The organism is Paraciimarium castrense LEGE 11436 (assembly GCF_056633055.1).
This window is the reverse complement of the sequence record NZ_JBSJOW010000001.1, coordinates 1-107,066: the sequence shown is the minus strand read 5'-3', so window position 1 is coordinate 107,066 and position 107,066 is coordinate 1. Positions and strand designations below refer to the sequence as shown.

At 67.1% G+C, this 107,066-nt stretch carries 124 protein-coding genes and 1 tRNA gene (1 of these 125 running past the window's edge); 65 read left to right on the top strand and 60 right to left on the bottom strand.

Going from position 1 to position 107,066, the window contains the following annotated elements; all coding sequences use genetic code 11:
• From pgeF to ACWJIO_RS00615, 3 genes are all read right to left on the bottom strand, one after another.
• Positions 1-278, bottom strand: partial view of a peptidoglycan editing factor PgeF gene (pgeF, locus tag ACWJIO_RS00625; protein WP_480310699.1) — the start only. 544 nt of this gene lie to the left of the window's left edge; 278 of the gene's 822 nt are visible here — the first part of the coding sequence; the start codon lies at positions 276-278; its stop codon lies beyond the left edge, outside the window.
• Positions 271-1,209 carry a Tab2 family RNA-binding protein gene (locus tag ACWJIO_RS00620; protein WP_480310697.1) on the bottom strand — a complete coding sequence of 313 codons (939 nt, stop codon included), beginning with the start codon at positions 1,207-1,209 and terminating at the stop codon, positions 271-273. The genes pgeF and ACWJIO_RS00620 overlap by 8 nt, the downstream gene beginning before the upstream one ends.
• Before the next feature lie 107 nt (positions 1,210-1,316).
• Positions 1,317-2,579, bottom strand: a complete 1,263-nt coding sequence (locus tag ACWJIO_RS00615) for a S1 RNA-binding domain-containing protein (protein ID WP_480310695.1) — start codon at positions 2,577-2,579, stop codon at positions 1,317-1,319.
• Between the two features lie 120 nt (positions 2,580-2,699).
• Between ACWJIO_RS00615 and ACWJIO_RS00610 the strand changes: the two genes are divergently transcribed.
• The 6 genes from ACWJIO_RS00610 to folE all read left to right on the top strand — a co-directional run bounded on the left by ACWJIO_RS00610 (position 2,700) and on the right by folE (position 8,035).
• Positions 2,700-3,515: a creatininase family protein gene (locus ACWJIO_RS00610; RefSeq protein ID WP_480311483.1), complete on the top strand. Its 816-nt coding sequence runs from the start codon at positions 2,700-2,702 to the stop codon at positions 3,513-3,515.
• Positions 3,516-3,614: 99 nt separating this feature from the next.
• Positions 3,615-4,358 carry an aldehyde oxygenase (deformylating) gene (locus ACWJIO_RS00605; RefSeq protein WP_480310694.1) on the top strand — a complete coding sequence of 248 codons (744 nt, stop codon included), beginning with the start codon at positions 3,615-3,617 and terminating at the stop codon, positions 4,356-4,358.
• 61 nt (positions 4,359-4,419) lie between these two features.
• Entirely contained in the window at positions 4,420-5,469 is a 1,050-nt protein-coding gene (locus tag ACWJIO_RS00600) for a long-chain acyl-[acyl-carrier-protein] reductase (RefSeq protein ID WP_480310692.1), read from the top strand.
• Between the two features lie 36 nt (positions 5,470-5,505).
• Positions 5,506-6,495, top strand: a complete 990-nt coding sequence (locus ACWJIO_RS00595) for an acetyl-CoA carboxylase carboxyltransferase subunit alpha (RefSeq protein WP_480310690.1) — start codon at positions 5,506-5,508, stop codon at positions 6,493-6,495.
• An 80-nt stretch (positions 6,496-6,575) separates the two neighbouring features.
• Positions 6,576-7,286, top strand: coding sequence for an SDR family oxidoreductase (locus tag ACWJIO_RS00590; protein WP_480310689.1), 711 nt, complete (start codon positions 6,576-6,578; stop codon positions 7,284-7,286).
• 5 nt (positions 7,287-7,291) lie between these two features.
• Positions 7,292-8,035, top strand: a complete 744-nt coding sequence (folE, locus tag ACWJIO_RS00585; protein ID WP_480310688.1) for a GTP cyclohydrolase I — start codon at positions 7,292-7,294, stop codon at positions 8,033-8,035.
• Between the two features lie 39 nt (positions 8,036-8,074).
• Here folE and ACWJIO_RS00580 read toward each other — a convergent pair whose 3' ends face one another.
• Together ACWJIO_RS00580 and ACWJIO_RS00575 are read right to left on the bottom strand one after the other, a co-directional pair.
• The gene (locus ACWJIO_RS00580) at positions 8,075-8,605 is read right to left on the bottom strand and encodes a hypothetical protein (RefSeq protein WP_480310687.1); all 531 of its coding nucleotides are present in this window, start codon (positions 8,603-8,605) and stop codon (positions 8,075-8,077) included.
• 32 nt (positions 8,606-8,637) lie between these two features.
• A complete protein-coding gene (locus ACWJIO_RS00575; RefSeq protein ID WP_480310686.1) occupies positions 8,638-9,300 on the bottom strand; it encodes a phosphoribosylanthranilate isomerase in 663 nt (220 codons plus the stop codon).
• Positions 9,301-9,405: 105 nt separating this feature from the next.
• On the opposite strand from ACWJIO_RS00575, the gene ACWJIO_RS00570 reads away from it, so the two are divergent.
• A complete protein-coding gene (locus ACWJIO_RS00570) occupies positions 9,406-10,662 on the top strand; it encodes a site-2 protease family protein (RefSeq protein ID WP_480310685.1) in 1,257 nt (418 codons plus the stop codon).
• On the opposite strand, the gene ACWJIO_RS00565 is transcribed toward ACWJIO_RS00570, so the two are convergent.
• Entirely contained in the window at positions 10,642-11,322 is a 681-nt protein-coding gene (locus tag ACWJIO_RS00565; RefSeq protein ID WP_480310683.1) for a lipoyl protein ligase domain-containing protein, read from the bottom strand. The two genes, ACWJIO_RS00570 and ACWJIO_RS00565, sit on opposite strands and share 21 nt — an antisense overlap.
• A gap of 114 nt (positions 11,323-11,436) precedes the next feature.
• Here ACWJIO_RS00565 and ACWJIO_RS00560 point away from each other — a divergent pair, with 114 nt between their 5' ends.
• Positions 11,437-12,204 (top strand): sulfite exporter TauE/SafE family protein, encoded by a 768-nt coding sequence (locus tag ACWJIO_RS00560; RefSeq protein WP_480310682.1) that lies wholly within the window; start codon positions 11,437-11,439, stop codon positions 12,202-12,204.
• Between the two features lie 9 nt (positions 12,205-12,213).
• On the opposite strand, the gene ACWJIO_RS00555 is transcribed toward ACWJIO_RS00560, so the two are convergent.
• Positions 12,214-12,765, bottom strand: coding sequence for a CRR6 family NdhI maturation factor (locus ACWJIO_RS00555; protein ID WP_480310680.1), 552 nt, complete (start codon positions 12,763-12,765; stop codon positions 12,214-12,216).
• Positions 12,766-12,854: 89 nt separating this feature from the next.
• Between ACWJIO_RS00555 and psaM the strand changes: the two genes are divergently transcribed.
• The 3 genes from psaM to ACWJIO_RS00540 all read left to right on the top strand — a co-directional run bounded on the left by psaM (position 12,855) and on the right by ACWJIO_RS00540 (position 14,634).
• The gene (gene psaM / locus ACWJIO_RS00550) at positions 12,855-12,959 is read left to right on the top strand and encodes a photosystem I reaction center subunit XII (protein WP_480310678.1); all 105 of its coding nucleotides are present in this window, start codon (positions 12,855-12,857) and stop codon (positions 12,957-12,959) included.
• A 295-nt stretch (positions 12,960-13,254) separates the two neighbouring features.
• Positions 13,255-13,557, top strand: a complete 303-nt coding sequence (locus ACWJIO_RS00545; protein WP_480310676.1) for a hypothetical protein — start codon at positions 13,255-13,257, stop codon at positions 13,555-13,557.
• Positions 13,558-13,596: 39 nt separating this feature from the next.
• Positions 13,597-14,634, top strand: coding sequence for a protochlorophyllide reductase (locus tag ACWJIO_RS00540; protein WP_480310674.1), 1,038 nt, complete (start codon positions 13,597-13,599; stop codon positions 14,632-14,634).
• 13 nt (positions 14,635-14,647) lie between these two features.
• Here the strand turns inward: ACWJIO_RS00540 and ACWJIO_RS00535 are convergent, their stop codons facing one another.
• The gene (locus ACWJIO_RS00535; protein WP_480310673.1) at positions 14,648-15,112 is read right to left on the bottom strand and encodes a hypothetical protein; all 465 of its coding nucleotides are present in this window, start codon (positions 15,110-15,112) and stop codon (positions 14,648-14,650) included.
• Positions 15,113-15,442: 330 nt separating this feature from the next.
• Between ACWJIO_RS00535 and ACWJIO_RS00530 the strand changes: the two genes are divergently transcribed.
• Positions 15,443-16,192: a BMC domain-containing protein gene (locus ACWJIO_RS00530; RefSeq protein ID WP_480311481.1), complete on the top strand. Its 750-nt coding sequence runs from the start codon at positions 15,443-15,445 to the stop codon at positions 16,190-16,192.
• Between the two features lie 10 nt (positions 16,193-16,202).
• Here the strand turns inward: ACWJIO_RS00530 and ACWJIO_RS00525 are convergent, their stop codons facing one another.
• A complete protein-coding gene (locus tag ACWJIO_RS00525) occupies positions 16,203-16,781 on the bottom strand; it encodes a non-canonical purine NTP pyrophosphatase (RefSeq protein WP_480310671.1) in 579 nt (192 codons plus the stop codon).
• A 466-nt stretch (positions 16,782-17,247) separates the two neighbouring features.
• Between ACWJIO_RS00525 and csoS1 (ACWJIO_RS00520) the strand changes: the two genes are divergently transcribed.
• From csoS1 (ACWJIO_RS00520) to ACWJIO_RS00450, 15 genes are all read left to right on the top strand, one after another.
• Positions 17,248-17,562, top strand: a complete 315-nt coding sequence (gene csoS1 / locus ACWJIO_RS00520; RefSeq protein WP_006909739.1) for an alpha-carboxysome major shell protein CsoS1 — start codon at positions 17,248-17,250, stop codon at positions 17,560-17,562.
• A gap of 62 nt (positions 17,563-17,624) precedes the next feature.
• Positions 17,625-19,037, top strand: coding sequence for a form I ribulose bisphosphate carboxylase large subunit (locus ACWJIO_RS00515; RefSeq protein WP_480310669.1), 1,413 nt, complete (start codon positions 17,625-17,627; stop codon positions 19,035-19,037).
• Positions 19,038-19,132: 95 nt separating this feature from the next.
• On the top strand, positions 19,133-19,474 hold the full coding sequence (locus ACWJIO_RS00510; protein WP_480310668.1) for a ribulose bisphosphate carboxylase small subunit: 342 nt from the start codon (positions 19,133-19,135) through the stop codon (positions 19,472-19,474).
• Between the two features lie 136 nt (positions 19,475-19,610).
• A complete protein-coding gene (gene csoS2 / locus ACWJIO_RS00505; protein ID WP_480310667.1) occupies positions 19,611-21,998 on the top strand; it encodes an alpha-carboxysome scaffolding protein CsoS2 in 2,388 nt (795 codons plus the stop codon).
• Positions 21,999-22,158: 160 nt separating this feature from the next.
• On the top strand, positions 22,159-23,730 hold the full coding sequence (locus tag ACWJIO_RS00500; RefSeq protein WP_480311480.1) for a carboxysome shell carbonic anhydrase: 1,572 nt from the start codon (positions 22,159-22,161) through the stop codon (positions 23,728-23,730).
• A 1-nt stretch (position 23,731) separates the two neighbouring features.
• Positions 23,732-24,046: an alpha-carboxysome shell vertex protein CsoS4 gene (csoS4, locus tag ACWJIO_RS00495; protein WP_480310666.1), complete on the top strand. Its 315-nt coding sequence runs from the start codon at positions 23,732-23,734 to the stop codon at positions 24,044-24,046.
• The gene (locus ACWJIO_RS00490; RefSeq protein ID WP_480310664.1) at positions 24,046-24,297 is read left to right on the top strand and encodes a carboxysome peptide B; all 252 of its coding nucleotides are present in this window, start codon (positions 24,046-24,048) and stop codon (positions 24,295-24,297) included. The genes csoS4 and ACWJIO_RS00490 overlap by 1 nt, the downstream gene beginning before the upstream one ends.
• A 214-nt stretch (positions 24,298-24,511) precedes the next feature.
• The gene (gene csoS1, locus ACWJIO_RS00485; RefSeq protein ID WP_480311479.1) at positions 24,512-25,036 is read left to right on the top strand and encodes an alpha-carboxysome major shell protein CsoS1; all 525 of its coding nucleotides are present in this window, start codon (positions 24,512-24,514) and stop codon (positions 25,034-25,036) included.
• A 5-nt stretch (positions 25,037-25,041) separates the two neighbouring features.
• Positions 25,042-25,509 (top strand): ferritin-like domain-containing protein, encoded by a 468-nt coding sequence (locus ACWJIO_RS00480; protein ID WP_480310662.1) that lies wholly within the window; start codon positions 25,042-25,044, stop codon positions 25,507-25,509.
• 67 nt (positions 25,510-25,576) lie between these two features.
• On the top strand, positions 25,577-27,442 hold the full coding sequence (locus ACWJIO_RS00475; protein ID WP_480310661.1) for an NAD(P)H-quinone oxidoreductase subunit F: 1,866 nt from the start codon (positions 25,577-25,579) through the stop codon (positions 27,440-27,442).
• Complete coding sequence (locus ACWJIO_RS00470) at positions 27,439-28,980, top strand: NADH-quinone oxidoreductase subunit M (RefSeq protein ID WP_480310660.1); 1,542 nt, start codon at positions 27,439-27,441, stop codon at positions 28,978-28,980. The genes ACWJIO_RS00475 and ACWJIO_RS00470 overlap by 4 nt, the downstream gene beginning before the upstream one ends.
• Positions 28,980-30,155, top strand: coding sequence for a CO2 hydration protein (locus ACWJIO_RS00465; RefSeq protein WP_480310659.1), 1,176 nt, complete (start codon positions 28,980-28,982; stop codon positions 30,153-30,155). Before ACWJIO_RS00470 ends, ACWJIO_RS00465 begins: the two co-directional genes overlap by 1 nt.
• Positions 30,156-30,164: 9 nt before the next feature.
• The gene (locus ACWJIO_RS00460; protein WP_480310657.1) at positions 30,165-30,449 is read left to right on the top strand and encodes a 4a-hydroxytetrahydrobiopterin dehydratase; all 285 of its coding nucleotides are present in this window, start codon (positions 30,165-30,167) and stop codon (positions 30,447-30,449) included.
• A 5-nt stretch (positions 30,450-30,454) separates the two neighbouring features.
• Positions 30,455-31,360 (top strand): CbbX protein, encoded by a 906-nt coding sequence (cbbX, locus tag ACWJIO_RS00455; protein ID WP_480311478.1) that lies wholly within the window; start codon positions 30,455-30,457, stop codon positions 31,358-31,360.
• 484 nt (positions 31,361-31,844) lie between these two features.
• A complete protein-coding gene (locus tag ACWJIO_RS00450; protein WP_480310655.1) occupies positions 31,845-32,357 on the top strand; it encodes a hypothetical protein in 513 nt (170 codons plus the stop codon).
• A gap of 13 nt (positions 32,358-32,370) precedes the next feature.
• On the opposite strand, the gene dnaA is transcribed toward ACWJIO_RS00450, so the two are convergent.
• Positions 32,371-33,810 (bottom strand): chromosomal replication initiator protein DnaA, encoded by a 1,440-nt coding sequence (gene dnaA / locus ACWJIO_RS00445; RefSeq protein ID WP_480310653.1) that lies wholly within the window; start codon positions 33,808-33,810, stop codon positions 32,371-32,373.
• Between the two features lie 120 nt (positions 33,811-33,930).
• On the opposite strand from dnaA, the gene ACWJIO_RS00440 reads away from it, so the two are divergent.
• From ACWJIO_RS00440 to ACWJIO_RS00430, 3 genes are read left to right on the top strand one after another with little or no spacing between them, the layout of a single operon-like run.
• Positions 33,931-35,079, top strand: a complete 1,149-nt coding sequence (locus ACWJIO_RS00440) for a trypsin-like peptidase domain-containing protein (protein WP_480310651.1) — start codon at positions 33,931-33,933, stop codon at positions 35,077-35,079.
• Positions 35,080-35,088: 9 nt separating this feature from the next.
• The gene (locus tag ACWJIO_RS00435) at positions 35,089-35,739 is read left to right on the top strand and encodes a TIGR04282 family arsenosugar biosynthesis glycosyltransferase (RefSeq protein WP_480310650.1); all 651 of its coding nucleotides are present in this window, start codon (positions 35,089-35,091) and stop codon (positions 35,737-35,739) included.
• A 3-nt stretch (positions 35,740-35,742) separates the two neighbouring features.
• Positions 35,743-36,546, top strand: coding sequence for a TIGR04283 family arsenosugar biosynthesis glycosyltransferase (locus ACWJIO_RS00430; RefSeq protein ID WP_480310649.1), 804 nt, complete (start codon positions 35,743-35,745; stop codon positions 36,544-36,546).
• Here ACWJIO_RS00430 and ACWJIO_RS00425 read toward each other — a convergent pair.
• Positions 36,446-36,934, bottom strand: coding sequence for a GNAT family N-acetyltransferase (locus ACWJIO_RS00425; RefSeq protein WP_225875580.1), 489 nt, complete (start codon positions 36,932-36,934; stop codon positions 36,446-36,448). The genes ACWJIO_RS00430 and ACWJIO_RS00425 overlap by 101 nt on opposite strands.
• Before the next feature lie 35 nt (positions 36,935-36,969).
• Here ACWJIO_RS00425 and ACWJIO_RS00420 point away from each other — a divergent pair, with 35 nt between their 5' ends.
• The gene (locus ACWJIO_RS00420; protein WP_480310648.1) at positions 36,970-37,767 is read left to right on the top strand and encodes an alpha/beta fold hydrolase; all 798 of its coding nucleotides are present in this window, start codon (positions 36,970-36,972) and stop codon (positions 37,765-37,767) included.
• Between the two features lie 6 nt (positions 37,768-37,773).
• Here the strand turns inward: ACWJIO_RS00420 and ppk2 are convergent, their stop codons facing one another.
• From ppk2 to hisG, 3 genes are read right to left on the bottom strand one after another with little or no spacing between them, the layout of a single operon-like run.
• Positions 37,774-38,856 (bottom strand): polyphosphate kinase 2, encoded by a 1,083-nt coding sequence (gene ppk2 / locus ACWJIO_RS00415; RefSeq protein WP_480310646.1) that lies wholly within the window; start codon positions 38,854-38,856, stop codon positions 37,774-37,776.
• 31 nt (positions 38,857-38,887) lie between these two features.
• Positions 38,888-40,687, bottom strand: coding sequence for an ABC transporter ATP-binding protein (locus tag ACWJIO_RS00410; RefSeq protein ID WP_480310645.1), 1,800 nt, complete (start codon positions 40,685-40,687; stop codon positions 38,888-38,890).
• On the bottom strand, positions 40,687-41,346 hold the full coding sequence (gene hisG, locus ACWJIO_RS00405; RefSeq protein ID WP_480310643.1) for an ATP phosphoribosyltransferase: 660 nt from the start codon (positions 41,344-41,346) through the stop codon (positions 40,687-40,689). The genes ACWJIO_RS00410 and hisG overlap by 1 nt, the downstream gene beginning before the upstream one ends.
• Positions 41,347-41,417: 71 nt before the next feature.
• Here hisG and gloB point away from each other — a divergent pair, with 71 nt between their 5' ends.
• Positions 41,418-42,197, top strand: coding sequence for a hydroxyacylglutathione hydrolase (gloB, locus tag ACWJIO_RS00400; RefSeq protein WP_480310642.1), 780 nt, complete (start codon positions 41,418-41,420; stop codon positions 42,195-42,197).
• Between the two features lies 1 nt (position 42,198).
• Here the strand turns inward: gloB and ACWJIO_RS00395 are convergent, their stop codons facing one another.
• The gene (locus ACWJIO_RS00395; protein ID WP_480310640.1) at positions 42,199-43,335 is read right to left on the bottom strand and encodes an ABC transporter ATP-binding protein; all 1,137 of its coding nucleotides are present in this window, start codon (positions 43,333-43,335) and stop codon (positions 42,199-42,201) included.
• Positions 43,336-43,370: 35 nt separating this feature from the next.
• Here ACWJIO_RS00395 and ACWJIO_RS00390 point away from each other — a divergent pair, with 35 nt between their 5' ends.
• The gene (locus ACWJIO_RS00390; RefSeq protein ID WP_480310639.1) at positions 43,371-43,784 is read left to right on the top strand and encodes a Rid family detoxifying hydrolase; all 414 of its coding nucleotides are present in this window, start codon (positions 43,371-43,373) and stop codon (positions 43,782-43,784) included.
• Positions 43,785-43,789: 5 nt separating this feature from the next.
• Here the strand turns inward: ACWJIO_RS00390 and ACWJIO_RS00385 are convergent, their stop codons facing one another.
• Positions 43,790-43,978, bottom strand: a complete 189-nt coding sequence (locus ACWJIO_RS00385) for a hypothetical protein (RefSeq protein WP_480310638.1) — start codon at positions 43,976-43,978, stop codon at positions 43,790-43,792.
• A gap of 174 nt (positions 43,979-44,152) precedes the next feature.
• Between ACWJIO_RS00385 and ACWJIO_RS00380 the strand changes: the two genes are divergently transcribed.
• Positions 44,153-44,602, top strand: a complete 450-nt coding sequence (locus tag ACWJIO_RS00380; protein ID WP_480310636.1) for a hypothetical protein — start codon at positions 44,153-44,155, stop codon at positions 44,600-44,602.
• Positions 44,603-44,635: 33 nt separating this feature from the next.
• Here the strand turns inward: ACWJIO_RS00380 and ACWJIO_RS00375 are convergent, their stop codons facing one another.
• The gene (locus tag ACWJIO_RS00375) at positions 44,636-45,979 is read right to left on the bottom strand and encodes a DUF2254 domain-containing protein (protein ID WP_480310635.1); all 1,344 of its coding nucleotides are present in this window, start codon (positions 45,977-45,979) and stop codon (positions 44,636-44,638) included.
• Between the two features lie 434 nt (positions 45,980-46,413).
• Between ACWJIO_RS00375 and ACWJIO_RS00370 the strand changes: the two genes are divergently transcribed.
• Positions 46,414-46,860, top strand: a complete 447-nt coding sequence (locus tag ACWJIO_RS00370; RefSeq protein ID WP_480310633.1) for a TspO/MBR family protein — start codon at positions 46,414-46,416, stop codon at positions 46,858-46,860.
• Between the two features lie 508 nt (positions 46,861-47,368).
• Here ACWJIO_RS00370 and ACWJIO_RS00365 read toward each other — a convergent pair.
• Both ACWJIO_RS00365 and ACWJIO_RS00360 read right to left on the bottom strand, forming a co-directional pair.
• Entirely contained in the window at positions 47,369-48,373 is a 1,005-nt protein-coding gene (locus ACWJIO_RS00365; RefSeq protein WP_480310631.1) for an SDR family NAD(P)-dependent oxidoreductase, read from the bottom strand.
• Positions 48,374-48,413: 40 nt separating this feature from the next.
• A complete protein-coding gene (locus tag ACWJIO_RS00360; RefSeq protein WP_480310629.1) occupies positions 48,414-49,301 on the bottom strand; it encodes an MBL fold metallo-hydrolase in 888 nt (295 codons plus the stop codon).
• 109 nt (positions 49,302-49,410) lie between these two features.
• On the opposite strand from ACWJIO_RS00360, the gene ACWJIO_RS00355 reads away from it, so the two are divergent.
• Entirely contained in the window at positions 49,411-50,220 is an 810-nt protein-coding gene (locus ACWJIO_RS00355; protein WP_480310627.1) for an ABC transporter ATP-binding protein, read from the top strand.
• 29 nt (positions 50,221-50,249) lie between these two features.
• A tRNA-Pro gene (locus tag ACWJIO_RS00350) sits at positions 50,250-50,323 on the top strand.
• A gap of 373 nt (positions 50,324-50,696) precedes the next feature.
• On the opposite strand, the gene ACWJIO_RS00345 is transcribed toward ACWJIO_RS00350, so the two are convergent.
• From ACWJIO_RS00345 to ACWJIO_RS00305, 9 genes are all read right to left on the bottom strand, one after another.
• Positions 50,697-50,933 carry a helix-turn-helix domain-containing protein gene (locus ACWJIO_RS00345; RefSeq protein ID WP_322757546.1) on the bottom strand — a complete coding sequence of 79 codons (237 nt, stop codon included), beginning with the start codon at positions 50,931-50,933 and terminating at the stop codon, positions 50,697-50,699.
• Positions 50,930-51,781: a BRO-N domain-containing protein gene (locus ACWJIO_RS00340; protein ID WP_480310626.1), complete on the bottom strand. Its 852-nt coding sequence runs from the start codon at positions 51,779-51,781 to the stop codon at positions 50,930-50,932. The genes ACWJIO_RS00345 and ACWJIO_RS00340 overlap by 4 nt, the downstream gene beginning before the upstream one ends.
• Positions 51,778-52,062 (bottom strand): hypothetical protein, encoded by a 285-nt coding sequence (locus ACWJIO_RS00335; RefSeq protein ID WP_480310624.1) that lies wholly within the window; start codon positions 52,060-52,062, stop codon positions 51,778-51,780. Before ACWJIO_RS00335 ends, ACWJIO_RS00340 begins: the two co-directional genes overlap by 4 nt.
• Positions 52,062-52,742: a hypothetical protein gene (locus ACWJIO_RS00330; RefSeq protein ID WP_480310622.1), complete on the bottom strand. Its 681-nt coding sequence runs from the start codon at positions 52,740-52,742 to the stop codon at positions 52,062-52,064. The genes ACWJIO_RS00335 and ACWJIO_RS00330 overlap by 1 nt, the downstream gene beginning before the upstream one ends.
• A complete protein-coding gene (locus tag ACWJIO_RS00325) occupies positions 52,732-52,971 on the bottom strand; it encodes a hypothetical protein (RefSeq protein ID WP_197165867.1) in 240 nt (79 codons plus the stop codon). Before ACWJIO_RS00325 ends, ACWJIO_RS00330 begins: the two co-directional genes overlap by 11 nt.
• Positions 52,968-53,738 (bottom strand): hypothetical protein, encoded by a 771-nt coding sequence (locus ACWJIO_RS00320; protein ID WP_480310620.1) that lies wholly within the window; start codon positions 53,736-53,738, stop codon positions 52,968-52,970. The genes ACWJIO_RS00325 and ACWJIO_RS00320 overlap by 4 nt, the downstream gene beginning before the upstream one ends.
• Positions 53,739-53,864: 126 nt before the next feature.
• Positions 53,865-54,548, bottom strand: a complete 684-nt coding sequence (locus ACWJIO_RS00315) for a helix-turn-helix domain-containing protein (protein ID WP_323250216.1) — start codon at positions 54,546-54,548, stop codon at positions 53,865-53,867.
• A gap of 74 nt (positions 54,549-54,622) precedes the next feature.
• Entirely contained in the window at positions 54,623-55,165 is a 543-nt protein-coding gene (locus ACWJIO_RS00310; protein ID WP_480310619.1) for a DUF7693 family protein, read from the bottom strand.
• Complete coding sequence (locus ACWJIO_RS00305) at positions 55,123-55,473, bottom strand: DUF2786 domain-containing protein (protein WP_197211773.1); 351 nt, start codon at positions 55,471-55,473, stop codon at positions 55,123-55,125. Before ACWJIO_RS00305 ends, ACWJIO_RS00310 begins: the two co-directional genes overlap by 43 nt.
• Before the next feature lie 88 nt (positions 55,474-55,561).
• On the opposite strand from ACWJIO_RS00305, the gene ACWJIO_RS00300 reads away from it, so the two are divergent.
• From ACWJIO_RS00300 to ACWJIO_RS00265, 8 genes are all read left to right on the top strand, one after another.
• Positions 55,562-55,738: a hypothetical protein gene (locus ACWJIO_RS00300; protein WP_231597000.1), complete on the top strand. Its 177-nt coding sequence runs from the start codon at positions 55,562-55,564 to the stop codon at positions 55,736-55,738.
• Positions 55,725-58,232 (top strand): AAA family ATPase, encoded by a 2,508-nt coding sequence (locus ACWJIO_RS00295; RefSeq protein ID WP_480310616.1) that lies wholly within the window; start codon positions 55,725-55,727, stop codon positions 58,230-58,232. The genes ACWJIO_RS00300 and ACWJIO_RS00295 overlap by 14 nt, the downstream gene beginning before the upstream one ends.
• Positions 58,233-58,599: 367 nt before the next feature.
• Positions 58,600-59,304 carry a hypothetical protein gene (locus ACWJIO_RS00290; RefSeq protein ID WP_480310615.1) on the top strand — a complete coding sequence of 235 codons (705 nt, stop codon included), beginning with the start codon at positions 58,600-58,602 and terminating at the stop codon, positions 59,302-59,304.
• A 99-nt stretch (positions 59,305-59,403) separates the two neighbouring features.
• A complete protein-coding gene (locus ACWJIO_RS00285; RefSeq protein ID WP_480310614.1) occupies positions 59,404-59,751 on the top strand; it encodes a hypothetical protein in 348 nt (115 codons plus the stop codon).
• A gap of 3 nt (positions 59,752-59,754) precedes the next feature.
• Positions 59,755-60,159 (top strand): hypothetical protein, encoded by a 405-nt coding sequence (locus ACWJIO_RS00280; protein ID WP_480310613.1) that lies wholly within the window; start codon positions 59,755-59,757, stop codon positions 60,157-60,159.
• A complete protein-coding gene (locus ACWJIO_RS00275; RefSeq protein WP_480310612.1) occupies positions 60,156-60,689 on the top strand; it encodes a hypothetical protein in 534 nt (177 codons plus the stop codon). Before ACWJIO_RS00280 ends, ACWJIO_RS00275 begins: the two co-directional genes overlap by 4 nt.
• Positions 60,686-62,329, top strand: a complete 1,644-nt coding sequence (locus ACWJIO_RS00270) for a phage terminase large subunit family protein (RefSeq protein WP_480310611.1) — start codon at positions 60,686-60,688, stop codon at positions 62,327-62,329. The genes ACWJIO_RS00275 and ACWJIO_RS00270 overlap by 4 nt, the downstream gene beginning before the upstream one ends.
• Positions 62,326-63,027: a sigma-70 family RNA polymerase sigma factor gene (locus ACWJIO_RS00265; RefSeq protein ID WP_480310609.1), complete on the top strand. Its 702-nt coding sequence runs from the start codon at positions 62,326-62,328 to the stop codon at positions 63,025-63,027. Before ACWJIO_RS00270 ends, ACWJIO_RS00265 begins: the two co-directional genes overlap by 4 nt.
• A gap of 103 nt (positions 63,028-63,130) precedes the next feature.
• Here ACWJIO_RS00265 and ACWJIO_RS00260 read toward each other — a convergent pair whose 3' ends face one another.
• Together ACWJIO_RS00260 and ACWJIO_RS00255 are read right to left on the bottom strand one after the other, a co-directional pair.
• Entirely contained in the window at positions 63,131-64,897 is a 1,767-nt protein-coding gene (locus tag ACWJIO_RS00260; protein WP_480310607.1) for a hypothetical protein, read from the bottom strand.
• Positions 64,898-65,086: 189 nt separating this feature from the next.
• Positions 65,087-66,277 carry a phospholipase D family protein gene (locus ACWJIO_RS00255; RefSeq protein WP_480310605.1) on the bottom strand — a complete coding sequence of 397 codons (1,191 nt, stop codon included), beginning with the start codon at positions 66,275-66,277 and terminating at the stop codon, positions 65,087-65,089.
• A gap of 310 nt (positions 66,278-66,587) precedes the next feature.
• Here ACWJIO_RS00255 and ACWJIO_RS00250 point away from each other — a divergent pair, with 310 nt between their 5' ends.
• From ACWJIO_RS00250 to ACWJIO_RS00230, 5 genes are all read left to right on the top strand, one after another.
• Positions 66,588-68,177 (top strand): DUF4055 domain-containing protein, encoded by a 1,590-nt coding sequence (locus tag ACWJIO_RS00250; RefSeq protein WP_480310604.1) that lies wholly within the window; start codon positions 66,588-66,590, stop codon positions 68,175-68,177.
• A 16-nt stretch (positions 68,178-68,193) separates the two neighbouring features.
• Positions 68,194-68,691, top strand: a complete 498-nt coding sequence (locus tag ACWJIO_RS00245) for a hypothetical protein (protein ID WP_480310603.1) — start codon at positions 68,194-68,196, stop codon at positions 68,689-68,691.
• Positions 68,692-68,694: 3 nt separating this feature from the next.
• Positions 68,695-69,867, top strand: coding sequence for a LysM peptidoglycan-binding domain-containing protein (locus tag ACWJIO_RS00240; RefSeq protein WP_480310601.1), 1,173 nt, complete (start codon positions 68,695-68,697; stop codon positions 69,865-69,867).
• Positions 69,868-69,936: 69 nt separating this feature from the next.
• Positions 69,937-70,896: a hypothetical protein gene (locus ACWJIO_RS00235; protein ID WP_480310599.1), complete on the top strand. Its 960-nt coding sequence runs from the start codon at positions 69,937-69,939 to the stop codon at positions 70,894-70,896.
• 21 nt (positions 70,897-70,917) lie between these two features.
• Positions 70,918-71,193 (top strand): hypothetical protein, encoded by a 276-nt coding sequence (locus tag ACWJIO_RS00230; protein WP_480310597.1) that lies wholly within the window; start codon positions 70,918-70,920, stop codon positions 71,191-71,193.
• A gap of 41 nt (positions 71,194-71,234) precedes the next feature.
• Here the strand turns inward: ACWJIO_RS00230 and ACWJIO_RS00225 are convergent, their stop codons facing one another.
• The 7 genes from ACWJIO_RS00225 to ACWJIO_RS00195 all read right to left on the bottom strand — a co-directional run bounded on the left by ACWJIO_RS00225 (position 71,235) and on the right by ACWJIO_RS00195 (position 74,372).
• Entirely contained in the window at positions 71,235-71,453 is a 219-nt protein-coding gene (locus ACWJIO_RS00225; protein ID WP_480310595.1) for a hypothetical protein, read from the bottom strand.
• Between the two features lie 274 nt (positions 71,454-71,727).
• Positions 71,728-72,069, bottom strand: coding sequence for a hypothetical protein (locus ACWJIO_RS00220; RefSeq protein WP_480310594.1), 342 nt, complete (start codon positions 72,067-72,069; stop codon positions 71,728-71,730).
• 114 nt (positions 72,070-72,183) lie between these two features.
• A complete protein-coding gene (locus ACWJIO_RS00215) occupies positions 72,184-72,450 on the bottom strand; it encodes a hypothetical protein (RefSeq protein ID WP_480310593.1) in 267 nt (88 codons plus the stop codon).
• Positions 72,451-72,504: 54 nt separating this feature from the next.
• The gene (locus ACWJIO_RS00210) at positions 72,505-73,248 is read right to left on the bottom strand and encodes a L,D-transpeptidase (RefSeq protein WP_480310591.1); all 744 of its coding nucleotides are present in this window, start codon (positions 73,246-73,248) and stop codon (positions 72,505-72,507) included.
• Positions 73,249-73,344: 96 nt separating this feature from the next.
• On the bottom strand, positions 73,345-73,545 hold the full coding sequence (locus ACWJIO_RS00205; protein WP_480310590.1) for a hypothetical protein: 201 nt from the start codon (positions 73,543-73,545) through the stop codon (positions 73,345-73,347).
• Positions 73,546-73,806: 261 nt separating this feature from the next.
• Complete coding sequence (locus ACWJIO_RS00200) at positions 73,807-74,154, bottom strand: type II toxin-antitoxin system PemK/MazF family toxin (RefSeq protein ID WP_254942885.1); 348 nt, start codon at positions 74,152-74,154, stop codon at positions 73,807-73,809.
• Positions 74,154-74,372, bottom strand: coding sequence for a hypothetical protein (locus tag ACWJIO_RS00195; protein ID WP_480310589.1), 219 nt, complete (start codon positions 74,370-74,372; stop codon positions 74,154-74,156). The genes ACWJIO_RS00200 and ACWJIO_RS00195 overlap by 1 nt, the downstream gene beginning before the upstream one ends.
• A gap of 101 nt (positions 74,373-74,473) precedes the next feature.
• Here ACWJIO_RS00195 and ACWJIO_RS00190 point away from each other — a divergent pair, with 101 nt between their 5' ends.
• From ACWJIO_RS00190 to ACWJIO_RS00160, 7 genes are all read left to right on the top strand, one after another.
• Positions 74,474-75,382 (top strand): major capsid protein, encoded by a 909-nt coding sequence (locus tag ACWJIO_RS00190; RefSeq protein WP_480310588.1) that lies wholly within the window; start codon positions 74,474-74,476, stop codon positions 75,380-75,382.
• A 79-nt stretch (positions 75,383-75,461) separates the two neighbouring features.
• Complete coding sequence (locus tag ACWJIO_RS00185; protein WP_480310586.1) at positions 75,462-75,896, top strand: hypothetical protein; 435 nt, start codon at positions 75,462-75,464, stop codon at positions 75,894-75,896.
• A gap of 10 nt (positions 75,897-75,906) precedes the next feature.
• Positions 75,907-76,629, top strand: a complete 723-nt coding sequence (locus ACWJIO_RS00180) for a hypothetical protein (protein ID WP_480310585.1) — start codon at positions 75,907-75,909, stop codon at positions 76,627-76,629.
• 80 nt (positions 76,630-76,709) lie between these two features.
• On the top strand, positions 76,710-76,952 hold the full coding sequence (locus tag ACWJIO_RS00175) for a hypothetical protein (RefSeq protein WP_480310583.1): 243 nt from the start codon (positions 76,710-76,712) through the stop codon (positions 76,950-76,952).
• A 37-nt stretch (positions 76,953-76,989) separates the two neighbouring features.
• Positions 76,990-77,667: a hypothetical protein gene (locus ACWJIO_RS00170; RefSeq protein ID WP_480310581.1), complete on the top strand. Its 678-nt coding sequence runs from the start codon at positions 76,990-76,992 to the stop codon at positions 77,665-77,667.
• A gap of 12 nt (positions 77,668-77,679) precedes the next feature.
• Positions 77,680-78,729, top strand: coding sequence for a hypothetical protein (locus ACWJIO_RS00165; RefSeq protein WP_480310579.1), 1,050 nt, complete (start codon positions 77,680-77,682; stop codon positions 78,727-78,729).
• A 3-nt stretch (positions 78,730-78,732) separates the two neighbouring features.
• Positions 78,733-78,927 (top strand): hypothetical protein, encoded by a 195-nt coding sequence (locus ACWJIO_RS00160; protein ID WP_323243272.1) that lies wholly within the window; start codon positions 78,733-78,735, stop codon positions 78,925-78,927.
• Between the two features lie 18 nt (positions 78,928-78,945).
• On the opposite strand, the gene ACWJIO_RS00155 is transcribed toward ACWJIO_RS00160, so the two are convergent.
• A complete protein-coding gene (locus ACWJIO_RS00155) occupies positions 78,946-79,632 on the bottom strand; it encodes a sigma-70 family RNA polymerase sigma factor (RefSeq protein WP_480310577.1) in 687 nt (228 codons plus the stop codon).
• Between the two features lie 171 nt (positions 79,633-79,803).
• On the opposite strand from ACWJIO_RS00155, the gene ACWJIO_RS00150 reads away from it, so the two are divergent.
• Genes ACWJIO_RS00150 through ACWJIO_RS00140 form a run of 3 tightly spaced genes read left to right on the top strand, consistent with a single transcriptional unit; the run spans position 79,804 to position 80,491 of the window.
• A complete protein-coding gene (locus ACWJIO_RS00150; protein ID WP_323243270.1) occupies positions 79,804-80,022 on the top strand; it encodes a type II toxin-antitoxin system HicB family antitoxin in 219 nt (72 codons plus the stop codon).
• The gene (locus tag ACWJIO_RS00145; RefSeq protein ID WP_323243269.1) at positions 80,015-80,260 is read left to right on the top strand and encodes a type II toxin-antitoxin system HicA family toxin; all 246 of its coding nucleotides are present in this window, start codon (positions 80,015-80,017) and stop codon (positions 80,258-80,260) included. The genes ACWJIO_RS00150 and ACWJIO_RS00145 overlap by 8 nt, the downstream gene beginning before the upstream one ends.
• Before the next feature lie 15 nt (positions 80,261-80,275).
• On the top strand, positions 80,276-80,491 hold the full coding sequence (locus ACWJIO_RS00140; RefSeq protein ID WP_323243268.1) for a DUF2283 domain-containing protein: 216 nt from the start codon (positions 80,276-80,278) through the stop codon (positions 80,489-80,491).
• A 312-nt stretch (positions 80,492-80,803) separates the two neighbouring features.
• Here the strand turns inward: ACWJIO_RS00140 and ACWJIO_RS00135 are convergent, their stop codons facing one another.
• The 4 genes from ACWJIO_RS00135 to ACWJIO_RS00120 form a co-directional block, all read right to left on the bottom strand.
• Positions 80,804-80,980 (bottom strand): hypothetical protein, encoded by a 177-nt coding sequence (locus ACWJIO_RS00135; RefSeq protein WP_323243266.1) that lies wholly within the window; start codon positions 80,978-80,980, stop codon positions 80,804-80,806.
• A gap of 66 nt (positions 80,981-81,046) precedes the next feature.
• Positions 81,047-81,604 carry a hypothetical protein gene (locus ACWJIO_RS00130; protein WP_323243265.1) on the bottom strand — a complete coding sequence of 186 codons (558 nt, stop codon included), beginning with the start codon at positions 81,602-81,604 and terminating at the stop codon, positions 81,047-81,049.
• 112 nt (positions 81,605-81,716) lie between these two features.
• Positions 81,717-81,950, bottom strand: coding sequence for a hypothetical protein (locus ACWJIO_RS00125; RefSeq protein ID WP_480310575.1), 234 nt, complete (start codon positions 81,948-81,950; stop codon positions 81,717-81,719).
• Between the two features lie 137 nt (positions 81,951-82,087).
• Entirely contained in the window at positions 82,088-83,023 is a 936-nt protein-coding gene (locus ACWJIO_RS00120; protein ID WP_480310574.1) for an ArdC family protein, read from the bottom strand.
• 344 nt (positions 83,024-83,367) lie between these two features.
• On the opposite strand from ACWJIO_RS00120, the gene ACWJIO_RS00115 reads away from it, so the two are divergent.
• On the top strand, positions 83,368-84,006 hold the full coding sequence (locus ACWJIO_RS00115; RefSeq protein ID WP_323250268.1) for an HNH endonuclease signature motif containing protein: 639 nt from the start codon (positions 83,368-83,370) through the stop codon (positions 84,004-84,006).
• Positions 84,007-84,051: 45 nt separating this feature from the next.
• Here ACWJIO_RS00115 and ACWJIO_RS00110 read toward each other — a convergent pair whose 3' ends face one another.
• The 9 genes from ACWJIO_RS00110 to ACWJIO_RS00070 all read right to left on the bottom strand — a co-directional run bounded on the left by ACWJIO_RS00110 (position 84,052) and on the right by ACWJIO_RS00070 (position 97,243).
• Complete coding sequence (locus ACWJIO_RS00110; protein ID WP_480310573.1) at positions 84,052-84,609, bottom strand: hypothetical protein; 558 nt, start codon at positions 84,607-84,609, stop codon at positions 84,052-84,054.
• A gap of 66 nt (positions 84,610-84,675) precedes the next feature.
• Positions 84,676-84,930 carry a hypothetical protein gene (locus ACWJIO_RS00105; protein ID WP_323250273.1) on the bottom strand — a complete coding sequence of 85 codons (255 nt, stop codon included), beginning with the start codon at positions 84,928-84,930 and terminating at the stop codon, positions 84,676-84,678.
• Positions 84,931-84,959: 29 nt separating this feature from the next.
• Positions 84,960-85,319, bottom strand: coding sequence for a hypothetical protein (locus ACWJIO_RS00100; RefSeq protein ID WP_323250276.1), 360 nt, complete (start codon positions 85,317-85,319; stop codon positions 84,960-84,962).
• 30 nt (positions 85,320-85,349) lie between these two features.
• Positions 85,350-86,027, bottom strand: coding sequence for a TerB family tellurite resistance protein (locus ACWJIO_RS00095; RefSeq protein WP_323250277.1), 678 nt, complete (start codon positions 86,025-86,027; stop codon positions 85,350-85,352).
• A gap of 4 nt (positions 86,028-86,031) precedes the next feature.
• Positions 86,032-86,346 carry a hypothetical protein gene (locus ACWJIO_RS00090; RefSeq protein WP_323250279.1) on the bottom strand — a complete coding sequence of 105 codons (315 nt, stop codon included), beginning with the start codon at positions 86,344-86,346 and terminating at the stop codon, positions 86,032-86,034.
• Between the two features lie 42 nt (positions 86,347-86,388).
• Positions 86,389-89,724 carry a DUF499 domain-containing protein gene (locus ACWJIO_RS00085; protein ID WP_480310571.1) on the bottom strand — a complete coding sequence of 1,112 codons (3,336 nt, stop codon included), beginning with the start codon at positions 89,722-89,724 and terminating at the stop codon, positions 86,389-86,391.
• Between the two features lie 15 nt (positions 89,725-89,739).
• Positions 89,740-92,640 (bottom strand): DUF1156 domain-containing protein, encoded by a 2,901-nt coding sequence (locus ACWJIO_RS00080; protein ID WP_480310570.1) that lies wholly within the window; start codon positions 92,638-92,640, stop codon positions 89,740-89,742.
• A 4-nt stretch (positions 92,641-92,644) separates the two neighbouring features.
• Positions 92,645-96,163: a helicase-related protein gene (locus tag ACWJIO_RS00075; protein ID WP_480310568.1), complete on the bottom strand. Its 3,519-nt coding sequence runs from the start codon at positions 96,161-96,163 to the stop codon at positions 92,645-92,647.
• Positions 96,164-96,322: 159 nt separating this feature from the next.
• Positions 96,323-97,243: a hypothetical protein gene (locus ACWJIO_RS00070; RefSeq protein ID WP_480310567.1), complete on the bottom strand. Its 921-nt coding sequence runs from the start codon at positions 97,241-97,243 to the stop codon at positions 96,323-96,325.
• Positions 97,244-97,413: 170 nt separating this feature from the next.
• Here ACWJIO_RS00070 and ACWJIO_RS00065 point away from each other — a divergent pair, with 170 nt between their 5' ends.
• Positions 97,414-99,561: an AAA family ATPase gene (locus ACWJIO_RS00065; protein WP_480310566.1), complete on the top strand. Its 2,148-nt coding sequence runs from the start codon at positions 97,414-97,416 to the stop codon at positions 99,559-99,561.
• Positions 99,562-99,584: 23 nt separating this feature from the next.
• Here ACWJIO_RS00065 and ACWJIO_RS00060 read toward each other — a convergent pair whose 3' ends face one another.
• The 4 genes from ACWJIO_RS00060 to ACWJIO_RS00045 all read right to left on the bottom strand — a co-directional run bounded on the left by ACWJIO_RS00060 (position 99,585) and on the right by ACWJIO_RS00045 (position 102,046).
• A complete protein-coding gene (locus ACWJIO_RS00060) occupies positions 99,585-99,950 on the bottom strand; it encodes a hypothetical protein (protein ID WP_480310564.1) in 366 nt (121 codons plus the stop codon).
• Positions 99,951-100,102: 152 nt separating this feature from the next.
• Complete coding sequence (locus ACWJIO_RS00055; RefSeq protein ID WP_480310563.1) at positions 100,103-100,798, bottom strand: hypothetical protein; 696 nt, start codon at positions 100,796-100,798, stop codon at positions 100,103-100,105.
• Positions 100,799-100,863: 65 nt separating this feature from the next.
• On the bottom strand, positions 100,864-101,079 hold the full coding sequence (locus tag ACWJIO_RS00050) for a hypothetical protein (protein WP_480310562.1): 216 nt from the start codon (positions 101,077-101,079) through the stop codon (positions 100,864-100,866).
• Between the two features lie 187 nt (positions 101,080-101,266).
• A complete protein-coding gene (locus ACWJIO_RS00045) occupies positions 101,267-102,046 on the bottom strand; it encodes a hypothetical protein (protein ID WP_480310561.1) in 780 nt (259 codons plus the stop codon).
• On the opposite strand from ACWJIO_RS00045, the gene ACWJIO_RS00040 reads away from it, so the two are divergent.
• The 3 genes from ACWJIO_RS00040 (at position 102,045) to ACWJIO_RS00030 (ending at position 103,873) form a co-directional block, all read left to right on the top strand.
• Positions 102,045-102,548 (top strand): hypothetical protein, encoded by a 504-nt coding sequence (locus tag ACWJIO_RS00040; protein ID WP_480310560.1) that lies wholly within the window; start codon positions 102,045-102,047, stop codon positions 102,546-102,548. The two genes, ACWJIO_RS00045 and ACWJIO_RS00040, sit on opposite strands and share 2 nt — an antisense overlap.
• 72 nt (positions 102,549-102,620) lie before the next feature.
• Positions 102,621-103,166 (top strand): hypothetical protein, encoded by a 546-nt coding sequence (locus ACWJIO_RS00035; protein ID WP_480310559.1) that lies wholly within the window; start codon positions 102,621-102,623, stop codon positions 103,164-103,166.
• Positions 103,163-103,873: a hypothetical protein gene (locus tag ACWJIO_RS00030; RefSeq protein WP_323243210.1), complete on the top strand. Its 711-nt coding sequence runs from the start codon at positions 103,163-103,165 to the stop codon at positions 103,871-103,873. The genes ACWJIO_RS00035 and ACWJIO_RS00030 overlap by 4 nt, the downstream gene beginning before the upstream one ends.
• On the opposite strand, the gene ACWJIO_RS00025 is transcribed toward ACWJIO_RS00030, so the two are convergent.
• The 5 genes from ACWJIO_RS00025 to ACWJIO_RS00005 form a co-directional block, all read right to left on the bottom strand.
• A complete protein-coding gene (locus tag ACWJIO_RS00025; protein WP_323243209.1) occupies positions 103,851-104,255 on the bottom strand; it encodes a PPC domain-containing DNA-binding protein in 405 nt (134 codons plus the stop codon). The two genes, ACWJIO_RS00030 and ACWJIO_RS00025, sit on opposite strands and share 23 nt — an antisense overlap.
• Positions 104,252-104,749 (bottom strand): N-acetyltransferase family protein, encoded by a 498-nt coding sequence (locus ACWJIO_RS00020; protein WP_480311477.1) that lies wholly within the window; start codon positions 104,747-104,749, stop codon positions 104,252-104,254. Before ACWJIO_RS00020 ends, ACWJIO_RS00025 begins: the two co-directional genes overlap by 4 nt.
• A gap of 824 nt (positions 104,750-105,573) precedes the next feature.
• Complete coding sequence (locus tag ACWJIO_RS00015) at positions 105,574-105,954, bottom strand: DUF302 domain-containing protein (RefSeq protein ID WP_480310556.1); 381 nt, start codon at positions 105,952-105,954, stop codon at positions 105,574-105,576.
• 8 nt (positions 105,955-105,962) lie between these two features.
• Complete coding sequence (locus ACWJIO_RS00010) at positions 105,963-106,124, bottom strand: DUF305 domain-containing protein (protein WP_480310554.1); 162 nt, start codon at positions 106,122-106,124, stop codon at positions 105,963-105,965.
• Between the two features lie 261 nt (positions 106,125-106,385).
• The gene (locus tag ACWJIO_RS00005) at positions 106,386-106,775 is read right to left on the bottom strand and encodes a heavy metal-responsive transcriptional regulator (protein WP_480310552.1); all 390 of its coding nucleotides are present in this window, start codon (positions 106,773-106,775) and stop codon (positions 106,386-106,388) included.
• Positions 106,776-107,066 lie beyond the last annotated feature (291 nt).

The window sequence follows — 107,066 nt, the reverse complement described above, 5'->3', positions numbered from 1 at the left end:
GCCTCGGGCCAGGGCTCCATTGCCGCGGCGCTGGCGGGCAGCACCAGACTTCCGTGGACCTGCTGGGGCCGGTGAACCGTCACGCCGGCACTGAGATAGCCAACCAGCACCTCGGGAGTGCGGCCCTGCCACTGGCGCGTGAAAAAGCCGTGCTCAAAGCCCGCGAGCAGGTCGGACTGCAGGTAGTAGCCGCCGTAGCAGCCCACCCAGGTCCAGCCAGTCAGTTGATTGAATCCCGCATCAGGCCGATCAAACGGCGGTGGCACGGCCTCAGCCATCGGGCAGGTCCCGCAGCAGCCAGAACCCCTCGAACCGCTGATCGCTCTCGCGGCTCTGCACGGCGATGAACTGCAGGCCCGCTGCCTGCTGCCGCGACGTGGCGAAGGCCTGGGCCGCCGCCTCGGCCTCGGCCTCGGGCAGGCTGGCCAGCAACCAGCGATCATCCATGCCCGCTTCCAGCACCAGCTGGGTGCCCACGATCTCCAGGCGCACCGGCTCGAGGCCAGCCAGCCAGCCAGCCACAGCCAGGGCGCGGCTGGAGCTGAACAGCCGCAGGCCAGGCACGCCAGCGTCAGCGGCGGCGTCCTCAGGCAGGGGCACCAGGCCCGAAAAGCCGCTGTCCCAGGCCTTCGCCCCGGCCAGGGCACTCACCGGCAGGCTGGCCCAGGCCCAACTGTCACCCCGGGCGGCCTCGGGCAGGGGCACCGGCACAGGACGCACGGCCTGGGGAGGCGGTGCCAGGGGGCCGGCCAGGTAGCCCTCCTGCTGGGGATAGACCTCCCGTTCGCGCTGCTGCAGCCAGCCCACCAGGGCATAGGTGCGGCGGCTGGGGATGAGGTCCAGACCCAGGCCCTCGGCCGCCCGCTGCACCATGGTGCGCATCGAGGCCCGCCAGCAGCGCAGCCGCCGCGGCGGCGCCACCCCTGCGGCGGTCGCCTCGGCCTGGGCGGCCTGCAGGGCCTCCCGCAGCCAGATCGAATTCACGCTGGAGGCGGGGCAGGCCCGCACCCAGCGAAAGCTGTCGCCGGCCGCAGCGCCGTCCTCACCCACCTCGGGGGTGGAGCAGATCAGCAGCTCCCAGCGTTTTTTGCCCTCGGAATCAAGGATGGGGCGGGAATAGAAATCGAGCTCCCAGTCGGGGCCGATCGGCGAGCCAGCCGCAGTGGAGGCGATGGCCACAGCCACGGGCGCCCTGGCAGCGGGATTCATGGCAGCGGGCTCAGTGGCAGCGGGCTCAGTGGCAGCGGGCTTGGAGGCTGGCGTCTCAGAAGCAGGGGGCCGGGCCGGAACGGGAGGCGTCGGAGGATTCAGATCGCTCATCCGGCCGCCTGTTCTTGCTGACGCAGCAGCGACCGGGCCCGGTTGGCCCTGTCGGCGGCCTCCTCCATCACCCGCTGTTTGTCCACCAGCAGCTCGCCGGCCTGGCCCTCCAGCAGGGCCGTGTTCAGGGCAATCCGACCCCGCCCGGGGTCGAGGTCGGTGACCAGGGCGCAGAGCCGCTCGCCCTGGCTGAAGGCCTCGCGCAGATCGCGCAGGTCGGCACCGGTGATGCAGCTGGCGTGCAGCAGTCCGCTGATGCCGCCCAGATCCACAAAGAAGCCATAGGGCTTCACCGACACCACCACGCCCTCCACCAGCTGACCCACTTCCAGCTGGCTGAAGCGCGCCGCCGTGGCCGCCTTCTTCTCCGAGAGCACCAGCTTGTGGGTCTCGGCGTTCACCTCCAGGAAGGTGACCCCCACGGTCTTGCCCACCAGGGCCTCATGGTTGTCGCCCTCCACGAGCTGGGAGCGGGGGATGAAGCCCCGCAGCCCCTCGAGATCGCAGGTCACGCCGCCGCGGTTGAAGCCGCTCACCTTCACCTGCACCACCTTGCCGTCCTTCTCCAGCCGCCGCACCTTCTCCCAGCTGTGGCGCAGGGCCAGGGCGCGGGCACTCACCGTGACCATGCCGTCGGCGTTCTGCTCCCGGGTCACCAGCACCTCCACGGCGGTGCCGCTCGGGAAGCGCTCCTTGAGGTTGGTGATCACGCCGAGAGCGGCCTCCTTCTTGGGCATGAAGCCCGGTGCCTTGCCACCGATGTCCACATAGACACCGTCGCTCTCGAGGCCCACCACCACACCGGTCACCACCTCACCGGTGGAGCCCACGAAGTCCTGCTCGTCAAGGGCGGCGAGAAAGGCCTGCTCGTCGAAATCGAACTCGTCGACGCTGCGGCTGACGGGACGATCAGCGGACTCGGCGGCTCGTGGGCGCCCCTGGCGGGAGCCATCGGGCCCCAGCAGGTCGGCCATGGTGAGGCCCTCCATGCCCCCCAGGTCAAACAGCTCGTCGTCCGTCCGCGGGGCTGCCTGGGGCTGGCTCTGGGGCGCGTGGACCGGGGCTGCAGCCCGAGGGCTGGCTGGGGCCTGCTGGCCAGCTGCCGGCGCAGCGGCAGGAACCGGAGCCGGCGGCTGATCCTTCTTGATCAGCAACACCTGGGGGGGCTTGCGCTGCGGGGGCTCCGCGCCAGAACGGGGCGGCCTCGGCGGCACGGGCCGGGAGGACGGGGCTGGCGAGCTGTTGCCTGGTCCGACCATCGGTGCGGCTGCTGAGCGCAGCACACTGTAGAGATTGGATTCATGGGATTTCGGTGGGAGTCAGGCCCCCCCCGCCCCGATGCCACCCAGCCCCCTTCCGCCCCGACCCCGGCCGCCGCCATGCCCCTGCAGCACGAACTGATGGCCTTGCCCTGGCCGGAGGTGCAGCGGGCCGCGGCGCGCAACGGCAGCACCGTGATCTGGCCCTGGGGCGCTGTGGAGCAGCACGGCCCCCAGTTGCCCCTCGGCACCGACGCCCTCTTCGCTGAGCGACTGGTGGAGGCGGTGCTGGCCCGGCTGCCCCAGGGTCGGCCGATCTGGCGGCTGCCGCTCCAACCCCTGGGGTTCTCGCCGGAGCACCTGGGCTTCCCCGGCACCCTGAGCCTGCCATCCCATGTGGTGGTGGAGCTGGTGCAGGGGATCGGCCAGCAGCTCGCTGCTGCCGGTTTCCGCAGGCTCGTGCTGCTGAACGGCCATGGCGGCCAGATCGCCCTGCTGCAAGCGGCAGCGCGGCAGTTGCGGGCCGCCGCGCCCCAGATGGCCGTGTTGCCCTGCTTCCTGTGGAGCGGGCCTGAGGGGCTGGGCCCGCTGTTGCCCCAGGCCGAACGGCAGCAGGGCCTCCATGCCGGCCTGGCGGAAACCAGCCTGATGCTGCATCTGGCGCCTGAGCAGGTGGGGCCCGAGCGCCCCCGCGACGGTGTGGATGGTCCGGCGCCCCCCGAGGGCTGGAGCCTGGAGGGGGCGGCCCCCTGCGCCTGGCTGAGCCACGACCTCAGCGGCAGTGGCGTGATCGGTGACAGCCAGGGGGCCACGGCGGCCCTGGGGGCTGACCTGTTCGAGCGCCTGGTGGACGGCTGGACGCGCCGGCTGGAGTCCCTGCTGACCAGCGAATGGCCGCCGGTGGCCCCCCCGGCAGCGGAGCAGACGGATTACTGAACAAACGGGGCCCGGGCCCGGGTGGCTGTTCGGACAACCGCTTGGCCCAGTTCCACCCGAGGTGGTTACAGTCTGGCGATTGCTTGACCTGCGGCCCCTATGGCATCTGTCGCCCACCCTGCTGTCATCGAAACCACCAGTGCCGCCGGCAGCGGCCAGGCTCCGGCCGACGGTCTGCCGGATTTCGCCAGCCCCTCCTACAAGGACGCCTACAGCCGCATCAATGCGATCGTGATCGAGGGTGAGCAGGAAGCCCACGACAACTACATCTCCCTGGGCACCCTGATCCCTGACCAGGCCGATGAGCTGGCCAAACTGGCCCGCATGGAGCTGAAGCACATGAAGGGCTTCACCGCCTGTGCCAACAATCTGAGCGTCACGGCAGACATGCCGTTCGCCAAGGAATTCTTCTCCCCGCTGCACAGCAACTTCCAGAAGGCGCTGGCTGAAGGCAAGGTCACCACCTGTCTGCTGATTCAGGCCATCCTGATCGAAGCCTTCGCCATTTCGGCCTACCACATCTACATCCCGGTGGCAGACCCCTTCGCCCGCCGCATCACCGAGGGGGTGGTCAAGGATGAGTACACCCACCTCAACTATGGCCAGGAGTGGCTCAAGGCCAATCTGGAGAACGTGCGCGAGGAGCTCGAGCAGGCCAACCGGGAGAATCTGCCTCTGGTGCGCAAAATGCTCGATCAGGTGGCCGATGACGCCGCCGTGCTGCTGATGGACAAGGAAGATCTGATGGCCGATTTCCTCAGTTCCTACCAGGAAGCCCTGATGGACATCGGCTTCACCGGGCGCGAAATTGCCAAGCTGGCCGCCGCTGCTCTGGTCGGCTGACGACCTGCCCCACACCCCCCATGGGAGGATGTAGCGTCCGCAACATCCTCCACCTCTGCGCATGTTCGGCCTCATTGGGCACTCCACCAGCTTTGAGGAGGCCAGGGCCAAGGCTCGCTCCCTTGGATTTGACGAGTTCGCCGATGGGGACCTCGACATGTGGTGTTCAGCCCCACCACAGCTGGTCGAGCACGTGGAGGTCACCAGCCGTACGGGGAAAGTGATCAAGGGTGCTTACATCGATTCGGTGTTTGTGCCAGAGATGTTGCGTCGTTTCAAGACGGCGAAACGCAAGGTGCTCAAGGCCATGGAGCTGGTGCAGCGCTCCGGCATTGACATCACCGCCCTGGGTGGTTTCACCTCGATCATCTTTGAAGACCTCAATCTGTTGCGTGAAGAACGCATCAGTGCCGTCCAGCTCGATTGGAATCGCTTCACCACCGGCAACACCCACACCGCCTGGGTGATCTGTCAGCAAGTCGAACGCAATGCCCCCAGACTGGGCATCGACCTGGCCAGGGCCAAGGTGGCCGTGGTGGGCGCCAGCGGCGACATCGGCAGTGCGGTCTGCCGTTGGCTGCAGCGGGGGGGCGTTGGCGAACTTCTCTTGGTGGCCAGGCGGCCCCAGCCCCTGGTGGAGCTGCAGGAGAGCCTGGGGGAAGGCAGGATCCTGCCGCTGGAGGAGGCCCTGCCCGAAGCCGATGTGGTGGTGTGGGTGGCCAGCCTGCCCCAGAGCCTCACCATCGACACCGGCAGCCTCAAGCGTCCCTGCCTGATGATCGACGGCGGCTACCCCAAGAACCTCGACACCAAGGCCGCCGCTGAGGGCATTCACGTGCTCAAGGGCGGCATCGTGGAGTTCTGGCAGGACATCGGCTGGCAGATGATGGAGCTGGCCGAGATGGCGGTGCCCGAGCGGCAGATGTTTGCCTGCTTTGCCGAGGCCATGCTGCTCGATTTCGAGGACATCCACACCAACTTCAGCTGGGGGCGCAACAACATCAGCCTGGCCGCCATGGACCTGATCGGCGAGGCCTCCCTGCGCCACGGCTTCCAATCCCTGGGTCTGGAGCCGGCCAGCTCCTGGTCGCCCGCCCTTTCGATCGCCTGACCAGCGCGTTCTTCCTCCCCGTTCCCCAGCCACCCCATGGCCCGCCGCGCTCTGCTCGAATTCGAGAAACCTCTGGTGGAACTGGAGGATCAGATCGAGCAGATCCGGCAGCTGGCCCGCGATTCGGAAGTGGACGTGAGCCAGCAGCTGCTGCAGCTGGAAACCCTGGCCACCAGGCGGCGCAAGGAGATCTTCGACGGCCTCAGTGCCGCCCAGAAGATCCAGGTGGCCCGTCACCCCCAACGGCCCAGCACGCTCGACTACATCCAGCTGATCACCGACAGCTTCCTGGAGCTTCACGGTGACCGCCGCGGCTCCGACGACCGGGCGCTGGTGGGCGGTGTGGGCCGGGTCAACGGCATCAGCGTGATGCTGCTGGGCCACCAGAAGGGACGCGACACCAAGGAGAACGTGGCCCGCAATTTCGGCATGGCCTCCCCCGGCGGCTACCGCAAGGCGATGCGCCTGATGGAGCATGCCGACCGCTTCCGGCTGCCGATTCTGAGTTTCATCGACACCCCCGGGGCCTATGCCGGCGTCCTGGCCGAAGAGCAGGGCCAGGGGGAGGCGATTGCCGTGAACCTGCGCGAGATGTTCCGGCTGCGGGTGCCGATCCTGGCCACGGTGATCGGCGAGGGGGGATCCGGTGGTGCCCTCGGCATCGGCGTGGCCGATCGACTGCTGATGTTTGAGCACAGCGTCTACACGGTGGCGTCACCCGAGGCCTGCGCTTCGATCCTGTGGCGCGACGCCGGCAAGGCCCCCGAGGCCGCTGAAGCCCTGAAGATCACCGGAGCCGATCTGCTCAGGCTCGGCATTGTGGATCAGGTGTTGCCTGAACCCTCCGGCGGCAACCACTGGGCGCCGCTGCAGGCGGCCGACACCCTCAAGGCCGCCCTGCTCGATCAGCTCGGCCAACTGAGCAGCCTTGACGCCGACGGGCTGCAGCAGGCGCGCTACCAGAAGTTTCGCCGCATGGGCCAGGTGCTGGAATCCGGCGCCCCAGAGCGCTCGCTCCGCTCTTAAGGTTTGAGTCAACCGCTTGGAAGGGCCCCACCGAGGTCCTCGGTTTCCAGCCTTCCAAGCCGTCGTCACCCCCGTCCCCCTTGCCCACAGTTCTGATCACCGGCTCGTCCCGAGGGATTGGGGCTGCAGCAGCTCGGCGTTTTGCGGCGGCAGGTTTCGATCTGCTGCTGCTGGCTCGCGATGGCGAGGCCTTGGCGCAGCAGGCGGCTGACCTGGCCAGCTCAGGCTGCCGGGTGGAGGTTGAGGCCATCGACCTCGGCCAGAGCGACAACGTGGTGCCTGGGCTGGAAGATCTCTGCTCCCGGGGACTTGAACCGGATGTGGTGATCAACAATGCGGGGATGGCCTGCACCGGCGCGTTGACCACCATGGCCCTGGCCCAGTGGCAGCAGCTTCTGCAGCTCAATCTCACGGCGGTGTTCCAGGTCTGCCAGTGCCTGGTGCCCCGACTGCGGGCCCGGGGGGGGGGATTGATCATCAACGTGAGCAGCCATGCAGCGCATCAGGCCTTCCCTGACTGGGGGGCCTATTGCGTCAGCAAGGCAGCCCTCGCTTCGCTCAGCCGTTGTTTGGCTGTGGAAGAGCGTGGGCATGGAATTCGTGTCAGCACGCTCACCCTGGGTGCGGTGAATACTCCCCTCTGGGACAGTGAAACCGTCCACAGTTCATTCGATCGCCATGCCATGCTTGATTCCGAGCGGGCCGCCGATGCCCTGCTGTACCTGGCCCAACAGCCCGCCACCCAGGTGGTGGACGATCTGACCCTTATGCCGGCCGCCGGCGCGCTCTGACCCCTATGACGTCCACGTTCCCTTCCAGTTTCAGTGCCAGCGGCTCGGCACCCAACACCACTCCCATGCCGATTTCCCTGCGTATCCGGGATCGCCTCGAGAAGGAGGGAGTGTCCTTCTTCGCCAACGACAACATCGCCAATCACCTCCAGGATGGTGAGCTCGATCAGCTCGAGATCGAAGTGGCGGGCAAGGTGCGCGAACTGCTGCGCAGCCTCGTGATCGATATCGACAACGACCACAACACCGAGGAAACCGCGGAGCGCGTGGCGCGCATGTACCTGCACGAGGTGTTCAAGGGCCGCTACCACCACCAGCCCAAGATCGCCAGCTTCCCCAACGTCAAAAAGCTGGACGAGATCTATACCGTTGGCCCCATTTCAGTGCGCTCGGCCTGCTCCCACCACCTGGTGCCGATTCTCGGTAACTGCTGGATCGGGATCAAACCCGGCGACCAGGTGATCGGCCTGTCCAAATTCTCCCGCGTGGCCGACTGGGTGTTCTCCAGGCCCCACATCCAGGAAGAAGCCGTGATGATCCTGGCTGATGAAATCGAGCGCCTCTGCAAGCCCCAGGGGCTGGCGATTCTGGTGAAGGCCCAGCACTACTGCATGAAGTGGCGTGGGGTCAAAGAACCCCAGACCAGCATGGTGAACTCCATCGTCCGCGGAGACTTCCGCCACGACCCGAGCCTCAAGTCTGAATTCTTTGAGCTCGTCAAGCAGCAGGAAGCCGTTCTCTCGACCTAAGCAGCAATGGCCGCAGCAACGGCTCTCTGCTGATCCGCATCAGGGCTGGATCGGCCCCACCGGCGGGGTGGCCTGGCGACGGCTTGATGGCTGCGCCATCGCCTCAGTGCTCCCTTCCCCGCCATCAACGGTGACCACGAGCATCACCTGCCGGCCCACATCCTCGGGCTGGAGGACATAGGTGGGGCCTTCGGCCGCGCTGATCAGCAGCCAGCTGGTTTCGTCCGGCGCCCGGCGATACCAGTGGTAGGCCGAAGCGGGCAAGGCCGCCAGGGCATCGGCATCCGCCACCGCCTGGAGCAGGGCACCCTCGCTGGCCTCGCCCGCCAACTCCAGGGATTCAAGGCCCTCGATGCTCTGTTCAACGGCGTCCTCCTGGCTGATGGTGCCGGCGATCTCCTGGCGCAGGGCCCGGATCTGGGCCTCGGGGTCCGTGCTGACCCCTGGCACACAGGAGAGCTGGCCATCGAGCAGCTGGCATCCCACCAGGTCCTGGGCCTGGGCAGGCACGCCGCTCAAGAGCAGCAGCGCAGCGAAACAGCCACGGCGAAACACTTGCAGGGACACCATGGGGGCAGGTCGAGACGTGCCTAGATCCTGCCTCAGGGGCCCGCAGCGCCGCTGCCCCTCACGGCAGCCACCAGAGCCTCCACCCTGCTGAGGTCTTTGTCCGCCGGAGCCCGCTCGACGCCGCTGGAGGCATCCAGACCGGTGGGACGGACCCGGGCGAGCACGCCAGCGACCCGCTCGGGCGCCATGCCGCCCGCCAGCCACCAGGGCAGGGGGCTGCTCCACCCGTCCAGCCACTCCAGGGGAATCCGATGGCCCGTGCCGCCCAGCTGATCCGGCACCCAGGCATCCAGCAGCAGGGCATCCACATGGGGGCCATAGGCCTGGGCCTGGGCCAGGTCGGCGGCGGAGCGGATCCGCAGGGCCTTCCAGAGCGTGCAGCCCAGGCGCCGGCGCAGGGCGCCGCACTGCTCAGGGCTTTCGCCGCCGTGCAGCTGCACGATCCGATGCCCCCGCTCTGGCAGCAGCGCCGCCAGCTGCTCCTCGCCGGGGTCAGCCACTACCAGCACGCCGGCACAGGCCGGAGCCACCGCCTCAATGGCGGCGAACAGGGCCGGGCGCTGCGCCTCGGCCACGAAGCGGGGCGAGGACGGCACGGCGATCACCCCGATCGCCTCCACCCCCAGGGCGGCCACCGCGGCAGCCTGGCCGGGATCGCGCAGTCCGCAGATCTTGAGTTGGGTGCGAGGCCGCATCGGCAGCGGGGTGGGGAGCTGCTTTCTAGGATCGGGGAGGACAATCGCCGGAGCGCAGCCGGCATCGGGGAAGGAAGCCTTGGGTGAACACCATGAGTAAGTGCTGTGGGTGAAGGTTGGCAGCTGATGAGCATCCGCGGCATCCCGTTGCGGATTCACCCGAGCTGGTTCGTGATCCTGCTGGTGGCCACCGCCGCCTTCCAGCAGCAGTACAGCGCTGGCCTCGGGGCCAGCCTGGGGGCCGCTGGCCTCTGGGGCCTGGGCCTCGGCACGGCCCTGCTGCTGTTCGTGTCCGTGCTGCTGCATGAGCTCGGCCACTCCTTTGTGGCCTTGGGCGAAGGCGTCAAAGTGCGCAGCATCACCCTGTTCCTGCTGGGTGGGGTGGCCAGTGTGGAGCGGGAGTGCAGCACTGCCATGGGCGCCCTGAAGGTGGCAGCTGCCGGCCCCGCCGTGAGCCTGCTGCTGGGGGTATCGCTGCTGGCCTCCACCCATGCCGCCAGCCACGTGGCCCCCTGGCTGGGGGCCATGGTGTCTGAACTCGGCACCCTCAACGTGGTGCTGGCACTGTTCAATCTGCTGCCCGGCCTGCCGCTGGACGGTGGACTGATTGTCAAGGCGCTGGTGTGGCAGGCCAGTGGCAGCCAACGCCGCGGCGTCGAGGTGGCCAACGCCTGCGGCCGCTTTCTGGCCTTCGGTGCCATGGCCCTGGGCATGGTGTTGCTGCTGCGGGGCGGCGGCATCGGTGGAGCGTGGCTGATTCTTCTCGGCTGGTTCGGCCTCGGCGCCGTGCGCAACCAGCAGCAGCTGCTCTCACTTCAGAGCGCCCTCAGCACCCTTCAGGTGAAGGAGGCCGCGGGCCGCCGCTTCCGAGTGCTGGAGGCCAGCGCCACGTTGCGGGAGGTGAGCCGCGCGCGGCTCAACGAGCCCAGCCCTGTGGGAAGTGCCGACTGGCTGCTGGTGTGTGAGCGCGGCCGCTGGCAGGGGCTGATCGACGACGAGGCTCTCAAGCAGGTTCCCGTGCAGCGCTGGGACAGCGACCGCATCGCCGACCATCTCCAACCCCTTTCCAGTCTGCCCTCGATCGCCGAAACGGCGCCGCTCTGGCAGGCGGTGCAACTGCTGGAAACCGACCAGGCCAGCAGGCTGCTGGTCTTGAGTCCGGCAGGGCTGCCCTGCGGCACCCTGGAGCGCCCCGATCTGGGCGAGGCGGTGCTGCAGAAGCTCGGCCTGAAGCTGCCCGCACCACTGCTGGAAGCGGCACGGCGCCAGAACATCTACCCCTTGGGCCTGGCCCTGCCCCAGGTGGTGCGCGGCATGGTGGCCTCCGGTGAGGCCCAGCCCTCAGCGAACCCTGGCAGCTGAAGGCTCGCTGAGCCCCAGCAACACCGCCACGCCGGCCAGCTCCGGGGCTCGCAGCGGCTCGGGGCTCAAGGCCGGCAGCGGGAAGGGCAGGAGTTCTCGAGCGGCGTTCAGGAGCACAGCTTCGAGCTCCGCGCCCGCACAGGCCAGCGGCTTCAGGCGCGGGGCTGGGCTGCCGAACAGCTCCTGCCAGAGGCTCGGCGAGGGAGCCAGCTGGATCGAACCGTGCTGGAGCAGCTGGCCGCCCCGCCAGAGCTGGGCACTGCCGATCCGCTTGCTGCCATCCGTGTGGACCAGATCAGCGGCCGTGGCCAGGTCAAAGCAGTTGGCCGAAGCCAGCGATGGCTGCTCGCTGCCAAGCCTCAGGGGCTGACCGAGCTGCTCGAAGGCCCGCTGCAGCCAGTGGCTGGCCTCGGCATAGGCCTGCACTTTGCGCGGCGGGGGGGTGGGCCAGATCAACGCATAGCTGAGGTCGCCGCCATGGAGCACCGCTCGCCCACCGCTGGGGCGACGCACCAGATCAATCCGGCCCGCGGCAGCCAGCTCCAGCCAGTGCTGAGGCCAGCGGTGCTGGTGATGGCCCAGGGAGAGGGTCGGGCGCAGCCAGCGGTAGAGGCGAAAGGCGGGGCGTTGCTGCGCCAGCAACCAGGCGTCAATGGCCATCTGCCAGGCGCCCCCCAGGCAGCTGCCAGGCAACCAGCGCCCGCGACTGGCCTCCCTCGGGCTGTCCCCCCCCGGGCTGGAGAATGCTGGAGCTACGGACCGCATCCCTCCAGATTGATCCCTCAAGCGAGCGAGCTGCTGCCCTTCCTGCCGCTGGGCCTGCTCGCCGGAGTGCTCTCGGGCCTGTTGGGCGTGGGCGGCGGGCTGGTGTTCTCACCACTGCTGCTGTTGCTGGGGCTGGAGCCCCACCAGGCCCTGGCCACCAGCACCCTGGCGATCGTGCCCACCACCCTGGGCGGCACCTGGACGCACCTGCGCAGCCGTACCTTGCCCCTGCGCAGCGGGACGGCCATCGCCCTGGGCGCAAGTCTTGGCGCCGTCGTCTGCAGCCGCCTGGGCACGGCGCTGGAGGGCTCCCTGTTGCTGGCCCTGCAGGCCGCCCTCTACCTGGGGCTGGCCCTGCTGATCCGGCCCCGCACGGCCCAGCCTGCCTCGGCGCCGCCGCGGCAGGCGCCCCTGGGCGCCCTGGGCGCCGTGGGGGCAGTGGCCGGCCTGGCCAGCGGCCTGCTGGGCGTGGGCGGGGGATTGTTGATGGTGCCCCTGCTCGGCCAGGGGCTGGCGGTGCCGCTCCACCTCGCCATCCGCTACAGCACCCTGGCCGTGCTGGCCTCAGCGGCCACTGCAAGCGCCACGTTCGTGGCCGATGGCCGCGGTCTCTGGACGGTCGGCCTGGCCCTGGGGGCGCCAGCCGCCCTGGCGGCGCAGTGGTCGGCAGCCAGGATGGAGCGCTTGCCCGAAGGACTTCTCGTGATGCTGTTGCGCGGTCTGACGCTGCTGCTGGCGGCTGACAGCACCCGCCGCGCCCTGGCCCTCTGGACCTAGGGGTGGGGGCTAGGGACGGAGCTGCTGGTCGCCATCGGGACCACCGGTGCTGGCTGGAGCCAGAGGCAGCGGCTCCCAGAAGGCGGGATCCACCTCCAGACCGAGCACCGCTGCCATCTGACCCAGGCCATGGCGGCAGTTGAGCCCATGGCCCCGGGCCCAGGTGTCGAGCAGAAACAGCCGGTGCGGCAGCCAGAGCTCCAGGGCCTCGGGGGCAAAGCGCAGGCCCTCAGACCGGCTGAAGCCATGGGGCAGCAGCATGGCCACATGGCGGCTGAGCTGACCACTGCTGCGCTCGATCAGCAGGGGCAGCCACGGCAGGGCTGCATCGGCCCGCAAGCACCAGAGCCGCAGCTCCGGGATTTCGGAGAGCTCACGGGGGTCATCGGCTTGGCGGGGCCACACGAAGCTGAGGCTGAGGGTGCCGCCCAGCCGCAGCAACTGATCCGGCGGCAGGGCGATCCAGGCGCTGAGGGGGCTCAGGTCCAGGGCCCGAATGGCGTCGGCATCCACCAGGACAGGGCCGGGTTGGGCAGGGGGCACCGGGGGCGAGGGGGGCATCAAGAGCTGTGACAGCAGGGCGGCCGCGGCTGGACCGTAGCGGGATGAGGCCAAACAATGGAGGGGTCACCTGTTTGCCCTCTCCTGCCATGGTCTCCGCTCTGACTCAAGCCGAGATTCTGATCGCCCTGGTGGTGGCTGCCCACGCCGGAGTTCTGGCCGTGCGGCTCTGCTTCAGCCTCTACAAGGCCTGAACCAGCCCTTGGCAAGGGGACCTGAACCCGTTAGAAGCATTCAGCACTCCTTGAGCCTTCTGCGTTGGCACCCCCGCTGCGGTCCGTTCCAGCTTCACGACTGAGCGGGTCCGTCAGCGGTGCTCGCCAGCAGCAACCCATCCAGCCCCTGGTGGCCGGGGCTGGTGAACGAGGCCCCGCAGCTGCGGGTCTTTCCCCACGGACCCAGCCACCACCACAGGCACCTGCCGGCTCGGCCCTCGCCCTGTCGGCGGCCAGCACCCTGACACTTGAGCGGCGTGAGCTGGTCTGCAGCGTGGTGGGGCTCACCATCAAGGCGGCCCTGGCGATCGTGGCCGGGGTGAGTCTGGTGAGGCTGGCCATGGTCTACCAGGAGCGCATGGAGCGCCAGGGGGAACTCTCGGCCGTGCTGCAGATCGAGCAGGCCAAGCTCAGCAAGGCCCGCGAACGTTTTGACCAGCTGTTCACCACTGAGGGGGAGCAGCGCCTGCTGCGCGAGCAGAGCCAGTGGATCGCTCCCGATCGCCTGCGGGTGGTGTGGAAGCAAGCCCCGTTTCCTTCTGTTGAGCAGGCCGGATCGGGGCCGGGCAAACCCTGAGACGCTCCTTAGGTTGGGCGCCAGTTCCCCTCCTCCTCCATGGCCGCTGCCCAGACCCCAGGAACGGTCCTGATCACTGGCACCACCTCGGGAGTCGGTCTCAACGCCGCCAAGGCCCTCGTTGATCGAGGCTGGACCGTGGTGACCGCCAACCGTGACCCAATCCGGGCTGCCGCGGCAGCCCAGGCCCTCGGCCTGCCCTCCCGCCAGCTCCACCACCTGCGCATTGACCTCGGTGACCTCGACAGCGTGCGTGCCGGTGTGGAGACGCTGGTGTGTTCCCTAGGCCTGCCCCTCGACGCCCTGGTGGTCAATGCGGCGGTGTACAAGCCGCGCCTGAAGCAGCCGGAGCGCTCCCCCCAGGGCTACGAGCTCTCGATGGCCACCAACCACCTGGGCCACTTTCTGCTGATTCAGCTGCTGCTGAGCGAACTGCAGCGCTCAGACCATCCCTCCCGGCGGGTGGTGATCCTGGGCACGGTGACGGCCAATTCCAAGGAGCTGGGCGGCAAGATTCCGATCCCGGCTCCCGCCGACCTGGGCGACCTCTCCGGCTTCGCCGCCGGCTTCAAGAGCCCCATCGCCATGGCCAGCGGCAAGGCCTTCAAGCCCGGAAAGGCCTACAAGGACAGCAAGCTCTGCAACATGATCACCACCCAGGAGCTGCATCGCCGTCTCCATGCCGACACGGGCATCGTGTTCAGCTCCCTCTATCCAGGCTGCGTCGCCGATACGCCGCTGTTCCGCAACACGCCCAGGCTGTTTCAGACGATCTTCCCCTGGTTTCAGAAAAAGATCACCGGTGGCTACGTGAGCCAGGCCCTGGCCGGAGAACGGGTGGCGCAGGTGGTGGCCGATCCCGACTTCGCCGCTTCGGGCGTGCACTGGAGCTGGGGAAATCGGCAGAAGCGAGGCGGCAAGCAGTTCAGCCAGGAACTCTCCGACAAGGCCAGCAACCCGGAGATCGCCCGCAAGACCTGGGACTATTCAATGCAGCTGGTGGCCCTCGATCCAGACGCCCTGGGCGCAGAACCGGACGGTGTCTCTGAGGGCAGCCCCGCCCCTGTCAAAGCCTGATCCAGCGCCGCCCTCAGAGGCGCCGGCGGAAGCCGTCGTTGAAGCTGGCCGGAGTGGATTCCAGCCTGCTGAGCTTCCAGACATTGCGACTCAACCTGCGAGCCCGCAGGCCGCCCCGCTCCACCAAGGCAGAGCCTGGGCGGGCCCCAAGCAGGGCACTCACTTCAGCCGTGCTGAGCGGGGCGCCGGTCTGCAGGGCCAGGTTCACCATCTCCAGCCGCTGGCGCAGGCCGATCAGATCTGCCGTGCCGCCATCCTCGGGCTCATTCCAGGCCCAGGCGATCTCCTCGCCGGCGGCGGCCATCTTCTGCATCAAACCGAGACCGATCAAGGCCAGGGCCTGCTCCGGTTTGACCCCCTGGGCCGAGGCGGCGGCGATCCAATCGGGCATGGAGCCGCCGCTGGTGGAGTCGGGCATCGGATCGGCCTGGGCCGACCTCGACGTGGCGGAACTGGTGGCACTGCGCTTGGTGGCCATGGGTGATGGTTCAGCTTGTGCGGACGGTATCGGCTTCCCGCCCAGCGGCAAGGTGCACCGCGACGTCCACCGCCGCAGCGACAGGTAAAGTCGCCCAGCAGCAGGAATCCTCGGGACAGCGTTCGAGCCGAACGGTTCCCTGTGCCACGTTCAGTCCCGCTCTCTGGCCATCCGGCAGAGGGAGCCAGGGTCCCGCTCTCGCCTGCTGCCCCGCCGACCGAGGTTGTCCGCCGCCCCATGCCACCGAGCCCGCGCACTCCAGATGATCGGGCCTCCAGGCAACGCCGCCCCCTGCGCCAGGCCCCGACCAGGAAGGAAGGTGCCGGCCCCCTGATCACAGGCACCGTGGTGCGGCCGGACTCCGACGGCGCCAGCTGTGTGATCACCACCGACAGCGAGGGCTCGAGGCTGGCCCGCCTGGACAGCCAGGTGCAGTCGATCGAGCTGCGCACCTACGTGTTCCTCGACTCCCTGCAGCCCCAGCTGGCGGCCTACATGGGCACCGTGAGCCAGGGCTTCCTGCCCATTCCCGGCGACGCCTGCCTCTGGCTGGAGGTGTCACCGGGCATGGCTGTGCACAGGGTCACCGACATCGCCCTGAAGGCCAGCACCGTGCGGCTCGGCCAGATGATCGTGGAGCGGGCCTTCGGCTCCCTGGCTCTCTACCACCGCGACCAGAGCAATGTGCTCCACTCCGGCGATGTGGTGCTGGAGGCGATCGGCAACACCGTGGAGCAGCGCAGCCGCTGCGAGGTGAGCTGGACGGAGATCATCCGCGCCATCACCCCAGACCATGCCGTTCTGATCAACCGCCAGAACCGGCGCGGCTCGATGATCCAGGCCGGCATGAGCATGTTCATCCTGGAAACGGAGCCGGCCGGCTATGTGCTGATCGCCGCCAACGAAGCCGAGAAGGGCTCCAACATCACGGTGGTGGATGTGAAGGCCGTGGGGGCCTTCGGGCGGTTGACCCTGGCCGGCCGTGAGGGTGATGTGGAAGAGGCCGCCGCCGCCGCCATGCGCGCCATCCACCACATCAACGCCACCGCCCAGGGCTCGGCCCGCGCCCGGGGGGGCTGAAGGCCGGCCCTCAGCTGAGGCCCATCAGGGCGATCAGCCCGGGGGCCAGCTGGCGCGCCGCCTTGGCGCGGCTGCCCAGGCGGCGGCGCTGGTGCTCCCCCATCCGGGCATAGCTGCTGGCGGCCTCCCGCACGAAGAAGATCGGCCCGTAGCCCGGCCCCTCGCCATCGGCAGTGGTGAGAATCTGGCCATGGCAGACGCCCTCGGCCTCCAGCACGGTCTCGCCGGCGGGATTGGCCAGGGCCATGGCGGTGCGGAAACAGGCCGCTCGGTAGGGCGTGTCGCCGAGCTCCCGCAGCAGGCGCCCCACCCGCTCGGGGTCGCTGGGGGCGTAGCGGGCGGAATAGAGCCCTGGAGCGCCCGCCAGGGCATCCACCTCGATGCCTGAGTCGTCGGCCAGGGCCCAGGAGCCCGTGCGCAGCGCCGCAGCCTCGGCCTTCAGCCGGGCGTTCTCGGCATAGGTGTGGCCTGTTTCCTCCACCACCAGATCGCGCGGCTGAGGTGACACCTGCACGTGCAGGGGCTCAAGCATGGCAGCGATCTCAGCCAGCTTGTGCGGATTGCCACTGGCAAGGACCAGGGAGGGCAAGAAGCGTTCACGCCGGGGAGGTCAGTGTGGCAGCAGGCCTGGAGCCAGGTGGCCTGTACAGCGGCGGTTGGGACGGTGGTGGAGCGATGGCGTCAGGCAGAGGGGAAGGGGGTGGGACCGGATGGCTTGAACATTCCACCCCTGGCAAACCCAGGAGAATTCCGGCCCCGGATCACGCTAGGCATAAGTACTGAATGTTCAGGCATCCAGCCGTCGCCCCGCAACAGCAGCGCCGGCCCGCAGACGACGGCGAACCGCCGGGACGGGCTGCAGTGGAAGACCGAAAAAGCAGGCTGTCACTGGAGACAAGGCCAGCAGCTAACGAAATGTATGCAAACAATCAGGATCACTTATCTTTGACGATGCAAACAGTGATCACCCAACCAGGGCCTTTTGCTTGACGGGGGGTTTGGCGGCGGAGCATGGTTGCCTGCGAACATTCCACCCCCTCCTTAAGGAGCAGGTAATGGCTAACGAAACCATGGGCATCGCCCTCGGCATGATTGAAACCCGCGGTCTGGTGCCCGCCATTGAAGCGGCAGACGCCATGACCAAGGCCGCCGAAGTGCGTCTCATCGCCCGCGAGTTCGTCGGCGGCGGCTACGTGACCGTGATGGTGCGCGGCGAGACCGGCGCTGTCAACGCTGCCGTGCGCGCCGGGGCTGACGCCTGTGAGCGCGTGGGCGACGGCCTGGTGGCGGCCCACATCATCGCCCGCCCCCACCGCGAAGTGGAGCCTGCCCTGAGCGGCAGTGCCGGTTTCGTGGGTTCCAAGGACTGAGGCCCTGAACGCCTGAGGCGTTCTTTCGTCATTCCCTTAACCGACCCAACCGGAGAATCTCCATGAGCAAGAAGTACGAGTCAGGCGTCAAGGAGTACCGCGACACGTATTGGACTCCTGATTACGTCCCCCTCGACACCGACCTGCTGGCCTGCTTCAAATGTACCGGCCAGGAAGGTGTGCCCAAGGAGGAGGTGGCTGCCGCCGTGGCCGCTGAATCCTCCACCGGCACCTGGTCAGCTGTGTGGTCTGAGCTCCTCACGGATCTCGACTTCTACAAAGGCCGCTGCTACCGCATCGAAGACGTGCCCGGCGACAAGGAGGCCTTCTACGCCTTCATCGCCTACCCCCTCGACCTGTTCGAGGAAGGTTCCGTCACCAACGTGCTGACCTCCCTGGTCGGCAACGTGTTCGGCTTCAAGGCCCTGCGCCACCTGCGCCTGGAGGACATCCGCTTCCCCCTGGCCTTCATCAAGACCTGCATGGGTCCGCCGAACGGCATCCAGGTCGAGCGCGACCGGATGAACAAGTACGGCCGTCCCCTGCTGGGTTGCACGATCAAGCCGAAGCTCGGCCTCAGCGGCAAGAACTACGGCCGCGTGGTGTACGAGTGCCTGCGCGGTGGTCTCGACTTCACCAAGGACGACGAGAACATCAACTCCCAGCCCTTCCAGCGCTGGCAGAACCGCTTCGAGTTCGTGGCCGAGGCCGTGCAACTCGCCCAGGAAGAAACCGGTGAGAAGAAGGGGCACTACCTCAACTGCACCGCCGCCACTCCTGAGGAGATGTACGAGCGGGCCGAGTTCGCCAAGGAACTCGGCCAGCCGATCATCATGCACGACTACATCACGGGTGGCTTCACGGCCAACACCGGTCTGGCGCATTGGTGCCGCAAGAACGGCATGCTGCTCCACATCCACCGCGCCATGCACGCGGTGATCGACCGTCACCCCAAGCACGGCATCCACTTCCGGGTGCTGGCCAAGTGCCTGCGCCTCTCCGGTGGTGACCAGCTCCACACCGGCACCGTGGTGGGCAAGCTCGAGGGCGATCGCCAGACCACCCTCGGCTTCATCGACCAGCTGCGCGAGTCGTTCGTGCCCGAAGACCGCAGCCGCGGCAACTTCTTCGACCAGGACTGGGCCTCCATGCCCGGCGTGTTCGCCGTCGCCTCAGGCGGTATCCACGTGTGGCACATGCCAGCCCTGGTGGCCATCTTCGGCGACGACTCCGTGCTCCAGTTCGGTGGTGGCACCCACGGTCACCCCTGGGGTTCGGCCGCCGGCGCCGCCGCCAACCGGGTGGCCCTGGAAGCCTGCGTCAAGGCGCGCAACGCCGGTCGGGAAATCGAGAAGGAAAGCCGCGACATCCTCATGGAGGCCGCCAAGCACAGCCCCGAGCTGGCCATCGCTCTCGAAACCTGGAAGGAGATCAAGTTCGAGTTCGACACCGTCGACAAGCTCGACGTCAACTGATCACACCCTGACGGCAGGAGCTGGTGGGTTCGTCCTCCCTGCTCCTCCGGTGATTCAGAACCGCATCCATTCATCCCATCCCCCACAGGATCCCCATGCCCTTCAAGAGCACCGTGGGTGACTACCAAACAGTCGCCACCCTGGAGACCTTCGGCTTCCTCCCGCCGATGACCCAGGACGAGATCTACGACCAGATCGCCTACATCATTGCCCAGGGTTGGAGCCCCCTGATCGAGCACGTTCATCCCAGCCGCTCCATGGCGACCTACTGGTCGTACTGGAAGCTCCCCTTCTTCGGTGAGAAGGATCTCGGCGTGATCGTGAGCGAACTTGAGGCCTGCCACCGTGCCTACCCCGACCACCACGTGCGTCTGGTCGGCTACGACGCCTACATCCAGAGCCAGGGTTCCTGCTTCGTGGTGTTCGAGGGCCGCTGACTCCAGCTGCCTTTGACAGACCCCTGATGGTTGCAGCATTGCCTGCAACCATCCCCACTCTCCGTCGGCGGCGCCGGCGGCTGACGTTTCAGGCCCCGAAGGCCTATCCACAGCGATCTCTACACGACGGGCGGACATGGCCAGCACATCCAGTCGGGAAGCAGCACTTGAGCGCCGCCGGGCCCTCACCACAGGGGGTAAAAAAGCCGTGGGGAAATTTGTCTCCAGCCCGAGCCGGGTGCGCACCGCCGAAGACGTTCGCCTGGCGCGCTCAAGCGAAACCCAGGCCTCTGCTGCTGAATCCAGTGCCGCTCCCGGCCGTGCCCCCAGCCGTTCGGGCCTCTCCCTGAGCGCCCCTGCCGCGCCGCGCAGCACCCCCACCAGGCGGGTGCTCAACCACAGCCGTGAGATGGCCCTGGCCCGCCGCGAGGCCCTCACCCAGAAGGGCAAGCGCGCCAGCACCTCCCGCGATCGCACCAGAACGGATCTTGGCCTGTCTGTGAGCCGCGGCACCAGCGCCGCTACCAGCAGCGAGCCGTTGGCCAGCTCGACGCCGGCAGCGCAGGCGCCGGCCAATGGCGGCAGCCCCAGCAGCCGTTCCTCCCTCAATCTCAGCCTGTCGAGCTCCCGCATCGGCTCCGGCGGCGGTGGAGCCGCCGAGCGCCGCAACATCAAGCGGGCCCAGGCACAGCACAACCCCAGCCGTGCCCTTGTGCTGGCCAGGCGGGAGGCCCTCTCCAAGCGCGGCAAATCGGCCAACGCCCCCACCAACAGCACCGCCGCCAGCCTGGCCCGCCAGGGCAATCCAGACATCAGCACCCGCGAGCTCGCCCAGAAGGTGCGCGAACTGAAGGCCAAGGTGGGCAGTGCCGGCTCCTGCCGCAGCGGCGGCACCCGCCCCTGCGGGCCCAACCGGCACGGCGCCCAGCAGGCCGCCACGGCTGATGCCCACTGGAAAGTAGGCGTGAGTGAAACCCCCTCGGGCCAGGTGGTCACGGGCACCCAGGCCAACCGCTCGCCCAAGACCACCGGCAACGAGGCCGCCACCTGCCGTGCCATCACCGGCACCGAATACCTGGGCGCCGAGGTGTTCCAGACCTTTTGTCAGAGCGACGCTCCCAGCCGCCAGCCAGCCAAAGTTCGGCTCACGGACACCAGCCACGGCAACCGGGTGACAGGCAACGAGGTGGGACGCTCCGAAAAGGTCACCGGCGATGAGCCCGGCACCTGCAAGCTGGTCACCGGCACCGAGTACGTGTCGGCCAACCAGATGGCGTCCTATTGCGGCACAGCCCAAGCCAGCCCCCGCAAGGTGGGCAGGAGCCAGACCCTTGGTGGCCAGCCGGTCTCCGGAGTGATGGTGGGTCGCTCCGAGCGGGTCACCGGCGATGAGCCCGGCTCAGGCCTGCAGCTCACCGGCGACCAATACCTCGGCGCCGAACCGCCGACCCCCGGCCGGGCCCCCACCAAGGTGGACTCGCTCCACACCCTGCGGGGCACCAGCGTCACCGGCACCCACGTGGGCCGTGGCCAGCGGGTCACCGGTGACGAGCCCGGCAGCTGCCGCCTGGTCACCGGCGATGAATACGTCGGCAGTCAGCAATACGCCGCCTTCTGCGGCTCGGTTCCTGAACCGGAAGCCCCCAAGGTGGGCTTCAGCGTGACCAACCGTGCCCAGGTGGTGAGCGGCACCCGCACCGGCCGCAGCGACAAGGTCACCGGGGACGAACCAGGAACCTGCAAGTCGGTGACCGGCACCCCCTACGCCGGCCTGGAACAGGCCTCCGACTACTGCTCCACTCCGGCCGTGCGGGAGATCCGTCAACGCACTCCCGTGCGGGGCTCCAGCCGCATGAGTGGGATCCAGCCTGGGATTGGCGGTGTGATGACCGGAGCCGGACGCGGCGCCTGTGAACCCGTCACCGGCACCCCCTACGTGGGGGGTGACCAGCTGGCCGCCGCCTGTGGTGCCGCCAACGCCCAGGACGCCGACTACCCCCAATCGCTCGAATCAGCCCCCTGGCAGCGGTTCAGCGTTCAGTCCCCCGCCCGAGCCGCCCAGACAGCTCGCCAGCAGGGCGGTGGCGTCACCGGCAATGCCTACGAACAGGGGAGACGCATCACCGGCCCTTTTGACCTGGCGGCCGGTCAGGTCACCGGCACCGAACAGTTCCGCTTCGATCACCGCGGCACCCAGCTCTCCCGCGGGCCCATCCAGGTCTCGCCGGCTCCCGTGAGCGTGGACCAGGACGTGCGCCCCACCTCCCGGGTGACCGGTGAAGGCATCTCCGCTGGGCTCAAAATCACTGGCGACGACTGGGATCGGGGCGAGCATGTGACCGGCACCGAGGGCAGTTCCGCCCGCCGCCGCAACCCCACCCGCGTCGGCCCCATGAGCGCCATGCCAGGCGCCCAGCCCAAGCGCAACGACACGGTGCCCGAACCGGTGAGCCGGGTGACCGGCTCCAGCGGCAACACCCAGGCCGGATCCCTGATCACGGTCTCCGGTGGGGCCCGCGGCTGATTCGCCCATGCCGCGCCGATCCTTCCGCCCCAGCAACGCTTCGCTCGCCCCCACAGCCCAGCGCCGCCGCCCGGGATCCAGCAGGGATCCGGGCAGCCTCCCCGCTGACAACGGCGGCCAGCCCACTGTTCCCCTGCGGGGCACCCGGGCCAGGGCCGCCATGCAGACCGCCCGGCCTTCCGCGACGCCCAGCGCCGCCAGCCGGGGCCGGCGGACACGCCTCACCAGTTCGAAGGCCGCCAGCCTCGGCCGGCCAGCGAGGCGCACGGCAGTCTTCACCAACTCCTTCTCCGGCCGGGCCGGGGAAGGAGTTGGCCGCGGCTCCAGCACCCATCCGCTCACCGATCTGGGCGCCAACCGAGCGCTGCAGGCCTACGACGACGGGGTGAAGCAGGCCTTCGACCGCATCGTGCCGGTGCTCAAGCAGCTGTCGGCCCTCCAGCACGAGGACGATTTCGTTGACCAGGCCCAGGCGATCGCCCAGGACCAGCTGGGCTATGCCCTGCCCCTGCCGATCCTGGAAAAAGCCTGGGTCAGCCAGCTGGACATGCGCACCCTGTTTGCCTGGTGTGTGTTCGAGACCTACGAACAGACCAGCGCAGCCTTTTTCAACGGGGACCCCCTCGGCGGCCAGGCTGGCAGTGAGGCCGCCCAGGCCTTCAATGCCTTCCTGCTGGAGTGTGGCTTCCACCTGCTCGACATCACTCCCTGTGCCGACGGACGCCTGGCCCATGCCATCGCCTACGGCCTGAGGCTGCCTTTCAGTTCGGTGCGGCGCAGGCCCCACGCCGGCGCCCTCTTTGATGTGGAGAACACGGTGAACCGCTGGGTGAAGACCGAGCACCTCCGCTACCGGGAAGGGATCCCCAATCCCGCCCATGCGGACACCCGCTATCTGAAGGTGGTGATGTACCACTTCAGCTCCAGGGATCCAAGCCATGAGGGCTGCGCAGCCCACGGCAGCAACGACGGTCTGGCCGCCTCCTGTGGGCTGCTGCGGCTGCAGGACTTCCAGCAGGCCGTGGAGAACAGTTTCTGCTGCGGGGCCTCGGTGGATCTGCTGCTGCTGGGCATCGACACCGACACCGATGCCATCCGGGTGCACGTGCCGGGCATGGATGGCAGCACCAACCTGGAGCGCTGGCTCGATGCCCAGGACGCCTATGCCGCCACGGCCGACCTGAACCCCGAGCAGGCCCGCCAGCGGTTGCAGGACCTGGTGCGTCAGGCCGCGGCTTCCGCACCTGACCCCGGCATGGTGAGCCTCGTGGCCCGCTTGCTGGAGCACAACATCTCCCAGATCGACTACGTGCGCCAGTTCCATGGCGGCGCCTATGACGACGCCAGCCACGCGGAGCGGTTCATCGGCGTGGGGATCGGCTTCAAGGAAATCCACCTGCGCAACCTCACCTACTTCGCCTACATGGACACCGTGGAAGAGGGCGCCGCCGACCTGGATGTGGGCGTGAAGATCTTCCGGGGGCTGAACGTGTCGCGGGGGCTGCCCGTGCCGGTGGTGGTGCGCTTTGATTACCACGGTCAGGTGCCTGGGGCACGGGAACGGGCGGTGCGCCATTGTCAGCGGGTACAGGCCGCCATTGAGAGCCGCTACGCCGAGCTCTGTCAGCAGGGCCTGCTCCACGCTCTGCTCACCATCCGCGACCAGGACCGCCACATCCCAGCAGAAGTGGTGGCCTCCACCATCGTGTTCGCCGCTGCGGGAGGCCACTGAGATGTTGATCTGCAAGGTGCTCAAACCGCTGGTGTCCACCAACCGCATCCCCGGATTCGAACACAAGCTGCTCCAGGTGGTGCTCGATGGCAGCACCCAGAAAGTGGCGGTGGACGCGGTGGGCTGCATCCCTGGTGACTGGGTGATCTGCGTGGGGAGTTCGGCGGCTCGCGAAGCTGCCGGCAGCAAGTCGTATCCCAGCGATCTGACGATCGTGGGGATCATCGACCACTGGGATCCCGACCCGCTCAAACCGACCAGTCCGCCCCCCAGCCCAGCCCGGTCATCCAGCCCTGCACCAGGGGAGGACTCTTGATGGAGATCATGCAGGTGACCGGCTCTCTCGTCTGCAGCCAGCGGGTCAGTGGCATGGGCCATTGGAACCTGAGGGTGCTGCGCAACGTCAAAGGCAAGCTCTCGGTGGCCGTGGATCCCGTCGGGGCCTCCGTGGGGAACTGGGTGTTCACGTCCAGCGGCTCCGCCGCCCGGTTTGCCTGTGGTGTGCCCGATGCACAGATTGATCTGACCATCGCAGGAATCATTGATTTCTGGGAACCGGATGGCTAGCTGACGCTCCCACGGCTGCTGCCTCCCGCGGCAGCCGCTCCGCCGATCTCACCCCGTTCCCGTTCCCCCGCGCCCCGCCATGGCCACACCGACCACCCGATCGACCGGCAAGTCCGCCGCCTCAGGGGGCGCCGGTGACGCCAGCAGCGCCAAGCCGGCGCCAGCGCCGGCGTCCACGTCCACCAGCCCGGCGGCAACGGCCGCCCCCACCCCTCTGAAGCCCAGCGCAGCCCAGCCCAGCTCTCCCGCCCTGGCGGCGGCAACGACTACCACGGCACGTTCCGCAGCCAGCACCACCACCCGGTCCAGGGCTCTGCCCCCCGCCTCCAGCACCAGCCAGCGCTCCAGCAGCAGCCGCAGCAGCCGCCGCTCCGGCGGCTCCAGTGGCACCCGGCCCCCCGCCTCTTCGTCCTCCTCCGCAACCTCCCCCATGGCTCCCACCGTTCACGGCATCGCCCTCGGCATGATCGAAACCCGCGGTCTGGTGCCTGCCATCGAGGCGGCTGACGCCATGACCAAGGCCGCTGAGGTCACCATGGTGGCCCGCGAATTCGTGGGCGGTGGCTACGTCACGGTCATGGTGCGGGGGGAAACCGGCGCCGTGAACGCAGCGGTGCGAGCCGGTGCCGACGCCTGTGAGCGGGTGGGGGATGGCCTGGTGGCAGCCCACATCATTGCCCGCCCCCACACCGAGGTGGAGCCCGCCCTGCAAAGCACTGAGACCATCCGCCGCCTGTAATGCCCATGGACGCCGCCCATCCGCGCGTGCTGGGCTATCTGGGTCGCGCCCTGAGCCTCGAGTTCACGGCCGTGCAGCAGTACATGACCCAGGCCTCCCTGCTGGAGATCTGGGGCGAGGCCGAGGCCGCCAAACGCTTCCGCGAGGAAACCGTGGAAGAACTCCGGCATGCCGAAAAGCTGGTGCAGCGAATGCTCAGCCTGGGCGTGGCTCCGGCCGCTTCGCAGTTGCAGCCGGTCACCCACGCCCCAGATCTGACTGGCTTACTGCGCCACAACAGCGCCATGGAGGCCGACCTCATCAATCATTACGCCGAGGCGGTGCGCTTCTGTGTTCAGATCGGAGACGGAGAGAATGAAGCCTTCTTCCACGAACTTTGGCGCGACGAGCATTCCCATGGGGAGGAGCTGGCCATCTGGCTGCGTCAGCTGGGCGCGCACCCAGGCCCCGACCTCGATCGCGCGACCTTCTGAGCCCGCAGCGGCCCGGGAGCAGCAGCGCTGAGCTCGGCTGGCTCCGGGCCGCCTGAGGGACCAGCCGATGACTGATCCCCTGCCCCTCTCGATCCAGCTGGCCTGGCTGATCCCGCTGTACGGGTTCAGCGGCATGCTGCTCTCGCTGCCCTGGGCCTGGGGCTGGTTGCCGCGCCAGGGTCCCCGGCCGGCGGCCTACCTCAACCTGCTGGTCACCCTGCTGGCCGTGGTCCACGGCGCTCTGGTGGCCTGGGAGGTGAACCTGCACGGCCCGGCCCATCTGGCCATCCCCTGGTTTTCCGCCGCCGACCTCAGCCTCAGCCTGGGCTTCGACCTCTCGCCCACCAACCTGGCGGCCCTGGCGCTGGTGACCCTGCTGAGCCTGCTGGCCCAGGTGTTTGCCCTTGGCTACCTCGACAAGGAGTGGGCGCTGGCGCGCTTCTACGCCCTGGTGGGCTTCTTCGAAGGCGCCCTCTGTGGGGTGGTGCTGAGCAGCAACCTGTTCATGAGCTATTTCCTGCTGGAGATGCTCACCCTCTCCACCTACCTGCTGGTGGGGTTCTGGTATGCCCAGCCGCTGGTGGTCACGGCGGCCCGCGATGCCTTCCTCACCAAGCGGGTGGGTGATGTGCTGCTGCTGATGGGCGTGGTGGCGCTCTCGGCCTGGGCCGGCTCGTTGGAGTTCACCGATCTCTACAGCTGGGCCGCAGCCGCCCACGCCGACGGCAGCCTCACCCCCCTGGCCGGCACCCTGCTGGGCCTGGGGCTGATCGCCGGACCGATGGGCAAGTGTGCCCAGTTCCCGATGCATCTCTGGCTCGATGAGGCCATGGAGGGCCCCAACCCGGCCTCGATCCTGCGCAACTCAGCCGTGGTCACCGCCGGAGCGCTGGTGCTGCTGAAACTGATGCCGCTGCTGCTGCTCTCTCCGGTGGCCACGGACGTGCTGCTGGCGGTGGGCACGATCAGCGCCCTGGGCGGAGCGCTCGTGGCCCTGGCCCAGGTGGACCTGAAGCGGGCCTGCTCCTACGGCACCACCTCCTATGTGGGGCTGGTGTTCATTGCCATCGCCCTGCAGCAGCCCGGTATCGCCGTGCTGCTGCTGTTCTCCCACGCCCTGGCCAAGGCGCTGCTGTTCATGGGTGTGGGCAGCGTCATCGCCGCCACCAACTGCCAGGACCTCACCGAGCTGGGCGGCATCGGCAGCCGCATGCCGGCCACCGCCACGGCCTTTGTGGTGGGGAGCGCCGGCCTGGTGGGGCTGCTGCCCCTGGGCTGCTTCTGGTGCTTCGGCCTGGGCGTGGAGGCTCTCCTGGACGGCGCCCCCGCCTTCGCCGCGGTGCTGCTGATCACCAATGCCCTCACGGCCGTGAACCTCTGCCGGGTGTTCCGCAGCGTGTTTCTGGGTGCCGTGAGGCCCAAGACCCGCCGCACGCCGGAGGTGATCTGGCTGATGGCCCTGCCGATGGTGAGCCTCAGCGTGCTGGTGCTGCTCACCCCCCTGCTGCTGGCCCGGCTGGATCCGGTGCCTGGCCTGGCCTCCTTCGCCTGGCCCATCGGCCTGGCGGTGGCAGGCAGCGGGCTGCTGGGGGTGGGGATCGGCGTCTGGCTGCCCCTCGATGCAGTGCGCAGCCGCTCCAGCCCCCCGGCCCTGCGCGGTCTGCAGGACCTGCTGGCCTTCGACTTCTACAGCGAGGCGGCCTACCGCAGCACGCTGGTGGCCCTGGTGGCGGCCCTGGCCCGCCTCAGCGACGGGCTGGATCGACGCCTGGTGAACGGCGTGGTGAACGGCTTCGGTCGGCTCTCGCTGCAGAGTGCCGAGGGTCTGAAGCTGGGGGTGAGCGGGCAGCTGCAGTCGTACCTGCTCACCGCCGTGGTGGCGATCGTGACGCTGACCGCCTGCCTGGCCTGGCTCGGCGGAGGCGGCCCATGAGTGCCCTGCCCCTGCTCTCGTTGCTGTTGCTGCTGCCCCTGGCCGGCGGCCTGGGCCTGCTGGCCTGGCCGAGGCAGGCCACTGCCGCCCGGCTGCGCCAGGCCTGCATCGCCCTGCTCAGCCTGCAGCTGGGCCTCAGCCTCGCCGTGCTGCTGGCCTTCGACCCCGGCCAGAGCGGCCTGCAGCTGCAGGAGGTGCACGCCTGGCTGCCGGGGCTGGGCCTCGACTACCGGCTCGGGGTGGATGGCCTGTCGCTGCCGCTGGTGCTGATGAACGCCGGCCTCAGCCTGGTGGCCGTGGTCTGCAGCCGCGACCTGAGCCGACGACCGCGCCTCTACTTCGCCCTGCTGCTGCTGATCAGCGGGGCCGTGAACGGGGCCTTCCTGGCCGACAACCTGCTGCTGTTCCTGCTCTTCTACGAGCTCGAACTGATCCCCCTGTGGCTGTTGATCTCCATCTGGGGGGGCGCCGGGCGGGCCTACGCGGCCACCAAGTTCCTGATCTTCACGGCCCTCTCAGGAATGCTGATCCTGGCGGCCTTTCTGGGCCTGGCCCTGCTCAGCGGAACGGTGAACTTCAGCCCCACCGCCGTGACGACCGAGCAGCTGGGACTGGGTAGCCAGATCGTGCTGTTGCTGGCGCTGCTGGTGGGCTTCGGCATCAAGATGCCGCTGGTGCCCTTCCACACCTGGCTGCCGGATGCCCACACCCAGGCCTCCACGCCGGTGTCGGTGCTGCTGGCCGGCGTGCTGCTGAAGCTGGGCACCTACGGCCTGCTGCGCTTCGGCATGGGGCTGTTCCCTGAGGCCTGGACCGTGCTGGCGCCGGGGTTGGCGGTGTGGGCGGCGATCTCGGTGGTATTTGGATCACTGGCGGCGATCGCCCAGCAGGACATGAAGCGGATGGTGGCCTACAGCTCCGTGGGGCACATGGGCTACATCCTGCTGGCGGCGGCGGCGGCGTCGCCGGTGAGCCTGCTGGGCACCGAGTTCCAGATGGTGAGCCATGGCCTGATTTCGGCCCTGCTGTTCCTGCTGGTGGGGATCGTGTACCGCAAGACGGGCAGCCGCGATCTCGCGGTGCTGAAGGGTCTGCTCAACCCCCAGCGGGGTCTGGCGCTCAGCGGCTCACTGATGATCCTGGCCGTGATGGCCAGCGCGGGCATGCCCGGCATGGCGGGCTTCATCGCCGAATTCCTGGTGTTCCGGGGCAGCCTCGGCCCCTACCCGCTGGCCACCCTCTGCTGCATGGTGGGCTCAGGGCTCACGGCGGTGTACTTCCTGCTGCTGGTGAACCGGGCCTTCTTCGGCCGCCTGGCCATCACGGCCGCCGAGGATCCGCTGCAGTCGAGCCGGCTCGACATCCAGCTGCCCGTCGTGGCGGCGCGCGAAACGGTGCCGGCCATCGCCCTTGCCATCGGCGTGGTGCTGCTGGGCCTGGCGCCCGGCGGCCTCGGGCACCTGAGTGAGGCCACCACCACCGCCATGGCGCAGCTGCCGGCCCTGGCCGGGCAGCTGGCCTCCGGGGGGCCGGGCTGATGCCTGTGATCCCGGCCGATCTCACCGTGCAGGGTGGCAGGCTCACAACGGCTGAGCTGGGCCAGCGGCTGCTCAGTGGCCAGACCCTGGTGGCCGACTCGGCGGAGCAGCGGCTGCAGGTGGTGGGGGTGCTGGAGAGCTATGGCGCCGTGCTGGATGCCTACAGCACCAACCTGATCTTTCAGGCCGAGCGCCAGTTTCTCAATCCCTTTCCCCTGCTCAAGTATCTGGATGGGGATCCGAGCCCGGCGCGGATCTGGCGCAACCTCCGGCACGACCGCCTCAATTACGAGTATGCCGAGTACTGCATGAAGACCATGCTCTGGCACGGCACGGGCGGACTGGATGGGTATCTCGACTCCACCGACTTCGCCGCTGGCTGCGCCGGCATCATCGCCGCCAAGCTTCGGCGTGATCCCCTGCTGGCCCTGCTCCATCCGCTGTTCCCGGGCTTCCTGCCGGAGCTGATCCGCGCCGCCGCCACCACCCATGCCCTCGGCCAGTTCTGGCGGGTGATGAGCGATCTGTTCCTGGCCCTGGCGGTCGAGGAACGCGAGGGCCGGATCGGCACGATGGCCGCTGTGGTGGATTACATCCGGCAGGGGCTGGTGCAGGCAGCTGCCGCTCCGATCACCTACGCCGTGGAGCTGGGCGGCCAGCGGCACTGGGTGTTGCCCCCCGAGGCAGGCCTCAGCTTTCTGATCGACGTGGCGGTGCCCTACGTGGAAGCGGTGTTCCTGCGCGGCACGCCGTTCTTCGGCACCGTGAGCTTCAACGCCCAGGCCCAGCAGATCGCTCCCGACCAGGCCCGTTTCGCCTACGGCGCCCTCTACGCCGATCCCCTGCCCACCATGGGGGCCGGCATCCCGCCCAGCCTGCTGATGCACGACATGGCGCGCCATCTGCCCGAGACCCTGCACCGCTGGTACGACCAGCACGGCCGCGGCGAGGGTGACATCCACGTGAACATCTGCCGCAGCTTCCAGAAGGCGATGTTCTGCGTCACCGAGGCCGCCATCCAGGGCACCATGCCCCACGGCCTGGCCTGCAGCGAGGCCAGCCAGCAGGCCGCCAACCAGGCCTACGCCGGCGCCTGGGCCGAGCGGCTCGCCGAGGCCCGCACCGACTGCCTGACGGAGAGCCGCTGGGTGCGCGCCAACCCAGCGCTGGCCTAGGGTCTGACCATGGAGCAGACCTGGACTCCCCGGCCCAAGCCCGACCGCGCCGAGCGCCTGGAGCGGCGCATCGAGTTCGGCGACTACGGGGCCACCCGCGCCTTCCTCGAGCAGCTCAACGATCTCTCCGAGCAGCTGGGGCGCTATCCGGACATCAGCTTCGGGCGAACCTATGTGAACCTCACCCTGCGGCCTGAGCCCGAGCAGGAGCTGATCGGGCCTGAAGACCAGGCGTTCGCCGCCGCCATCGATGCCCTCTGCCCCGCTGCCCCCCCAGCTGACGGCGGCCCGTGACAGACCTGGGCCTGGCGGTGGACCTGAGGGCGGCCTACGAGGGGGCCGGGGTGCAGGAGGTGCTCGATCAGCTCGACCGCGAACTGATCGGCCTGCGGCCGGTGAAGGCGCGCATCCGCGAGATCGCCGCCCTGCTGGTGGTGAACCGGGCCCGCCAGCAGGTGGGGCTGGAAACGGCGCCGCCCTCGCTGCACATGTCCTTCACCGGTCGGCCGGGCACCGGCAAGACCACCGTGGCCGAGCGGATGAGCAAGATCCTGCACGGGCTGGGCTATGTGCGCAAGGGCCATGTGATCACCGCCACCCGCGATGATCTGGTGGGGCAGTACATCGGCCACACCGCTCCCAAGACCAGGGAGATGCTCAAGAAAGCCATGGGGGGCGTGCTGTTCATCGATGAGGCCTACTACCTCTACCGCCCTGAAAATGAGCGCGACTATGGCGCTGAGGCGATCGAGATCCTGCTGCAGGTGATGGAGAACCAGCGCGACGATCTGGTGGTGATCTTCGCGGGCTACAAGGATCGGATGGACATCTTCTACCAATCCAACCCCGGTCTTTCATCGCGGGTGGCCAATCACATCGACTTCCCCGACTACAGCGCCGAAGAGCTGCTGGCGATCGCCCAGCTGATTCTGGCTGCCGAGAACTACCGTCTCAGCGATGAAGCCCGCTCCGCCTTCGCGGACTACATCCAGCGCCGCATGCAGCTGCCCTTCTTCGCCAATGCCCGCTCCATCCGCAACGCCATCGATCGCGCCCGCATGCGCCAGGCCAACCGGCTGTTCAGTGGCATGGGCAAGGCCCTCACCAAGCTGGATCTGATGACTCTGGAGGCCGGGGACATCACGGCCTCCAGGGTGTTCCAGGGGGAAGTGGAGGGCCTCGATCCGGCCCGGCCCCTCACCTGAAGGACGGGGCCGGTTCGGCGGACGCACTCAGTTCGGGAACAGTTCGAGGCGGGGAGCGGCAGGGCGGCGCCCTTCATCCCCCTCCACACGGGTGCCGCAGGTGATGGCGCCATCGCTGCCGGTGGTGCAATTTTCCGGCACCACCTGGGACCCGGCCGCTGGCGGTGCACCCTGCCGCTGCCAGATCTGGGTCTGAGCCTGGGCAGGGCCCGCGACCAGGCTGCCACCGAGAGCAGCGGCCAGGGCAGCGGCCAGAACTGGAGCTCCTGGGACACGCCTCAGGGGAGTCGTCCGAGCCGATGGCTGAAGTGGCTGCATGGTGGACATCGGGCACCGGCAAGGGACCCCACGACCCTACCCGGCCCCAGGAGGATGTCTGGGCACGAGGCGGCTGTCAGCAACCAGCATCGCGCTGTCTGCAGCTAACTGCCAACCGCCAGGTTGCGATCTACGCTCAACGCCGACCCCCCCCCCCAGCCCTGCTGTGCAGCTTTCCTTCGCAGTGATCAAGTCGTCCCGCCGTCAGCTTCTGCAGTCCCTGCTGCGCGGTTCAGCCGCCGCCCTCACCCTCACCCTGGCCTCCGCCACCACGGTGCGGGCCGAAACCTGCAGTTTCCTGCAACCGATCGGTGGTGACGGCCAGAACCCGGTGGTGGCCAAGACCGTGAGCCGCGGCAAGCTGCTGGGCCGCACGAACTGGAACACTGATTTCATCGTGGATCGCCCCTACGAGCAATACAAGTTCTTCTTCACGGCCAACTCCTCAGACGCCAACGCCGAGTATCCGGTGGAGGGCTACATGAAGTTCAGTGATGGCACCAGCCTGCAGGTGATCAACGCCAGCATGACCCCCCCCATCGGCACGGGTAAGGAGTTCGGACCATTTGAAGCGGTGCCCGGCAAGCAGGCCAGCCAGATGAACTTCAAAGTGGGTGCCAGCAACGATCCCGGCGCCCTCGGCTTCAGCTACCGGATCTCGGTGCAGGGCTGCAACTGAGCCCCCGGCGCCCTCAGCGGCGCTTGCGCGAGTCGATCTGCAGCAGGTCGCGCACCTGCTGCACCTGCCGGGCCAGGGAGGGGTCGGCATGGAGCTTCTTTTCGATCTGCTCCACCGCATACATCACGGTGGAGTGATCCTTGCCGCCGAACACCTCGCCGATGCGCGGCAGGGAGAGGTTGGTGCTGTGGCGCATCAGGTACATGCCCACCTGGCGGGCCTGGCTCACGGCCCGCTTGCGGCTGGGGCTGCGCATCTCATCGCCTCCCACACCGAACACCTCCGACACCTTCTCAAGCACCTGCTCGGGCTTCACCTCCACGTCCCGGCCGGCCGGATCGAGCATCGGCGCCACCGACTCCACCGTCATCGGCAGACCGGTGATCGAGGCGAAGGCCACGGCCCGGGTGAGGGCCCCCTCCAGCTCGCGGATGTTGGAGGTGAAGCGCCCGGCGATGAACTGGATCAGATCGCGGGGCAGGGCCATCTGCTCCTGTTCGGCCTTCTTGTGCAGGATCGCCATGCGGGTTTCCAGATCCGGGGCCTGGATGTCGGCGATCAGACCCATCGAGAAGCGTGAGATCAGCCGCTCCTGCAGGCGCGGGATCTGGCTGGGGGGCCGATCGGAGGCGATCACCACCTGGCGGCCGGCCTCGTGCAGGGCATTGAAGGTGTGGAAGAACTCCTCCTGGGTGTACTCCTTGCCCTCGATGAACTGGATGTCATCCACCAGGATCAGATCGGCGGCGCGGTAGCGGTCGCGAAAGGCCTGCATGCCGTCTTTGCGGATCGCCTGGATCAGGTCGTTGGTGAAGGTTTCGGTGGAGACATAGAACACCCGAGCTTCCGGGTTGATCTCCAGGCGGTAGTGGCCGATGGCCTGCATCAGATGGGTCTTGCCCAGACCCACCCCGCCGCAGATGAACAGGGGGTTGAACTCCCGGCCAGGGGCCTCAGCCACCGCCAGGGCCGCGGCATGGGCCATGCGGCTGTTGGGACCCACCACGAAGCGGTTGAACACGTAGCGGGGGTTGAGACCACTGCCTGGCGATCCGGCAGGGCCAGGTCTGCCGTTGGCAGTGGCGCCATGGGCCGCCGCAGGTGGGGCCGGGGCCGCGCCCTTGGAGCGGTTGGCCATGGAATTCCCTGCCAAGGCACCCGTGCCCGGGGCGCCTGGGCCGCCCCGGTCCGGGAGGACAGCGTCCGGAGCGGCCGTGCCGATCTCAATCCGCAGCGGCCGGCCGGCGATCTCGCTGGCCACGACCTCGATCGTGTCGAGATAGTTTTTACGCAGCCAGCCGCAGGCGAAACTGTTGGGCGCCTCGAGCACCAGGGTGTCAGCTTCAAGTCCCAGGCAGAGCGCCGGGCGAATCCAGGTTTCGAAGGTGGGTTTGCTGAACCGGGCCTGGAGGGCCTGCTGAACCTGGTGCCACAGCTCGTCTCTCTGCTGCACCAAGGGCCCCCACGCGGGTGCCGAATATAGGCAGATCAACAGCCGCCTCTCGGTCTTAAATGAGCCCCAGGCCAACCGGGGCACACCCCCCGTCCCTTCAGCCGTCCCCCTGAGTCGACCATGCCCTGCTTCCGCCCCTGGCCCAGCGCCGGACTGATCGGCACGTTGCTGCTCACAGGCTGTGCCAGCGTCCTGCCTCGGCTGCCGAATCTGCCCCAGCTGCCGCAGCTGCCTGGCCAGCCCGAGCAGGGCAACGCGCGCATCAGCGACGCCGCCCCCGTGCCGCCCCTGCAGCCGGGCAACAACGTGATCGTGGACGCCGTGGCGAAGGTGGGACCATCGGTGGTGCGGATTGACACCACCAAACGGGTGATCAACCCCCTCGGTGGGCTGTTCGGCCGCGGACCGACCATCCAGGAGCAGCAGGGCCAGGGCTCCGGCTTCATCACCCGCTCTGACGGTGTGCTGCTCACCAATGCCCACGTGGTGGATGGGGCCAGCGAGGTGAGCGTGACCCTGCCCGATGGCCGCAGCCTCACCGGCAAAGTGCTCGGCAGCGATCCGCTCACGGATGTGGCGGTGGTCAAGGTGGTGGCCACCGACCTGCCCGTGGCTCCCCTGGGCGACTCCGCCAAGCTGCGCCCGGGCGAATGGGCGATCGCCATCGGCAACCCCCTGGGGCTCGATAACACGGTGACCGCCGGCATCATCAGCGCCATCCAGCGCACCAACGCCGTCGGCGAGGGCCAGCGGGTTCCCTACATCCAGACCGACGCCGCCGTGAACCCCGGCAACAGCGGCGGGCCACTGATCAACGACCGGGGCCAGGTGATCGGCATCAACACCGCCATCCGCCAGGCCCCGGGCGCGGGCCTGAGCTTCGCGGTGCCGATCAACGTGGCCCGCCAGATTGCCGCCCAGATCCTTGAGCGCGGCTTCGCCAGCCACCCCTACATCGGTGTGCGGCTGCAGGCCCTCACCCCCCAGCTGGCCAAGGAGATCAACGCCACCACCGACCAGTGCCGGCTGCCCGAGGCCAACGGCGTGGTGGTGGTGGATGTGATGCCGAACAGCCCGGCTGCCAAGGGGGGCCTCAAGCCCTGCGACCTGATCGAGTCGGTGGGCGGGCGCCGGGTGCGCAACCCCTCGGAAGTGCAGCTGGCCGTGGATCAGGGCAGGGTGGGTGATGACCTGGCCGTGGTGGTGCGTCGCGGCAACACCACCACCAACCTGACCCTGCAGCCCGCCGAACTGCCCCGGCAGAACTGAGCAACCGGCGTGAAGCAGGCCAGCCAGGGGAGCGCATCAGGGGCACTGCAGCTGGTGGTGCTGGCCCGCTGGCCGGCCCCCGGCCGCTGCAAGAGTCGGTTGGCCAGGGGCCTCGGAATCGGGCGGGCGGCCGCCATTCAGGGGCGCCTCACCGCCCATACCTTCGCGGTGGCCCGCCGCACCCGCAGCCGGCTGGGCTGCCGGGTGGTGCTGGCGGCCCAGGGCCTGGGGGAGCGCCAGCGGCGGCGCTGGGCGGGCAGCCTGGGCTGCGATGGCTGCACCGACCAGGGGGCGGGCAGTCTGGGGGTGCGCCTGCAGCGCCAGGTGCTGCGGGCCCTGGCGGAGGGGGCCCAGCGGGTGGTGCTGATCGGCAGTGACCTGCCGACCCTGGAGGGGGCCGATCTGGAGGTGGCCTTCGAGCTTCTGGGCCAGGCGAAACCTGAAGCCCCCTCCCTGGTGCTGGGGCCAGCCGGGGACGGGGGCTACTGGCTGATCGGCCTGACCGCCGCCAGGGCCGAGCTGCTGAGCGGCATCCCCTGGGGCAGTGGCGAGGTGCTGGGGCACACCCTGGCCGCGGCGGCGGCCCTGGGCATCGAGCCGCGCCTGCTGCCCCTGCGCCACGACCTCGACCGCGCCATCGATCTGCAACCCTGGCGCTGAGCCGTGGCCGCCTCCTCACCCTGGCTGAGCGTGGTGCTGGCCACCCGCAACGAAGGCCATGCCCTGGCGGGTCTGCTGGCCCAGCTGGGCAGCGCCCCCGGCCTGGTCCGCGAGGTGCTGGTGGTGGATGGCGGCAGCCAGGACGGCACCCCTGAACTGGCGCGGCTGGCGGGGGCGCGGCTGCTGCGCAGTGCGCCCGGGCGCGGCCGTCAGCTGGCCCTCGGTGCGCGGGAGGCCCAGGGCCCGTGGCTGCTGCTGCTCCATGCCGACGTGCGTCTGCCGGCCGACTGGGCATCGCGGCTGACGCGGGCGCGGCAGAGGCCGGCGGAGGCGTGGTATTTCGATCTGGGGATCGACGGCCGCGGCCTGGCCCTGCGGCTGGTGGAGCTGGGGGTGAGGCTGCGCAGCCGCTGGCGGCAGCTGCCCTACGGCGACCAGGGGCTGCTGCTTCCCCTGCAGCACTACTGGGCCAGCGGTGGCCTCAGGCCCCTGCCCCTGATGGAGGACCTCGACCTGGTGCAGCGCCTGCGGCGTCGCGGCCGCCTGCGCAGCCTCGGTGGCGCCGTGCGGGTGGACGGCCGCCGCTGGCGGGCCCGGGGCGTCTGGCGCACCACGATCGACAACGCCCGGCTGCGCTGGGCCTGGCGCCGGGGCGCCGATGCCGAGGCCCTCGCCCGCTGCTACTACGGCCCTGGGGCGAGCAGCCCTAGGGTGCGTACCAGAAGGCGCAGCGACGCTCCAGGGGCTCCAGATCCCAGCCCTGGGCCCGGTAGAAGGCCACCACCTGGGGATCGGCAAACAGGGTGACGCGATCCACCTGCATGCTGCGCAGCTGATCGAGCACGTAGACCATCAAGGCCTTGCCCAGCCCCAGGCCCTGGTAGTGGGGATGCACGGCCACGTCCCAGACCGTGGCTTCCACCACGCCATCGCCGGTGCAGCGGGCAAAGCCCACCAGCTTGGGCAGGCGGGAATCGTGGCGCCAGAGCCCCACCCGCAGCAGGCTGTGCTGGAGCGCCTTGCGCACCCGGCGCAGCGGCCGTCGGCTCCAGCCCACGGCATCACACAGCTGCTCCAGCTCAATCAGGTCGATCTCCCGTTCGGCGCTCAGCACCAGCGACACCTGGCTCTTGGGTGTGGGGCAGAGGCGGTGCTGCTCCCCATAGAGCGTGGTGAGCTGGAGGGCCGGATCCACGGAACAGCGGTGGCGGGATGCCACGATCCTGACTGATGGCAGCAGCATCCGCTCCAGCACAGATCGCCCCGGAGCGACTCCCGGCAGGGCAACGGCCCCTGATCGTGGCCCTGCACGGCTGGCTGCTGGCGGGCCGGCTCTGGGATCGGCTGGCGGCGGAACTGGTGCCCGACTGGGAGATCTGGGCGCCGGATCTGCCCGGCTTCGGCGGCCGGGAGCGGCCCCGGGGCCTGCAGGCGAGCCTGGCCAGCTACGGCGCCTGGGTGGCCGAGCAGGCCCGGCGCCAGGCCAGGGACGGCCGGCCTGTGGTGTTGATGGGCCACTCGCTCGGCGGCAGCCTGGTGCTCCATGCCGCCGGGGGCCTCGGCAGCCGGCTGGCAGGGGTGGTGCAGATCGCGGTGGGCGGCGGGGTCTACCAACCGAGGCCCTTTGCCCAGGTGCGGCGGGGCGGGGCGTTGTTCCTGCAGCTGAGGCCCCGCTGGCTGGTTCACGTGCCCGGCAGCGGCCCGCTGCACAGCCCCCTGCTGGCGGACCGGCGGGCCGCCCAGGGGCTGCTGGCCTGCAGCATGAGGCGCAGCGCCGTGCAACAGCTGCCTGGGCTCACCGCCGCCCTCAGCGTGCCCAGCCTCTGGATCGCCGGCAGCAACGACCGGGTGATGGAACCGCGCTACGTGCGCCACCTGGCGGGCTACGCCAGCCAGCACGATCTGAGGCTGCTGGCCGGGGCCGGCCATCTGCCGATGCTCGGGCGGCCCCGGGAGCTGGCCGACACCATCCGTCCGTGGCTGGATCAGCTCGCCCCGCCTCTGCCAGCTGCTGCTGAGCCGCAGTAGGTCAGATCAATAGATGCCGGGCACGAAGAACTGCTCGTTCATGGGGGGGCGCTGGTAATCGCTGCCACTCTTGCGGGGGGGTAATTCGATCGCGTCAGGGGTCATGTCCTCGTAGGGAATCTTGCTGAGCAGATGCCTGATGCAATTGAGCCGGGCCCGGCGCTTGTCATTGGCCTCCACCGTGAACCAAGGCGCTTCCGGGATGTTGGTGTGAGCAAACATCTCATCTTTGGCCTTGGAAAATTCCACCCAGCGATCCCGCGACTCCAGGTCCATGGGGCTCAGTTTCCAGCGGCGGGCTGGGTCTTCGAGCCGTGAGCGGAAACGGGCCTCCTGCTCGTCGTCACTGACGGAGAACCAGTATTTGATCAGCACGATGCCGCTGCGCACCAGCATGCGCTCGAACTCAGGGCAGGAGAGCATGAACTCTTCCACCTGCTCTGGTGTGCAGAAGCCCATCACCTTCTCCACCCCGGCGCGGTTGTACCAGCTGCGGTCGAAGAGCACGATCTCGCCGGCGGAAGGGAAGTGCTCCACGTAGCGCTGGAAATACCACTGGGTTTTCTGCTGATCAGAGGGGGTTCCCAGGGCCACCACGTTGCAGCCGCGTGGGTTCAGGGGCTCGGTGATGCGCTTGATCGTGCCGCCCTTGCCGGCCGCGTCCCTGCCCTCGAACAGCAGCACAACCCGATAGCCCACGTGCTTGATCCAGTACTGCATCTTGACCAGCTCCACCTGCAACCGGGTCAGCTCCTTCTCGTAGAACTTGCGATCGAGCTTGGGGAGGTGGCCTTCCGAATTCTTGGCAAAGTCATCGAAGATCGGAGAAGGCTTGTACTGATCAGCCGAGAGGACTTGTTTACCCTTCTTGCCCTTGCCGCCCTTGGCTTTACCAGGGTTCTTGGACTTGGCTTTGTTCTCAACTTTCTTGTCCTTCTTGTCCTTCTTGTCCTTTTTGCTCTTTTTCTCACTCCCGTCCATCATCATCGGTGCAGCGCTTTTGAGCAGGTCGATGTCATTCATGAACAAGGGGTTTCGCCAGAAGTGAAAACGTCCTAGGCCCCCAGTTGAACCCCGTGTGGCAGCCACCACTACCAATGGCCGGGTTTTGTCGCAGGCGCTAGAGGGCTGCCAGGCCCTTGTCCTGCAGCTCGGCGAGGCGGGCGTAGAGGCCACCGGAGTCCCGCAGCTGGCGATGGGTGCCTTCCTCGATCACCCGGCCCCGCTGCAGCACCAGGATGCGATCGGCGGCCTCCACAGTGGCCAGCCGGTGGGCGATCACGATCGCGGTGCGCTGCTGAAGCAGGCGGTCGAGGTCGCGCTGCAGGGTGGCTTCGGTGGAGGGATCCATGAAGGCGGTGGCCTCATCCATCACCAGCACGGAGGGATCGCGAATCGCCACCCGGGCCACCGCCAGCAGCTGCCGCTCGCCGGAGGAGAGATTGCCGCCGCGCTCACGCAACTCCGTGGCCAGCCCCTCGGGCAGGCGGCGCAGCAGCTCGGCCAGGCCCAGCTCCCCACACAGGCGCAGCAGGTCGTCAGTGGAGATGGGCGCATCGAGGCGCAGGTTGTCGGCCACGTTGCCGCTGAACAGGAAGGTGTCCTGCAGCACCACGCCGAGGCGCTGGCGCAGGGTGGGGATCGGCAGCTCGCGGATGTCCACCCCATCCAGCAGGATCCGGCCGCTCTGGGGCTCGTAGAGGCGGCACAGCAGCCGGATCACCGTGGTCTTGCCGGATCCGGTGGGACCCACCAGGGCGACATGCTCGCCGGGAGCGATGCGGAAGGAGAGATCGGTGAGGATCGGATCGTCCTCGCGGTAGGCGAAGGACACGTGCTCGAACACCACCTCGCCGGCGCTGCTGCGCTGGGCGCCCGAGCGATGGGCCGCGGCCGAACGCTGGGCGGCGGGAAGCTCCTGGATCTCGATCGGCTGCTCCAGCAGTTCGCCGATACGCTCCACCGCCGTCAGCCCCCCCTGGATCTGGGTGAAGCGCTCCGCCAGCTGGCGCAGGGGATCGAACAGCCGCTGGGAGTAGAGGATGAAGGTGGTGAGGGTGCCCAGCCCGAGCAGGCCGCCGGACACCATGCTGCCGCCGGCGGCCAGCACCACGGCCACGGCCACCAGGGCCACCCATTCGATAAAGGCGGAGATGGAGCTGTCGAACAGGATCGTGCCCGTCACGGCCTGGCGGTAGGCGTCGGTGGTGCGGGCGAAGCGGGCGCTGTTGACGTCCTCGCGGCGGAACATCTGCACCACCTCCAGCCCCTGCAGGTTCTCCTGCAGGTCGGCATTGAGGGAACTGAGCTCCTCGCGCACGCGGTAGTTGGCCCGGCGGTAGCGCTTCTGCAGCCACAGCATCCCCAGCACCACGGGCACCTGGGAGGAGAGCAGCAGCAGCGCCAGACGCCACTCGATGCTGAGCATGGTCACGGCGATCACCAACAGGGTGACCAGATCGGCCAGCACCCCCACGGCGCCGCTGCCGAAGACCTCGGCCAGGGCATCGACATCACTGGTGAGCCGGGTGAGCAGCTTGCCCACGGGCGTGCGGTCGTGAAAGCGCAGCGACAGCGCCATGGCATGGGCGAAGAGGTCGTCGCGGATGCGGGCGGTGAGCCGCTGGCCCACGGCCTGAACGCTGTAGCTCTGCAGGCCCTGCAGGCCCAGCCGCAACAGCACCGCCGCCAGCAGCACGATCACCAGCAACCGCAGGGCCTGGTCCACCGGCATGCCGCTGAGGAAGGCGAGGGTGGGCTCACCCCGCAGCACGGCGATCGCCTGACCTACCAGCAGCGGCTGGATGGCCGCGGCCGTGGCCACCGGGATCAGCAGGGTCAGGGTGAGCAGCAGGCGGCGCTTGTCGCGGCCCAGGTAGGGCAGCAGCCGCAGCAGCCGTTCACGGTCGAGGGCCGCCATCAGGCCACGCCCGCCGGGGCGGGTGCCGCGGCGACGGCCGCAACCCTGTCGACGATGGTCTGCAGGGCGCCGCCATCGAGGCGCAGGGCCAGGGGATGGCCCACCAGCCGGGCCGTGGACTGGAACAGATCTTCGATGGCGATCAGGCCGTTGTCGTTGAGGGTGCGGCCGGTGGCCACCAGATCCACGATCGCCTCACTCATGCCGGTGATCGGCCCGAGTTCCACCGAACCGGCCAGGTGGATCAGCTCCACCGGCAGATCGAGGGCTTCGAAGTAGGCCTCGGCGCAGCGGGTGAACTTGCTGGCCACGCGGCAATGGGCCGGCAGGTCGGCGGCGCGGCGGTAGGGGCTGCTGGCCTTGACGGCCACACTCATGCGGCAGCCGCCGAAGCCCAGGTCCACCAGCTGGGCCACGGGCAGCTGGTGCTCGCGCAGCACGTCGTAGCCGACCACCCCCAGCTGGGCCTGGCCATAGGCCACATACACCGGCACATCGGCGTTGCGCACCAGCAGGGCCCGGGCCGTTCCGCAGGCACTGGGCACCATCAGCAGGCGGTTGCCCGGCTCGAGCACAGCGGAAAAATCAAGGCCGGCGGCGGCGAAGCGACGCACCGAATCCTTCAGCAGGGCACCCTTGGCCAGGGCAACGGTGATCATGGACACACGTCTCTGTCCGGACTGTAACGATGGGCCCGAATCGCCGAGAGAGCCCCGCAGGAGCCCGGCCAATGAAAGCGGAGTCGCCACTGGTGGAGCCGCCCGGGGAGGAGACGCTGTCGGTGGAGCTGATCCCCGTGCTCAACGACAACTACGTGATGCTGCTGAGCAAGGGCCGGCAGGCTGCGGTGGTGGACCCTGCGGTCGATGCCCCCATCCAGCAGCGCCTGGAGGAGCGGGGCCTGGAGCTGGTCACCATCCTCCAGACCCACCACCACAGCGACCACATCGGCGGCACCCCGGGGCTGCTGCGTCGCTGGCCCGGCTGCGCCGTGGTGGCCGCCCGCGACGACCTGGAGCGCATCCCCTTTCAGACCCAGGGGGTGGCCGATGGCGATCGGCTCACGCTGCTGGGCGAGCCGGTGGAGGTGCTGGCGGTGCCGGGCCACACGCGGGCCCACCTCGCCTACTGGTTACCCAGGGCCGGCCACCTGTTCTGCGGCGACACCCTGTTCGCCGGCGGCTGTGGCCGGCTGTTCGAGGGCAGCCCCGCCCAGATGCAGGCCTCCCTGCAGCGGCTGGCGGCCCTGCCCGGCGCCACCTGGATGTGGTGCGCCCACGAGTACACGGAGGCCAACCTGCGCTGGGCTGCCGCCACGGTGGCCAGCGACGACCCGGCGGCGGCGCCGATCCGGCAGCGGCTGGCGGATGTGCGGGCGCAGCGGGCCCGGGGCCAGGCCACCGTGCCAAGCCAGATCGCTGTGGAGCTGGCCACGAACCTCTTCCTGCGGGCCCCTGATGCCGCCAGCCTGGCTGAGCTGAGGCATCACAAGGACCACTGGCGCGGCTGAGTCAGCACACCTCCAGGGGCAGACCCTGGGGGAACAGGGTGGCGCCATGGCCCGGGCGCAACTGCAACCGGCAGCGCTGACCGTGGCCGTACTCCTCGCCCAGGGGCAGGCGCAGCCGCAGATTGAGGCCGTCCTGGCGGATCTGGTAGAGCCACTCCCGGCCCAGGAACTCCCGCCCCAGCACCCGGGCCTCCCCGGCGGGATCGGGCACCAGGGCGATCGCATCGGGACTGACCATCACCTCAGCAGGTTCTTCTGCATCGATCGGCTCCAGGGGTCTGAGCTGGCCCAGGGGGGTGGTGAACAGGCCACGGCCGGCGCGCACCGGCAGCAGATTGCCCTGCAGCACGAAACGGCCCACGAAGGAGGTGGCGGGTCGTTGCACCAGCTCCCTGGGGCTGGCGCACTGGTGCAGCACACCATCACAGAGCACGGCCACCCGGTCGCAGATCGCCAGGGCCTCCTCGGGGTCGTGGGTCACGATCAGCCCGCAGGCGCCGCACTGGCTGAGCACCTGGGGCAGTTCCGCCCGCAGGCGCAGGCGCACCTCCACGTCGAGGTTGGAGAAGGGCTCATCGAGCAGCACCACCGAGGGCCGCGGTGCCAGGGCCCGGGCCAGGGCCAGGCGCTGGCGCTGGCCGCCGGAGAGCTCGTGGGGATAGCGGCGCTCCAGGCCGTCCAGTCCCAGCAGCTCCAGCAGCCAGGCGGCGCGGGCGGTGTCCTCACCGCGGCGCAGCCCGAAGCAGAGGTTGCGCCAGGCGTTGAGGTGCGGGAACAGGGCGTAGTCCTGGAACACCATCCCCACGCCACGCCGCTCCGGCACCAGCCAGCGCTCCTCGCCGGCCACCTGGCGGCCGGCGATCATCACGGCGCCGCGCTCCGGCCGCTCGAATCCGGCAATCAGCCGCAGCAGGGTGGTCTTGCCGCAACCGGAGGGCCCCAGCAGCCCCACCAGCTCACCGGGACGCAGCTGGAAATCGATGCCGCGCAACGTGAAGGCCTCGGTGCCGGCGTAGCGGTGCCACAGCCCGCTCAGCTCGACATGCGACTGGTGCAGCGGGTCGGCAGGGGAGGGGGCGGTGAGGGTGGCGGTGATGGGTCCTGGGGGCCTCGAGGCCGGCGGGCATGCAGGAATCATGATGAGTCATCCGCCTGCCAGCCAGCCGCCCAGCGATGACCACACCCCAGCCCTCCCGTTCCACGGCGATCGCCGTGAACACCGCCGCGGCCCCGGCTCCTGTGGGCCCCTACAACCAGGCCGTGCAGGCCGGAGGGCTGTTGTTCTGCTCAGGCCAGATCGCCCTGGATCCCCTCAGCGGCGCGCTGGTGGGGGAAGGGGATGTGGAGGCGGAAACCCGCCAGGTGCTGAGCAACCTGGAAGCGGTGCTGGCGGCGGCGGGAGCCACTGCGGCCGAGGTGGTGCGCACCACGGTGTACCTGGTGGATCTGGGCGATTTCGCCGCCGTCAATGCGCTCTACGCCGCCACCTTCAGCGGCGCGGTGGCACCGGCCCGCGCCTGCGTGGAGGTGGCCGCCCTGCCCAAGGGCGCCCGGGTGGAGATCGACTGCATCGCCGTGCTGGCCTGAAGGTCTCAGTCGCTCTCCATCGGGCACTGCATCAGAGCTGAGGCCTGGCTGTCCACCTGGCTGAGCCGGGCCAGGATCGCCTGCAAATCCTCGGGAGCGAGCTCCCCGTTGCCGGCCCACTTCATACAGGTGCGGCCCAGGGTGGAGGCCTCAGGCGTCGTTTCAGAACCGGAACCGGGAGAATCGCCGGACATGGCAGTGATGTGTTCATATCCACACTAAGACGGCTCAGCGGGGCCTGCCAGGGGGCCCATGGTGCCGGAAGGATCCGGTCACACCTGCGCCTGGAGCCGTTCACGACCCAGACACACGGGATCGGTTGAGTGAGGTCATCCCCCAAAGGGACCCCTCCTCACCCGTTCACCACCATGACCAACCTCAACCTTCGCCATCGTCTCTTCCTGCTGCTCGGCACCGCCGGGCTGCTGAGCCTCAGCGCCGCCCCTGCAGCCCTGGCGGGACCCCGCGGCTGGCGGCACCAACCCACCTATGTGCTGGTGCCGGTCAGGCAGCAACCGGCCAGGCGCAGCCGCACCGTGGTGCGCACGGTGGAGCGCAGCCCCAGGCGCTACGCCAGCGTTCCGGTGCAGACTGTGCCCTACCGCCGGGAATCCCGCGTCGACCAGCTGCGGGCCGACCTGGAGCGCGATACCCGCCGCTGCAACACCGGCCGTCTGGTGGGAGGCCTGCTGGGCGGCGGCGCCGGCTACGTGGCCTCCCAGGATGAGGGGCGGGCCTGGGCCGTGCCGCTCGGAGCCCTGCTGGGATCCCAGGTGGGCTGCAATGTCGGTGGCGGGCGCAGTCCCCTGCCCTGGTGAGCCCGGGCCAAGCGCTGGGCCTAGGGCAGGCCGTCAGCCGGACGGAGGCAACACCCAGGCGGCCGCCCGTCGCAGCCGCTCGCGCTCCCGCTCCAGCCGCAGGGCCACCTCGCCATGCTCCAGGGCCAGCCTGGCCTGGAGCATGGCCGCCCGGCGCAGCTCAGGCAGCGGCAGCAGGCTCAGCTGATGCAGGCCCTTCTGCAGCCGCAGACCCACTTCCAACGACGCCGCTCCGTCGCGGGCCATGGCGGCAAAGGCATCCTCCAGCAGGTCCTCAAGGGCCAGCTCAGGCAGCCAGAGCAGCTGATAGCGGGGAGCCGAGGCCGACGAGCGGCTCTGCTCGAGGCTGGTCTGGGCCCAGTCGGTGACCAGGCGCACCACGGTGCCGATCACATGGATGGCCGTGCCGGGATCGTTCACGGCCGGCGAGAGGGCGCGGCTGGCGATCTCCGAGAGCACCACCAGCCCGAAGCGGGGGTCGTCGTCAAAGGTGCGGCGATCGCCGATCAGGAAGGTCTGGGCGATCCGCTGCAGCTGCTCGGGCGGCAGGGGGGCCTGGGCGTCGACCTCTGCCAGCACCCGGGTGGACGTGATGAAGGCTCCAGGCAGGCACAACACGCGGACCTGCGCATCGGCGGCCTGGGCCAGAAGTTGCAGGGCGCCGAGATCGATGCGCTGCAGGTAGCCGACGCCGTTGGCCAGAACTGGCTGGGCGGCTTCAGCGCCCTGGTCCAGCACGGCGCCTGGGGCGACTGCCGGTGCGCCGCCGAGGGCCCGTGCCCCCAGGCTGGGCTGCCGGGCCCGGTCCTGAAGTGCCAGATCCGCCGCCGCCGCCACGCGGCCAATGGTGTTGGTCACCCGGCCCAGCCTGGCAATGCGATCCACCCAGGTCACGAAGCTGAGCACCACCACCGCAAACACCACCAGGGTGAGCAGGAACAGGGCAAAGCGGCCGGTGCGGCCGTAGACGCCATTCATCAGGGCAATCAGGGCCACGATGCCGAAGATGAAGGCGCCGATGAACGTGGAGAGGGCGTACTGGGACACGTCGTCGGCCACCACCAGGGCCAGGGCCCTCGGGGTGGCGGTGGTGCCGGCAGAGGCATAGGCCGACAGCATCGAGCCCGCTGCAAACACCGCGATCACGAGCATGCTCGAGGAGATGATCCGCAGGAGCGTCTCCAGGGTGTCGGCGCTGATGTCGGGCAGCAGCAGCCCCGGCGCCAGGCGATCGGCCAGGTGGGCCAGCCCCACGGCCAGAAGCGACACCAGGGCCAGGAGCAGGGGCTTGGCCCAGAGCTTCTCGCCGAGCCGGTTGAGCGCAAAGGCCAGACGGCCGCGCAGGCTCAGGGTGATCGGATGCTGGGGTGTCTTCACGGGGGCATTGCCTGGGCGGGAACGGCGGGTAGCCATGATCGCCTCCTCCGGATCGTGCCTCCATCCGGGCCTGCCTGCAGCGCTGGGGCTCCAGCCAGTGGAGGCCGGTCAACGGCGCGCTTGATCAGAGCATCTGAAGGGCGGGGTGATGGCGTTGGGCTGGCTGAGCGTGAGAGTTCTCGGGATGGTGTCTGAGAGTGTCGCCGGAGCGTGAGATGAGGCTGGTGAACTTGAAGCGGAACTTGAAGCGGAACTTGAAGCAAAAATCTGAAGCGAAATGGAAAAGCAGGGATCCAGTGATGAACAGTCAACCAGCGTCACGACCTGGGCTGAGCGAGAATCCCCAGGCCAGAAGCACAGCTGGGCCCTCGGGCCCCTGCTAACCAGGCCATGGGCCATCCCCACCCCTTCCAGAAATCCCCGCAACAACACCTGTGCTGGCTGCTGTTTTGATCCTGGCAACGATGCTGGCCGTGGCCGCATTGCTGAATCCATCCCGCCAGGACTTCGCCTGGTTTCTGCAGCAGCGGCGCCCGGCCTGGCTCAGCTTTGAGCGGCTGATTCCCCTGATCTGGATCACGATCTATGCCTGTTTCTATGGCTCGGCGCTGCTGAGCTGGAGGGCGAGCGGCAGCTTTGCGCTGATGGGCGGTTATCTGGGGCTGCTGGTGCTGGTGCAGAGCTACACGCTGGTGATCGGCCGCACCCGCAGCCTGCGCAACGGCACCCTGGTGGGCCTGGCGGGCTGGGTCTGGGGCGTGGCACTCTGCATCGCTGTGGCGCCTCTCGGCACGCCTGCCTGGTTGCTGCTCGTGCCCTATCTGCTGTGGAGCCCCGTCGGCACCCTGGTCACCTGGCAGATGCAGCGCCTGAACCGCTGAGGCCATGGCGCCAGACCATCGCTGCGCCCACAACAAAGCCCGACGTGTGCAACGCCGGGCTTTGTCTGTTTGGCTGCGGCTGAAGATGGATCGCTTCAAGCCCCTAAGGCGGGATCGATGAGATCGTCAGAAACGTTTGATTCCGTTGAATTCTATTCAGTTGTAGGGCGGAGCTGCCTGACAAGGGCACCTGGGGCCATGGCTCAACAAGGACGTTCCGGTGACTCTGGGGCACCTGATGGCCAGGGATGACCTGAGCCGATAGGCGGTGCAGAAAGAGTGTGCCTCAACGGTGCCATGGGCACCGGTTGTGCACTGGAACAGTCAGAAATGGTTCGAGATTGTTGGAGCAGGGTCCGAACGTCAGTTCGCTCCTGTCATCTGGTTGGGCGGAGTGTCGTCCAAAGGAGCCTCCGAGATCTGTTGTGCACAGCTTCGGAGCAAACAGCGATCACGTCCAGGTGAATCGCCGCACTCGACATCGCTCTTCATCGATGGACAAGCTGCTTCACAGTGGTAGTGGCGGCAAGCCCACCAGATCGGCACTGATCGTCCACAGACGCTCCGCCAGGGCGTCATCGCAGGCTTCAGCGCTGGGCTCCACCAGGGCCTCGCGCAGACGCCCCGGACCCAGCACCTGGTTGCAGCGGTAGCGGAAGCCGGGGGCGCCTTCCTCGGCATCGGTGGCCAGGCGTGCCAGCAGGGCGCCGGCCTGGGCCGGGCTGGCGGTGACGCGCAGCAGGTCGCGGGCCACCAGGGCGAACAGCCGCTGCCCCAGCTCGTTGTGGCGGCGGCTGGAGCGGAAGAAGCCGCCGTTGTGGCGCGGGATCACCAGCCCGGGGCTCCAGGCCAGCACCGGCAGCGGCCTGCCCCGCTGGCGCAGACGCCGCTCCAGCTCCCGGGCAAAGAGCATGTTGCAGAGCTTGCTGTCCTTGTAGGCCTTGTCGGCCTGAAAGGCCACGCCGCCAGCCACCATCTCGAAGCCGGGGCCGGAGCGCAGGCCCTCCAGATCGCCGAGGCCGGCCGGGGGGCCGACCCGCCCGCCAGGAGTGGTGGGGTCGTGCACCTCCGAAGCGGTGACCACCAGTCGCGGGGCCTGGCCGGCCTCGACCAGGGGCAGCAGCCGCAGCGCGAGGGCCTGGTGGGCCAGGTGGTTGACGGCGATGGTGAGCTCGTAGCCCTGGGCGGAGCGGCGGGGCTGCTTGGCACCGCTGTCCTGCAGGCCGGCGTTGAGCACCAGGGTGTCGATCGGCTCGCCGTGCTCCAGCAAGGCATCAGCACAGCGCCCGACGCTGCTGAGGTCGGCCAGATCCGCCACCGGGGCGCTGAGCGCAGGTTCAGGAAGGCCGGGCCCGGCGCCGCCGAGGGCAGCCCTCAGCCGGGCGACGGTGGCCTCGGCGGTGACGGCATCGCGGCAGGGAAGGATCAGCCCATGGCCCTGCTCCAGCAGCAGCCGGGCTGCCGCAAAGCCGATGCCGGAGCTGCCGCCGGTGAGCAGGATGCGGCGCGGCACGGTCGTGGGGGGAGGGTGTTGCGGCTGAAAGTATGGGCGTTCAGCCAGCCGCCAGCCCGCGGCAGTAGGCCAGGGTGCAGTCGATCGCCGCTCCCCAGGCGCCGGCGTCAAAGGGGTGGCGGTCGCCATGGCCCGGCAGCAGCCAGCGCACATCGAGATCCCGCAGCAACTCCACCGAGGCCACCTGGCTCGGCCAATCCCACCAGCAGTAGGTGCGTGAGGCCACCACCGCCCGCTGCCCCGGACTCCACCAGAGGTGGTCGCCGCTGAACAGGATCTGCTCGCCCAGCAGGGCGACCATCGAGCCGGCGGTGTGGCCGGGGGTGGGGATCAGGCGCAGGCCCGGATCGAGCAGCACCGGCGCCTGGCCCTCCACCAGCTGCTCGGCGCCGGGGGCAGCATCGGCATCGGCGCGGTGAATCCAGCGGGGACAGCCGAAGTGCTCGGCCCAGCGGGCGTGGTCGGCCACGTCATCGCGGTGGGTGAGCAGCATGGCCGCCACGCCGCCGAGGGCCTCCAGGCGGCGGGCCAGGTGGCCGTTGAAGCGCGGGCTGTCGATCAGCACGTTGCCCTCGGGGCGCACCACCAGATAGCTGCTGGCCCCGAAGCTGCGGCGCGACGTCCAGCCGCAGTAATGGACGTCGCCGGCCGGGTGGGAAAACAGCAAGGCCGGGAAGCCCTCGGCCGGGGTGTGGCGCAACAGCTCGGGGGTGGCGCCGATCGCCGCCACCGGGCAGGCCTGCAGGGCCAGCAGCGCCTGGGCGATCTCCGGCTCCCCCTCCGGCTGGTGCACCACGTGGGAGCTGCTGCCGGTGGGGGCGAAGTGGTGCGGATCCCACTGCCAGCAGGTGCCGCAGTCGATGCAGCTGGAGTCCACGTAGAAGGGGCCGGGCACGTTGCTGGCCAGGCGCAGGGCGGTGCGGGCCATGGGCGCGGGCGAGGCAGGCGGCGGAGGCCAAAGCTAGGCAGAGCCAGCGGAGGCGCCGATCGCAGAGCGCCAGAATCGCAACATCAGCGCCTGCAGGGCTCCAACACCGATGGCAGAGCCCTACCTCGAGCTGCGTGCCGTGACCGCCTACCTGGGCCCACGGCCGGTGTTCGAGAACCTCAGCCTGCAGCTGTTCCCCGGCGAGCACACGGTGATCCTGGGCCCGAACGGCTCAGGCAAGAGCTCGCTGATCAAGCTGCTCTGCCGCAGCCTCTACCCGGTGGTGCAGCCGGGCTCCTGGCTGCGGATCTTCGGCAGCGACACCGTGAACCTCTGGGCCCTGCGCAGCCGCATCGGTGTGGTGTCAGAGCACCTGCAGGCCCACTACAACGGCGGGGTGCGGGGGCGGGATGTGGTGCTCTCAGGCTTCTTCGGCTCCGTTGGCCTGGGCCGCAGCCAGGAGCCCAGCGCCGCCCAGCAGCAGCGGATGGCGGAGCTGATGGCCGAGCTGCACCTGGCGGATCTGGCCGAGCGGCCCTTCCGGGAGCTCTCCGACGGCCAGCGCCGCCGCCTGCTGCTGGCCCGGGCCCTGGTGCACGACCCCGAGGTGCTGGTGCTGGATGAACCCACCAACGGCCTCGATCTCAAGGCCCGCCACCAGCTGCTCGCCATCCTCAGGCAGCTGGCCCGGCGCGGCACCACCCTGCTGCTGGTGACCCACCAGATCGAGGCGATCATTCCGGAGATCAGCCGTTGCCTGCTGCTGCGCCAGGGGCAGCTGGTGGCCGATGGCCCGGCGGCCGAGCTGCTCCAGGCCGGCCCCCTGAGCGCCCTTTTCGACACACCCCTGCAGGTGATCGAGGCCCATGGCTACCGCCAGGTGCTGCCGGCCGCCGATGGGGCAGGCAGCCCGGACTGAGCGGCACCGAGCGGTAAAGTCTGCCCCGGCGGGGCGTGGCGCAGCTTGGTAGCGCGGGTGCTTTGGGAGCACTAGGTCGCAGGTTCGAATCCTGTCGCCCCGACTGACTTTTCGAGGAACGACCAAGGGCCATGTGAGCAAACAGGTGAGCAAATCGCCTGATGCTCACGCCCTCCCGTGGTTTCCCCCATCAGGCCCTGACTGGGTATTCGCCTCAGGCGGAGCCGCTCCACGGGAGCTTGGCCATGGGATTGATGCTCACTTCGGCATCGGCCTGGGGGAGCCCTCAGGGGAGGCTTGGAGCCCGGAGGTGAGCAAATTGTGAGCAAGGGCCGGCGCTGAAGCTGGGTGTCAGCGCGCCCGCAGGAGCCGGGGCCAAACACCAAACCCGATCACGGACTCCGACCCCGCTGATGCGGAACAGAGGACGTGATCGGGTTCAGGCACCGACTCTGATCTCAGGGTCCAGGGCGCGGTTATTGCCTCAGGTGGCGCCGGCTCCAGCCGGTGATCGTGGCTTCCACGTTCTCCAGATGCCACTGCAGGGGGCCTTTGCCTTGGGTGCAGCCCCAGCGGCGGAAGTGTTTGCCGGGTTGCAGAACACCCCGCAGCCGCAGCTGACGGAGTGTCTCGCGGCTGATGCCCAGCCATTCACACACCTCTGCGGTGGTGATCCAGGCCCGTTGGCGGCTGGCGCCTTGCGTGCTGCTCATCTTTCACTCCCCAGTAACGCCACCACGGCCGGATCCCAGAGGATCTGCTGGCGGCGCTCTCCCCGACTGCAGAGCGGCAGGGCGACGCCCCAGTCCAGGCCGGCTTCTGTGAGCTGCCAGTCGTCGTCCTCGTTGCGCTGCTGCAATCCGGCGGCAGCGAGCCGCTGGTTGGTGTGGCGGAGCGTGCCATCCAGTCGGTCCGCTACCTGATCGGCCGTCAGCCAGGGAACGGTTGGACGCCCGGATGGGTGACGACGCGCCGGTGGCCTCGGGCACTGAACCGGCTGATCACAGGCCTGGCCGGGGTGGGCTTGGTTCGGCAGATGCTCTGCCCCGTCCACTGTTTCAACGCCAGCGGGACTGCTGTGGGCCTGGATCTCCTCCAGGACGCTGAGCAGGGCCTCGGCATGGGACACGCCGGTGAGGTGGATGATCTCGTCGGCGCCGCGCAGCACCTCCGCTGCGGTCTGCCTGCGGATCGCCTCGATGCTGAGTCGCGGCAGCTCCCTTGTGCCCTCTTGGCGGCGCTGCAGGGAGGGCAACAGTTCATGGGTGAGCCAGCGCCGCATCCGCCGTGCGCTGGGGTTATCGCTGTTGAGCAGCCTGCGCAGCAGCGTGGCCTCATGGATCAGCGCCAGGGTGAAACCACCGGCGCCGGGACCCTCCTCTGAATGGAGGCAGTGCTCCTCCCCGTCTCGCCTGTTCGCCATGGCCCACACCATCGGGCTCTCCGCCAGCGCAGCGCAGGCATCGGCGACGACGATCCAGGCCTCGCCCTGCTGATCGGTGCTCACCCGGATGCGGTGCCCCTCGAACAGGTAGGGCACCAGAGCGGACGTGCTGCTCATGGCTTGGATGACGAGGGGACAGGGGCGTCATGCCGCGACGCGAACACTGCGGGAGTGAAACCCCCAGGGGTCGCGGCCAGTGGGGCCGGCACCGGACCCGCCAGGACCAGCAGCACCGTGCTCAGCTGCAGGGCCAGCACCAGCCACAGCAGCCATTGCAGCTGCCGTAGGTCGCCCAGTCGCACGGTGGTGGTGATGGACCGGCGCGTGCGGCAGAAGGCAGGTAACTGCGGCTGGGCTATGGGCCGCGGCGTGCGGCCGGGGTGTTGGGGGTGGGCCATCAGAACGGCACCTCCTCTCTGGAAAGCGCACCTTGTGGTGCGACATCGGCGAACTCATCGCCGTAGTCCTCCCCATCCGCCAGCGGGATCGCCTGCTGCTGGCGGGCCGCGGCTTCATCCGAGCGGTAGGCCTGCTCCGCTGCCTCGATCCAGGCGGGGTCCGTGCCCTCGCGGATGCTCAGCGGCCCGTAGAAGCCGATCGTGACGTTGCGCGGCACCGCATCGGCAGCCGCCTGGTCTTCGATCTTGGGGCCCTTGGGGTTGCCGTCCTGGTCGTACTGCTGGGCCCAGCGGGTCTCCAGCACCAGCACATCCCCCACGTTCAGCCGGCCGCGGCGGTGCTGACGGCGTGCCTCGATCCACTCGCCGAAACCCTTGGCCTTGAGGATCAAGCGCACCCGTTCTCCCGATTCCGGAACGCCGCCCTCATCGCCGATGCGGGCCTCCATCGTCGTGCCGGGCATGGCGATCGCATGGACGACCATCTCCTGCTTGACCTTGGGCCGGCCCTGGCGGTCGGTGCCGTTGGGGATCGGCTCCATCGCCCCGGTCGTCAGGTTCTTGCGCAACCGGTCGCGCTGCTCGGGGCGCACGATCGCCAAATAGGCCACCTCACCGAGGCGCTGCTGCCTGATCACCGGCGCCGCGATGCGGCTGCCGTCGTTGAGTTCAATCGCCATGGGACTTGCTCGAAAGAGTGGACGGGGAAGAGGTCAGGGGCAGCAGGGGCTCCAGACCGGCGCCCAGCCGCAGCAGGTGATGGGCGGCGCCGGAGAGGCTCAGCTGGTGCTCAGCGGACAGCTGCCGCACCTGCCGGTAGACATCGCTGTGCACGCAGACGCACAGGTAATGGCGGCCGTGCTGGGACCGCGGCTGGGGCCTGGCGTAGGCGCGGCGGCAGACGCTCATGGCGTTCCCCCCGCCAGCTCGCGCTCGAACACGTCGATGAAGTCCTTGTGGCGTCGCTGGGTGATGCGGTCCTTGATCGTCCGCACCTCCCGGGGCACCTGGAAGTGGTGGCGGAACTCGATCGTGAACCGCTTGCGCGCCTCCTGAGGCATCGCCCCGAGGAACTTGTGCAGGGTGGCGATCTCCTCATCCGACAAGGGCTCCAGGCCGGAGCCGCCGGCTTCGGGCCCATCTGGAACACCGGTGTCCCACTCGTCGTCTGCGGCCTCAGGGTCGTCAGTAGCGGAGGCGTGGGGTGCAGAAGTTGCCGCGGCTTCAGTACCGGAAGCGGAAACCGAGGGCTGCGGTCGCGCCTGATCCGGCTCGATAGTCCGAGGAGGATTGCCCACGGGAATGCCCAGCAGGCCCGCCAACAGGGAAGCGGTCAGCGCGTGCCAGGCCGCACTGCCCTCCTGGGGTGCCTGGGCCTCGCTGAACTCCTCGGCGCCGCCGCGGTGCCGCAGGGTCACCCGCAGCACTTCGTGCTCCTCGCTGATCAGCTTCTGGGCGCTGAACGAGAAGCCCAGGGCAAAGGCAGGCGCCGCCGCCTGAACGACCTCCTGCATGGAGGTCTCGGCGATGGCGGCCATCTGGGACTGGAACTGGGCCAGGCCCTCGGCCCACTGGGCGCGGGCCTGCTCGCGGCTCTGCAACAGGGCCTGGTTGAGATCAAAGGCGGAGGTGGGACCTGGCGTCGGCTCCATCCGCCCGCAAGGGGTGGTGGTCATCGAAGGCACTGCGGGACCGGCGCCCGCTTGTCCAGGATATTAGCGGCTCGCTAATCCGAATCTGTATCTTGCGCAACGCAACACATGGCGTACTCCGAACCTGTCCGGGAGGTGTTCGTGTCTGCCTCAGCTGGCGCCCGTCTTGGTGGACCACTCCTCCAGCCAGCGCTGCGGCAACCACGCTTCTCCGTCCCACATGCCCTGCAGCTGCTCGGCGGAATACGGCTCAAAGCCGGCCAGCATCGCCTGAAAGGCCTGCCGCTGCTTGGCTGGCGCCACCTTGGCGGCGGAACCCAGGGCCTCCATCACGCCGATGCCGTGCTGCTTGGCGGTCTGCGCCAGCTGACCGCGCCACTGCTCACTCAGCTTTTCGGCTTCTGCGGCATCGACCTCGGGCTGGACCGGAACGGCAGGCGCCTGGTAGGCGCTCGGCACTGGCAACAGGCCGAGGTGACAGCTCCAGAACTCCGCCGGCCCCCACACCCGCTCCGCGTCATCCATCAAGGGTTTGGCCTGACTGATCAGATCCTTGAGGGCTCTGGTGCGCACGCCGCTGAAGTCTTTGGCGGCCAGCCGGCGGTTGACCTCGGCGAGGGCAAAGAAGCTCTCCGGCCTTGGCTTGGGCGCCTTGCCGTTTTCGAACACGCTCAAGGTGCTGGGCGCCATCACCTCAAAGCCGGCCTCCTTGGCCCACTTGTAGGCGGTGTACTGGGTCCAGTTGTTGAGCTCCCGCCAGCGCCTGAGCATGCGCCCGAACTCCTGACCGGCTTCGAGCTGCTTGGCCTCGATGTACCGGTACTCAGAGCTCATCAGGACTGCGATCTGGCCATTAGCGAAAGGCTAAGACATCCCATTCATGACCATGAACCGCTGACGTGCCTGTTTCAGAGCGGTGTGGGCGCTGGCGACCCTGTCTTGGACGCTCGCTTTGGCCTGCCCCGACCAGCCCTGGTGACGGGGTGGTGGACGGAGCACGGCCCTCTTCGCCGGGCGTATCGCGACGGTTTCACATTGCCCATCGACACCACCCAACCGCCGGTGACCACGGGCGCAGGCCAGCAGATGGCCTCGCGCAGCAGCTGCTCCAGCTGCTGGCGTTGCTCTGGCTCCAGCAACGCCACGGGCTCGACGATGCGGCTGTCCGGGCCAAGGGTCCAGTCGTCGCGTTGGCAGCCATAGACCCAATTACGGCCGTCGGGCGCCTGCGCCCAATGCAGGGCGCTGAGTTGGTCGCGCTCGATCGCGATCTCCAGCTGCCAGCCGCTGGCCAGATCGAGCCGCATTCGCCCCCACCAGATCTCACTCCAGGGCCGATCCGCCAGGAAGGCCTCCCCCGTCAGCAGCGCCAGCAAGGCCTGCTGGATCTCGGCGGCGCAGCAACGGCTCAGGTGGCGCAGAGCGGGTGACGCAAGCCATTGCCACGGCACCAGAGCGCCCACTCCCCGAGGGCGATCGGCTTGCCGCAACAGCGGCAATGGCCGGGATGGCGGACGCGGATGCGGCGAAAGCCATGGGGGTCGGCTGTGGGCTGCCTGTGGGGCACCCCTGCCGTCGGCACTCCTGGCGCGGACGCTGCAGAGGGAGGGTGCCCGCTGACCTGCAGGCCGTGCTCGCGGATCAGGCGACAGGCCAGGAAAGCGCTGGTGCGCGCCTCCTCCAGGTGGGGTGAGGCGCTCATGGCCACCAGCTTGCGGACCTTCTCCGCTGCCCGATCTGCCGCTGCGCTGTCGACCATGCCCTATTCGTCAACCAGATCAGCTTAGCGAGCCTGTGCCAGCATGAATAAACTAATTCGATATGCCGAGGTTTCCATGCCCTCGATGATGACCCCGCTCTCCGTGCAGTTCACGCTTGAGCAGCGGGACTGGCTGGATGCGCGCACCCGCGGAGGTGTGCTCTCGCGTTCCTCGGTGATCCGCCTGATCGTGGCCGAGGCCATGGAACGCGACGAGCTGGCCAGCAGCCCCCGTAAGCGTCAGGGACAACATGGCCAGCGCTGAAGCGGCCACCAGTCCCACTCAGCCCTGCATCGACCGCGCTGCCGCCAAGCAGTTCCTCTCCCTGCTGGGCAAGGACCCGGCCAGCGCCCGGCTGCGCGCCTTTCCCCACCGCGCCAATCCAGCAAAGGGGCAGATCGGCGCCCGCAAAGGGCCCTTCGATCTGGCGGTGGCGGAGCAGTGGCAGCTGGAAGGCCGCGGCACCTACCTGGTGATCAACGACGGCGGCGACCGCAAAAGCGAGATCACGGCCTGTCGGGCGTTCTTCGTGGAGTGGGACGACCGGCCGATCGCCTGGCAACTGAACGCCTGGAAGGAGCTGGGGCTGCCGGAGCCCTCGCTGATCGTGCTCAGCGGCGGTAAGTCGGCCCACTGCTACTGGCTGCTGGAGCAGCCCATCCCGCCAAAGGAGTGGGCGCCGCTGCAGGCCGAGCTGATCGCCTACGCCGGCGGCGATCCCCACTGCAAGGACGCCTCGCGGGTGATGCGGCTGCCCGGCTGCTGGTACGTGGATGCCGGCGGGCAGCCCACCGCCCTGGTGGAGCTGGTGCACGTGAGCGGCCAGCGCTACGCGCCTGATGACATCGCCCTGGCGCTGCTGCCCGATGAGTTCGCCGAACCCGCTGCAGACCCTTCAGCCCAGCAAGCAATCCCCCTGGAGGCCCCCTGTGAAGCCTCCGGCACTGGAATTCCGCTGCCTGAGCTGGGCGACGAGGACTTCGGGCCGCCGCGGCCGCTGGAGCAGATCCGCAGCGCCCTGGCCGCCATCCCCCGCAGGGTGGCCGGCAGCAACACCTACGCCGACTACCGCAACCTCCTCTGGGGGTTGATCCAGGCCTGCGAGCAGGCCGGCCACGACCGGGAGCTGGCGATCGCCCTGATGGAGGCCCACAGCCCTTCCGCCAGCTGCGGCTGGGACATCCGCCAGGTGGCCAGCTCCGGCGGTGAGCAGATCAGCGCGGCCACCTTCTGGTTCCACGCGCGTCAGCACGGCTGGCTGCCGCCGGAGCCTGCCCACACCCCCAGGCCTCCTGGGGCTCAGGCCACAGGCAGCCGCAGAGGCCAGGGCGACACCGGTGGGCGCCATCCCGGTGGCAAGAGCAGCGACCGCAGCAGTAATGCCAGGGGGACCAAGGGTTCCGGGCCTGGCCCGCAGCGTTTCTCCCCCAGACCCGACACCCGGGTGCGCTGGGGAAAGGTGCACCTACCGATCAACCGCCGCCTCAATGCCTTGGAGCACTGCATCCGATCCCTGGTGGGGCGAGAGCGCAACAGCCTGCGCCGCTCGGCCCGCGTGCGCGAGGCCCATGCCGCCCTGCAACTCAAGACCGCCCTGCGGCTGCAGGAGATCGGTCAGCTGATCCTCGAGGCCCACGACCTGCGCAATGGCAACCGCTTCCGCGGCCTGGATCAGGCCGAGCGGCTGGCAATGCCGCAACCGGTTGTGGCGTGGGAGATCCCCGGCTGCATCCCACGCCGCGACCTCTCGATCGTGGGCGGCCGGGCCAAGGTGGGCAAGACCAGGCTGGTGCATGCCCTCGCCCGCTGCCTGCTCTGCGCCGAGGACTTTCTGGGCTTTGGGGCGCCGGAGGAACCGCGGCCGGTGATCCTGGTGACCGATGACCAGGGCGACGGCGACACCGCCCAGATGCTGCAGCAACTCGGGATCTGGGATCACCCGTTGCTGCTCTGGTCACGCCGGTTCCGCGCCACCGAGGCCAACCTCGATGCCCTGCTGGCCTGCCTGGCCGCACACCCTGGGGCGGTGGTGATCCTCGATTCGCTGCGCTCGATCACCCGCAGCTGCTGCTTCGGCGAGAACGACCCGGAGATGGGGTCGCTCATCTACGACCTCAAGCACCAGATCACCGATGCCGGCGGGACTTTGCTGCTGATCCACCACTGCAACAAGGCCAACGACACCACCGGCACCGAGGCCCTCTCGGGCCACAACGCCATTGCCGGGGCGGCCAACACGATCCTGACCCTGCACTACCTGGCCAAGGGCAACCGGCTGATCAAGGATTCACCCCAGCGCCGCCTGGTGCGCGAGGCCCGCTCCGGCCCACCGGCGGATCTGGTGGTGGCGATCGACGGCAACAGCGGGACCTTCGCGCGGCTCGGCACCTACGACGACCTGCAGGAGCAGCAGGAGCAGGAGAGCGATCTCGATCGCGCCGCTCAGCGGGTGCGCAAGGCCAGCGAGAAGCAGAAGGAGGCCCTGCGTTATCTCCAGGCCTTGCACACCAACGGTCTGGCCGGGGTGGGCCTGCTGGAGCTGCTGCAGGCCATTGACCTGGCGCCGGCGGAAGCACGGCTGATGAGAGATCTCGAGGCTGAGGCCCTGAGCGCCTACAAAACCCTCGGTCGGTTTCTCGGGAAGCTCGACGGCCTGGTGACAACCACGCGCGTCTCCACCGGCAGCCAGAGCTACTACCTGCGCTATGGCCTCAGTGCAGCCGGCGTGGAATGGCTGGCACGTGAGTTCGAACTCTAGGTATGGAAACTTCGGATTCTTGTGGAGCCCTTCCAGGGCAGGCGTTCCGGCGCTTGATGGCAGCTGGAAACAACCCGGAAATCTGTGATTCTTTGGGGTCCTGCCTGCCCCTCAGCGGCGCTGTTGCCCTATTTCTCCAGCGCACAAGAGGGCTGGAAACTTCGGAAACCTTGAAACCCACTCCAGCGCAGACGTTCTCACGCCTCGCGGCGGGTGGAAACGATCTGGAAACTTGTGGAACCGTTGCGCCGCAAGGGTTCCACAAGAATCACAAAGTTTCACTCGTCCTGGATCCTCTCAGATCCATTGCGCCGCAACGGGTTCTAAAGAATCACAAGTTTTTAGTGCTTCACGTGAGGCTCTGTTGATGGTGCAGCACACGACAACCAGTCCGCTCACCATTGCTGCCGGCCCCTGGCTCAGGCCGATCCCAGGCCTGCGGCGCACCGACCCAGAGCACCGCTACTGGCTGGGGGAGCACCTGTTCGCGGTGTCCGTCACCGGCGTGATCGGCTCCAGCAAGAGCGACTGGGCGATGGCCCGCATCGAGGCCACCCGCCACGTCTGGGAGCCGAGGGGCCACACCGTGCACCTGGCGCTGGAGGCCCTGCTGAAGGCGCGCTTCCATCCCCAGCCCAAACACCAGCAGCAGGCCAACGAGCAGCTCCAGCACCTGCGCACTGGCGACTACCGCGATTGGATCGAGCCGCTGCTGGCCCACCCCCACTGGCAGCAGGTGACGGTGATCGCCTCCGAGCGGCCCACCTGCTGCCTGATCCGCAACCTGGCCGGCACCTACGACACCGGCTACATCCAGCACGCCAGCGGCATGCGGGTGCTCGCTGACCTCAAGACCCTCTCGCGACACGGCTCCGGCAGTTACTGCACCCGCGCCCAGCTGGGCGGCTACATGGCCCTGGAAGCGACCTGGGGTGTGCACTACGACGCCGGCCAGACGATCTGGGCCCGGCCGGGGGAGACCCGCTTCTCGCCGCTGTATTCCCGCGAGGAATGCCTGGCGGCCTGGGCAGCGGCCTGGGCGGGCTACGTGAGCAGGTTCCGGCCGTGGTGATGCACTGTCCGAACTCATCTGTTCGGACTATCGAGCCGCTATGGTTTGTTGCGGGGGGCTTCTTGCCTGCTCCTCTTTGCTCCTTCGCTGGCTCTGCTGATGGCTGCCACCACCGCCAGCTCTGCTCCAATGGCTGGCGCCGCCCTCGACGCGCTGCTCGATCGCATCACGGTCCTCAAGCTGCAGCAGAAGGCGATCGACGCCGAGCTCTGCCCGTTGCTGGAGCAGCTCAGCGGGGCCCTGGAGGCCGGCGAGCTGGATGCCTCCTTCTCCCACAACGGCTGCAGCTTCTGCTGGTCGGCCGGGCGCACCAGCTACGCCTACCCCGAGCCACTGCAACAACAGGAGCAGGCCCTCAAGGAGGCCCAGCGGCTGGCGGTCGCCACTGGCGCCGCCACGGAGAAGCACGGCAAGGCGTTCTGGACGATCAAGCCGGGCCGGAGCTGAACGATGGCCAATCCCCAGAAGCGCAAGGGGGATGCGGCCGAGCGGGAAGCGGCCCAGCTGCTGAGCGATCTGCTGGGCCTGGTGGTGCGCCGCAAGCTCGGTGCCGGCCGCACCACCACGGCCGGTGGTGACACCGGCGACCTCGATGGGGTGCCAGCCCATGTGATTCAGGTGGCCAGCTGGGCCAACACCGCCGCCGCGGCCCGCCTTAAGCCAGATGAGGCCGCCCTGCAGGCCGAGCACGCCGCCGTGCCGTTCGCGGCGACGTTGGTGCGCTTCCGCGGCGGCACCTGGCGGGTGGTGCTCACCCCAGAGCAGTGGGCCGCCTACGTGAGCTGGATCCTGCGGCAGTCCCCCCAGGGGACGGCGCTCCCTGATCTGCCGCCCAGTAGTGGAGGTGGAGCATGAGCCCCGAGCACCCACAGGCGGCGGCCGCTGGCTCAGAACCAGGCACTGAGTCGCTGGAGGAGCTGCGTGCTGCCCCGCCCCAGCAGGACGACGACGGCAACCCGATCTGGCCGGCCGCCGACCCCAGCAGGCCGGTGGGCAAGGGCAACCCGCCACGGGGCCGCCGCAGCAAAACCCACAAGCCCCGCGCCACCCACATGGAGGTGGAGACCCGCATCGCGGAGGCGCAGCTGTGGGTCGCGCAGCGGCTGCCACTGGCCGTAATCAGGGAAAAAGCTGCCCAGAACTGGGGAATCACCAACATCAAAACGGTCAGTCGCTATCTGGCGATCGCCAGGCAGCGGATGGTGGAGGAGCTGATCTCCGACCGCCGCCGCCACCAGGCCGAGCAGATCTTTGCCCTCAACGAATGCGCCAGAAGGGCCATGGACGCCGAGCAGTTCAACGCCGCGGTCGGTGCCTTCCGGGTAATTGCTGAGATCGGTGGCCTGCTGCGGGCGCCGATCAAGCCGCCGGAGCCACGGGCATGACGGCGAGCAGCACCGCCACAGCAATGCCAGCACCGGTGCCCCAGCCTGCCGCCCCCGCTGAAGGCGGTCTTCTGCTGCCTGAGTTCGACGCCTGGGGCGACGCCGGCCTGCTCCACCTGCCAGCCAGCAGCACCCCAATCCAGACGGAACCCCTGACCCTGCGCAGCTTCATCGCCGAGGCCTACCCGCGCTACGGCTTCCACCGCTGGGCCGTGCTGCTGATTGACCTGCTGCAGCAGGTGGCGGATGGACAGCTGAGCCGCTTGATCGTTACCTGTCCGCCTCGGCTGGGGAAGAGCCTCCTGGTTTCCAAGCTGTTCCCGGCCTACTTCCTGCAGCGCTACCCGCACCTGTTTGCGGCGATTGCGTCGTATTCGGCGGAGCTGGCCTATGCCCACAGCCGCGAGGCGCGCCACTTCTACCGGGTGACCGGCCACCTGCTGGCCCGCGACTCGGCAGCGGTGGGCAACTGGCTGACGCGGCACCGGGGTGGCTGCATCGCCGCTGGTGTGGATGGCCCGTTCACCGGGAAGGGCTACAGCCTGGGGATCATCGATGACCCCTACAAGGGCCCTGGCGATGCGGCCTCCCCGGCACTGCGCCAGAAGCTGATCGACTGGCTGCGCTCGGTGTGGCTGACCCGCGCCGAACCAGCCTCGGTGCTCGGACCGGACGGCACCGAGCAGCCGAACCTCTCGGCCCAGGTGGTGGTGCTGACCCGCTGGGACCACCAGGACGTGATCGGCTGGCTGTATGAGCAGGAGCTAGGGGAAGCGCCCCAGCAGTGGACTGTGCTGGACCTGCCGGCCATCGCCGAGGAGCCGGCCGAACGGCCCCAGCTGCCGCCCACCTGCACCCTGATCCCCGACTGGCGGCCGGCGGGAGAAGCTCTGTGTCCGGAGCGGTTCCCCCTGCCAGAACTGCTCAAGATCAGGGCCCGCCTAGGCGCCTACTGGTGGGCGGCGCTCTATCAGCAGCGGCCCAGCCCGGCGTCTGGATCAATCTTCCTGCGGCAGTGGATCCGGCCGCCCTTCCCCCGAGAAGACGGCAGCCAGCGCCACTACGCCCTGCTGGTGCTGTCGTGCGACCTGTCGTTCAAGGGGGAGGCGGAGAGCGACTACTGCGGCTTCTGTCTTGCGGGCCTGCTGGCACCACCGGCTCGCTCTGCCATCCCCCGATCGGGTGACTCTCAGGGGCAGATGGCCCCGGCGGCACTCGAGATCGAGGTGCTGTGGGCAGCCCGGCACCGCTTTGGCCTGCCGGAGGTGATTCGCTTCCTGCTGGGCTGCCTGGAGACGCTGGAGCAGCAGGGCCTGCGGCCCAATGCCGTGCTGATCGAAGACGCCGCCAACGGTCCAGCGGTGCTGCAGACCCTGCGGCGCCGCGTGCCGGGGATGCTGCCGATCACCGCCCGGGGCAGCAAGGAAACCCGCGCCCATGCCGTCGCCCCCCTGGTGGAAGCCGGTCAGATCCGCTTTCACCACCGCGCCCAGCCGCTGGTGGAAGAGGCGATCCGCTTCCCCAAGGGCAGCAAGGACCTGGTGGATGCCTTCTGTCACGGCGCCCTCTGGCTCGAGGGCCGCTACTGGAAGGCCCAGGGCATCCAGCCGGTGGTAACGCCGCTGCTGATGAGTCGGTGAGCGTGCCGATGGTGTTCGCGGTGCGGGAACATTCAGCGCCATCCCCCCTGAAGAGCCCACAGGCAGTAGGGCCGGCGCCGATTGTTGTGCAGCTCAGCCTGCCGATCACCGTGGTGCTGGTGGGCGATGCCGCTGGTGCGGCCAGGATGTTGCGGCAACCGCGCTACCGGCGGCCGGCATGCCATGCCCAAGCGCATCAGCTGGAGATCAATCTCCAGTCGCCAGCGCGTCATGCGCCCAGACCTCAGAGTCAGCAACCTCTTCGGTGCAAATCCCGGCGGCAGCGGCCAGACCGGCCCCATGCCGCTGCTGATGCCCTTGCGCTGCAGCACAGGGACCTGGCGGAGAAGATTGCCGGCAACTTCGCTCGGCGCACCGTTCACCCCAAAGAGGACTTGCTGCAGCTCGCGATGATCGGGCTGATCAAGGCGGCACGCCGCTACGACCCCTCACGGGGGCCATTCCGGCCCTATGGGCGCACCTACGCCAATGGGGAGATCACGCACTTTTTGCGGGACAATGGCTTCCTACTCAAGGTGCCTCCGACATGGCGGGAGCTCCATGCGCGGGGGCAGCGGTTGCTGACTTCAGGAGTAGGTGTGGAGGAGATGCTGGAGCGAATAGGAATGAACCGCGCACAGTGGATTCAAATCGTTGATGCTTGCTCAGTGCGGGTGGTCGCCTTCCCTGTTGATTGAACGCTGCCCCTGAGTGGCAGGCAGGAAGCATTAGGTGGCGAAGCAAAGAATAGTTGGTGGCCTGTCCACTCGAGGGGCTTGTTATCCGGCATCCGCGGGATCGTCAGGATCGCGCTGCCTTCTGGAAAAGTAGCTTACCAGTCAACCACACGGAGTGACCAACGTTGTGGATGAGTTGTTCACCTTGGCGGAGGAATGAGCGACTCTCATCGATACCGGCGAGCTTCAAAGCATCCCCAATCCTTGAACCGGTCGGATGCGCGTCGCCAACTCTCAAGTCATAGGCACCGACAACAGGACCAAGTACCTGCCGGGCACGATCATCCCCGACTTGCCTTGCCAGAATGTCTTGAAGTAGCTTGTTAGAGCCGAGCTTGTCCTTCTCCGGATGAGTAGCGAGCTTTCTCAATTCCCGGACCTTGAGGCGATCAGAAAGAACTTTGATGATTTCTTTGGCCAGCCGAAGTAATGAGGCTTGGTCCTTGCTGTGGAAGCGAGATATCAGCTGCATGGCCGACTCGTCTTCGATATCGTTGTTGAATAAGTCAACACTGAACCTCTCGCGAAAGCCCCTTTCAAGTAGGCGCATGCTGACAAACAGCAGCTCCTCTACCGCATGTGTAGAAGCTGGCTGAGTCTTGACTTGTGCATCGAGTAGTTCTCCTGAGACTTTCCCTTCTGGCGGAACGTTGTGTGCTGCCCAGACATGCTGTTCCCATGGTGCGAGGCGTGCAACATCGTAGGCGTAGACGGTTAATAAGTCGGCCGAGTTGATGCCGAAATGTGTAGCGTAGCCCGAGGTAGAGCAAATAGCCCCAGTTTCCGCTGTGTGCCACTTTAGGGTAAAGCCTCGGCGGCCAATTAGGTCAATTACTATACTCGGACGAAACCATAGCCAGCGACCAACATCTTCAGAATCAAGCGCGGCGGATGCCGCCCTTGTTCCGTCGGTCTCAACGATGAAGTGAGGCACGGAGAGGTCAGTGTCTCGACGAATACGCACACTCTGGCCTCGATGTTCAATCCACTCATCCTTCCAGAATTCGCCCTCAACGCGGACTCCATCAGGGCCAGTACGGACTCCCTCTGACTTCTCGGACTCTGTGTTGTCGTCCTTTTCTGGTCCCAGTACGGGTGCGTCCTCGTCTTCATCGACGTCGGTTCGCCAAGCACGGAACGATGCCCAACTTCCTCCATAGACGTCGTTCAAGCTACGAATGAGGAGCTCGAAGCGACCGCCGTCTCTTTCCGCTTGGTGGTTTTCGAGGCCCTCGTATTCAGTGCCAACGACAGAAGCCACATTTTCAACACGCTGCCTATAGTAGGAGAGGCGTAGTGCAAGACCCCGAGCAGCGAGATAGTCGATGAGGAACTCTCGTTTGATCTCAATGAGTCGGTACTTGCCTCCGCTGTCAATGACCTCTCGAGCAACGACAGCAAAGTCTTCTTCCAGTCTAACCCAGTTGCTTCCCTCTTTTACGAGGCGAAGTGCGACGACGAGGTCCGGATTCAGAATCCACTTGGTGCCCCCCACGACTGGTTGTTCATGCTCAAAGACAAGTTCAACCCCAATAGGTTCTTTGTCGTTGTATTGATACTGATCTATTGGTGAGTAGTAGCCATCCTCATAGGCGTACGGGCGCGCACTATGGCCGGTTCCAAGATCGCTCCAGCTCAGCTTTTCGGCGACCTCACGCTGTTGCGGTGGGAACGCGACCGATCCACATCCAAAAAACTCGCTGACATACCCGACTTCTGTAACCCGCGCCTTGCCCTGTTCATCATCTTGGGACGCACGTAGAGGCACCCACGTTGCACTGGCGAAGGATCGACGGGTTTCGCGTGTTTGAAGAAGCCAGTCTCGGTTCATCTGTCGTCGAAGGGAAGCAGGAGTCAATCGGTGGATTGCGGCCGGCGACCAAGCGTGGCGGGTTGAGACACGCTACCCAAACCGCAGCAGCTTGTTTATGCAGCAGAACGCTCAGAATCAGAAGCGGGCAAGGACTCTTGAACAACTATGACAAATCCTTGCGCCTGTCTTCTGCATTCGGATGTTAGGCTAAATTTTTACTAAACCATGCCTGGCAAATCTACGCGCAAGCTCTGCATCTAGAAACCTTTCTGCTTCTGGAGTGATTCTTACCTTATCCTTGCGAAAGTGATAATGACGAATATCTTCAATCTTCATGTATTCCCTTCCATATGTTGATGGATATGTCTTGGGGCCAACACTTCTGTATAGGTCGTTCATAGATATACCATTTTCGGCTGGCCCATCAAGAAACTCTCCGTCATGAAGGTAGATGTAGTAAGGATAATCAGCCATCCAATATTCCCAGCCATCCATTTCACTGTTGGCCTCAAAGTCATCACTGAATCCATCAGAATAAGCTCTACCCATGATCATTGGGACTTCGTATCCTGTCTTGTCATAGCTAATAAGAGCCAAATAGATCTTCTGACCAGCTTTAATGCCTCTTGGCCTTCGATTCCTCGGAAAGAACGTCTTGTCTCTTATGAACTGACTCCGATCTGCAAAGAATCCCTTTTTCGAATCATGTCTATGATTGGCATCCGCTTCAAACTTGATCCAGCCAGCTTCGAGTAGTCGAAAGTCGGAATGTTTTTCTTGAGAATCAAAGACGTCCTCAATAGAGTCACGTGATCTTGTCACTTTCAGAACTGCTCCAGCTCTCTGCATATTCTTATTGATCATTCCGGGCTTTCGGTTGTTAACGGCCACTCTTACGATCTCAAGCTCACTATCGATTTGCCTAAGTGTGATCAGTCCTTTGTTTGCATTTAACCTGTTGAACTCTGATATCTTCCCCCAAAGTTCACTGAAGTAGGACATGCACTGGCCAATCAGGTCGTCTTCTTCTATAGCCTTTATACCAAGCTCAAAGTTGGTAATCAGTCCACCCTGCGTAAAGTTGGCAGACGTAATAATTGCTGCCAGGGAATCGAATATATAAAGCTTTGTATGAAGGCCGTTTAGCGAATATATGGTTGCCCCTGCATTAATCAGGGACCTTAAGCCCTCAAGGCTACTGGCGCCTTGGATAAAGTCCTCGCGGTAAAAGCGAGTGATAATCTTGCAGGTCAATTTCTTTTCGTGTATGAGCTGGGCCAGCTCTTCGCTGGTCTTTCTGCCAATAAAAGGAGAGATAATATGTATTGCCAGCTCCGCCTGATAAAAAAGGCTTCTTATTTCATCTCTGTGCCCGTCTTGAATTAACTCTATGCTCATCGGCGTTGATGGAGAAGTTTTAGTCTAACGATATGTGGGCGGATCCCCGTTAAAAAATAGCCTGGCCCCTGTTGGTCCGCATAAGAACCCGAAGTCATTATCAGTTCAACCCTAAACCCACTGCGTGGCAATCACTTTGGGGCAGATGAACCCTCAAGCCTGGTTCATATGCGGACCCTCATAAGAACCAGTGCCCCTCGCTCTGGCCGACTCGCTTGCCCAAATGATCTGACTGGAACCATGCAGACCTGCATCGCCTTCCCCACGTCCAACCGCTACCTGGCAATGGCTCTGACCCCACCAGCAGCCCGTGCCCACCACCCGCCGCGGCAGGTCAGCCACCTCCAGCAGCCCCACCTCCCCAGCCGCACCGCAAGCTCAGCTCCCTGCCCAGCCCCCCTGGCTGGAGCACCCCACCCTCTCCGGCCTGAGGGACCGCCTCCAGCTGGTCTACGACTGCTGGACCCTGCTGGAGCTGCCTGACGGCACCAGCCGCCGGCCGGTGTATCTGCCCCGCGGCATTGAGGAGCCCGAGACCTGTTACCTCAAGCGTCTGGAGGCGGCTCGCCCCACCGGCTTCTACCGCGATGCTCTGCGCACCTACGCGGGGATGCTGTCGCGCTTGGCCTGGCAGGAGCTGCCCGACTCCCTGATCCATGTGGCCACCGATGTGGATGGCCAGGGCACCGACCTGGGGGTGTTCCTGTTCCTGGCCGACCTGCTCACCCTGCGGGATGGCGGCTGCCTGATCCTGCAGCTGCCGCCCCAGCACCGCTGGCCCTCAGAAGGCGACCGGCTGGAAGCCCTCGCCAAGGGCGACCGGCTCTCCCTACCGCGGTTACAACTGGTGCCCCGTGGCGACCTGCTCAACTGGCGCCTGCCCACCGATGGCGCCACAGGCGCCCCAGCGTCGGGACCGGTGGAGATCGTCTGGCGGGAACCGCGCCGTCAGGCCTTGCCGCCACGTTTTGCCAGCGGCAATGCGGCGGTGCCAACGATGGTGATCGACGCCCACGGCGGACTGGTGCCCGATCCACAGGCCTGGCTCTACCGCAGCCTGGCGGTGACGGATGACGGCCTGGTGCTGCGCAGCTGGCAGGCCAACCCCAATCCCGGTGCCGTCGATGGCTACGACGTGGTGCCGGTGGGCGAGCCGGAGCGGATGCCCCAGCGCTTTGACATACCGGCCCTCTGGTACTCGGTGGATGGCACCGCCTTTGGGGAGGGCGATCTCCCGCACCTGGGCCTGGCGCACCAGTACCTCAACCACTACCGCTGCCGCAGCGAATATGAAGACCTTCTCTCCCGCACCGCCCTGCCTGTGGGTGTGCGCACCGGACTGGTAGATGCCTACGGCTTCCGCCGCAGCGATGGCGCCCTCGGCTCGGGTGCAACTGCCGGTGGCATAGAAGGACAGCGGCCCCAGCGGCTGGTGCTCTCCACCTCCTCGTTTATGGACCTGCCCGAGGGCGCCAAGTTCGAGTGGGTGGAAATAGAAGCCCGATCTCTGGCGGAGCACCGGGCCTACCTGCAGCAGCTGGAGGAGGCGATGCGCCGTGACGCCTTGATCCCGGCCGGCGGCCACGGACCAGCCCGCACCGAGTTGGAGATTTCGCTCACCGCCGGCCAGAGCTTTGCAGTGCTGCAATCGCTGGCAGGCCAGAAGACCTCAATGCTCAGCACCCTGCTGCGCCAGTGGACACGCCTCACTGGCGAAAAGCTGGCGGATCAACCGGCCTGCAGTGTGGAGATCTGCCCGCTGGTGCCGCCGCAACCGCCGCGCAAACCCCAGCCTTCGGTGCAGGAGTTGCTGGTGCTGCACGAGCGGGGGGTGATCGACGGGGCCGAGCTGCGCCAGCAGCTGGGGCTGGGCGAGCCCAACGGGGGCAGTGGCGGCTGAGCTGGCAAGGGAGAGCATGACCCAGTCCTCCACTCTCACCTGCTCCTGGCGCCCCGGTGATGCCGAGGCCCTGCGCATCGCTCTCTCGATTCCGGTCACCAGTCCTGCCCTGGCGGCCCTGAACCGGGAGATGGCGCTCCTGCAGACCCACTACCCCACGGGGGTGTGCACCGCCCAGGGCCACCTCGATGCCATCGCGGCGCTGGACCAGCAGCTGGCGGCACTGACGCCAGCTGAGGTGAACAAGCCAGTGCGCAGCCGGCGCAAGGGCGTGGCCGGTGGCGTCGTGCCCAACCCACTGCCGCTCAGCAAGTTGGCGGTGGTGGAGTACGCCACCGAGCTGCTGCTGGAGGAGACCGACACCGAGTGGAACCCCGCGGGGCCGTCGCCAGCGGTGGTACTGAACCGGCAGCGCAGCCAGCACATTGGCCAGCTGGCGTTGCTGCTGCCAAGGCTGCAGAACTGGCGTCAGTGCAACCCGGACCCCTTCCGGGGATCCCTGGTGCGGGGCTGAGCGATGGAGCAACCCCTTTCGCCGCTGAACCAGGGCCTCAACCCCCTGCGGGGTGCTCCGCTGTGGGGCCAGCTGGTTTCTCTGCCTGCACCCACCTCAGCGATCGACGGCCGGGTGGCCCAGCCCGCGGCGGCCGCGCCTCTCTGGCTGGCGCTGCAGCCCTACGCCAATGCCCGCCTCTGTCTGTTTGAGGTGGACCGCCCCGAGAGCCGCAATCCGGTTCCCATCCGCCGGCATGTGATCGACTGCTTCCTGGAGCAGAGCGGCATCGTCAGCGGCTACAACGACACCGCCCTCACCGACCCGGGCGATGTACTGCTGCGGGGCTACCTGTGCCGGGCGGCGATCCTGCCGGTGAGCACCAGCAACACCTTCGACTGGCTGGCGGCCGAGCTCGATTGGGCTACCCCAGGCTTCCGCGAGGAGGCGCCACTGCCCTGGGACCCAGCGCTGCTGGGCACTGTGCAGGCCCCCTGCCAGGGGGTGATGTGGCTCGGGGACCTGGCCCTGCTCCAGCCCGAGGGCGGACTGCCATCAGGAGGGCGGGCCCAGTTCGCCGGTTGCCAGGTGATGCACTTCGGGGCGGACTACGGCCCCGGCGGCATCGGCCTGTTGCTGCAGCCGCTGCTGGGGGAAGCCATCCAGCTGGTGCTCAGGCCCCACAGCGTGCTGGTGCTGCGGGACGGCGACACTTTGACCCTCATCGCCGAGCGCTACGGCACCACGGTGGCCACCCTGCGGCGGATCAACCCCCAGCTGGAGAACACCCAAACGATCACCGCCGCCGAGGGGGATTCGCTGGCGGTGCTGGCTGGCCGCCATGGCACGACCGAAACCAAGCTGCGCAGCCTGAACCCGGTGCTGCAGCAGAGCGAGACCTACATCAGCGCCGAAGGCGACACGCTCAGCAGCGTGGCGGCCGACCAGAACCTCAGCCTCTCCCTGCTGCGCCAGTTCAACCCGGAGCTGAGCAGTTGGCCCAGCGAGGAACCGCTGCCGGCTGGCACCACCCTGCTGCTGCCCGTCTACCGCTCCACCACGCCGATCCCGGCCGGGATGCAGCTGCTGGTGCCGGGCTACCTGCCCTCGACGCCGCTGCCGGCGGGGGAGTGGATCTACCTGCCAGCCCGGCGCTCTGCTCCCGTGCTGGATGAGCTGCCTGAGCAGGGCTTTTGAGGAGCTGGCAACAGGGAGAGCGAGCGCAGCCCGGACGGGGCGCCCGCAGCACCACAGCCGTGATGGGTGATGCCCTCCTCCTCCTTCTTCTCTTCTGATTCCAGCAGCGCCAACAGCGGCACTGCTCCAGCCCCCCTGGCCCCGGCTGCTCCGTGGCGGAGCTACAGCCAGCACCAGCAACAGCCCAACCAGGGCTCTACTGGCTCTGTCCAACCTGCCACCGACCCCGACCTGCTCGACAGCGACGGCGCCGATGATGCGGGTCTGGATGCTGCTGATGGCGACGACACCCTCGACCTTTCCCTGCCCCAGGACCCAGGTGCCAGCGGCAGCGGCGACAACGACGCCCCCCCTTCCGCTGCTCCCAGCAGTGCTGATCCCCTGCGCGCCGAACGCCGCCGCAGCAACCAGCTCGAGAAAGAGCTGCGCAAGGCTCGTGCCCAGCTGTCCCGGTTCTCGGAGATCAACCCGGACGAATACGCCCGCCTGCAGGACGCCGAGCGCAAGCGCGAGGAGTTCGAACGCCAGGTGGGCGAGCGCGAGCGCCAGCTCAACGAGGCCAACCTGCGCCGTGTGCGCAGCGTTGAAAAGGAACGGGATGAGGCTCGCTCCCAGGTGCAGAACCTGCGCAAGGAGCGCTTAATGGAGCGCCTGTTCTCCGAGGCCGAGGGCCGCGTCGGTGGCGATGAGCGGGGGACGTTCTTTGACACCTTCGTGACGCTCTGCGGCGGCCACTTCCAGCTGGGCGAGGTGGACGGCCGCGAGCGGCTGCTGCCGGTGGACGGCAAGGGCCAGCCCCTCACCGCCGATGGCGTGGCCCTGAGCGATGGCGACTACATGGAGGAGCTGCGCCGCCACCCGGTGTACAGCTTCCTGTTCCAGCAGCGCAGTGGCCTCTATTCCGCTGCGGTGCCTGAAACGGGCCATGAGCACGGCGGCGCGGTGAATCTGCAGGCGCTGAGCACCGCCGAGCTCTACCTGGAGGCCGTCAAAGGCACCACGCCCCGGGCGGCTGCACCGCGGCGCTGATCAACCCGCCGGGAGGGAGCTATGGCCTGGTATCTGGTGTTCTGGCGCAACCGCTCCACCGCCACGGTGGTGCCGGCCGCCAGCGCCAGCCAGGCCCGCTCCCGCGCCCAGCGAAAACAGAAGAAGGGCTACGGGGCAATCGTGGCCGCCCGCCGCGCCAATTCAGAGGACTCTCGTCTGATTCGCCGCGGCGTCTGGGTGCGGCGGAGGCGAGATGGCTCCAGGCCCCAGTTCGGCAGTGCTCGATCCAAAGCCAGGGCCCGGCGGCAGCGGAGTGCCTACCGCCATTGGCTGTAAGGCCCGGCCACCAACCGGCAGCCGGGCCTGAGCCCCCTGGCTCAGCAGACCGAGACGGTGCAGCCGGGGGTGCCCTGCAGCTTGCGGGCAAAGGCGAACGCCTTCTCGGCAGGGATCAGCCGCATCTTCTTGACGGGCTTGCCGCGGCGGCCAAAGAACTCGATCTCACAGGGGGCGGTGCCGAGCTTCTGGACTCCTGGCTGATAGCGGTGAACCACAAGCAGGCGGACTTCGCAGACGGGGCCTTGGGGAGTGGCCATGGCTGGGGTGGAGCGGAGAACACCGACCAGAGGCCCCGCAGGCGCAGTGCTGGCCAGGGGCGAGCCCAGCGAGCCTCGCGTCAGCCCTGGCCAGCGCAAGCCGCAGGGGCATGCTGCGGAGGGGTTTCGCTCCGCCCCGCCAGCCACGCCCAACTGGCCCTGCTGCATATCCGTGCTGAGCATCCACCGCGCCCGAGCAGTGGAGCTGCTCCACCAACCCTGGCATCGAGGTACAGGCAAGGGAGCCACAGCCGCAGCCCCCAACCCATGGCGCTCAGGCCATCTGCAGCTTCTGCTCTGACAGTGGCTGGTGCTGGAGCTGGGACTCGAGCTCACAGCGCCGAATCAGCTCCTGCTGGGCCAACAGCCGCTCATCCAGCGCATCGACCCGTGCCAGACACTGCTGGATCGCCGGAATCACCTCCTCCTCCAGCAGGGTGATTTCCTCTTCTCCATAGGGCTGCTCGATCCAGGTGCGGCGCAGCGGCAGCCCACGACGACGTAGCAGGATCTCCTCCACCGAGCGCAGCGTGGATTCGAGCAGCAGAAAGGGATCCTCTTCTGGCCTGCAGAACGGGGAGGTGGCAGCGGGGCTGCCTGCAGAGAGCGTGGCCATGACGATCGGCGCCAGGTGTGGCGCAGCGACGGGACCGATCCCAGCGGAGGCCCGACCGCAGGAGGGCCTCAGACTGGAGAGGCCCGGAGCAAGCACTCCTTCCGCTCCCAGGCGTTACCGGTCCATGCGCGTGAGAGCTGCTCCGCCCAGCAGCGCCAGCAGCAGCTTGAGGGTGGAATCAAAGCCGCCCTGCAGCTGCTCCAGCGTGCCGGGGCAGATCTGCCCGATCGATCGCCCCTCCAGCGCCCGCTGGCCGCAGACCCCAGCAGCCAGCGAATAGATCAGCAGCTGGGTGCCGATCACCACGGCCAGGATCTTGAACACAAACCGCTCGCGGTCGAACGGCGGCTTAGGCGGCCGGGCCATTGGGCCTGAGTCCATCGCTGCTCTTCCCTCGCGATCAGGCCGCAGCCGGTGGCAGCACCAGCCCCGCCGTCACTTTTTTTCCTGGAAGACCCCCACATAGACGGTGCCCTGCCGGTAGAGGGGCAGCACCTTGTCGCGCAAATCGGCGTTGTGCAGGCGCACGCAACCGAGGGTGGGGTGCAGGGGCTGCTGCGCTGCCCAGGCCCCAGGCCAGCCGCAGGCCGAGCCGCCACCGTGGAGCATGATCCCGGCCCTGCCCACCTTCTTCTCCTGGCCCTCCAGCTCCTCCATGTCGAAGGAATACCAGCCATAGGCCATGGCGGTGTCGCTGCAGGGCGGGTTGGGGTTCTGCTCGACGTCGGCATAGAGCTGGCCGAGTTTGTAGAGGCCTGGCGGGGTGTCAGTGCTGTTCTGGCTCCAGTCGGTGTCAGCGCCCTGGCCGCGGGCCAGGCAGGGGATCTTCCAGAGGAAGGCCCCGGTGTGGTCGTAGGCCTCCATGTCCTGGTCGCGGTCGTTGACCAGCAGGTAGGAATCCCCGGGCTGGACGGGAGCTGCCAACTCCGGGCCGGCCATCCCGGCTTCCTCTGAGCCGCGCGGATCGAGGCCGCCGCTGGGGACTGCCGGCGTCGGGGGCGCAGCGGGTTTCTGGCTGAAGGTGAGCGCCCAGGGGGCCTGCTCATCGAGGACGGCCTCGCTGCCGGGCAGGGCTGCGATCGCGGAATGGAGGGTCCAGACGCCGGAAACCTGCTGGGGTTCACCGCGAAAGGCTTCAAAGCGGTCCAGGAACCGCTCGGGGGTCATGGGGCTGGCCATGGGCGTGGTGCTGCTGAGCCCTGTTGCCAGTGCTGACTTGGGGCCACCGGCTGCGGGCACAAAGAGAGCGCCCCAGCCGCAGCCGGGGCCGCCCCCTCAGAAGGGCAGCTCGCTCTCGGGGCACCAGACGGGCACCGAAGCTGGCGTGGCCACCTGGCGCTCAAAGAGCAGATCAGCGCAGAGCTGCTCCAGCCGCTCCAGAGGAGGCGGGCGGTGGGCCGATGCCTCTTCCCAGAGCAGCTCCAGGGTGCGGGAGCTCAGGGGCTGGAAGGCGCGGATCCGGGATACAGAAGCCATGGCAGGCGTAGCGGAGACCCCGAAGCAGGCCGGGCGGGGTCAAGGGGCAGCCCCCTCTGCCATGCGGAGCGCAGCGCAGCCAACGTCACAGTCCGGCTGACTTGCGCAGCCCTTGAGGCCGCCCGGACCATGAGGAGGGCTGCGCGTAGCCGATCCACCAGGAGCTGGTGGGGCAGGGGCCCAGGCCGCTACCGGGCACGGGATTGGAAACCGGTGCCGCCCACTGCTGTCACAGCGACGAACTGGCCAACAGGGGAACGCTCAGCCTTGGCCGCCGATCACCCGCTGCAGCACCTGCTGGGATTCCGTCTGCAAGGCCAGCGGCAGCAGCCCGATGCGCCGTTTCACCAGTGGCATCGCCAGGGTTGTCATGCGGCTGAGCCGGATCCTCGAGCTCACCTTCAGGCCGGTGTCTGAGAAGCCCGGATGATCGGCAGGGATGTCGAGCTCATCGCGGCCCGGCGGCCCGCTGACGTTGGAGCTGATGAAGGCCAGCAACACATCCCCATGGCGCTCACTGGTGGTGATCACCAAGGCCGGCCGAGGCTTGGCCGCAGGCCCATCCGTGAATGGGAAGGCGACCAGCACGATGTCGTAGCGGCTCAGCATCAGCCGGCGCCGATCGCTTCTCCGTCAGAGAAGCTGTAGAGGTCAGGCTCAGCCGCCAGGTCGTCAAAGGCACCCCCGGCCATCGCCATCTCAGCCAGGGCCCCGTGACTCAGGTCGCTGCGGTCCTGCTCCAGCTGCCTGAGCAGCCAGCGGCGATCGTCAGCCGGCAGGCTGCGGATCACCGCAAGCAGGTTCTCGGTGAGCTGGGGATTGGTCATCGCCCCAGGCTAAACAGCCTGAACCTCAGGGTTCACCCTGCCCACAAGCGACCTGGCAACAGCTGCTGTTGTCACTGGGGCGAGGCCCCGGGAGCGTGCCCTTGGGCCTGACCTTGATCGAGGCGCAGAAATACGCCCGCCGCGCTGAACAGCTGGCGGTGCTCAAGACCTTTGCGGAGGGGGAGCTGCTGCGCCGCTTGCCCTTCCGCAATCTCGTGGGCGGCTCGCTGAGCTTCCCGGCGGAGACCAAGCTGCCCCGCGTGGGTTTTCGGGCCGTCAACGAGGGCTACCGCCAGAGCTATGGGGTGATCAACTCCGATTCGGAGTTCGTGCACCTGTTTGGCGGTGACCTGGATGTGGACCGCTCGATCGTGGACCTGCAGGGCCCCGAGGCCCGTGCTGCCCAGACCGAAATGAAGGTGCGCTCGATGCGCCTCACACTTGAGGCCGCGATCATCAATGGCGACGACACCTTTGATCCGCGGGCCTTCAACGGGCTGAGCAAGCGCCTGGCACCTGGAGACGAGCAAACGATCGACAACGGCGGCAGCACCCTCAACCTGCTGGCGCTTGAGGCATTGAGCGACAGCGTGATCGGCTACGGCGGCGACAAGGTGCTGATCGCCAGCAAGGCCGCCCGCCGCCAGATCAGCACCGCCTCCCGCCAGGCCGGCGGCGACCTGTACGAGGTGATCGACGGCCGCCACTACTTCGAGGGGATCGAAATCCTGCTGGTGGAGGAGGACGCCGAGGGCAACGCCGTACTCGGTTACGACGAACCAGGAGACACCACTTCGATCTACTGCTGCGTGCTGGGCGATGCGGCGGTGTGCGGCCTGCAGGGTCCGTTCGAGGGGCGCTACGGCATCTCGGTGCGGGACTTCGGGGAGGTGCACGACGCGCCGGTGTTCCGCACGCGGGTCGATTGGTACGTGGGTTTTGCGGTGTGCAACCGCAAGGCGGCCGCACGCCTGTACAACGTCGCCCCCATGCCGTTGGTGCTGCCCTGAGCGGCGTTTGATCAGCTCCGCAAGACCCTGGCGGCACAACAGATCTTTTCCCCCTGTTCTTTGTTCTGGAGACCCATCCATGACCTCTCAAGCCACCCGGCTGCTCGACGCCCAGACGGTGCTCGTCGGCTGGATCAACCACTCCGCCACCGACTGCTACGAGCACACCCGCAGCAGCGGTGATGTCGTCAACCTCGGCACCGACCTCGATGCCACCAGCTCCTTTGTGCTGGTGGCCTCCCACCCCGGCCACAGCGAGGCGGTGACCGTGACCCTGGAGCTGGCGCCGTTGCTGGCCGATGGGAATGCCGGCAGCTGGATCACCGCCGCGGCCGTCGCCATCCCCGCTGCTGGCGGCAAGGTGGAGGCGATCATCAGTGGCGCTGCCCTGCTGATCAATCCCGCCGACAGCGAGCTGATCACCCCGCCCTGTCTACGGCTGGCGCGGGCCGTGGTGTCCCCAGCCACGCCGGTGGGGATGACCGTGGCGCTCACCGCCAACCAAGGGCTGTGAGGTGAGCGTCATGGGCAACCCACTCGACACCCTCAACGTGGTGGCCGGGGCTGAGGCCCTGCCGCTGCAGCTGCTGCAACCCCTCGACAGCAGCAACCCCGCCTCCACGCCTGTTCGCCTCTCGGGCCCGGAGCTGCGGCCGCTGGTCACCCCCGATCCCGGTGTGATGGGCGGAGACGGCGACAGTTCCTGGCTGCCGCCCAGCCAGCTGCTGATCGGCAAGGACGGTGCGACCCGCTCGATCTGGCCGGTGCACCTGGCTGGCTGGCAGGCCCTGGGCTGGGAGCTGCTCAGCCCAACCAGCGGCGGCGAAGAACAGGCCCCACCCGGGCAGGAGCCGTCGGAGCCGGAAATCAAGCTCCCCCAGGAGCCCGAGCAAGAGCTGGCGGACGAGTTCGACCTCGAACCGGAGCCGGCTGATGCCTCCCCAGCCACTGACCCTGAGGCAGCACCAGACGCCGGCACTGGCAGCGACGGAGAAGCCCTGCTGGCCTCACAGCCCACCGACTTCCAGGCCATGACCAAGGCCCAGATCGTCGAGTTCTGCTCCACCGTCTACGGCGTGGAGCTGGATGGCAGCCAGACCAAGGCCGAGCTGGTGGAGCAGGCCATGGCGCTGGAAGCCAAGGCCAGTGCATCGGACACTGCCAGCGGCAGCAGCGATGCCACGAACGAGGGCATCAACGATGCCGCCGATCTCGCGGCCCTGGAGCTGGGGGATGCTCTGCTCTGATCCCAGCCGCCAGCGCTGCTCCAGCCAGCGCATCCCTGGCTGGGGCCTGGCAACAGCTCAGCAGCACTGCCCCGGCGCCGATGGCCACTCCCGATCCGGCTGTGCTGGCCCAGCTGACGGCGCAGTGCCGCAGCAGCAGCCAGCCCCAGGGGGTGATCTTCCTGGGCCAGGCCCAGCTGCAGGACGGAGGCACCCCTGAACCGCCCCCGACCAGCGGTGTCAGCGCAGTACAGGCCCTGGCGCCGCTGCTCAGTGCCACTGCCGGCGATGGGGTGGTGGTGATCGCGCTGGACCTGCGCCTGCTCAGCCCCCTGCCGCCCTGATCTCTCGCCCCACTTTCCCCCTTATGCACTGATCGCCATGGCCACCACCACCGAGAGCCGCACCGCCGGCCGCTCCCTGCCTCACCCCACCGACCTGCTGCTGGTGCAGCGCGGCAGCACGCCCTACCGGGCCACTGCTGATGAGGTCAAGTCGTTCATGCTCAGCCCCGCCACCGCGGCGGCGATCGGAGCGATCAGACCCGGCACCAACCTCTCGGTGGATGCCGATGGCACCCTGCATGCCGCCATCCCCGGCGCCCTGCACTACCGGGGTGCGATCGACCCCACCACGGCTGTGGCCCCGGCCGATGCCGCGGTGGGAGATGTGTATCTGGCCAGTGCCTCAGGCGTTGCCCTGGCCAGCTGGAGTGGCCTCGCCGGCCAGGAGATCGCCCAGGGGGACCTGCTGCTGTTTGACGGCAGCAACTGGAGTGCCAACGCCGCCCTGGGCCCTGATGGCGCCGGCGTGATCCGCATCCAGGTGGCTGCACCGCTGAGCGTGGATGAAAGCGACCCGGCTCAACCGCTGCTGAGCGTCGAGCCCGCAACCACCGCCGCTGCCGGCGTGGTGCAGCTGGCTGATCCGCTGGCCCTGGCGGACGGCACCCCCGGGCGGGTGGTGGACGCGGCCCAGCTGCAGGCGGCGATGGCCACCGCCCAACCGGCCGGCGACTACATGCCTCTGGATCTGAGCACCCTGCCGGCCCTGCCCTGAGCGCCGCAGCTGATGACCCTCCAACCAGGCGACCTGCTGGCCATTACCCGCCCCGCTGGGCCCCAGGCGGGCACCTATCAGCTGCCGGCAGCGGCGATGGCAGACCTCCTGAGCCCGCCGCCGGTGCTGGGAATCAGCGGTGTGCTCTGGTCGACCGTGCGCTCGGCGGCGGACAACAGCTGGCAGGCGATCTGCTGGTCGCCGGAACTGCGCCTGTACGCCTGCGTGGCCAACAGTGGCAGCAGCAACCGGGTGATGACCTCCAGCGATGGCATCCGGTGGAACACCCAAACGGCGGCAGCCGATCAGAACTGGGTGGCGCTCTGCAGGGCGAGCGAGCTGGGGCTGTTTGTCGCCATAAGCGACAGCGGCACCGGCCAGCGGGTGATGACCTCACCGGATGGCCGCAGCTGGACCCCGCGCCAGACGCCAGCCGATAACAGCTGGACCGGGGTCTGCTGGGCACCTGAGCTGGGCCTGCTCGTGGCCGTGGCCAGCAGCGGGACGGGCAACCGGGTGATGACCAGCAGCGATGGCCTCACCTGGATAGCCAGTCCGGCTGCAGCGGATCAAGAGTGGCGTTCCCTCTGCTGGGCGCCACAGCTGGGGCTGCTGGTGGCGGTGAGCAGCAACGGCGGCACCCAGCGGGTGATGACCTCGCCGGATGGCCGCAACTGGACCCTGCGTACTGCCGCTGCAGCTAACAACTGGATGGCAATCTGCTGGGCAGCAGAGCTGGGTTTGCTGGTGGCGCTGAGCAGCAGCGGCCGGGGCAACCGGGTGATGACCTCCCCGGATGGCATCAACTGGACCAGCCGCAGCTCGGCGGCCGACAACGCCTGGACCTCCCTCTGCTGGGCGCCGGAGCGGGAGCTACTGGTGGCCGTGGCCAGCAGCGGCACCGGCAGCCGGATCATGACCAGCGCCGATGGCCTCAACTGGACGGTGCGCAGCTCCCCGGCTGATCTGGGCTGGCGCTCGCTCTGCTGGTCGTCCCAGCGGCGACAGTTCGCGGCGGTGAGCAACAGCGGCGCTGGCAACCGGGTGATGGTGAGCCCCTGATCCATGACTGACAGCACGACACCCCTTGCGGCGATTGGAGTGCGCTGTTGGCGCGATCGGATCAGCCCGGAGACCAGCGCCACCGTGCTCAGCCTGGCGGCCGAATTCAGCGACACCGATCCGCTGGTGGAGCTGGCGTACGACGAGGGCGGCAGCGGCTGGTGGCCGCTCTCCACCCTGGTGTTCCAGCAGAGCTGAGAGCTGAGCCAAGGGGCCTCAGCCCCCTCCAGCGAGCTGCTCGCGCAGGGCGGCGATGGCCTTCTTCTGGGCCCGCTGCACCGACATGCAGCTGATCTCCAGCCGCTCGGCGGCCTGCCGGAGCGAGAGGCCCTCGAGGACGGTGAGCCGCAGGGCCGTGGCCTGGGCTGCCGGCAGCTGCTCCACCAGCTGCTCCAGGGCCGGCCCGGCGAGGGAAGGCTCCAGCGAGGGCTCAGCGACGGGTGCCGCCAGCTGCTCCAGCAGGGAGGACTCACCGGCGGCGTGAGCATCAAGGCTGATGTGGCCGAGCGGGCAGGTGCCCTTCTCGTGCTCGCGGCGGGAGATGCGCACCATCCGCACCCGATCGCGCAGGTGGTGCTGTAAGGCGCCTGTGATGCAGCGGCGCAGATAGGGAGCTGGCGACTCCCCTGCTCTGCAGCGGGGGGCGGAGCGAACCAGGGCCTCTCGGGCCACCTGGATCAGATCCTCCCGCTCCACCAGCGGGAACAGGCGCCGGGCGGTGGCTGAGGCAATGGCATCAGCCAGCGGCAGGTGCTCCAGCACCAGGGCATCGCGGGCCTTGAGGGCAGAACGGCTGAGGGCTTGGCCTGCCGGCTTCTGGCGGCGGGAGGAGGAAGCGGGGGAAGCCACCTGAGGGACGGCGGAGAACCCCACCCCCACCGGCCAGCCGCAGCGCCGTGGCAAGGACGCCCGACGCAGGAGGGCGCATGGCCCGATCCTTGACGCGGCGTGAGGACCGGCCGAGGGATGCGGTGGGTGTGCGCCGGCCCGGTGGCGATCCCCCCCCCCTCTCCGGCTGGCTGCTGGCTGGTCTTGCCCAGAAGCCCCAGACTGGAGGCATCCCGCTCAACGCCGATGAGCAGCGCCACCGCCCAACGACTCACGGCGATCCTTCACCGCGAGGAGGAGGTGTACGTGGCCGAGTGCCCCGAGGTGGGCACCGTGAGCCAAGGCGACACGGTGGAAGAAGCCCTGGCCAACCTGCGGGAGGCCACCGAACTGTTCCTGGAGGAGTGTCCGCAGCCGGCGTTGGCGCCAAGGCTGCTCACCACCTTTGAGGTGAGCGTTGCCTAAGCTCCCGCGCCTTCCCGCCGCTGCTGTGGTGGCGGCCCTGAAGCGTCTGGGATTTGAGGAGGTGCGTCAGAAGGGCAGCCACCTGGTGCTTCGCAGAACAACGACCAAGGCCGATGGCAGTGCAGTTGCCGTGATCTGTGTGGTTCCCCTGCACCGGCGGGATTTGGCCGTCGGCACCCTCGCCAGCGTTCTGCGGCAGGCCGGAGTAGACGGCGACACCTTCATCCAGGCCCTTTGATGCAGCCCCCGCACCATGAAAATCCGCTACTTCCCGGAACCCGACACCCTCACCATCGAGCTGGCCGATCGGGTGAGCAGCAGCTCTGAGGCAGTGAGCGACAACCTGATCGTCGACTTCTATGAAAGAGGCAAACCAGTGGGCGTGACCCTGGAGCACTACTTCCAAATCAGCGACACCAGCACGACCCTGACCCTGCTGCCGATCACCCCTGTGCTGCAGCCGGCCTGACGCGAGAAGGGGGCCGCAGCCCCCAGGCCTCAGAAGGGCAGCGAGGCGAACCAGCCCCCGGCCCCAGCATTCTTCGCTGAGCCAATAGAGCAAGCCATCGCAGCTGGCGGAGAAGTGCAGCCGGCGGGCGGCATGGAGGTGAACGGAGGCAGAAGCCGGAGCAAGAAGCGTGGCCATGGCGGACCTGAGCGCAGGACCTGGCCTCCAGGCGGGGCGGGGTCAAGGACCCGCGCAGCGGGCATGGCTCCGATCCTTGACGCCGCCCCGCACCCTGTCGAGGCCTGCGCGCCAGCCATCAAAGGCATCCGTGCATCAAGCCGCTGCGGCCCTCGCGGCCGGCAGCGACCCTTCCCACTGCTCCAGCCACAGTTCCGGCCAGTAGCGATCCTTCTCCAGCCACAGCACCGACAGCTCGGTCGGGGTGTAGCGGCGAAAGCCGGTGAGCACGGCGTAGAAGTCGCGCCGGTGCTCCTCTTCCGCCAGGGCCATCAGGCGGTCCAGCGCAACGGCCGCATCGAGCTGGTGCTCCTCGATCAGGGTCTGGAGCTGGCGGCGCTAGCGGCTGCTCAGGACAGCAGCCTGCCGCGTACCGATCAGGGGAGCTGGTGTGGAAGCAAAGGCGGGTGGCACCGGCCGCAGGCCGCAGTAGCAGGCCCAGAACTCCAGCGGCCCCCACACCGGCGCGGCCTCATCCCCCAGGGAAGTGGCGCCTTCCAACTTCCGGCGCAGCTCGGCATCCCCGATGCGTCCCCAGTCACCGGAGACAATGCGGCGGTTCAGCTCCCACAGCTGCCAGAAGGCCCGCTGCCGCAGCTCCCCGGCCTTGCCCTGCTCGATCACCGACAGGTTGCCGTAGGAGATCAACAGCTTGGGCTCACCGATCGCCTCGGCCCAGCTGCAGGCGGTGTACTGGGTCCACCCGTTGCGGCGCCGCCAGTTCAGCAGCATCCGCCCGAAGACTCCCCGGCTCTCCTCCTGCTGCTGGAGCAGCACCTCATAGGCGGGGATGGCCGGAATCGGCAGCCGGTTGGGGTGCTGGGGACTGGTCGCACCGAGAGGTGCGCTTGGCAGCGCAGTGCTGCTGGACGTGGATGGAAGTTGCGTTGCAGTCATGGGGCTCGCCGCTGATGGCGGTGCATGGCACCTGCTCTTGCCAAGGAGCCCAAGCCCCAGCCGGGGCAGGCAGGAGAAAGCCGGAGGCAAAGGAGCCTCCGGCACCGGGAGCTCAAAGCACCCGCACCTCGGCCTGGGGACCGAGCACCCGCTGCTGATTGGCAGCCAGGATCAGGGCCTGCTCGCGGGGCACGTAGTGCGGCTCAGCGGAGATGTGCCCCTCGCGATCGAGGAAGAGCACCCGCAACAGCTGGCCGGCGGCATCAAGCAGGTGGACCGAGATGATGCGGATCGGGCAGGAGCGGCTGAGGGGAGTGGCGGCCATGGCAGGGCTGGCGAACGACACCGCCGTTCAGCCCCGGCGCCGCCAGCGCCGCGCAAGGGTCGCGCAGCGACTCGCGTCAGCCCTTGCGCGGTGCGCAAGCCGGGGCAGGCCGGGTGGCGTGATCGCCAGAGTCCAAGGCCTGCCCACCAGCAGCAGGCTCAACCCCCATCCGCCGCAGGTGCTTCCGGGCAGACCAGATCGGCAGCCTTGCGGGCATCACTGAGCACCTGCAACAGCACCCGCGGCGACTCTTTGAGCAGCTCCACCCAGTGGCCCAGATAGGCGGCGTGATTGGCCATGGCACTGCCGATCTCGAGGCGATCGCCGAGGAGCACGGCGCCCAGCTCGGCCACCAGCTCCTCGCGGGCATAGGTCCGGCCGCCATCGCCTCCTTCTCCCATGCCGCCGGAGAAATCACGGGCCAGCCGGGAGCTGTGGCCAGTGGAATGAATCACCTCATGGACCCAGGTGGCGTAGAGGGCCCCTGCCGAGTGGAAGGCGTTGCGATCAGGGAGCTGGATGCGATCAGGCACCGGCAGGTAGCAGGCCCGATCTCCCCCGAAGCTCACGGGCACCGGCCAGCCGCTGAGCACCGCCTCTGCACCAGCCAGCCGCACCGGCTCGGGCCGCAGCACAGCCCCTTCGGCATGGCGGCGCTTCTGGATCAGCGCCTCCAGGGCCTCGCCTTCCAGATCGGCGGCATTGAACAGTGCCACCGGCCGGTAGCTGACCCAGCTGCGGCCAGCCTGAACCGACGGCTGGCCATCGGCGCCAGCGGATCCGTGGCCACCCTTACCAGCTGAGCCCGACTCCGCCAGCTGGCCTTCGCCCAGCTGATGCACCTGGGGCCGCAGCACATGCACCGCCTTGCTGCCCTTGCGAGGGAAGATTCCCAGTGCCTTGGCCTCAGCAAAGCCACACCAGTAGGGCAGGGCTGAACCCCGCAGGTGCAGGCCCAGGGTGAGCAGTGCTGGATTGGCGCCGCGGTAGCGGCGGCCGGAGAGCAGATTCACGTGGTGGCCTCCTGAGGCGGCATCCCACTCCCGCCGCCAGGGGGTGGTGCCGGCCTCCAGCAGGGCGACCAGGGAGGCCACCAGCTTCTCCTCAGGCGAGACCTTGGCAGCAGCAGCTCCTTGGGCTGACCGGGGGGAGCGGGATGGTGAAGCAACAGCCACGGATGGGCAAGCGCAGGACCGCAAGCGCAGGCGCGGCCAGCGGCAAGGGCCGGCCACAGCGCTCCGTGAACCCAGTGCCACCGGCGTCTCATCGCCAGTGGCGGGCCGGCTTGCGAAGCCCTTGCGCGGCCGCGCACGCTGAGGATTCCTGCGCGACCCCTTACTGGGTCTTCAGTGGAAGTCCGCCCCCCGGCAGGCCCGTGCTCGTCGGGTTTCTGGGCCATAGGCTGCTGGGCACAGCAGGCGAGTGAACCCGCCACGCCATGGAGCTGAAGTTCCGCGTCATCCAGTCGAACGACCGCGGACTTATCACGAAGCAGGGCGATCGCACCTATGCCCGACGCGGACCTGCGAAAGGAGAAGAGGCCCTTGAACTTCCGACCCTGTTCATCTGGGTTAGCGGCAAAGACCGTTACCTCTCCCGCTGCTGGACCCAGTGGACAGGCGAGCGGCTTGGGGATGACTTCATTTACGTCGTCAGCCGTTTTCGGGATGTGATCGATCTCCACGGAGATACTCGTTATCACCAGTGGTGCTCCAAGCCGCTACGCGCCGAACTCTGGACACTGGAGCGAGAAGCTCTGGACCTGGCTGGGATGAGTTGTCCGCCACCAGAGACTGTCCACGAAGTGGACAGGCACAAATCCGCGATTTATCTGCAGAGAAGGAAACAGCGGATTCGCGAGCAAACGCCGGAGCTGAGCGACGAAGAAGAGGAGCTGATCCAGCAGATCTATGAACAACGGGACAGACTCAATCAAGTGGCAGGATTCATTCAGTACCACGTGGATCACGTCATCCCTCTCGCAAAGGGTGGCCAGCATCATCCTGGCAACCTGCAGGTGATTAGCGCCAACGAGAATGTCCGCAAAGGGGCCAAGGTGCGGTCCCCGATCAAGTAGGCAGGTGGCAGGCAGGCATGGCCGAAAACTCGTAGCTCAGGCTCATTAGAGACTTTCCATTAAGACCTGGATCTGGCCTTGTTTGTCAGAGTATCTACTCTGGTCGTCAAGGATCATCTGCCAGCTTGGGTAGGGGTAGTTCTGAAGCTTCCGCCAAGACTTCTTGACCCAAACGCGTTCATTCGGGATGTCCGTCTTGATGACTTCCCAGAAGGCGAGAACCATCCACCCCCACGACGCCAATTTCCAGGGAACCAGAGCCTGTTCCGCCACCCAGAACTCAGGCGGGTGATAGATCAGCTTGCCATCGATCTCCCTGGCCGGGATCTTCAGGTGCAGGAGCTCATGATGCAGAACGTGTTCAATTACTGGCTGAGGCACATCAGGGCGGTTGAACAGCGAGTGGAAGAAGATATCCCCACCCGGCTTCCCATGCTCCCAGCGAGTGCAAGCCAAGGTCTCCATCGTCTGCAGACTGAAAGAGACAGGACCTACTGCATCGAGCCCCATCTCCTGCTGGAGCTTGGCCAGCAGGGCCAGAACGTCAACTGACAGGAAGCTGATCTCGGGGTAGCCAATGGGCTTCTTGCGTGACAAAGCCATCACCAAGACCGGTGAGAAGACCTGTCACGTATGCGCGTCAGGGAGAAGTATTGCTAAGGTCACGGTTCAGCGAGACGGTGGATCACTAGAGTCACCGAAGACGCGTTCGTATTCCTCCGGCGAAAGCTCGCGTTCGAGCTCTTTTTTTAGTCTCTCATAGAGCGACTGATCTTGAAGGGCGACAGAACGCGCCATGGCCTTTGCCCCTTCCGCATGCTGCTCCGATACATGCAGCTTGATCTTTCTTGTCAACTGCTTCAGGGAGCCGTGTCTGCCCAGTAGCGCACTGGAGACACCAACCCCGACGATGATCTTACCCACGGTGAATGGATTGATTCCCCACATCGAGGCTATCCGTTGAGAAATCTGGAAAACGAATCCGATTCCTTCGAACGGGCTGTAAACAGCTCAAATAGCGAGCGGATCAACTCCCGGTACATTGACTTTGTCTCCTCGTCTGCCGACTCACTCTTTGAAAGCTCGGTCAGGTTCTGGACAAGGGTCGTGAAGTTCTGACTGTTGATCTTCATGTCGGCGCAACGAGCCTCCAGTGCTGCCTTGAAGGCGCTCTCTTTGGCGCGCAAGGCATAGACCTCCTTGAAAGAAGAAAGAATCGCCGGAAGGTTTTCGACAAGCCCCTTGGCAAGAATCACGCTCATATCAAGAGACGCAGCAGGGGCTACTGGTAGGTCTTCAGGTGTGTTGGGCATGGCTAAAGAAGAACGGGACGCGCGAAATGATTACTTCTTGTCGGTGACAAGGTCAACGAGCTTTTTCACCCCCCAGGCTGAACCCACCGCTATGGCAGGAACAACAAGGACAGTGCCGGCAAGCATCCCGCCACCAATCAGACCGCCTAGGGCGGCCAGGCCAGAGGTAATGCCTGCAGCGCTGAGGCCAAACACGCTTCCCGAGCCAGCGATTGCGGCTATCGGAACACCTGCCGCAGCAAGATTGCTGGCACATTCCTTAAGCATGGCCTTGAAGGCATCTGAATCGGATGGCGTTGACTTCAGCTGCCACAGGTGGAATTGAACATCTTTGATGGCCATCACTTGATCTCTCGTGATGCCAAGCTGGCTTCCAATCTCCTGCACGTACTCGAGTTCCTCCACGGAGATATATCCGTTACTCAATGCAAGAAGGAAGAGATCGGAAATCAAGGTGAAGCGCAAATCGCTGTCATCGAGGGAATGAAGAGACGCTAGGACTTCTGACCTGTGCTCTTCCTTGAAGTGAAAGACAGCGGCGTAGACCTTGGCTTTGCCTTCATCTGAAATTTCAAAGGCCTTCAGCTGCTCATCCAGATGCTTTCTCTCTAGCTCGTCGAACTTCCTGTCAACGTTGCTAAGTTCAGCAATGATTGAGAGGTAGGCAACGCGCTCAGCTTCTGGATAGGCAAGCAGCGGATGGGTCACTTGATTAGTCATTGGAGACTTGGTTCAGATCTTGACGGATAGGGCTGGTCTTGTAGGCATTGCGTATGGCCTTTATGGCCTGCTCTTGGGTGACGGGGTGTCCGTGGACAAAACCAAGAGCACCCAGCAAACCTGTTCTTGCTCTGCCGACTTCCTGGATGGAACTCAGCAGGTTGTGCTCACTGGTTCTGATGCCCAATTCACCCAAAAGCCAGAGCAACCCATACATCTCCTCCTCGGAGAGGTTGGCTGCCCAGTGGGTGTATTTGCCGAGGCTCAGGCGTCTTCGGTCAAGAACAAGCGGTTCTGGGTTTTCCATGGTGCTTGAGGGCTGATGGGTGGAGTGGCTTGAAATGGAGGCTTAGTAGACCTGCGGGTTATCCAGCTTCAGTGCCGCTGCGTTCTCCAGCACGATGCGGGCGGTCTTATCGTCGATGCCGTTCGGGGCTTTGACGTGGACCTCCACCGACAGGTTCACCTCGGCGCCTGGGAGGGCCTGCAGGTGGCTCATCACCTCCTCCAGGAACTGGCCCATCTGCAGGCCGGCCCGCACTGGGTCGAGCTTCAGGGAACCGGTGAAGGTCGTGTGCTTTGGTGGCGGCGTCGGGGGTGGTGGATTGACGCCAGTCCCAGACTTGCCTGTGCCTTCAGCGGTGTTGGTGTTGGTCGAACCAGTACCCGTTCCAGTGGCAGTACCAGTACCAAGGCCAGGACCAGTGCCGTCGCCACTGCCGGTTCCCGGACCAGGGCGGGGAGGGTCGACGGCCTTCGCCCGCTCCGCCTCGATCTGCTTCTGAGCCACCTCGTCTTTGACGATCAACATCCGCATAGTGGCGGTGCTCTGGAACTGCCCCTGGGGCTTGAGACCGAGGTAGCGGCCTCTGTCTTCGTCGAAGCCTTCAGCCAGATAGAAGGTGCTTTCGCCCTGCAGGGTGGCCTGGGCATTGGTGAGGCCATTGAAGATGACGTCGTCGATACTCAGCCGGGGCAGGTAAAGGTACTTGCGGCACCAATCCACCAGCTCCTGCACGCTGACTGAGTCTCGGTTGGCCCAGAGGAAGTTGTCGAGGTTGCGGCGGATGCGGCTGGCGCCGATCTCCACATAGAGCGCCTCCTCGTCTTTGCATTTCTTCGAGACGCGATCGGCGAGGCGCGGTTCACCGCCGGTAAGGCGGAACTCATCCCAGGACGGACCCTGGTTTCCGGGCTGGGCCTGGTGGGGGAGCAGCAGATGACACCAGGTCTCCGGGATGCGGACGTCGATCGCATCGGTGGCGTCCTTGATGCGCTTGGCGGCTAGGTTCACCTGGCTGAGGGTGAGATCGAGCTCCTCGCGGTTGTCAGAGATGCGCTGCCAGGCCTTCTGGGAGGCGAAAGCGTCCAGCAGATCATCCAGAGCACGCTCGTCGGCTGCGAGGAACACCAGGGTGTTGGCGTACTGGCGCGGACTGGAGCCGCGTGAGGCGAGCACCTCCTGGGCCCAGGTGAGGGCGGTACTGTCTCCACCCTTTTTGTGGGGGTACTGGGAGGGCACCACCACCAGGCGGGTGGCCGGTTCATCGGGCACGGCCGCGCCATTGGGCGGAGTGAGGTGCAGCCCTGCGAATGCGCCGCGGGTCTTGCCTTCGCGGTCGAGCTTCTGGTTCAGCTCCACCAGCAGGCTGGCGCGGTCGTTGAGGTAGCTCTGCTTGTGCTCGTCGGCGGTGCGGTTGAGGTTGGGCTTGGTGTCGAGCCAGTAGCGATCGCCGTCCTGGTTGAGGAAGCGGGCCTGATCACCGAGCCGCCTGAGGGCGTCGCCAAACACCGCCGGGGCCTCACCGGGCATGGCGCAGGCGAGCTTGATGCGCTGGTCACCGATGCCGGGTTTGGCCGTACCGGAGCCCGGGGCTGTGCCCATGTAGATGCTGCGGGCCACACGCTTGCAGGCGCTTAGGCGGCCGAGGTTGATGTTGTTGGCGTCGATGCGAACAGGAATCGAGCCTTCGCCGTCGACGTCCTGAGAAATGATCGGCTCCCACTCGTTGGGCAGATAGCGCAGCAGCTCGTTCTTGACCTTGTTGTCATCCAGCGGCATCGAGGAGGGCATGATCATCACGTCCTTGCTGCCGGATTCCCAGAGATCTTCGATGGTCTTGGCGAGCAGCCGCAGCACGCCGCGGGTGCGCTGGAAGTTGGGCAGGGTGCTCCAGTCGTCGTAGAGGCGCTGGAACAGCTCGGGGTGGATGGGGTAGGAGGCTGTCAACTTGTCGCCGTAGTCCGCCTCGCGGGTTTCGGCGGGGAACTCGTTCTTGTTGAGCGCGTACATCTCCTTGAAGGAGCGCACCACGGCATCGCGATGGGCCCCAGCCTGATCGTTGGGAATTGGCTCAAACAGGCGCCGGCGCACGATCTCGAAGCCTTCGTTTGGATTGGCAGGTCGCCATTCCGTCGCAACGCGTTGCAGCACATTGCGCAGACCTTCCAGCGCCTTCTCGCCATTCGACCCCCCGATCTCGTTGGTGCTCTGGGGCACGGAGATCAGCAGCAGGGCATTGGGCACCTGCTTGGCGGCTTCCGTAAGCGCCTGCGCGAAGGAGATCTGGGAGTCATAGGTGCCTGCAGGCAGATCGGCCTTGCCGAACAGGTTGCGGGCGTAGGCCACCCACTCGTCGATCAGCACCAGGCAGGGGGCACTCTGGCGGAAGAGCTCGGCGAGGTCGCGGGCACCGGGGGAGACGCGCTCGCGATCGCTGTTGGCCACGATCGCGTAGCCCGCTGGACCACCCAGCTGGTAGGCCAGCTCGCCCCAGAGGGTGTTCACCACGGTGCCGTCAGCCTTGGTAGTGGGTTCTGCTGCACTGAAAGCGGTGCCCACCAGCACGGCCGTGTTGGCCTTGGGGACGGAGTTGATGCCCACTTCGGCGCAGACCTCTTCGAGGCCGGAGAGGAGGTTGAGGGGGGTGCCGGAGCAGAGGTGATAGAGCGCCAGCATCGAGTGGGTCTTGCCGCCCCCGAAGTTGGTCTGCAGCTCGATGACCGGGTCTGCGTCCTGCCCATTGAGGCGCCGCAGGGCGATGCGCAGCAGATCCTTGAGGCCACCGGTGATGTAGGTGCGGCGGAAGAACTCCGCCGGATCGGTGTATTCCGAACTCCCCTTGCCTTGGCGCACTTGGTCGAGGTCGGCGGCGAACTCGGCCTGCTGGTAGCGACCGGTGATCACATCGGGGTGCGGGGTGATCACATCCCGCCAGGGCACCAGCCCGGCCTTGACCTGATTCTCGGTGGTGGTCTTGTAGCGGACCTTGTTGCGGGCTCGCTCCGTGAACACCACCTGCTGGAGCTCGGAGCGCAGGTCGCGGATGGCTTCCGCCTGGGGCACAGCGTTGATGCTGCGGCAGAGGCGAACGGCGGTGTCGAGGTAGCGGTCGGTGTCGTCTGAGGTGATGGGCTCGGAATGGGCCCACTTGTTGCGGGCCACCTTGAGCTCACTCACATAGGCCCGATCTTCCTGGCTGAGCAGCTGCTTGAACACCCCTCCCCAATGCTCCATGAACAGGCCCAGCAGGACTGTGAGGTCTTGCAGGTTTGCCTTTGGATCCAGTCGTTCCTGCCAGCTGGGACCGAGCTTGTCGTAGAGCTCACGGCTGATGTAGGGGAGCAGCCCATCGCGGACTTCGTTCAGCGCCTTGCCGACGCGCTCACTGTTGGAGAGGGCCATGGGACTGGGTGGGGATTACAGCAGGGAGGGCTGAACGGGACTGGCAGCGACGGCCGCCAGCTTTTCGAGTTCGGGCCAGGCGATCACGAGGCCGTTGTAGGCACGGGCTTCCTCTGCCTGCTTGGTCTTCTCGCAGTGGTTATAGAGGCGATAGGACAAGGCCCGGCAGTTGGCCGGCAGATCTCCGTGGCCGGGGATCTCTTTCAGTTGCGCCAACAGTGCTGCCGCGGCCTTCTCACCCGTTTCCAGGCGCTTGATCAGCTGCTGGGTGGCTTCCCAGACGCAGAGGCGCTTGTCTTTGGCGGGATCCCAATCCTCTGGTAAGTCTGAGCGCTGAAGCAGCTGCACCTTGCCGGCCACGGAGCGCAGGATGCCGGCCCTGGCCACACCATCCACCGACAGATTACGGGCCTTGGCCAGGCCTTCTGCGTATCCAAAGTCGCGCTCTTTGTAGCCGAAGCTTTCGAAGAAGGTGAGGGCAAAACGGCTATCTGCATCGAGGTCACCCTCATCCTGGGAGAGGTAATCATCGAGGGCGGCGTTGATCTCGATCAGGGCTTCCCGCACGCTCATCGGGCTGTCATCGGGGTTGAGTACGGCTCGGGCACCGCTGTAGATGGCCATGCCAGGGCCAATGGCCGCTTGGGCCACATCTACGGGGGCGATGTTGGCTCGTTCCAGCTCCTTGAGAGCCTGGGGCAACTCCAGACGCAGCTGGCGGCGGAAGTCGGTTCGGGTCAGTGATTGTGCCGAATCCGGTCGTCGCTGACAGACGAGCACGACGCTTGAAGCAAGAGCATTCGCAGCCATCCCCCGCATACGATTAGCCAATTCGGTGCGCATGGGCCAGGTGCCATGCAGTTCGAATCCGGCCTGGATAACTGCAGCCAGAAAGGTTTCCCAGCCAGTGCTGGCCGTGCCAGAAGTGGAGTTGGTTTCTGCCTGCTTGAAGGCGTAATAGATGGTTGCAGGAAAAGCTGGGTGTGACTGCTCAACGATTCTCTTCATCGCCTGGGTCATGCCGTCAAGGAAGAAAGATTCCGCCCCTGCTTTGCCATCATGTCGATAGGCGAATGCAACCAGCTCATCGGCCTTTGGAACCGCCACTGTGCCGAATAAGGCTGGAAAGACAGGCTTCAGGGATCGACGCAACCAGACATAGAAAAAGTCGGAAAGATCAGCATAAGGAACATTGTCGTAATAGGGAGGATCAGTGGAGACGAGCTTTCCAATGGTTGCTTTTTGCGAAGAAGCGTCGGCCTGATCTGCGTATCCGGGTGAGTTGGCTGGAACCATGCAAATGGCTTTTGCGCACCACTCCACGTTGTTCATCCAGTTTCCACTCGACTCTGAAAAAGGATTGCCCTCGGCAAAGTCCCAAGTCATAGGTATCGCTTGTCGGCCGAAAGTATTTCTCAAGGCTTCCATCTTGGGACTGCTGTCCCATGAGCAGATCGTGGATCCGCGATCCGCTGATCTGCTTATTGCGAATGCAAGGCCAGTCGCCACAGCATCTCCATAAGCAGCCGCTCCAATACCTCCTTCATGCAGAGGCATTGCCAGATCCACGCGCCCTGCAGAAAGTGCATCTGAATGCACCCTCTCCCGTGCTTCCTGAACCAAGTTCGATAAGGTGGTGAGGAGCACGAGTTGGCGATCTGTGAACAGCTGATCAAATCGGTGCATGCCGTAGGGCTTCACACCGAGGTATTGCGTGCTTCCCGAGATCGTGACATCTGGCTTCCAGCTCGGCTCCGCAGACATCGAGAGGGCTTCAATTTCTGGCGTTGGTGCCAAGTAGACACGGCCTCGATTGCCTTCAGCCACAATTGCCATCATCCGTGCCCCCATTCGCCCGGCGACGCCCTCGGCCTTGATGTAGTCACCTGAGATCGGAGTGGTCGACATCAGGCACTGGAAGTTTGCCCCGCGTGACAACTTGGTGCCGTTCTTGGCTGCTTCAATATCCTTCGGCCTACCCACCTTTACAGTGAAGCGATATCCACCGTCCTCTACCACTGGATCCACATAGGCCTCCTTGCCAATCTTGGTGGCAAGCATGAACGTGGAGACCAAGGGCACGTCCACCTGCGCAAAAGCCGGGTTCGGGCTCTTCACCGTGCGGGCCCAAAGCCAAGCGATCACGGTGAGTTTCTTTCCCACATACGGGTTCAGATCGGGCCGCTCCTTTGACATTTCGGCAGTCACCTCCACCTTCGGGTAGAGATGGCCGATGCGCTTCTCGGCCTCGTCGCGGATCCACTGGCCGTAGTAGCGCACGTCGTCTGCCAGCCCTTGGGCGCCTTTCCACTGCCGCACATCAAGATCGCGCAGGCTGTCCGGATTCACCGGCGGCATGCCAGCGAACTTCGGCGGGATCTCGATCATCGCTTTGTTGATCAGCACCGCCACCGGGTTCAGATCACTGGCGTAGCTCTCCAGCCCCAAACGCTGCGCCTCCAGGGGAAGGGCCCCACCACCGGCGAAGGGATCGTGGAAGCCCGGCAGCTTCTCGGGATTGAAGAGTTCTCCGGCCTCGGGGTGATCGGCATTGTCGGCGCAGGCCCGTCGCCAGCTGCGGTGGATCTCGGCGCGGGCTCGCTGCAGCACCACTTCATTGGTGGTGCTCTCCCAGGTCACCAGCTCACTGATCAGGGCAAACAACCGCAGCCGCTCATGTTCCTGAGCCTCTTCGGTGGGGAACTCCTCTGGCACCGCCGATGGGTCGTCCACCAGCTGGCAAAAGATCACCGCCCGTGCCGCCGCCAGTGGCCGCCGGGCCCACCACAGGTGCAAGGTGCTCGGATGCCCATGGCGGATGCTCTTCTCCCGCGCCGAGGCCGCGTTGATGGCTTCGAGGGGGATGGCCACCTCGATCAGCTTCTTTCGGCGTTTGACGGGGTGGTTGCTGGTCATGGGGTCAGTGTGGTTCCTGTGCGTGTTGAAGAACCTCGGAGAGCGGGAAGGTCACGGTGCTTTGCTTGATGTCACCTGGTTGCCACCAGTTGATCCCGCTCACATACACCGGTGGTGATGCTCGCTCACCCGAAACTGAGCAGATGGCAACACGGAATTGTTCGCGTTGGTTGTTACTGCATTTGAGCTCGTTGAAGGTGAGGGTCAAGCTGTCCGCTCCCTCAACACGGCCCTTCACTTCAATGAAGACCAGGTTGCCGTTGGCGTCAGAGGATTCGATGTCGTAGCCAATGCCGCGCTGGGCACTCCGATCCACCGGGTTACGCCCCAGCGCACGCTCCGCTGCGAACACGGCCTCCATCGCCAGCAGCTCCACCCGCTTGCGGGCTTCAGCATCGACGCTGGCATTGGGCGTTTCGCCTTTGAGCTGGCGGAGCAGGCCCGCCGGCAGTATCAGTGCTCCGCCCTTGATCAAGGGCACCCGGGCACTGATCTGGGCTTCCGCATCGAGGGCCGCCATGCGTTTGCCCAGCCGGTTCACCAGCAGCTCCGCCCGGTCCTTGGCCACCTGGGCCGGCAGACGGGTTTTCTTCCCTGCGGAATCCTTGTGCTTGAGCTCCTCGTACTGGCGGCTCCAGTGGTTGATCTGCCGCTGCATGCGGGCCAGGATCTCCTGGCGTGCCTTCTCGATTCGCCCCAGCCGCTCACGCCTGATCTCTTCAAGGTGCTCCGGCACCAGGGTCTGCATGGCGTGGGCCAGCACCAGCTGATCCCAGTCCTGGTTCAGCCAGCCATCGGCCAGCAGCGGCTGGATCAACTCCCGCTCGCCGTCGCGCAGGGGCCGGTAGTCGAGGTAGGGGGCTGAGCCGGCAGTCTTGGCGCCGCCGGAGCGGGAGATCTCCAGGAACTGCAGCCGGTTCGAGATCAACTGCTGCTGCCCCTGGCGGTTTTTGCGGCCGTCCTGCAGCCCGTGTTCGAGGCAGACCAGCAGCCGCGGCTCAGCGCCCGGGTCCTGGTCGTCGATCAGCACCGCCCCCTGGCCCAGCACCTCGCCGTTGCGCTCCCAGATCAGGGAGATGCAGGCCTCCAGCAGGGGATGGCCCGGGCTCACCAGCTCAGCTCTCGGGCTTTGGCCCACATGCTCTTTCTCAAAGCAGATGCGCTCGTAGCGCGGCTGCACCGGCACCCCCACGCCGATCTGCTGATCGCGATCGAGCAGCTGGGGTGACACGTGCGTGATCTCGTATCTGCCCTGCTCCCGGGGGAAGGCCTTGCCGCCCAGCCGCCGGAACGCCTCCAGGAAGAAGTCGTGGACGTAGTGGGGGTGGATGCGGCGCGCCATCGCCCGCTCCATCTGCTGCCTGAGATCCCGCACCTTGCTGGTGTCCATGCCCTGTTTCACCAGGGCGCGGCGCTCCAGCAGCTCCAGCAGGTGATCGGAGTTCACCGCCTCATCGATCTCCTGCATCCGCGCCTTGACGGCGGGATCGGCGTTGTAGCGCACTGCATCCATCAGCAGCTCCCGCAGGGAGCGGCCGGTGAACAGTTGGCCGAGCACGTCGAACACCTTGTCGCCCAGCGCCTTGCGGGCGTTGTCGAGCTTCTCGAGCAGCTGGATGTACACCTCGCCTTCGCGGGTGTCCTGGGCCAGCAGGTTCCACAGGTGGCAGACCTCCTGTTGTCCGATCCGGTGGATCCGCCCGAAGCGCTGCTCCAGCCGGTTGGGGTTCCAGGGCAGGTCGTAATTCACCATCAGGTGCGCCCGCTGCAGGTTCACGCCCTCCCCGGCGGCGTCGTTGGCGAGCAGCACCACCACCTGGGGGTCGTTCATGAAGGCGTGCACCACCTGCCGCCGGCGATCCCGCGGCACCCCACCATGGATCTCCACCACCGCTTCGTCGCGGCCGAGACGGTTGCGGATCTTGCGGGCCAGGTCGGTGAGGGTGTCCTTGAACTCGGTGAACAGCACCAGCTTTCGCCGCCCGCCGTTCTCATCCACCATCAGCGGGTCATCGAGGATCCGATCGAGCTGCTGCCACTTGGCATCGGTGCCGGCATTCACCACCTTCTTGCTGAGCACCTCCAGCTCCTTGAGGGTCTGGATCTCGAACTCCAGCTCCGCCAGGGTCTGGGCCGAGGTGGCGTTGTCGATGAAGGCGTTCTCGGTTTCCTCGATCTCCGCCGCCGTGTCCTCCTCATAGAGGTTCTCGATCTCGTCGAGATCCAGCGCGTCCAGCTTGCGATCCAGCTGCAGCCGATCCCCCACCTGCCGGCCCTGCAGTAGCAGGCGCTCCTCCTTCAGCCGGGCCTCCAGGCGCTCACGCCTGCGCTCGATCGAGCGGTGGATGGCGAACGGCGAGCTTGCCAGCCGCCGCTGCAGGGTCATCAAGGCGAAACCCACATTCACCCGCCGTTTGCCGCCACCTTCGGCGTTGGCGTTGCGGTCAGCCCGGTTCATCTCGTCGCGCACGTATTCGGTGACGCGCTCGTAGAGCACCTTCTCGCTGGGGCTCAGCTCGTACTGGGCGGTGTAGCTGCGCCGCTCGGGGAACAGCTTCTTGCCTTCAAAGGTGTAAAGGTCCTCCTTCACCAGTCGCCGCATCAGATCCGTGGGATCGCTGCGGTGCACGGCGTCCTTCTCCTGCCCCGCAAATCGGTCCTCATCCAGAAGGGCCATGAACAGCTGGAAGTCCTCCTCCTTGCCGTTGTGGGGCGTCGCCGTCATCAGCAGCAGGTTGCGGGCATGGTTGCCCACCCGCCTGCCCATCGCATAGCGCTTGGTGGTCTTGAGCTCAGCGCCGAAGTAGTGGGCGCTCATGCGGTGCGATTCGTCGCACACCACCAGATCCCACTCGGGGGCCTGCTCCAGCCGGGCCTGCAGCTCCTCATCGCGGGAGAGCATGTCCATCCGTGCGATCAGCAGCGACTTCTCGGCAAAGGGGTTGCCCAGCCCCGTGGCGTTGATCAGATCGCGGGTGAGCAGCTCGAACTGCAGCTCGAACTTCTCCTTGAGCTCGTCCTGCCATTGCTCCGTCAGCGAGCCCGGCGCCACGATCAGGCAGCGCTCCAGCTCGCCGCGAATCAGCAACTCCTTGATCAGCAGGCCGGCCATGATCGTCTTGCCGGCGCCGGGATCGTCGGCCAGCAGGTAACGCATCGGCTGCCTGGGCAGCATGTGCTCGTAGACCGCACTGATCTGATGGGGCAGCGGGTCGATCGTGCTGCTGCTCACCGCCAGGTAGGGGTCAAACAGGTAGGCCAACCTGATTCGCTCGGCCTCGCTCACCAGACGGAACTTGTCGCCATCGCCTTCAAAGCTCCAGCGGCGGCCGCTGGAGACCAGCTCGAGCTCGGCCTCCTTGTCGCGGAACAGGATCTGGGAATGGAGGTTGCCCTGCCCGTCCCGGTAGACCACCTGAGCGGCCTCGCCCATCATCTGGCTGCTGATGATCCTCACGGTCTCCCGGCCGACCAGGCCCTTGACCTGGGCATCGGGCTTGAGGTCTTCCAAGCGGGCGGTCATCGCGGCGTGCCCCCCTGTGGTTCAACCGCCTGTGGCGGGTGGGGTGGCATGAGTGTGAGCGGACGCTGCGGCCAGTCTGCACCTAGCGGAGGCGGTGTGGCAGCACACCAGAAGCACTTCGAGCCGCGAGTCTTGGATCTATGCACGGAGCACATACTTTCAGCCCTCCAGCTGTTGCGCGGCGCCGATCCGGCCCAGTTCCTGGGCGGTGTGGCGCAGCACCGGGTGCTCCTGCCAGTCGGCCGGCAACGCCAGCCACACCGGACTGTGGGGGCGGGAAGCCTTGGGACCCAGGCCCAGGGGCCAGCGCTGCAGAGAGGCCCAGGTGTCGGCCTCCCGATCGGCCACCACCAGAGCCAGGGCGCTGCCCTGGATCCGGCCGACCCAGTCGTCTGGGGTCTGCAGGCTGTTGCCGCCGCTGCGCAGGGGGAGCCCCAGCTCCCGCAGGAGCCGCCGCAGTCCGGGCGCCACACCGCGATCGGGCACCAGCGCCTCCGCCACCCGCCCGCCGGGGGCAGGCCTGCCGGGGGGAGCGCCCACCAGCACCGGCGCCTTCGGGCAGAACGCCAGGGCCAGGGGCAGCTCCCCCAGCGGCAGCAGCTCCAGCTCCTGGTGGTTCAGTCCTTCCGCCTCCTCCAACTCCAGACCTGAGATCAGGGCACCATCGAGCACGCCCTGGCGCACCAGCTCCAGCCAGTTGGCCGCCGCCCGGAACCGCTGGGGGGTAGGTAGCAGCCAGGGGCAACCCGCCAGCAGGGGGTGATGCAGCAGGTCGCTGCCGATCCGGGCGACACCGGCGGCGAGGCGATGGGCGCGGCAACCCAGGCGCAGCAGCCGCATCGAGGCGGAGGTGCCGTAGCCACAGCCCCAGAGCTGGCGGCGATCACGCACCAACCCGAAGTCGTCGGCCAGGAGCCGGTAGCGGCGGCTGATGGTGGGCTGGCTGAGTTGCAGCAGCCGGCTGGTCTGCACGGTGGTGCCGCAGAGCTCCAATAGATCGAGCAGGCGGATGTCGTGCAGCAGCTCCGGCAGGCGGTAGTGATGGGCCTGGGCCAGCGACGGGGGGCGCGGGGAAGCCATGGGATGGATGAGGCGCTGGGAGCAGCCTCAGCAGCGCGGGCCGTTTTTCTTGTGTTCTTTCTGCGAAAGAGCAAAGCCCTCAGACAGATCCCAGTCGTGACATGGATCTATAGTTGCTCTTTCGCTCGTAGGGCCTTGCGGTGGCACGCCCCAGCGGCCAGGCTGCGGCCATGACCAGCCCGCCGATCGCGCCCTCGCCAGCGCCCCTGCGCTGCCACCTGCTGATCGGCCCCCCGGCCAGCGGCAAGACCACCCTGGCCGGCGTGCTGGCCGAACTCACCGGCGCCGTGGTGCTCTCCACCGATGTGGTGCGCGGCGAGCTGTTCGGCGATGCAGCCGTGCAGGGCCCCTGGCGGGACATCGAGGCCCTGCTGCACCAACGCATCCGTGAGTCGGTGGCAGCCGGGTTGCCGGTGATCGTGGATGCCACCCACGCCCGCCGGCCCTGGCGGCTAGCGATCACTCAGGCCCTGAACCTCCCCGCTCCGGTGGAGTGGATCGGCTGGTGGCTCTACACCCCCCTCGCCACCTGCCTGCAGTGGAACCAGACCCGCAAGCGCCTAGTGCCCGAGCCGGTGATCCGCGAAATGGCCGCTGCTTTGGCGGACCCAGTGTTCGGACCCTCGCGCGCGGAGGGATTCGCGGCGGTGGTGGCGGTGGTGCCCACCCACCAGCGGGAACTCCAACCGCTGCTGCGCGACGAGCTGGCCCGGCTGGATCACCGCATCCGCTCGGCCCGCAACCGCGAGAAGCACTTTGCCCTGCACGGCTACTCCCGGCTGCTGGATCTCGAGCGGCTCCTCTACCTGCTGCGCCTGCTGAGCAGCTACCCGGAACTCTCCGCCGCCGACCCCGCCAGTCGCGCCGAGCTGGAGGCGATCGTGTCGCCCCTGCCCGAGGGCGACCTGGCGGATCAGGCCGCCGCTTACCTGCGCCGGCTGCACGGTGAGTGCTACGGCGACGCGACAGCGATCCGCTCCGATCTGGCCTGGCTGGCGGCCAACGGCTTCTGCCAGAGCGAGCCCTCGCTCGCGCCGATCCAGCCTCCTCCACAGCCGCCACCGCCAGTGCCCCTGCAGTCAGGGGAGCCGCGGCCTGGTGGGGTGCACGGTGGCTACCCACCCCTGGGTGATACGCCGGTGTTCCAGCGGGTGTTCACCCTGCTGCGCCACCTGCTGCAGCAACCCTTTGACCGGGAAGCCGGCACCCCTCTGCCCGAGCACCTGATCGCCCAGACGGAAATCATCCCCGGCGCCTACCTGAGCGGAGAAGCCGCCACCCTGCGCAAAGACCTCGAGAAGCTGCTCACCCCCTATGGCTTCCGCCATCGCAACGACAACGTGCGCCATGGCTACGCCATCGGCACCGCCCTGCTCTCGGCCCACCGGCTGCGGGAGATCCATGGGGTGGTGAGCCAGGCCGCCGGCCGGCTGGCCGATCCCACTGCCCAGGATCTGCTGGCTGAACTGGAGCAACGGCTCCAATGGGGAGGCGTTGCGCTCGACACGGCAACCCCGGTGCGGGCGTTCGCCAACCGCTCGATCGTGAGCAGCGCCCTGGTGCGGCCCGATTCCCTGGCGGTCGAGCGGCAGGCCGAGGCCCTGGAAACGGCGATCGTGGAGCGGCGCCGTATCGAGCTGGAGCGCTACGTGTCGGTGGGCTCCTTCGCGGACAGCCCCAACGGCACCTTTCGGGTGTGGCCGCTGCAGCTGCTCTTCCACAACATCGGCTGGTATCTGGTGTTCGAGGAAGACGCCATCGGCACCGGCGTGGGTCTGATCCGCAGCGAACGGATCGATCGCCTCGCCCTGCGCCGCAGCGAGCGGGGCAATCGGCGCAGCGATGAGGCCCACAGCCAGGCCCTGCGGCGTCTGGAGCTGCTGCTACACCACAGCGGCGGGATCTATTTCGGCAACGACCTAAAAACCCAGCTGCGGCTGGCCAGCCCCAATGCCCGGATCCGCGCCAGGCAGCTGGTGACGCTGCGCTTCTGCTGCCAGGGCTGGTGCTTTGCCTTCATCCGCGAGGGCCTGCAGCGCTACCCGATCGAGCACACCCGCTTCTCCAAGCCCCTGGCCGGCGAACACTGGTGGCACCACCCCAACGCGCCGCACGTGCTGGAGCCCGGCAGCCCCAGCGACACCCACCCTTATCCGGTGGAACTCGATCTGCCTCCCTGGACTGTGGAGCGCGACATCGATCTGCGCAACTGGTTGTTTGGCTTCGGGGCCGGCATCCGCATCGACAGCCCTGAGGCTCTGAGGGACGAGCACCGGCAGAAGCTGGAGACGGCCCTGGCGGTGTATCAGCCCGGCTGAAGGGGCTTCAGCTGGCCGCGGGCTCAGTTGAGCGAGCGGGACCGGCGCTGCTTGCGGGAGGCCTGTTCGATGGTTTTGAGCTCCTCGGCCTCCTGCTGCAGCTCACCGGCGACGGCCTCCAGGTCGTCTGCGGCGTCGCGCAGCTGGCTGCTCAGCTTGAGGCCTTGCTCAATCGAGGCGCTGTAGGCCGCTGCCGCCTGATCAATCTCAGCGAACAGCTCTTTGTATTCCTCCGGTGGGTTCCGGTCCCACTCCTCCATGGCGACCGCCGCCTGCTGCAGTACTTCCAGAGCGGAGCGCCAGCTGGCCTTGAGGCGGAAATCGAGATGTCGCAGATCCACGTTGGCTCGCTTGAGCTCCTTGGTGCTGGAGACCTTTGACAGGGCCAAGACCTGGCACTTGAGGTCGGCCAGCGAGGGTTCCTTCTGCCGCGCAGACCTGGCTTGAGCCGGCGCCTTGGCGGTTGCCTTGGCCGCTGCCTTGGCTTTGGCAACTGGCTTGGCTCCTTTCACTGCAGGGGAAGACTTGCGGGGCATCGTGCTCACTCAGCGAGGTCCAGCCCCAGCTGCTCACCGCCGCGCAGTTGCTCCAGCTCCCGCCGCAGGGCCTGGCTGGTCTGCCGTTCGATCCTGAGGGCTTCGCGCAGCTCATCGCGCTCCCGCCGGTAGCGGTTGGTGTGGGCGACGCGGCCACCGAGGCTCTGGTTGTTCTTGGCCAGTTGCTTGCGGCGCTCCACCTCCGCTTCGAAAGCGCGCTGCAGCGCATCAAGCTCTTTTCGCAACTGGCTTTCAGCCTTGGATTGCTGCTGCTCCGTTCGCAGAGCCTCGTTCTCTGCTTGTAGGGATTCGATCCGCGACTCCAGTCGCAGGATCTTGACATCCCTCCCTTTGAGGATGTCTTTGAGCTTGGTGATGAGGGCCAGCAACCCTCTCTCCTTCTGGCGGTGATCGAGAGCCTGTTCTTCACATTGGCTGGCGTAGTCACGCAACAGCCCTGTGCGGCGCTGCAGCACCTTGGCGGTGCACTCGTATTTGATGATCGCGATGACGCGGCAGCGCTCCAGTTCATCAAGCTCCTGAACAGGTTTCAGCCGCCGCAGTTCGTCGTAATTGGTGCACTCATGCCGTAGCTCCTGGGTGGTGACGTGCTCACGCGCCCCTAGGCGCGTGAGGTTGGTCAGCCGCACCCGGTCGTGCCAGTAATCGAAGAGAGCTTTCTGGTCTGCACCGCCGAGCATCCCGAAACCCTCCTGACCAGCACCAGATCGCCAACCGATCCTAAGGAGCGTCATCGCTGCAGGCCTCAGCGCAGAGGAGCCGGGCCTGCGGTCCGGCGGCTCTCCAGCCGCAGGATGCGTTGGGCATGGAGGTCGGTCTCGGCAGACCACTGCACGGGCGGCTCTGGCTTCTGCGGCGGTGGCTCTGCCGCCCCCACCCGATGGGAGCTTGCGTCCATGGTGGCCATGAGCAGCAGCACCACCAGCAGCTCAGCAGCCAGGAGCAGGTCGATCTGGGGCATGGCGAGAAGGGATCAGGCGTCAGTGAGCACAGCCTCAGCCCCTCGGCCCCGTTCTGGATCAATCCTCCTGCGAAAGAGCAGCGGCTGCAGTCGGCCTTGGGCGGACTGATTCCGCTTTGTTCGGACGATTCCAGCGACATTGTGAAGATTGCTGCGGATCTGCAGCTCCTTCCGCACCCCTCTCGCCTCAGTCTCCACGCGGGGTGATGCCAGAACCATTCACCACACGCATAGATCCAGCCTCCTGTGAATCGCCGCAGCTTGCAGCTGCATTCGGAAGATGGAAGTCGATGTGCAGCCTGGCATGGTCTTCCTGCCCCCAACTTCTGATTTCCCACCAGATCCGGAACCGCTGGAGCGCGAGGTGCTCAACAGCACTTATCTGGAGCTGAGGAATTGCTACTCCAGTCTGATGCGCAGCCGGGCCCAGCACCGGCGCCTGGCCAACAAGGCCAAGGATGAAACCGCCCTCCTCAAGGAACGGATCACGGCCCTGGCCAGCCGTGACCTGCCCCAACGCAAGGAACTCTACGAGCTCCTGGAGATCGTGACGGCCATTGCCGGTGACATCGAAGATGCCGGTGATGATCTGGTGAATGGCTTCAGCAGGTACAAGAAAGGCCGCCAGAGTTTTCAGGGTGGTGGATATATCGGTGATCTCATCCGTGCAGTGATCCATTTCATCAATCGCTGGGGCCGCACCAAGGACCGCCTCGGCGATCTCAAACAGAAGCAGCAGGAGCTGATCGATAAGTCGCAAGATCTGCTGACGCCGCCGCCACCCCCACCAGGCGGCAACGGCCACGGCCCCGCAGTCGCGACAACCCCACCGCCCGGGGACAGTGCGCCGGGGCCCATCGACGTCAGCACGAATGGGAGCCAGCCACAGCAGCCCATGCCCCAGCCACAGCCCCAGCCCCAGCCCCAGCCCCAGCCCCAGGATCAAGCCAAAGGAGCCGACGACCATGGGTGAAATCGCCGATACCCTCCGCTCCACCCTGCGGGAGCTGGCCCAGGCCGATGCCCGGCTCTATCGCGGTCTGGCGGAAGAGCTGGGTAATGGCGCCACCGCCGTCGAGGAAACCCGGGCCCTGATCCAGCCCGAGGGCGGCGCACCCGCCACCGAAGCCCAGCTGCTGGCCCTGAAAGGCGATGTCCTCCAGGAGCTCTGCGCGCAGAGGGGGATCAAGGTGGCCAAGCGCGCCCGGAAGGACGTGATGGTGGGCCTGCTGCTGGCGGATCCCAACGGCCCGCCGCCTCTGTCCCTGCTGCCCCCTCCCAAGACCAAAACCCCTTCAGGTGGGAAGGGGATGGGAGCTACGGGCGGCAAGGCCGGCACCGCTGAGATCCAGGCCCTGGAGCAGCGCCTCGTTCGTTTGGAGCAACTGGTGCTGCTGATCGCTCAGCAGGTGGGCGTGGCTCCGGAAGCGATCGAGCGGTTGCTGCCGCCGGCTGCTCCGCCAACCTGAAGCCGCGCAGGGACAGGCAGGCTGGAGGCTCTATATTCGCTATTCGCGAATGCCGAATGGCCTGGTTTGACCGTGGCCCGCTCACCCTCCAATCCCCAGCTCGTGCTGCGCCCGCAGGATCTGGTGGTGCTGCTGCGTCTGGCTCTGGAGCCGGGCCCGGCGCCCACCTATGCGGCCCTCGGCTCCGAGCTGGGCCTGACGGCCTCGGAGGCCCATGCGGCGGTGGAGCGTGCCGTGGCTGCGAGGCTGGCGATTAAGGATGAAGCAGGCAAGCCCTCAGTGGTTCGAGCTGCCCTGAGAGCCTTCGTGCAGCACGGTGCCCGCTACTGCTTCCCGGCCACGCAGGGTGGACTCAGCCGCGGGGTTCCCACCGGCTACGCCGCCTCCCCCCTGAATGAGCAGATCCGGCCGGGCCATGACCCACCACCGGTGTGGCCGTGGAAGAAGGGAACGGCCCGCGGTATTGCCTTTCATCCGCTCTACCCCACTGTCCCTGAGGCGGCGCAGCGCAACCCGGCTCTGGGGGAGCTGCTGGCCCTGTTCGACGCGGTGCGCGGCGGCAGCGCCCGGGAACAAGCCCTGGCGCTGGCCCTGCTGGAGGAGCGGCTGCAACCATGAATCCCAACGACCCCAACGTCTCCCTGCTGGAGCGGGCGGCTGAGCAGTTGGGTGAGGCGCTGCTCGAGCAGCTGGTCTTTGTCGGCGGCGCCGTGGCCGGTGTGCTGATCACGGATCCGGCGATGCCAGAGATCCGGCCCACCCAGGACGTGGATGTGATCTGCAGCGTGATCGCCAGGGCCGACTACCACCAGCTGGGGAGGCAGTTGCGGCAGCGGGGCTTCCAGGAGGACAGCCGGCCAGGGGCACCCCTCTGCCGCTGGTGCACAGACGATCTCATTCTCGATCTGATGCCAACCCAGGGCGAGATCCTGGGCTTCTCCAACCGTTGGTATCCCCTCGCCTTAGAGACCGCCCAGCTTCAAGAGCTGCCAAGTGGCTGCGCGATTCGGATCGTGACCGCACCAGTGTTCCTGGCCACCAAGCTGGAGGCCTTTCGCGGTCGCGGCCAGGGCAATTTTCTCTTCAGTCACGACCTGGAGGACCTCATGGCGGTGGTCGACGGCCGTGCCTCGCTGCTGGAGGAATGCAGGCTCAGCCCGCTTGAGTTGAGGAATGATCTGGCGGCTCAGTTCCTTGAGCTCTTGAAAACCTCTGCCTTCCTGGAGGCACTGCCTGCGTTCCTGCCGCCGGATCAAGCCAGCCAGCAGCGACTACCGGATTTGCTGGAGACCCTGCGGGCGATCACCGCTCTGGCTGAGCCTTGATCTGCAGCTCGGCGTAGCCGGTGGCCAGATCCAGCTTCCGGCTGAACTGCCACTCCGGCAGAAGACCGATCACCAGCTCCGCGGTGGTGCGCACCAGCGAACCCACGCAGAGGTGGCCGCCGATCACAGCGCCGCTGCTGCCTGAGATGGCGATGTGCAGGTGGACGCCATCGGGCGACAGGGTGCCGGAGAGGCTGAGGATCTCCAGGTCGCCCCTGATTGCCGTGGCCTCGGTCGCCCCCGCCAGGCGCAACTGGGCCACCGACATGCTGCCGACGGCGCTGAGCACGCAGCCGGCCTGCTCCTCCTGTTCGGCGATCCAGGCCTCCATCACCCGGCGCAGGTCGGCGCCCGGCTGCAGCCGCAGTGGTACCACCTTCATGGGGGTGGGCCCTCCACCAGTCCCTGGAACATCACCAGGGCGTCCATATAACCCAGCCGTTTGTGGAGGAATGCCCCCGGCAGGGTGCCGACCACCTGAAAGCCGTTGCGCTGCCAGCAGCGGATGCCGGCGGTGTTGGTGCTCACGACCAGGTTGAACTGCATCGCCCGGAACCCCAGCCGCCTGGCCGCCTGCAGGGAGTGCTGACAGAGGCGGCTGCCGACACCCTGGCGCCGGCACTGCTCGGCCACCACATAGCCCGCGTTGGCCACATGGGCACCGAGAGCCAGGGAGTTTGGCCTGAGGTAGTACGTGCCCACAAGGGCACCGGTCGCATCCACGGCCACCATCACCGCGTGGCTCTGCTCCACCCAGGCCACCCGGGCCTCGGCTTCGCAGATCGCCGGGTCGTGCGGGAAGGTTTCGCCGGCGCGGAACACCGGCTCCAGCAGCGACCACAGCGCCGGCCAGTCGGCCGCCTCGTAGGGGCGGATCTGCAGAGGCGATCGGGAGGAGGTCAGAGGAGCGCAGAGGTGGCCTGGTGATTGTCACCCCAACAGGAAGGCGCCCCGTGGGGGGCGCCTTTGCACCGGGTGCGGCGGTCACTTCCTCACACCTAGAACTGCCGGTCGGGTGTCTGTGGTTCACGCATGACCTGTCTTGGACCTGTCAGGGAAGGAATGGGGATCACGTCTCTGGGAAGAGATGCTCGGGGCTTGACCTTCTCGGTTGTGATCCAGGCCCGAGTTATGCAGCTCGGGGTTTCAACACGCGGGAAACAGAACTGGCGTATCGCTCTCTGCGGCTACGGGATGACGCTCGCGCCGCGTCACCGAGTTCACCTTCTGTGTGTCGCATCGTTGGCGCACCTCCGCTGTGCGCACCGGCTCGGGTGATCCCTGGCCGGACTCTGTTGGAGGGTGAGGGTCGGGTTTGCTCCCAGGCCTCCCCTCAACTTCAAGGTACGTCCCTTTTCAGCTGGCGGTGGCCCGCTGGAGTACCTGTTCCCGTACCACCAGAAACACAGCCAGCGCAACGATTCACAGGCTTGTCCATCGCCATTGCCATCGAGATCGGTGTGCCCCTGGCGCAGCAGATCCTGGGCACGGGCATAGGAGCCGATCTCCTTGCAGCTGTAGCGGCGGCCGCCAGGGATTGCGCCATAGGGGATCACCGCGGCGCTGCGGCCCTTACAGAAGCCCCAAGGCCGGGTGATGCCGCCCTCCACCTGCCAGACCCCGTAGCGCAGCCGGCTGGCGCGAAACCCCGCGCACAGAACCTCCTTAGCATCGCAGCCGCTCAGATACTGCCGCTAGCGCTAAGCCGCAGCGTCCTCGATGATCGCCGTGGTGGAGGCCTCCACCGCGCGGGCCACCTCCTTCAGAGCGGGATCGGCCGAGAGGCTGGCGAGCATCGCCTCGGGCCGGATCATGCCGATGCGGGTCTGGCCAGTTTCGGTGTAGACGGAGATCCGGCAGGGCAGCGCCATTGTGGTGCTGAGCAATGCGGCGGCCTGCTGGGGGTTGCACACCTCGAAGATGCGGCACTGCTCCAGGAACGGCTGACCTTTACTGCGCAGGGTGTGGCCCAGATCATGCACGGCCAGCACGCCGAAGCCATGCTCCGCCACCGCCTTCTGTAGGGCAGCGCTGGCCTCCTCGAAGGATTTCGGCGTGTCGATGATCAAGAACGGATCCATCGGTGGCCTCAGCGTGTGCCGTACCAACTGAGATACCACTGGGACATCTGCTGGATTTCATCGCTCTGCACCCGCACCATGGCCTGCTGCAACTGACGAAGCTCCGGGTGCTGCGAATTGGTCTGCGCCATCGAGGCCATCATCACGCCCATCTGGCGCGGGCCACCCACGCCTCCTCAAGTTCCATGCATGCCTGCACCGCCCCAACTCTGGAAGAGGCACCAGGTGCCAGCCCCCAGGGAGACCGTTAAGACTCCTCCCGTGGCCAAGAGCAGCAGTGCTGGACTTCCGAAGATCTTTCGACGTGAATCGTTGTTAGCTATCGTTTTGCCACCGCTCGCTTCACGCCTATTTCCATGGTGGCTATGGGCTAGCAAGTGGCTTGATAATCCGGCCGAATGTTCAACTGATCTCCTCCGGCCAGGGGCTGCTCAGACGTTGAGATTCGGGCAGATGACGTCCTGGTTCGGGACCGGATCGCTCTTCCAGTTTTCAAGCAGGTTCAGCAGTTCCGCTCTGAACTTGCGTAACTCCCGCAGGCGTTCGTCCACCAGGTCGATCTGTCGTTGGATCTGCTCATGGATGTCATCACAGGGGAGCTGGCCGGCATCGTGGACCGCGAGGCATCCCTGAATGTCATCGAGGCTGAGCCCCAGGGTCTTGAGCCGCCGGATGAACTCCAGGCGGCGCAGGCTGTCTTCCGCGAACAGCCGGTAGCCGCCGGCGCTGCGGCCCACCGCTGGCAGCAGGCCGAGCTCTTCGTAGTAACGGAGCGTCTTCACGGGCAGGCCGCTGCGGCTGGCCAGCGCGCCGATCTTCATGCCTGCAGGTGCCGGCGCCACACCTGGAGAACGGCCGCCCCGTGGTGTGGTAGCCGCGCGGGAGGTGACGGGGGCGCAGGCCACAGGAAGCAAACTGTCCATCTCAATGGAGACTGTAGCCCTCGCTGAGCGGCTTTCCGCCCCTGGCTTTGAGCAGCCTGGCCTTGACTCTCCAGCCAACTGGAGCCCATAGGTTAAAGGCACTGTCACCCGCAGCGCCCCAGCCCTTCCTCCAGCCCCGCGATGAGCACCCCGTCCGCCAGCCCTCCCTGTTGCCATGCCGAGGATCCA

Bases quoted from the DNA above. Each gene is read 5' to 3' on its own strand.
- ACWJIO_RS00620 (WP_480310697.1), bottom strand. From the start codon at position 1,209: ATGAATCCCGCTGCCAGGGCGCCCGTGGCTGTGGCCATCGCCTCCACT.
- ACWJIO_RS00615 (WP_480310695.1), bottom strand. From the start codon at position 2,579: ATGGTCGGACCAGGCAACAGCTCGCCAGCCCCGTCCTCCCGGCCCGTG.
- ACWJIO_RS00610 (WP_480311483.1), top strand. From the start codon at position 2,700: ATGCCCCTGCAGCACGAACTGATGGCCTTGCCCTGGCCGGAGGTGCAG.
- ACWJIO_RS00605 (WP_480310694.1), top strand. From the start codon at position 3,615: ATGGCATCTGTCGCCCACCCTGCTGTCATCGAAACCACCAGTGCCGCC.
- ACWJIO_RS00600 (WP_480310692.1), top strand. From the start codon at position 4,420: ATGTTCGGCCTCATTGGGCACTCCACCAGCTTTGAGGAGGCCAGGGCC.
- ACWJIO_RS00595 (WP_480310690.1), top strand. From the start codon at position 5,506: ATGGCCCGCCGCGCTCTGCTCGAATTCGAGAAACCTCTGGTGGAACTG.
- folE (WP_480310688.1), top strand. From the start codon at position 7,292: ATGACGTCCACGTTCCCTTCCAGTTTCAGTGCCAGCGGCTCGGCACCC.
- ACWJIO_RS00580 (WP_480310687.1), bottom strand. From the start codon at position 8,605: ATGGTGTCCCTGCAAGTGTTTCGCCGTGGCTGTTTCGCTGCGCTGCTG.
- ACWJIO_RS00575 (WP_480310686.1), bottom strand. From the start codon at position 9,300: ATGCGGCCTCGCACCCAACTCAAGATCTGCGGACTGCGCGATCCCGGC.
- ACWJIO_RS00565 (WP_480310683.1), bottom strand. From the start codon at position 11,322: ATGGCCATTGACGCCTGGTTGCTGGCGCAGCAACGCCCCGCCTTTCGC.
- ACWJIO_RS00555 (WP_480310680.1), bottom strand. From the start codon at position 12,765: ATGCCCCCCTCGCCCCCGGTGCCCCCTGCCCAACCCGGCCCTGTCCTG.
- psaM (WP_480310678.1), top strand. From the start codon at position 12,855: ATGGTCTCCGCTCTGACTCAAGCCGAGATTCTGATCGCCCTGGTGGTG.
- ACWJIO_RS00540 (WP_480310674.1), top strand. From the start codon at position 13,597: ATGGCCGCTGCCCAGACCCCAGGAACGGTCCTGATCACTGGCACCACC.
- ACWJIO_RS00535 (WP_480310673.1), bottom strand. From the start codon at position 15,112: ATGGCCACCAAGCGCAGTGCCACCAGTTCCGCCACGTCGAGGTCGGCC.
- csoS1 (WP_006909739.1), top strand. From the start codon at position 17,248: ATGGCTAACGAAACCATGGGCATCGCCCTCGGCATGATTGAAACCCGC.
- ACWJIO_RS00515 (WP_480310669.1), top strand. From the start codon at position 17,625: ATGAGCAAGAAGTACGAGTCAGGCGTCAAGGAGTACCGCGACACGTAT.
- ACWJIO_RS00510 (WP_480310668.1), top strand. From the start codon at position 19,133: ATGCCCTTCAAGAGCACCGTGGGTGACTACCAAACAGTCGCCACCCTG.
- csoS2 (WP_480310667.1), top strand. From the start codon at position 19,611: ATGGCCAGCACATCCAGTCGGGAAGCAGCACTTGAGCGCCGCCGGGCC.
- ACWJIO_RS00500 (WP_480311480.1), top strand. From the start codon at position 22,159: ATGCAGACCGCCCGGCCTTCCGCGACGCCCAGCGCCGCCAGCCGGGGC.
- csoS4 (WP_480310666.1), top strand. From the start codon at position 23,732: ATGTTGATCTGCAAGGTGCTCAAACCGCTGGTGTCCACCAACCGCATC.
- ACWJIO_RS00490 (WP_480310664.1), top strand. From the start codon at position 24,046: ATGGAGATCATGCAGGTGACCGGCTCTCTCGTCTGCAGCCAGCGGGTC.
- ACWJIO_RS00480 (WP_480310662.1), top strand. From the start codon at position 25,042: ATGGACGCCGCCCATCCGCGCGTGCTGGGCTATCTGGGTCGCGCCCTG.
- ACWJIO_RS00475 (WP_480310661.1), top strand. From the start codon at position 25,577: ATGACTGATCCCCTGCCCCTCTCGATCCAGCTGGCCTGGCTGATCCCG.
- ACWJIO_RS00470 (WP_480310660.1), top strand. From the start codon at position 27,439: ATGAGTGCCCTGCCCCTGCTCTCGTTGCTGTTGCTGCTGCCCCTGGCC.
- ACWJIO_RS00465 (WP_480310659.1), top strand. From the start codon at position 28,980: ATGCCTGTGATCCCGGCCGATCTCACCGTGCAGGGTGGCAGGCTCACA.
- ACWJIO_RS00460 (WP_480310657.1), top strand. From the start codon at position 30,165: ATGGAGCAGACCTGGACTCCCCGGCCCAAGCCCGACCGCGCCGAGCGC.
- ACWJIO_RS00440 (WP_480310651.1), top strand. From the start codon at position 33,931: ATGCCCTGCTTCCGCCCCTGGCCCAGCGCCGGACTGATCGGCACGTTG.
- ACWJIO_RS00420 (WP_480310648.1), top strand. From the start codon at position 36,970: ATGGCAGCAGCATCCGCTCCAGCACAGATCGCCCCGGAGCGACTCCCG.
- ACWJIO_RS00410 (WP_480310645.1), bottom strand. From the start codon at position 40,687: ATGGCGGCCCTCGACCGTGAACGGCTGCTGCGGCTGCTGCCCTACCTG.
- hisG (WP_480310643.1), bottom strand. From the start codon at position 41,346: ATGATCACCGTTGCCCTGGCCAAGGGTGCCCTGCTGAAGGATTCGGTG.
- gloB (WP_480310642.1), top strand. From the start codon at position 41,418: ATGAAAGCGGAGTCGCCACTGGTGGAGCCGCCCGGGGAGGAGACGCTG.
- ACWJIO_RS00395 (WP_480310640.1), bottom strand. From the start codon at position 43,335: ATGATTCCTGCATGCCCGCCGGCCTCGAGGCCCCCAGGACCCATCACC.
- ACWJIO_RS00390 (WP_480310639.1), top strand. From the start codon at position 43,371: ATGACCACACCCCAGCCCTCCCGTTCCACGGCGATCGCCGTGAACACC.
- ACWJIO_RS00385 (WP_480310638.1), bottom strand. From the start codon at position 43,978: ATGTCCGGCGATTCTCCCGGTTCCGGTTCTGAAACGACGCCTGAGGCC.
- ACWJIO_RS00380 (WP_480310636.1), top strand. From the start codon at position 44,153: ATGACCAACCTCAACCTTCGCCATCGTCTCTTCCTGCTGCTCGGCACC.
- ACWJIO_RS00360 (WP_480310629.1), bottom strand. From the start codon at position 49,301: ATGGCCCGCACCGCCCTGCGCCTGGCCAGCAACGTGCCCGGCCCCTTC.
- ACWJIO_RS00355 (WP_480310627.1), top strand. From the start codon at position 49,411: ATGGCAGAGCCCTACCTCGAGCTGCGTGCCGTGACCGCCTACCTGGGC.
- ACWJIO_RS00345 (WP_322757546.1), bottom strand. From the start codon at position 50,933: ATGAGCAGCACGCAAGGCGCCAGCCGCCAACGGGCCTGGATCACCACC.
- ACWJIO_RS00340 (WP_480310626.1), bottom strand. From the start codon at position 51,781: ATGAGCAGCACGTCCGCTCTGGTGCCCTACCTGTTCGAGGGGCACCGC.
- ACWJIO_RS00335 (WP_480310624.1), bottom strand. From the start codon at position 52,062: ATGGCCCACCCCCAACACCCCGGCCGCACGCCGCGGCCCATAGCCCAG.
- ACWJIO_RS00330 (WP_480310622.1), bottom strand. From the start codon at position 52,742: ATGGCGATTGAACTCAACGACGGCAGCCGCATCGCGGCGCCGGTGATC.
- ACWJIO_RS00325 (WP_197165867.1), bottom strand. From the start codon at position 52,971: ATGAGCGTCTGCCGCCGCGCCTACGCCAGGCCCCAGCCGCGGTCCCAG.
- ACWJIO_RS00320 (WP_480310620.1), bottom strand. From the start codon at position 53,738: ATGACCACCACCCCTTGCGGGCGGATGGAGCCGACGCCAGGTCCCACC.
- ACWJIO_RS00315 (WP_323250216.1), bottom strand. From the start codon at position 54,548: ATGAGCTCTGAGTACCGGTACATCGAGGCCAAGCAGCTCGAAGCCGGT.
- ACWJIO_RS00305 (WP_197211773.1), bottom strand. From the start codon at position 55,473: ATGGTCGACAGCGCAGCGGCAGATCGGGCAGCGGAGAAGGTCCGCAAG.
- ACWJIO_RS00300 (WP_231597000.1), top strand. From the start codon at position 55,562: ATGACCCCGCTCTCCGTGCAGTTCACGCTTGAGCAGCGGGACTGGCTG.
- ACWJIO_RS00295 (WP_480310616.1), top strand. From the start codon at position 55,725: ATGGCCAGCGCTGAAGCGGCCACCAGTCCCACTCAGCCCTGCATCGAC.
- ACWJIO_RS00290 (WP_480310615.1), top strand. From the start codon at position 58,600: ATGGTGCAGCACACGACAACCAGTCCGCTCACCATTGCTGCCGGCCCC.
- ACWJIO_RS00285 (WP_480310614.1), top strand. From the start codon at position 59,404: ATGGCTGCCACCACCGCCAGCTCTGCTCCAATGGCTGGCGCCGCCCTC.
- ACWJIO_RS00280 (WP_480310613.1), top strand. From the start codon at position 59,755: ATGGCCAATCCCCAGAAGCGCAAGGGGGATGCGGCCGAGCGGGAAGCG.
- ACWJIO_RS00275 (WP_480310612.1), top strand. From the start codon at position 60,156: ATGAGCCCCGAGCACCCACAGGCGGCGGCCGCTGGCTCAGAACCAGGC.
- ACWJIO_RS00270 (WP_480310611.1), top strand. From the start codon at position 60,686: ATGACGGCGAGCAGCACCGCCACAGCAATGCCAGCACCGGTGCCCCAG.
- ACWJIO_RS00260 (WP_480310607.1), bottom strand. From the start codon at position 64,897: ATGAACCGAGACTGGCTTCTTCAAACACGCGAAACCCGTCGATCCTTC.
- ACWJIO_RS00255 (WP_480310605.1), bottom strand. From the start codon at position 66,277: ATGAGCATAGAGTTAATTCAAGACGGGCACAGAGATGAAATAAGAAGC.
- ACWJIO_RS00245 (WP_480310603.1), top strand. From the start codon at position 68,194: ATGACCCAGTCCTCCACTCTCACCTGCTCCTGGCGCCCCGGTGATGCC.
- ACWJIO_RS00240 (WP_480310601.1), top strand. From the start codon at position 68,695: ATGGAGCAACCCCTTTCGCCGCTGAACCAGGGCCTCAACCCCCTGCGG.
- ACWJIO_RS00235 (WP_480310599.1), top strand. From the start codon at position 69,937: ATGCCCTCCTCCTCCTTCTTCTCTTCTGATTCCAGCAGCGCCAACAGC.
- ACWJIO_RS00230 (WP_480310597.1), top strand. From the start codon at position 70,918: ATGGCCTGGTATCTGGTGTTCTGGCGCAACCGCTCCACCGCCACGGTG.
- ACWJIO_RS00225 (WP_480310595.1), bottom strand. From the start codon at position 71,453: ATGGCCACTCCCCAAGGCCCCGTCTGCGAAGTCCGCCTGCTTGTGGTT.
- ACWJIO_RS00220 (WP_480310594.1), bottom strand. From the start codon at position 72,069: ATGGCCACGCTCTCTGCAGGCAGCCCCGCTGCCACCTCCCCGTTCTGC.
- ACWJIO_RS00215 (WP_480310593.1), bottom strand. From the start codon at position 72,450: ATGGACTCAGGCCCAATGGCCCGGCCGCCTAAGCCGCCGTTCGACCGC.
- ACWJIO_RS00210 (WP_480310591.1), bottom strand. From the start codon at position 73,248: ATGGCCAGCCCCATGACCCCCGAGCGGTTCCTGGACCGCTTTGAAGCC.
- ACWJIO_RS00205 (WP_480310590.1), bottom strand. From the start codon at position 73,545: ATGGCTTCTGTATCCCGGATCCGCGCCTTCCAGCCCCTGAGCTCCCGC.
- ACWJIO_RS00200 (WP_254942885.1), bottom strand. From the start codon at position 74,154: ATGCTGAGCCGCTACGACATCGTGCTGGTCGCCTTCCCATTCACGGAT.
- ACWJIO_RS00195 (WP_480310589.1), bottom strand. From the start codon at position 74,372: ATGACCAATCCCCAGCTCACCGAGAACCTGCTTGCGGTGATCCGCAGC.
- ACWJIO_RS00185 (WP_480310586.1), top strand. From the start codon at position 75,462: ATGACCTCTCAAGCCACCCGGCTGCTCGACGCCCAGACGGTGCTCGTC.
- ACWJIO_RS00180 (WP_480310585.1), top strand. From the start codon at position 75,907: ATGGGCAACCCACTCGACACCCTCAACGTGGTGGCCGGGGCTGAGGCC.
- ACWJIO_RS00175 (WP_480310583.1), top strand. From the start codon at position 76,710: ATGGCCACTCCCGATCCGGCTGTGCTGGCCCAGCTGACGGCGCAGTGC.
- ACWJIO_RS00170 (WP_480310581.1), top strand. From the start codon at position 76,990: ATGGCCACCACCACCGAGAGCCGCACCGCCGGCCGCTCCCTGCCTCAC.
- ACWJIO_RS00165 (WP_480310579.1), top strand. From the start codon at position 77,680: ATGACCCTCCAACCAGGCGACCTGCTGGCCATTACCCGCCCCGCTGGG.
- ACWJIO_RS00160 (WP_323243272.1), top strand. From the start codon at position 78,733: ATGACTGACAGCACGACACCCCTTGCGGCGATTGGAGTGCGCTGTTGG.
- ACWJIO_RS00150 (WP_323243270.1), top strand. From the start codon at position 79,804: ATGAGCAGCGCCACCGCCCAACGACTCACGGCGATCCTTCACCGCGAG.
- ACWJIO_RS00140 (WP_323243268.1), top strand. From the start codon at position 80,276: ATGAAAATCCGCTACTTCCCGGAACCCGACACCCTCACCATCGAGCTG.
- ACWJIO_RS00135 (WP_323243266.1), bottom strand. From the start codon at position 80,980: ATGGCCCTGGCGGAAGAGGAGCACCGGCGCGACTTCTACGCCGTGCTC.
- ACWJIO_RS00130 (WP_323243265.1), bottom strand. From the start codon at position 81,604: ATGACTGCAACGCAACTTCCATCCACGTCCAGCAGCACTGCGCTGCCA.
- ACWJIO_RS00115 (WP_323250268.1), top strand. From the start codon at position 83,368: ATGGAGCTGAAGTTCCGCGTCATCCAGTCGAACGACCGCGGACTTATC.
- ACWJIO_RS00110 (WP_480310573.1), bottom strand. From the start codon at position 84,609: ATGGCTTTGTCACGCAAGAAGCCCATTGGCTACCCCGAGATCAGCTTC.
- ACWJIO_RS00100 (WP_323250276.1), bottom strand. From the start codon at position 85,319: ATGCCCAACACACCTGAAGACCTACCAGTAGCCCCTGCTGCGTCTCTT.
- ACWJIO_RS00090 (WP_323250279.1), bottom strand. From the start codon at position 86,346: ATGGAAAACCCAGAACCGCTTGTTCTTGACCGAAGACGCCTGAGCCTC.
- ACWJIO_RS00085 (WP_480310571.1), bottom strand. From the start codon at position 89,724: ATGGCCCTCTCCAACAGTGAGCGCGTCGGCAAGGCGCTGAACGAAGTC.
- ACWJIO_RS00080 (WP_480310570.1), bottom strand. From the start codon at position 92,640: ATGACCAGCAACCACCCCGTCAAACGCCGAAAGAAGCTGATCGAGGTG.
- ACWJIO_RS00075 (WP_480310568.1), bottom strand. From the start codon at position 96,163: ATGACCGCCCGCTTGGAAGACCTCAAGCCCGATGCCCAGGTCAAGGGC.
- ACWJIO_RS00070 (WP_480310567.1), bottom strand. From the start codon at position 97,243: ATGGCTTCCCCGCGCCCCCCGTCGCTGGCCCAGGCCCATCACTACCGC.
- ACWJIO_RS00065 (WP_480310566.1), top strand. From the start codon at position 97,414: ATGACCAGCCCGCCGATCGCGCCCTCGCCAGCGCCCCTGCGCTGCCAC.
- ACWJIO_RS00055 (WP_480310563.1), bottom strand. From the start codon at position 100,798: ATGCTCGGCGGTGCAGACCAGAAAGCTCTCTTCGATTACTGGCACGAC.
- ACWJIO_RS00050 (WP_480310562.1), bottom strand. From the start codon at position 101,079: ATGCCCCAGATCGACCTGCTCCTGGCTGCTGAGCTGCTGGTGGTGCTG.
- ACWJIO_RS00040 (WP_480310560.1), top strand. From the start codon at position 102,045: ATGGGTGAAATCGCCGATACCCTCCGCTCCACCCTGCGGGAGCTGGCC.
- ACWJIO_RS00045 (WP_480310561.1), bottom strand. From the start codon at position 102,046: ATGGTCGTCGGCTCCTTTGGCTTGATCCTGGGGCTGGGGCTGGGGCTG.
- ACWJIO_RS00030 (WP_323243210.1), top strand. From the start codon at position 103,163: ATGAATCCCAACGACCCCAACGTCTCCCTGCTGGAGCGGGCGGCTGAG.
- ACWJIO_RS00025 (WP_323243209.1), bottom strand. From the start codon at position 104,255: ATGAAGGTGGTACCACTGCGGCTGCAGCCGGGCGCCGACCTGCGCCGG.
- ACWJIO_RS00015 (WP_480310556.1), bottom strand. From the start codon at position 105,954: ATGGATCCGTTCTTGATCATCGACACGCCGAAATCCTTCGAGGAGGCC.
- ACWJIO_RS00005 (WP_480310552.1), bottom strand. From the start codon at position 106,775: ATGAAGATCGGCGCGCTGGCCAGCCGCAGCGGCCTGCCCGTGAAGACG.